This is a genomic window from Gilvibacter sp. (genome assembly GCF_965601605.1).
Taxonomy (GTDB): Bacteria; Bacteroidota; Bacteroidia; order Flavobacteriales; family Flavobacteriaceae; genus Gilvibacter.
The window spans coordinates 1-115,343 of the sequence record NZ_CBFCWJ010000008.1; the positions used below are offsets into that span (position 1 = coordinate 1).

Below are 115,343 nucleotides of genomic sequence, written 5' to 3' on the forward strand. Positions count from 1 at the left end.
TGGTCAAGCCCAGAAGCAAGGCGCCAGTCAAGCCAGTACTGTAATCATCAGGTTCTGAAACAGGTTTTCTAATATTGCCAGAATACCCCAAATCTAAAAGAGTATTTTTCATTTAAGATATAGTCGAGTTCCGCATCAACACCAAAATAGTTACCAAGGTTCACCGAAAAGGTGCCATAAAATGCGTTCTGCTGGGTTTGTGCCAGGCCTATAGTCGTAAAAAATCCCAAAAGCAAGAAGAGTTTCCTTGTCATAGTATCTTTTCTCTTACTACCTGCGTTGTATCACTAGCATTGTGGTGACCATTATCGGTATCAAAATGGCTACAGCCAATATTGCGTATTTCAATACGGCGAACTCATAATAAAGCTCATAAGGTATGAACGCATATTTGCGTTCAATGGCTTCTATTTTTACATCGATAATTGGCTTGTATCGATCAAAAACCCAAAAGACTCCAAACAATACAAGGCTCGTAATATAGAGCAGTACAATACGGAGTTTTCTAGATTTTACACGATGCAGTACCAAAAGGGTAGCAAGTTTTTCTTTTAAAGATAGAAATTTCTTGGTCCCGACTTGAAAGAAATCGGTCTAAACAAAAAACCACGGCTAATGCAGCCGTGGTCACTTGAAGGCTTGATTATTTAGTTTATCCAGGTTATAAAAATGAGATACAAAGGCATCCCCAAAGTAATATTGAACGGAAAGGTCACTCCTAAGGCCATGGGCAAATACAAACTCGGATTTGCCTTTGGTGCTGCCAGTTGCATAGCCGCTGGTACCGCAATATAAGAAGCACTACCTGCAAGAATACTGAACAGGAACTGATTTCCAATATTGTCTGTAAATAGCGAACTTATATAGGCCGCAGTCAATCCATTGACAATTGGAACAACAATTGAAAAGAGCACAGCAAACTTTCCTTTTTTCAAGAAGCTTTTAAGCTTTTTCCCAGAGGTGATCCCCATGTCCAGTAAGAATACCGCTAGAAACCCTTTAAAAATGTCTGTGGTGAAGGGTTTGATTCCCTGAGCCTGCTCGTCACTGGCCAAAAGCCCTATGATCAAGCTTCCCATAATAAGCAGTACCGATCCGTTGGTTACCGCATGCTTGACATGCTCACCTACCTTGGGTTTTCCACGTGCGGCGCTAAAGAGAGCAATCAGTAAAACACCCACTACTATAGACGGCGCTTCCATCAGGGCCATCACTGCCACCATATGCCCACCAAATGCAATGTGTTCCATCTCTAAAAAAGAAATGGCCGTTACAAAGGTCACAGCACTTACCGAGCCGTAGGAGGCAGCAATTGCTCCTGAATTTGAAACATCAAAACGCTGTCTTAATATGAAAAATGCGATTAGCGGAATAACGGTGGCAAGAACAACACCAAACAAGAGGGAGTATCCTATTTCAGCACTCCAATCACTGTGTGAGAGCTCTTGTCCACCCTTAAACCCTATTGAGAATAACAAATAGAGTGATATGAATTTTGCGGAGTTCGACGGTATGGCCAAATCGCTTTTAAGTTGTACTGCAATGATCCCTAGAAAGAAAAATAAAAGCGCGGGATTGGTTAGATTGTCGATCAGCAGATGCAAGTCCATAATCTCTGTGTGGCTAACTCTTAAGATTAATCCTCAATTAATTCTAGTTCGATTGTACCGTTGATACGGAATCGTTTTTGTGTTGACTCTTTAAGATTGATGAATTCACGAGCGTTGCGCTTTTCTGCCTCCAATTCTTGGATGCGTCCGTCAGGAAAACGCGTGTCTGCGCATAGGTCTCCTTCACAAGCCGTAAGGCGTTGCAGTTTGTGGAAGTTGATCTTTTCATTAAGCAAAGCGTTGATAAGATCTTGAGCCTCTTGAGCAGAGAATGTTCCGTCAATGAGTCTAAATTTTTGTAATACCGGCGTTAGAGTTTCCATAGTTTCTGATTTATTTTCTTGAATTTTTATTGATGGCGCGCAGTTCTGCGCGAAAGCTTTGACGTTCTGTCTGTGCAATGATCATTACACAACTCAAAATGAAGCCTACAGTGAGTAATTCGGTCATAAAAAGTCCTCCTGTTGCCGCAGAAGCATTGAGCAAAAAACCAAAGCCGATCAATCCGCAAACAATTGGCATTTGCTTTTTTAGCATTGCCCACAGTCTTTTTGACTTGTCTTTTAACATGCTTACTCTAACACTTTGATTAGAAGGCATTAAGAGGTTATTCATGACTTTTTCATTTTATTTTGCTGCAAATATCCTGTGAAATAATTATATATTTTTATTTATCTTTATAATGCTTTACATAAATCATTGTTATGAATTACACTTTGCATCAACTGCAGATTTTCTTGAAGATTGCTGAATTAAAGAGCATTACCAAGGCATCCGAGGCACTCTATTTAACCCAGCCAGCGGTGAGTATTCAGCTTAAAAAATTTCAGGATCAGTTCTCAATTCCCCTAACAGAAATTGTAGGGCGCCAACTTTATGTGACTGATTTTGGCCATGAAATTGCAGAAGCAGCGCAGACTATTTTGGAACAAGTGGAGCAGATCAATTACAAGAGCCAGGCCTTTCAAGGACAGATCTCGGGTAAGTTGAAGATCTCAATTGTTTCTACTGCTAAGTATTTGATGCCGTATTTTCTCTCTGAATTCATGCAGCAAAACCCGGCGGTTGATCTGATTATGAATGTGACTAATAAGGCCACGGTAGTAGACAGTTTAGAAAACAATGAAGTGGATTTTGCGATGGTTTCTGTAATTCCAGACCAGATCAAACTGGAACGCGTGGAACTCATGCAAAACAAATTATTCCTAGTTGGCGGAAAACGCTACGAAAACGACGGTAGACCGAGCGGAAAAAAGGTTCTTACCGAACTGCCTTTGATTTACCGAGAAAAGGGCTCAGCTACACGCGCCGCCATGGAGGAATTCATCAGCAAAAACAAACTCCCTACATATAAGAAATTTAGCTTGCAGTCCAATGAAGCGCTCAAACAGGCGGTGATCTCGGGTATTGGTTACTCCATTATGCCGCTCATCGGGATCAAGAATGATTTGAGCAATGGCGATCTGCAGATCATTCCCTACAAAGGACTACCGGTAAAGACCAATTGGAATCTGGTTTGGCGATCCGCCAAAAAACTATCGCCTGTTGCTCAGGCTTATCTCGACTACGTCAACAGCAATAAGGACCGTATAATCAACGATACCTTTGACTGGTTTGAGAGCTATTGATTGGCTGCTCTAGAATTTGTAAATTAGAATAAAATTAAACCCATGCGTTTTGTAGTATTGGTGCTCAGTGCAGCGCTACTTTTTAGCTGCCGCTCAGAATCTCAGAATCAAGAGAACACCTTGGCCTTAGACAACGGTAATTCCAGTACTTACCGCATTGAAACGGTAGTTCCTGAACTCTCCAATCCTTGGGGCATGACCTGGATGCCGGACGGTTCCATGCTCATTACGGAGAAGGGCGGAGAACTCATTCACTTTAAAAACGGACAAAAGATCTTTATTGAGAATCTTCCGGACATCTATGTTCGAGGTCAAGGCGGATTTTTAGATGTGGCTCTCCACCCAGACTACGCCAATAACGGCTGGATCTATTTTACTCATGCCTCCAGAGAAGGCGGTGGTGATGGCGGAAACACCAAACTGATCCGCGCCAAGCTCGACGGAAATAAGCTAACAAACATAGAATCTCTTTACAAAGCGATGCCCAATTCTACAAAGGGGCAGCACTTTGGATCTCGTATTGCCTTTGACGCTGAGGGCTTTGTATACTTCAGTGTTGGAGATCGAGGAAATCGCGATGTGAATCCGCAGGACATTAAAAGAGACAACGGCAAGATCTATCGTTTATACGATGACGGCCGTATTCCAGACGATAATCCTTTTGTTGGCGTTGCTGGAGCCAAGGAAGCTATTTTTTCTTATGGACACAGAAACCCTCAAGGCATGGACGTTCACCCAGTAACCGGAGACATTTGGACCCATGAGCATGGCCCGAAAGGAGGAGATGAAGTCAACATCATTAAAAAAGGAGCAAATTATGGTTGGCCTGTGATCTCTTACGGGGTGAACTACAGCGGAACCTCCTTTACAGATAAGACCGAGCAAGAAGGTATGGAAGCTCCCCTTCATTATTGGGTTCCTTCCATCGCGCCTTGTGGAATGGCCTTTGTCACTGGAGATAAGTTTCCGCAGTGGAAAAACGATCTCTTGGTAGGCAGCTTGAAATTCAACTATGTAGAACTGCTTAAATTGGATGGAGATCGTGTTATTGGCCGGGAAAAGATCGCAGACGGAATTGGTCGTGTTCGTAATGTTAGAATCGGGCCAAATGGTTATATTTACATCGCTCTGGAAGGCCAGGGAATTGTACGATTACTACCCAATTAAACATCAATTAACTCAATCAACATGAAAAAATTATTGCTCATCGCCACAGTGTTTGCCACTTTAATCGCTTGTAAATCCGAACAAAAAGAAGAAAGTGACCAAGGTTCTGGTGTAAAATTGGGCGGTCAGAAAACCTCTGCGAGCAAAGCAGACCTCAAAGCGAGTATGGAACGCGGAGAAGCGGTATATACCAGTCTTTGTGTAGCTTGCCATATGGGTAACGGTCAAGGTGTTAAGGGAGCATTTCCGCCGTTGGATGGATCCAACTGGCTTACCGAAAAACGCGCAGAAAGTATCCACAGTGTTAAATACGGACAACAAGGAGAAATTGTAGTGAACGGAGAAACCTATAATGGCGTTATGGCTCCATTAGGACTCAGTGATCAAGAAGTAGCCGATGTACTCAACTACGTCATGAACTCTTGGAGCAACAAACAAGACAAAATGGTTACCGTTGACGAAGTCAAAGCAGTGACAAAATAAGCCTAGAAACAGCCCTGTTTCAAGAGAATAAAATCGCCAAAAGTCCTACTTTTGCATAAACATTAACACGCATGTTGATTATTGGCATTGCCGGAGGAACTGGAAGCGGAAAAACCACTGTAGTCAATCAAATTGTTGAGGAACTACCAGCGGCGGAATTGGCCGTTATTACTCAGGATTCCTATTATAAAGACACCAGCGATCTCACTTATGAGCAACGGGTAAAGATCAACTTTGATCACCCCAATTCTATTGATTTCCCTTTATTGATTGAGCACGTAAAGGCTTTAAAATCCGGGCAACCCATTGCCCAACCGGTCTACTCGTTCAAAGAGCACAACCGCACTGGAGAAACTGTTGCGATTGCACCCATGCCCGTGATCATTGTAGAAGGGATTTTGGTACTTTCTCAACCAGAATTGCGGGACCTCTTTGATATTAAGATCTTTGTAGATACAGATTCTGACGAACGTTTGATTCGCCGTTTGAAGCGCGATATCTGTGAACGCGGAAGAGATCTCAATGAGGTTTTGGAGCGATATCAGACTACGCTCAAACCGATGCATCAGCAGTTCATAGAACCCAGCAAGGCGCATGCGGACATGATTATACCTACGCATCGTTATAATACGGTTGCCGTAGATATCGTTAGAACCATAATTAGTGAGCGATTGTCTTCATGAAAAAAAGGTTCGAGCATATCACCTCAAGCAAATGGTTTAAATGGTTGACCAACAAATATGTGTTGATCGCTTTGATCTTTGCGGTTTGGATGCTCGCTTTCGATTCTAATAACTTCTTCATTCATCAAGAGCTCAATGAAGAGATTGAAACTTTGGAAGGAACTACGGAGAAGTATCAGCAAGACATTCAAGACGATAAAAAACAGCTGGAAAAACTCCAAGACACCAACGAGCTTGAAAAATATGGCCGAGAAGCCTACTATTTGAAAAAAGAGAACGAAGATATTTTTATAATCACTCACGAAGACAGCACCGATCAAAAACCATGAGCGATAAGTTATTTGAGCAGTTCCAAGGCATATCCGCCAAACAATGGAAGCAGAGTATTCAGGCTGGCTTAAGAGGCGCTGATTACAACGACACCTTGCTAACGCAGACTCCAGAAGGCATCACCATTAAGCCTTTTTACAATTCAGAGACTACCCCAGAGGCAGTTTCTGGTTTGAGATATCCGGAGCAATGGTCAGTGACCCAAGCCGTTTTTGTTCACGATACACGAATAGCTCGCGGCTTAATCTTAAAAAGTATTCAAGGTGGCGCGGAAGCCGTTTTATTAGAGGCTGCAGAAGCTTTTGATCCTGAAGCTTTGTTTGAAGGTTTGTCCTTAGAAGGAATCACGATCTATTGTGATTTCAACTCACAAGATGCCGATTTCTTTGAAAAATTCGCTGCAGCTGCTGCCGCGAGCGGTGCTAGTTTTCATTTAGGGATCGACATCATAGGAAACTTGGTCAAAACTGGTAATTGGGGAACTGAAAAGGAAGCAGATCATCAATTAATGGAAGCTGCTTTGAAGATAACGTCAAGTTCCGCTTTATGCATAACGGCCAGCCATTATGGAAATGCTGGTGTTAATGCGGTGCAAGAATTGGCCTATGCCCTAGCCCACACCAACGAATACTTGAATTACTTAGAACAGTCTGGACTTTTAAAGGATGACTTGGCCATCAACTACCGCTGGTCTATTGGTGCAAACTATTTTATGGAGATTGCCAAGTTTAGAGCTTTTAGACAGCTGCTCGACACTTTAAGTGATTTGTACAACATTGCCTTGAACGACACTCATTTGGCACGTCCATCAAGCAGAAACAAGACAATTTACGATCCCAATGTGAACATGCTCAGAACTACTACCGAATGCATGAGCGCTGTCTTAGGAGGCGTAGATGCTGTTTGCAACTTACCCTACGATGCGGTGTACCATAAAAGCAATGAGTTTGGAGAACGCATTTCTAGAAATCAACTCCTGATATTAAAGCACGAAAGTTACTTTGATCAGGTGACCAATGCTGCAGATGGTGCTTATTATATAGAAGATCTAAGTCAGCAGTTGGCAGAAAAGGCATTGGAACTTTTCAAACAAATTGAAGCTTCTGGAGGTTTTGTCAAAGCCTTATTTGCCGGGACCATACAAAGAAAGATCAGAGAGCAGGCGCAAAATGCGCAAGACGCATTTGATTCTGGAGCCAAGGCTCTTTTAGGAACCAACCTGTATCCGAATGGGGAAGAAAAAGTGAGTCAAACCTTGGAACTCTACCCCTTTTTAAAACAAGAAGCACGTAAAACAGTTATCGAACCTTTGATCATCAAAAGAATTGCAGAAAGTCATGAAAAAAATCGTTTGGACAATGAGTAAGAATTTCGGGCTAATTGCCTTATTGAGTTTGTTTTTGATAGGTTGTCAGGAGCCTATGGAATATCGCTACGCAGATCAGCCGCAACCGGTAACCTGTAGTGGAGCAAACCTCAAGCTGATGCATGAAGCGCTTTACGCCTTTGAATTTGCTATTTCTGAGCATTACAATTTTAGAAATTACAGTCCAACCACTCCAGTTTACAAGGAAAACGGTTACGCTCAGTTTATGTATTCAGGAATTAATAACACCGCTCCTTTTGTGGATATCATGGATGAGCACTCACAGACTGTAGCAAAAGTTTTAAGTGAGCAAGACGAACTTTGGGTGATCAAAGATGATCAATACCAAGTGAACTATAAAGGCGAGTTTGTTGCCTGTTTGGTAACTAAAATTGAGGATCAAGAAATTAGAGAGATCCTTCAGTCTTTAATTGCTGCGGATGCTATTGAGGCGCGTTTATTATCTCCGCCTTTGAGAAAACGTGCAGTGAATACGGTAGACGACCCGGAACTGGCTATGATCGTTGCCTTGGAGGCCTACTATAAAAATTTACTAAACCGCAATTTGCACTTAAGCTATAGCAATGAGTAGAAAAGACGTTCAGCATCTGAGTCTTAAAAGCGTTAAAGCTGCTCCTCAAAAGGTGAAGACCTTTGGGACTGCTGAGGATATTACTGTAAAATCTCATTACACCAAACAAGACACTGCTGGTTTAAAGCATCTGGATTTTGCGGCTGGGATCGCGCCAAATTTACGCGGCCCCTACCCGACCATGTATGTGCAGCGTCCTTGGACCATTAGACAGTATGCTGGTTTTTCTACTGCGGAAGAAAGCAACGCCTTTTACCGCAGAAACCTGGCCGCAGGTCAGAAAGGACTATCCGTAGCCTTTGATTTGCCAACCCACCGCGGATACGACAGTGATCACGAGCGCGTTGTTGGTGATGTTGGAAAAGCAGGTGTGGCCATTGATAGCGTTGAGGATATGAAGATCCTCTTTGACGGAATTCCCTTGGACAAAATGAGCGTCTCCATGACCATGAATGGTGCTGTACTGCCCATTATGGCCTTCTATATTGTTGCAGCACAAGAGCAGGGCGTTTCCTTGGAACAACTCTCTGGAACCATTCAGAATGACATCTTGAAGGAATTTATGGTGCGGAATACCTATATCTACCCGCCAACACCTTCCATGAAGATCATCTCTGACATTTTTGAGTTCACTTCTGGAAACATGCCTAAATTCAATTCCATCAGTATTTCTGGGTATCATATGCAGGAAGCTGGAGCCACTTGTGATATTGAGTTGGCTTATACCCTTGCTGACGGTTTGGAATATATCCGCACAGGAATCGCGGCAGGCATGGACATTGACAGTTTTGCCCCTCGATTGTCCTTTTTCTGGGCCGTTGGGATGAATCATTTTATGGAAATTGCTAAAATGCGCGCCGGGCGCATGCTTTGGGCAAAGATCGTTTCTGAGTTCAATCCGAAGAACCCAAAATCATTGGCACTGAGAACACACAGCCAAACCAGTGGCTGGAGTCTTACGGAACAAGATCCGTTCAACAACGTAGCGCGTACCTGTGTAGAGGCAGCGGCAGCCGCTTTTGGCGGCACACAATCTTTGCATACCAATGCCCTCGATGAGGCCATTGCCTTGCCAACGGACTTTTCTGCACGTATTGCACGAAACACACAAATCTTTTTACAGCAAGAGACCAGCATTACCAAAACCGTGGACCCCTGGGCTGGAAGTTACTATGTAGAAAGTCTTACCAATGATATTGCCGAAAAGGCCTGGGCCTTGATTCAAGAAGTTGAAGAGCTTGGCGGCATGACTAAAGCCATTGAAGCAGGTATCCCAAAACTTCGCATTGAAGAAGCGGCAGCTCGCAAACAAGCGCGAATCGACAGCGGACAAGATGTGATCGTTGGCGTGAATAAATACCGCTTGGAACAAGAGGATCCATTACACATTTTAGATGTAGATAACCAAAAAGTACGCGCAGCTCAAATGGAGCGATTGAGCAACATTAAAGCCGAGCGGAACAATGAAGCAGTCGAAGCCTGTTTAAAACGATTGACTGCAGCAGCAGAATCGGGTGAAGAAAATTTACTAGCTTTAGCTGTAGAAGCAGCCAAAGAACGAGCAACCTTAGGAGAGATCAGCGATGCTCTGGAAGTATCCTTTGGACGCTACAAAGCACAAATCAGATCATTTAGCGGCGTGTACAGTAAAGAAATCAAGAAAGACCCAACTTTTGAAAAAGCGCGAGAAATGGCCGATCAGTTTGCAGAACTGGAAGGTCGCAGACCACGTATTATGATTGCAAAAATGGGCCAAGACGGACACGATCGTGGAGCTAAGGTAGTAGCTACCGGCTATGCCGACGTTGGCTTTGACGTGGATATCGGACCGCTGTTTCAAACACCGGCAGAAGCTGCCAAACAAGCCGTAGAAAATGATGTTCACATTCTAGGTGTATCCTCTTTAGCCGCTGGGCATAAGACATTGGTACCTCAAGTCGTTGAAGAGCTGAAAAAATACGGACGTGAGGACATTATGGTCATTGTAGGAGGAGTCATTCCGGTACAGGATTATGAATTCTTGTTTGAGGCTGGTGCTGTTGCAGTTTATGGCCCGGGAACACGAATTGCCGACGCTGCTATTGAGATGCTTGAGATCTTGATCGACTCAGTAAATTAAATCATGGAATACGTATTAAAATCAGAACGTCTCGGGTTTCGCCCTTGGACGCAAGGCGACTTGCCGCTTTTTAGGCTTTTGAATCAAGATGCCCGTGTAATGGCGCATTTTCCAAATACCTTACCGGAAGAACATGTTCAAATCTTCTTTCAGCGCTTGGCAGACAGTTACCGAGAAAACGGTTACTGCTACTTTGCAGTTGATCTGTTAGAAACATCCGAAGCCATTGGAATGATTGGACTGATGGATCAGAATTACGATTCAGACTTCACCCCTTCCGTAGACATTGGTTGGCGGATCAGTCCTGATCATTGGCGCAAAGGATATGCGTCAGAAGGCGCAGCGGTAATACTAGAAAATGCTAATAAGATTTGGGGACTCCAGGAGGTTTATGCCTTTGCCACTGAGAAAAATTTAGGTTCTATAAAGGTTATGGAACAAATCGGCATGGAATTCAAAGGGAGCTTTGATCACCCAAAATTAGAAGACTTCCCTGATCTGAAACGCTGTGTGGCCTATTTGTGGAAATCTGACAGCGGGAATTAATTTTATTATGCATGCATAGTAATTGCGGAGAAAACCGTAACTTTGAACAAAACAGCAAATCATGAATTATTCAGCTAAAATGATGCGCGACGACGCGCTAGCAGGAAAAGTAATTGTAGTTACCGGTGGTGGATCGGGATTGGGAAAATCCATGACCCGATACTTTTTGGAACTTGGTGCTAAAGTGGTCATCACTTCCAGAAACCAAGAGAAACTGGATGCTGCAAAGGCTGAACTGGAAGCTGAGACCGGTGGGCAAGTATTGCCCGTTGCTTGTGATGTTCGCGATTATGAAGCTGTTGAGAATGTACTAGCCAAGACCGTGGAAGCCTTTGGTAGCCCTGATATCTTAATGAACAATGCCGCAGGAAACTTCATTTCCCCTACGGAGCGTTTGTCTGCCAATGCCTTTGACACCATCATAGATATTGTCTTGAAGGGAACCAAGAACTGTACCTTGGCCTTCGGAAAATATTGGATCGCGCAAAAAGAAACTAACAAAACAGTATTGAACATTGTGACCACCTATGCATGGACAGGTTCATCTTACGTAGTACCAAGTGCTACAGCTAAAGCAGGTGTACTTGCCATGACCCGTTCTCTAGCTGTAGAATGGGCCAAATACGGCATTCGCTTTAATGCGATTGCTCCAGGGCCTTTCCCAACGAAAGGAGCTTGGGACCGACTGTTACCGGGTGACCTCAAGGAGAAATTCGATCTTGCCAAAAAAGTTCCACTAAACCGCGTTGGTGACCACCAAGAGTTGGCTAATTTGGCGGCTTATCTAGCCTCAGATTTCTCACATTATTTAAATGGAGAAGTAATTACCATTGACGGTGGAGAATGGTTAAAAGGTGCAGGACAATTCAATCTGCTTGAAGAAATTCCACAGGAAATGTGGGACATGCTAGAAATGATGATCCGCGCCAAAAAGAAAAAGTAGTCTAAGACTCAAAATTTGCTTTATTCTTGCTAAACCCAAGGCTGAAGGGCTGTTGAAAAGTTCTTTACGCCTTAGCGATGCTGTTCACTTCCTGTTAACAAGTAGGCTTTCCTAAACGGGCTAATAATTGTATTTTTAAATTCTCAAAACGAAGACTACTTATGGGTAAAATTATAGCTGTAGCCAATCAAAAGGGCGGTGTTGGGAAGACAACCACCTCTGTGAACTTGGCGGCATGTCTGGGAGTGTTGGAGCAAAAGGTTTTGCTTATCGACGCAGATCCACAGGCTAACAGCACCTCGGGCCTCGGAATTGACGTGGCTCAGGTCCAAAACGGAACCTACCAGCTCTTAGAGCATACAGTAGGCGCCGACGATGTTATCGTCCAAACAGATTCCCCCAATCTAGATTTAATCCCAGCGCATATCGATCTTGTTGCCATTGAAATCGAACTGGTTGACAAAGAAGCACGTGAGTATATGCTCAAACGCGCCATTGAAGATTTAAAGAATCGTTATGATTATATCATTATTGATTGCGCGCCCTCCTTAGGCCTTTTGACTTTAAATGCCTTGACCGCTGCCGATTCTGTGATCATTCCAATTCAATGTGAATACTTCGCATTAGAAGGACTGGGTAAGCTGTTGAACACCATCAAAAGTGTGCAAAAGATCCACAATGCAGAACTTGATATAGAAGGCCTTCTGCTCACCATGTATGACCAACGTCTACGCTTGAGCAATCAGGTTGTTGAAGAAGTGCGCAAGCACTTTGATCAAATGGTATTTGAGACAATTATCCAACGCAATGTGCGTTTAAGTGAAGCGCCGAGCTACGGGGAAAGCATCATTAGTTATGACGCAGGTAGTAAAGGTGCCAATAATTACTTAAGTTTGGCTCAAGAACTCATTGAAAAAAATAGCAATTAATGGCCAAGGCGACTAAAAAGCAGGCATTGGGACGCGGACTTTCGGCTTTGTTGAAAGATCCTGAAAACGATATTAAAGCCGTTGGTGACAAGAATGCCGATAAGGTTGTTGGTAATATTGTAGAGTTGGAACTCGATTTTATCGAGGTCAACCCGTTCCAGCCAAGAACGAGCTTCAATGAAGAGCAACTGCGCGAATTGGCAAGCTCTATTCGTGAGTTGGGTGTAATTCAACCCATCACGGTTCGCAAACTGGCCTTTAACAAATACCAATTGGTCTCTGGAGAGCGCAGGTTTCGCGCCTCAAAACTGATTGGCCTTACCACCATTCCCGCTTATATTCGCATTGCCAATGACCAAGAGTCTTTGGAAATGGCCTTGGTGGAGAATATCCAACGTCAAGACTTAGATCCTATTGAGATCGCCTTGTCTTATCAACGCCTTATTGAGGAGATCGATCTGACTCAAGAGGCACTCTCAGATCGTGTCGGTAAAAAACGCTCAACGATTGCGAATTATCTGCGATTGCTAAAGCTGGACCCCATCATTCAAACTGGAATGCGTGACGGTTTTATCAGCATGGGTCACGGACGCGCTTTGATCAATATAGACGATTCAGAAAGTCAATTGGATATTTATGAAAAGATCATTGACAAGAATCTTTCCGTACGCGCTACCGAAGCCTTAGTAAGATCTTTCAAAGATCCGTCAGCACCCGTCAAAGCCACCAAAGCGCTGCCTGCAGCTGCCAAGAAACAAAACGATATCCTAGGTTCATTTTTAAATGCCAAGACCAGCATCAATATGAACGCTAAAGGAAAAGGGAAGCTCGTAATTCCTTTTGACTCTGAAGCCGATCTAGAACGTATTGTCAAACGCATTCAAGGTGAGAATTAAGCATTTATTCCTTCTGTTTTTTGGGATAGTCACCACCCTAACCCATGCTCAAGACGACGAACTGGATGTTCGTGTTCAAGATACTGTGGTTGCCACTACAGGAACGATTTTGGATTACGATCCCCTGGCACCGTCTAAGGCAGCATTCTACTCTGCGGTACTCCCGGGATTGGGTCAGGCTTACAATAAAAAGTATTGGAAGATTCCTATAGTTTATGCTGGAATCGGTACTGGTATCTACTTTTGGATTCAACAGGATCAAGAGTACGATCGGTTTAGAAATGCCTTTAAACGCCGTTTGGCTGGATTTACCGATGATGAGTTCTTTGGAGATGGAGAAACGCCTTTGGTTTCTAATGATCGTTTGATCGATGCGCAAAGACAGGCTCAGAAGAACAAGGATATTAGCCTCATTGTCGCTGTAGCCTTTTATCTGATCAATATTGTTGATGCGAATGTAGATGCACACTTGCGTCAATACAACATCAACGATGATCTTTCACTCACACCTCAATTGCAGATCGATCCCGTCTCCACCCAAGCGAGTTATGGGTTATCACTGCGTTTCAATTTTGGACAACGATGAAAATAGCCTTACTCGGTTATGGGAAGATGGGACAAACCATTGAACGTCTCGCTGCAGCCCAAGGACATGAAATTGTAATAGCCACCAATGATAGCGCCTCTATTTCTGATTTCAACAATGCCGAGGTCGCCATTGATTTCTCAGTGCCAACAGCTGCTTACAACAACATAAAAAAAGCTCTTGAATCTGGGATCCCCGTGATTTCTGGTACTACGGGCTGGTTGGAAGAACTCCCGAGAATTGAAACCTATTGTCAAGAAAAAAAAGGAGCCTTTTTATACGCATCTAATTTTAGTGTGGGAGTGAATATCTTTTTCGCCATTAATCAAAAACTGGCGGAATTGATGGGACAGCAAGCACACTACGAACCCAGCATAACCGAAATCCACCATACGCAAAAACTGGATAAACCCAGTGGTACCGCGATCACCTTGGCAGACGCGGTATTAAAGTTTTCACAAAAACAGGCTTGGGCGTTACAAAACAATGATCCTGGCGACCTATGGATCGATTCCATTCGCGAAGGTGATGTCAAGGGCACGCATCATGTCAAATACCAATCAGCAGTAGATACGCTGACCATTAGTCATGAGGCCCACAGTAGAGACGGCTTTGCTCTAGGAGCCATTGTTGCCGCCAAGTGGATCATTGGAAAACAGGGCGTGTTTAGCATGCAGGATGTATTAAACCTGAGTTAAAGCCCTATATTTGAATCAAAATTATCGCTAATTAGCAGTCAAAATCGCTACGCATGACCTTAGAAGGACTTTTGATATTCATCCTAATTGTTCAAATCATACATTTTGCGGGTACTTGGAAGTTGTACCAAAAAGCGGGAAGACAAGCATGGGAAGCTGCTATACCGGTCTACAATGCAGTGATCTTAATGAAGATCATCAACCGACCTTGGTGGTATACCATTTTACTTTTTGTGCCTATTGTCAATCTGATCATGTTCCCCGTACTTTGGGTGGAAACACTACGTAGCTTTGGCAGAAATTCGAATGCAGACACCTATCTGGGCGTGCTTACTCTCGGGTTTTACATCTACTACATCAACTATTCTGTGGATGTTACTCACTTGCCAGATCGCAGCTTACAACCTACTACTTCAGCCGGAGAATGGATCAGCTCCATATTGTTTGCGATAGTTGCGGCCACCTTGGTGCATACTTACTTTATGCAGCCTTTTACCATTCCAACCTCATCCTTAGAAAAAACATTATTGGTTGGAGATTATCTCTTTGTAAGTAAGTTTCATTACGGAGCCCGCACACCGATGACTCCAATTGCATTCCCAATGGTTCATGACACCGTGCCTTTGGTAAATAGCAAATCATACAGTCCGCAGCTAAAAAGCCCTTATATGCGCATGCCGGGCTTTCAAAAGATCAAGCGCAACGACATTGTAGTATTTAACTGGCCCGTGGACACCGTGAACATTGTTAGTGCTCCTAATGATGGTAAATTCCACTACAAGCCAATTGACAAGAAGACTAACTACGTTAAGCGCTGTGTTGGACTCCCAGGAGATTCTATTGAAGTTCGAGACGGATATGTTTGGGTAAATGGGCGGCAAAACGTCCTACCGGATCGCGCTAAATTGCAGTTTGGCTATGTAGTTTATACCAAAGAAGCCTTAAGTGAAGGCGATATTGACTACATCAGAAAGCGCTTTGATATTACAGATATCATTCCAGAGTACCGACAGCCTAACACCTACTATATGCAGATAACGGATCCTGCCTTAGAGCAGTTCCGCAACTTTGCAAAAGTATTACAGGTAGAGTCTTTACGTAAATACGAAGAAGCTGGGAAATGGTCTCGAGGGATCTTTCCATATGATCCGCGCCACCCAAATAACAACGTTCATTTTGGACCGATTTACATTCCTCAAAAAGGAGCTACGGTAGCCATTACTCCAGAAAGTATTGGCTTTTACAAACGGATCATTGAAGTCTATGAAGGCTATGAGATGGGCGTGAGCAACACCATTCGCGTTACGCCAACAGAGGTACTTCTAAACGAGCGCCCGATTACGGAATACACCTTTGCCCAAGATTATTATTGGATGATGGGAGACAACCGAAACAACAGTGAGGATTCACGTACTTGGGGTTATGTACCATTCAACCACGTCGTTGGAAAGCCAGTCTTTGTTTGGATGAGTATTGACGGACAAGCTAAAGGTTTGGCCAATAAATTCCGATGGAAAAGGTTCTTTACTACCGTGGGTGGCTCTGGTGAACCGGTTTCCTATTTCATTCCGTTTCTTGGACTGTTAGTTGCATGGTTCATTTTCAATTTCTTTAGAAAACGCCGTAAACAACAGGCATAATTAATCATGCCGAGCGTCACGTCTTTAATACATCCAGCTTACTTTGGCAATATTGCACTTTGGAGTGTGATCGTTAAGGCTGAAAAACTGATGATAGAGCGTTGCGATAATTATCAGAAGCAGACCTATCGCAATCGATTATACATTGCGCACAGCAACGGCAAGCTAGGGCTGAACATTCCTGTAAAGCACAGCAAAGACGGTCAGCGTCAAAAGACAGCTACTGTAACTATAGAAAACAACTTTCATTGGCAGCGCGATCATTGGCGCAGCCTGGAAGCTGGATACCGCAGCTCTCCCTTCTTTGAGTTCTATGAAGACGAACTAGAACCATTCTTTCAAGAGAAAAAAGAAACGCTTTTTGACAACAACATAAAAAGCATGGAGCTCATTGCGGAACTGTTGGGTATCCCTCTGGAGTATACGTATACAGAGCAATACGATGTAGAAATTACAGAGTCAATCAAAGATTATCGACATTTGATACGCTCTAAAAAGGTTCCTGAAATTGCCACGCCACATTACCACCAGGTCCATGAAGTAGAACACGGATATTTGAACAATTTAAGCGTTTTGGATTTACTCTTTAACTTAGGACCGGAGAGCATATCGTATTTGGAAAAGCTGGAACTTTAATTACTCCCAACCAATCGTTCCTAAAACAGGGCGGTGATCTCCAAATGGCCTTCCCAAGGTCTCAAAAGAGTCTATGCTCAGACTTTGGTCGGCAAAGATATAATCGATCCGTATGGGGTAAAAATCAAAGGTAAAAGTACTGCCAAGGCCCGAGCCTTTTTGCGCATATGCGTCTTGATATTCCAAGGCAAAACGACGGTAGACATAACTAAAGGCAGTATTGTTCAAATCTCCTCCCATAATAACGGGATAACCCGATTGACCACTATGTTCTAAAACAGCTGCCGCCTGCTCCTGTTGTAGTTTAAAGGCTTGGCTTATACGACGGCGAATCAAATTTCCTTGCTGATCTTGCAAGTCTGAAACATTGGGAGCGATCTTAAAGGATTGCAAGTGCACGTTATAGACGCGCAAGGTGTCTTGTTGAGCTACGATATCTGCATAAAGGGTATTGTTTCCAGTTTTATTAAAATCAAAAGCTCCCTTTGCAATTATGGGATGCTTGGAAAAAATGGCATGCCCGAGATTTCTGTTCTTTTTAAAGTGAATGTATTTATGCGGAAAAGCATTAAAGGCGCTTTCATGTTCTTTATAGTACTCTTGAATCAGCAGTACATCTGGGGCGTGATCTTTGATTAAGGCCTGCATTTTGGCGTTTACCTTTGGGTCTGGATTCTCACGATAGGCCTCAAAGAGTTCCACATTGAAGGACATTACTTTGAGTTGTTTAGCGGATGGTTGTGTGGATTCTGAACCCCATTTCCAAAATGCATTGAAGTGCACATAAGCGATCAGCAACAAGACCGCAGAAACCCAAATACGCTTCTTCAATCGGAACAACCAATAAATCACAAAGGCCAAATTAATAGCCAATAAAGGCGATACCAAGAGCGAGAGCGCACTCAGCAGCGGAAAGCTGTCTGGGGCTATATATGGGGTAATGAAGGACAGTGTCAACAAGATTGCTGCCACAACATTAAGCGCGTAAAGGATTTTATCGATCAGTTTCAATGATCGCGGATTTATTGTTTGTTTATTCCCGGTACTTGAACAAGAAATCTTTTTCTGCCTTGCTCAAGCTCTCATAACCACTCTTGCCGATCTTATCCAAAATGGCATCGATCTTCTTTTGCTGCTCATCTTTACTACTCGCAGAGGACGTAGCACTACTGCGCACCGTACCCTTGGGGTTGCGATGCACTTTTTTAAACGGACGTTTTTTGCGCGGCGTAAAATAACTCACCAACGCATCCATAAAACGTTCAAAACCAGCACCGATATTATTGCCTTTGGCCAATTGTTTGGCATAGGTATAACCAAAGATGGCACCACCCATATGGGCCATTAAGCCTCCAGCATTATCTGAAGCAGGCATAGCAATAAGGTCCTTCAAAACAAAGAAGGCAGCAATTTGCCAAAGCTTTATGTTAAACATAAAAACGCGCATTTCTGCGTTTGGCGTATATGTGGCTATAAAAACCATCACCGCAAAAACTGCGGCAGAAGCCCCTTGAAGATTTCCAACGGTGAAATCATCAAAGGCAGGGAATAAATTAAATGCTAAGACTGTCAAAACGCCTCCGGCTACTCCACCTAATAAATAAAGGGTCAAGAGGGTGCGTTCTTTAAACAGATTCAGGACTATGTTTCCAAACCAATAGAGGATCAGCATATTGAAGAAGATGTGCCAAAACCCACTGTGTAGAAAGGCATAAGAAAAGAAGGTCCAAGGTTTGTAAAGGAAATCCCAAGTTTGCAAGGGCAGTGCAAACCACGATTTCATATCGGTCTCATTGATTCTAAGAATAAAGGATCCCAAATAGAAAACAAAGAACACGATCACATTGATCACAATGAGTTTGATCAATATGCTGGACATTCTGTATTTCTGAAGCAGATCGCTTTGTGCCATAATTATTGGGGATTAAACATGGATTTTCGCCAACTCCAAGCCATGATAAAGCCAAACAAGGCCCCTCCTACGTGCGCCCAATGCGCAATTCCAGGCAAGTTGTCGGTTAGATTCAACACGGTGTATCCTATCAGAATAAGCGGAACAAAATATTTAGCCTTGATGGGGACGGGTAAAAAGATCATCATCAACTGCGCGTTAGGGTAGTAAACGGCAAAGGCAGTCATAATACCGTAAACCGCTCCAGAAGCTCCTACGGCGGGCACAAAATATCCTTCAAAGTTGATGTTGGGATAATCCACAAAGACCTGCCCATTAGCGATCGCCTGATCAATTAAATCTCTGGTAATACCCACTTGGGTTAGAAAATTGATATCCAATTGCAGATCAATATAATTAGCAAGCGTATGGATCAAAGCCGCACCCAATCCGGCAGAAAAGTAAAAGAACAAAAAACGTTTTGTTCCCCACTGGCGCTCTAAAGGCGTTCCAAACATCCACAAACCGAGCATATTAAAAGCAATATGGGAAACACTTCCGTGCATAAACATATGCGTGACTGGTTGCCAGAATTTAAACGAAGGGTTCTCATAGAAATACAAAGAGAATAGCTGATACATGGTATCAGGCATACTCATAGTACCCACAAAAACGATCACGTTAATGATCAAAAGAACCTTTACTGTTTCAGAGATAGAATACACTTAGAATTTGTTATCGATTTCTGTGTTTGTTACTATTTTAAAAGTCGGTTTACCAAAAGGACTCACTCCAGACTCCTTACAGGCAAACAACTGGTTGATCAGATGTTGTTGTTCATCTTGGCTCATTTTAGATCCGGAACGAACGCTCAGACTCTTAGCCATACTCTTGGCCAAGGCATCATTGGTGCTAAAGCTCAACTCCGGAACATCAGCACTGAGATCTGCCAAAAGATTCTCAATGACCTCCCCTACTTGCTCCGCTTCAACAGAAGTAGGTATAGCCGTTAAGGAGAGTTGCTCCTCAAAGTTCATTTCAAATCCCAAATGGGTCATCCCGTCACTTACCTCTTGCAGCAAAGCGCGTTGCTTGGTATCTAACTCTAAAGTTAGTGGAAATAACAAAGCTTGACTATTAGCAGCTTCGGATCCCATCCGTCTTAAGAAATCCTCATATAAAACCCGCTGATGCGCGCGTCTCTGATGCACCAACAGCAAGCCACCTGTTGTTGGACTGGCTAAATATTTTCCAAACAATTGCAAACTCGGCAATTGCGACTGCTGCTCTTCAGACTCAAAGAAACTTCCGCTTACTTCACGACTTTCTAAAGTGATCTCTTCAAGATCAGTCTTATTATCTGCAGCATCTACCTGCGTATACAAGGCTTCCCAACTGGGTTGGTGTTGTTGTAGTCGCTGATAGTTGCTTCGGCTTGCAGAAGACTTTTCTTTAAAAGGATTGAAGGTCGGGTCTACAGCAATATTGGGCATCTTGGGTGTCGCCTGATTCATATCATAAGGCGTATCCAAGGCTTCATCTCTGTTAAAATCAAGAACTGGCGCCACATTGAACTGTCCCAAACTGTGCTTTACAGAAGCCTGTAGCATGGCGTAAATGGTGTGATCGTCATCAAACTTGATCTCCGTTTTTGTCGGATGGATGTTGATATCGATACTGTCCGTAGGAACCTTGAGAAACAAGAAGTATCCCGGTACCGTCTTATCGCGCAATAGACCCTCAAAGGCAGCAGTAACTGCATGATGCAAATAGGACGATTTTATAAAACGATCGTTAACAAAGAAAAACTGATCTCCTCTAGATTTTTTTGAAAACTCAGGTTTGATCACAAATCCGCTTACGGAAACCACATCTGTTTCTTCAGATACGGGAACCAAACGCTCCTTGGTCTTAGCTCCAAAAATTCCAGTGATACGCTGTTTTAAGTTCGATTTGGGCAAAGAAAACAAGAGCGAATCGTTAGAATGCAAGCTGAAAGCGAGCTCCGGATGCGCCAAAGCCACACGATGAAATTCATCAATGATGTGACGCAATTCTACTGGATTGCTCTTTAAGAAATTCCGACGCGCTGGAATATTGAAAAACAAATTCTTTACAGAAAGCACTGTCCCCACTGGAGTTACGCATTCAGCGACTTCAGTGATCTCGCTGCCCGCAATCTTCACCTCTGTACCTACTTCATCTTTAGCAGTGCGGGTTTTCAGGCTCACTTGAGCCACCGCAGCAATGGACGCCAAAGCTTCCCCTCGGAATCCTTTGGTGTGCAACTTAAAAAGATCTTCAGCTTGATGGATTTTAGAGGTGGCGTGACGCTCAAAGCAGGCCTGGGCGTCTTCAGCAGACATCCCCGATCCATTGTCAATAAGTTGAATGAGTGTTTTCCCCGAATCCTTGATCACCAATTGCAAGTCTGTCGCACCTGCATCCACAGCATTTTCCAACAGTTCTTTAACTACAGAAGCTGGGCGTTGAACCACTTCTCCTGCGGCGATCTGGTTGGCCACATGTTCGGGTAAGCGCGTTATTGTACCTGCCATTTATCGGGAACTCGTAAAGATGGATAGATCAAAATCAATCATAAACAGGAATAACAGTATCAAAACCGCGATGATAATAATCACGCGTCTATTCACATCTTGACTCGGGTTGCCTTTGTAATCTGCCCAAGCGTGCTTGAACTTATTCTTAAGACCACGAGCCGGCGTAGATGCCGTACGATACTCCTCAAAACGATTGCCCATCTCAAAAGGACGCTTGCCCCCGTTATTGTAATATCGGGGTTCGTAATCGTACCGTTTGTTTTTGCGTGTTTTGAATATTCCCATTGTACTCTACCAAATTTACTAAAATAGCCGCGTTTGTTAAAGTGGCTTTTCTCCTTTAACAAAACAAAAACAATGCCAGAGCAAATTGGGTGTATTTAGAACTTGCTGTCCTTGCGTAATTGCGCCATTTCAATGGCTGCGATAGCCGCCTCAGTTCCTTTGTTGCCGTGCTTTCCGCCGGATCTATCAATGGCTTGCTGCATGGTGTTGTCAGTCAACACACAAAAGATGACAGGAATACCACCCGCTGCATTGAGTTGAGCAATTCCATTGGTCACGCCTTGGCAAACAAAATCAAAGTGTTTGGTCTCACCTTGAATCACACTGCCGATCACGATCACCGCATCTAGCATATCGTAAGATTCACGCATGCGTTGGGCTCCGTAGATCAGCTCATAGCTTCCAGGTACGTTCCAACGAACAATATTGTCATTGATTGCTCCGCAGTCTTTCAGGGCATCAAAAGCACCTTGAAACAAGCCTTCTGTGATCTCATGGTTCCATTTGGAAACCACAAGCCCAAACTTGAAATCCTTAGCGTTAGGTACTTCGGATTTATTGTAGGCCGATAGGTTATTGCCTGCGGTTGCCATAATTATTGCATCGCTTCTGCCTGTCCTAGGAAGATCTGAGCTTCTTGAACAAATGGCGAGTCTGGATAGTTCTCTTTGATCTGTGCTAGCAACTGCGCTGCTTCACTGTAGTTTCCAGTTTCAATAGCGCTTTTTCCAGCTTTCAAAAGATATTTCGGCGTCGTGTAGTCGTTTGTATTGAGGTTGGCTGCCTGCTTGTAATAATTTAAAGCATCACCAAATTCTCCAAGAGCAGCAAAGGCATCACCAATTCCTCCTTTTGCCTGAGGCGCAAGGATCTCATCGGTAGCGTTAAAAGCATCTAAACTCTCAATGGCTTTCTTGTACTCGCCTGTTTGCAAATAAGCAACTCCTGCGTAATAACGTGCAATATTCCCGGCATCAGTACCTCCGTACTTGGAGATGATCTCTTCTAAACCGTATTGTCCGTTACCTCCTTTAAGAGCAAGATTGAACAAAGAATCGTTCTCAGTAGCAGTCATGGCTTGCTCCCAATAGTTCTGGGCTTGGAACATCTCGTTCATCGCCTTGGCTTCCTTAGGCTCTTGCACATAAGTTTGGTAAGCTAAGTATCCTAAAATACCCAATGCTATAAGACCAATGACTCCAAAGATGTACTTCTGGTTCTCTGCAACCCACTTCTCGGCTTTGTTAGCTCCTTCGTCCAGGGTGTTAAACACCTCTGCCGTTGCGCTATCTTCTTCGATCTTGGTTTGCTGTTCTACCTTTGTTTTAGGTCTTCCTCCGCGTTTTTTATACGTTGCCATACTGCTGATTTATTGCGGGGCAAAAATATAATTTTTATTAGAATTTGAAAGACAATTTATTCGTTAATTTTCAATAATTTGCAGGCTGTTTCGCACTGCGGAATTTAATGACCGCAACACGGCATACCCGTCTCGACAAGCGCGCCAGCACATGATTTTAACCGACTTATCCTTAGTTAATTACAAAAATTTTGAGAGCCAAAGTTTTAGTTTTGACCACAAGATCAATTGCTTTGTGGGCAATAACGGGGTGGGTAAAACCACGGTTTTAGATGCTGTTTATCACCTGGCGTACGGCAAGAGCTATTTCAATCCTATCAGCAGTCAAAACATTCGTCATGGAGAAGATTTCTTTGTGATCGACGGAAATTTCACCCATCAAGAGCAACCGCAACGCATCTTGATCAGCAATAAAAAAGGGCAGAAAAAGATCATTAAACGCAACGGCAAAGCCTATGAACGCTTCTCGGATCATATTGGCCTCATTCCAGTGGTGATCATCTCTCCAGCAGATCGTGACTTGATCACAGAAGGCAGTGATGTGCGTAGAAAATTTATGGATGGCGTACTGTCTTTGAATGATCCTGCCTACTTGCAAAACCTTTTGGATTACAACAAGGTCTTGTCACAACGCAACTCTTTGCTCAAGTACTTTGCACTCAACAACACGTATAACGGAGACACCTTGGCTGTATACAACGAACAGTTGGATCAGTTGGGAACTCCAATTCACGAGAAACGAAAAGAGTTCATTGCCCAATTCACTCCGATCTTTAACAGACGTTATACAGAGATCAGCGGAGGTCACGAAGCGGTAAGCTTGCACTATAAAAGCCAATTGGAAGACACACCTCTTTTAGAGCTCTTTACCCAAAACATCAATAAAGACAAGACCTTACAGTATACCAGTCATGGAATTCACAAAGACGACCTCAACTTTGAAATTGACGCTCATCCTATCAAAAAGTTTGGATCTCAAGGCCAGCAGAAATCATTTTTGATTGCCTTGAAGTTGGCGCAGTTTGACTTTGTAAAAGACAAGGCCAATCAAAATCCGATTCTCTTATTGGATGATATTTTTGATAAATTGGACGAATCTCGGGTCGCTCAACTTTTACAGCTCGTCAAAGAAGATAACTTTGGACAGATCTTTATCAGTGACACCCATGCCGATCGGACAGAAGCCGTAATTAGTAGCATCCACCAATCCTATAAAATGATCTCCTTATGAAACAGCTCCTCGGACTCCTACTGAGTTTTTCACTTTGGTCTTGCAATTCTGGTTTTAACGGAGATTTTTCAGAGCTTCAAGGATATTGGCAAATTGAATCTGTAAGCACCAACGGTCAAGTGGTCAAAGCTTATCAAACCAATTTGGTGGTGGATTATTTTGAATTGCCCAACGAAAAGAGCGGTGTTCGTAAAAAGCTCGCGCCGAAATTAGATGGTACTTTTGCTAAGACCAACAATAGTGAAGTTTTTAGACTGATTGAAGAGGCTGGAGATTATTTCATAGAATTCACGACACCCTATGACAGCTGGCGTGAAAAAGTAATCAGTTTGAGTGAAACCGAACTCATTTTAGAGGACCAAGAAGGTACGCAGTACCAATACAAGCCTTATGAGGCTGTAAATATTTTAGGTGATGAATAAGCGCAGTAGAGAACATATCAGCTTGGGTGATGCACTCAAAGAGTTCTTTGGACAAGGGAAGCTCAAACGGGGCATGGATCAACTGAACGTGCGCGATACTTGGAACAAAATGATGGGGCAAGCCATAGCCGGGTATACAGAGGATATCCGTTTGGAATCCGGTACACTCTATGTTAGGCTTACCTCTTCTGTCCTTCGTGAAGAGCTCAGTTATGGCAAACAAAAAATCATTTCCATGCTCAATGAAGAATTGGGCACAGAAATGATTAAGAAATTAGTTTTGCGCTAAGCGCGGTGCGGTTTAGAACTGCTCTCTTCCAGCAAAGTGGAAATTCCCTTCAATAGCAGCGTTCTCATCACTGTCACTTCCGTGAACAGCGTTCTCACCGATTGAAGCAGCATACAACTTACGGATAGTTCCTTCTGCAGCCTCTTCTGGGTTTGTAGCACCGATTAGGGTTCTAAAGTCAGCAACAGCGTTCTCTTTTTCCAAGATCGCAGCAACGATAGGACCACGTGTCATATATTCTACCAATTCTCCAAAGAACGGACGCTCTTTGTGGATGGCGTAGAAAGCCTTGGCATCATCGGTAGTCATTTGCGTAAGCTTCATAGCTACGATTCTAAAACCAGCGGCTGTAATTTTTTCTAAGATCGCTCCGATATGTCCTTTTTCAACGGAGTCGGGCTTCAACATTGTAAATGTTCTGTCTGTTCTCATGTCAGGTGTAAAAAATTTGTGCAAAAGTAGCCCTTTTCAAGCAGACTGCAAGCGCTTAACGATTCTTTAACCGCAAAATAAACTGGATTCTTAAGTATTTATTCAGCCTAATATGCTTGAACAAATTGTTCAATTAGCACGTCGTCTTTCCCTCTGATCTCAAAAACCACGGTCTTAGAGGCCTGGTGGACTTTGATCAGGCCAAAATTCAGATCCTTGGTTCCCTCGCCCCATCGGTACTCATTCGGCTCTAAAGGCGAACCGGGGAAGGTATGAGTAAGTCCACTAGCTGTAAAGTCTAGTAAAGGATATCCCAGACCAGCCTGCTCATCTTTTGACATCTCTGCATGGTGTCGGTCTCCAGAGAGTAAAATGATGTTTTTTGATTGCGCTGCTTTTAAAACCTCATACATCTTGTTGCGCTCCGCCGGAAAGTTACCCCACTTCTCCCAACCGTGATCCGCATTGTTCAAGAATTGGATACTGCTAACAATGAAAGTAAAATCGTGTGTGGTGTCCTTCAATTGATTTTCCAACCAAACCCATTGTAGAGGCCCTAAGAACCAACCGTCATGATCTTCTGTCCAAGGCGTGTAGCGCTTGTTGGGATCTTCACTTTTTAACAGCGGATCACGATAGTAGCGCGTATCCAACAGAATGAACTTGACCGATCCTTGTTCCGTTTGGTGAACATAAGAATGAAACACTCCAGGCTGATCGCGCAAACTATCTCCCTTTGGCAACTCCATAAAATCCCAAAAAAGTTCACTAGCCACGATCTTCATCGGGTATTGGGCTCCAGCATCGTTCTCACCATAATCGTGATCATCCCAAGTTCCAATGACTTTGGTTTGCGTTCTTAGTTTGGTGTAATCTGGTTGGTTAAATTGCTTGTCGTAATCAGCACGCATCTTAGAGCTGTCACGCGTATCGCTATAAATATTATCCCCGCCCCAGATAAAGAGTTCTGGCTTATGCCCTAAAATAGGATTCCACAAAGGTTGTTCTCGCTCCTGATCATTACAACTGGCAAAAACAAAGGTCAGTGTATCATTTACAGCAGTAGTTTCTTGTTCAACTTCGGATTTGGATTGCGAGTTTTTACAGGCTGAAATACAAAGAACTAGCGCTAAGGAGAGATATAATTTATACATGCTGATGGTTGGATTTATTTGGCATAAAGTTAACCATTATTGGTTGTAATGGCAGGTGGTCTCTCGTTATTAAATTGTATCTTCGCTGGCGATGAATACTGCCGAAATTTCAGAATTAAAAAGCCTGCTGAGCAGTCCGATCCGTATCGTTGTGATTGGACATAAAAATCCCGACGGAGACGCCATTGGATCTACCTTAGGACTGAGTGCCTATCTCGAAAAACTCGGACACAATGTTCGCGTTATGGTTCCTAATGATTATCCCAAATTCCTAAAATGGATGCCGGGAAATGACAAGATCCTCAGGTTTGAAAGTCACTCAGACAATTGTGGTACACTGCTAAAAAAGGCAAATTTGGTATTCACCCTAGACTTCAATGCCTTACACCGCCTAGGTCCTGAGATGGAGGCTGTCCTGCAAAAGTTGGTTTGCCCATTTGCCATGATTGATCACCATCAGCAACCCGATACCTATGCAAAATTCACCTACAGTGATGCGAGCATGGGATCAACTTCTGAAATGGTCTACCACTTTATGGAAAAGATGGGCCACTTGAACTATTTGGACGCAGACATCGCCACCAATCTTTATGTGGGAATCATGACCGATTCAGGATCGTTTAGGTTCCCGGCAACTACGAGCACTACGCATAAAGTTGTTGCAGACCTCATTGATCACGGTGCAGAGAATTCTCAGATCCATCGCAACGTCTATGACAACAACAGTGAAAACCGCATGCAGCTACTCGGCACGGCGCTGAGTAACCTCAAAGTGATGCAGGAGCACCGCGCGGCATACATCAGCCTAAATCAAGCGGAATTGGACGCCTGTAATTATAAGAAAGGAGATACTGAGGGATTTGTAAATTACGCCCTTTCCATAGAGAATATTGTTCTGGCAGCTATCTTCATTGAAAGCGAAAAAGACGGGATCATAAAAATCTCCTTGCGTTCCAAGGGAGATTTCTCGGTGAATGAGATGGCCCGAACTCACTTTGACGGTGGCGGCCATATCAACGCTGCAGGTGGAAGATCTACTCGTAATATGGAAGAAACCATAAAGTATTTTATTAGTATCTTGCCCACCTATCAAAATGCCCTGCTTAATGCCTAAGCTCCTACTTACACTTTTCTGCTTATTGCTCGTAGTTTCTTGTGCTCAACCAGAAGCTCGTCAGCCAGTGAGTCAGAGTTCTGGAAGTTTTGTGAACGCATCTGTGAGTCGCAATCAGAAATTAGTGGCACAGCAGGAGGAAGCTATCAAAGCGGTGATAGCCAAAGATACCTCGACAACTTACACGGCATCAGAAAACGGTTTTTGGTACAGCAGAACAAAGACCGACTCCACGGCCACTTACTTGCCTCAGTTTGGAGACCGCTTGATTTTTGATTATCAAGTAGAAGATATTTACGGGAACGTGATCTACCCGAAAGCACAGATCAGTCCACGCAGCTATGTGATGGATCAGCAAGAGTTGATCACTGGATTGCGCCAAGCATTAAAGTTGATGCATGCCGGTGAATCTATGACCTTACTCTTACCCTCATATACGGCTTATGGCTATTATGGGGACGATAATAAAATAGGCATCAATTACCCATTGAAGGTCCAAGTTGACCTCAAGTCAATTGAACCCCAATCCAAAAATGAATCCAATAATTAAGAAGATAGAAATGAAGAGAATCACTTTATTACTTGTATTTGCAGGCCTGTTTGCAGCGTCTTGTCAAAATCCAAAATACCCAGACTTGGCAGACGGTGTATACGCTGAGTTTGTAACAACCCAAGGTACTTTTGTAGCCAAGTTGTTTCACGACCAAGCTCCAGTTACGGTTGCCAACTTTGTAACCCTAGCGAGCGGAAAAAGCGAAATGGTTGATTCAACCTACAGCGGGAAGCCTTACTACAACGGACTGATCTTTCACCGTGTGATCAAAGATTTTATGATCCAAGGTGGATGTCCGTTAGGCAATGGAATGGGAAGTCCTGGTTACGCATTCCCAGACGAGTTTGTACAAGGACTTGTTCACAGCAAAAAAGGAATGTTATCTATGGCCAACAGCGGTCCTAACACAAACGGAAGTCAGTTCTTTATCACTCTTAAAGAAACGCCGCACTTAGATTACAAGCATGCCGTTTTTGGAGAGATCGTGATTGGACAAGATGTAGTTGATGCCATTGGATCTGTAGAGACTTCCAAGCCTGGAGACAAGCCAATGGAAGACGTAGTGATGCAAGAAGTAAACATTATTACTAAGGGAGATATTACTGTTCCAACATTAAAGACTGCACTTACCAACAAAGCAGACGAGGCAGCAGCTCGCGCCGCAGAGATCAAGGCCGTAGCTGAAGAATTCAAAGCTAAGAATGATGGTATCCTTGCCGATGCTGAAGAAATGGACTCTGGATTGCGTCGCGCCTACGTTACGCGTGGTGAAGGTGCTGAGCCTACTGAAGGACAAATTATCCTTTTAGAATATGAAGGATACTACACAGACGGAATGTTGTTCGATACTTCCAACCCTGATTTGGCTGAGAAATTTGACGTGATGAACTTAGCGCGCAAGGAAGCTGGCCGTTACGGACCGCTTGAAATTCCTTTCTCTGCAGATGCCCGTATGATCCCTGGTTTCAAAGAAGCCATGTTGAGCATGCGCGTTGGTGACGAGATTATGGTTTACTTGCCTTCTCACTTAGGATATGGAGAGCAAGGATCTAGAGCTATTCCACCAAACACAGACTTAGTATTTAGAATGAAGATGACTGGAATCAAACAGTAAGCTTCAAAGCAATACAAAAAAAAGCCCCGAGTGATCGGGGCTTTTTTTATGCGTTTTCGGGAATCCGTTTTAAGGTTTCAATCACATAGCTCCAGTATTTTTGTACTGAAGATATACTGGCGCGTTCATCTGGGGAATGCGCCCCTTTGATCGTCGGTCCAAAAGAGATCATATCCATCCCCGGGTAGTTCTGCCCCAGAATTCCACACTCCAATCCAGCATGGCAAGCAGCAACATGCGGTTGCTCATTAAACAATTCGTTATAAAGACCTTCCATAACCTTTAAAATAGGACTGTCCATATTTGGTGCCCAGCCTGGATAGTCTCCAGAAAGCCCCACTTCTAAACCGGCATTTTCAAAAGTAGCACGTAAAGCGTTTGACAAATCAGCTTTTGAGGATTCTACAGAAGAACGGGTCAAACAACCAATATGGATACTGCCATCAGCCACCAAGACACGTGCAATATTGTTAGAGGTCTCAACCAAGTCAGCTATGGCAGGACTCATGCGGTAAACACCGTTATGAGCTGCATATAAAGCATTGAGCAGCACTTTTTGAGTATGCGCGTCTAGGGTATTTGCAGGCTGCTCCGCAGTTTTTAATTCAATAGACAATGCAGGCTCCAAAGATTTGAACTCGGTTAAGATGGCTTGTTTTTCAGCTTCAAAAGAGGCCATAACTTGCTGTTTTGAATCCGAAGCAATTGCTAAATGCGATGTACTCTCTCTGGGAATAGCATTGCGCAAGGATCCACCGTCGATCTTCGCAATTCGAATCGAATCTCCCATGGCGTAAAGCAAACGATTCATAAGTTTGTTGGCATTGCCCAATCCTTTGTGAATATCCATCCCGCTGTGACCTCCTTGAAGCCCCTTTACATGAAGCCTGTATCCATCAAATCCATTGTCCAAAGCCGTTGGCGTATAGGTCCCGCTTGCGGTAATATCAACACCTCCGGCACAACCTACACCGATCTCATCATCCTCTTCAGTATCTAAATTCAAAAGGATCTTACCTTGTAACAATCCACCTTCAAGCCCCATGGCTCCCGTCATTCCTGTTTCTTCATCAATGGTGAACAGCCCTTCAATTGCGGGATGCGCAATTGAATCCGAAGCCAATACGGCCATGATCGTGGCTACGCCCAAACCGTTGTCTGCGCCCAAAGTGGTCCCACGGGCACGCACCCAATCTCCATCTACATACATTTCAATGCCCTGAGTGGCAAAATCAAAGTCTGTATCGTTGTTCTTTTGATGCACCATATCTAAATGCGATTGCATCACCACAGGAGTTCGGTTTTCCATACCTGCGGTAGCGGGTTTTCTGATGATGACATTACCCACAGCATCTTCATAGGTCTCTAAGCCTAAAGCTTCTCCGAAGGATTTCATGAAAGCTATCACCTGCTCTTCTTTTTTGGAAGCGCGTGGAACAGCGTTGAGATCTGCAAAATGCTTCCAGATCACTTGGGGTTCTAATTGACGTACGGTATCGTTCATGAATTAAATTTTTAACAAATTTAGCGGATTAGCAGGCGTTCAAAAAATTAAAAAACAAAGAATTGTTCGTAAGTTTGAACAATGCGATTAAAGATAAAACTCGGCTTGGCCCTGCTGCTTATCGTCCAAATATTTGGCCTGCGCCTGTTGCGCTATATTCCAGATACTGTGGAACGTTATTACAGCCTAGGGATCTACCCTTTCTTCTCCAAGTTGAGTCGTTATATCTTTGGTTGGATTCCTTTTTCTGTTGGAGATTTCATTTACCTCGGACTCATTGTTTACGCCCTTCGCTGGCTTTATCTAAACGTGAAACGCCTCAGAACCGGACCCGCAGGATTCTTTTTAGATGTAACCGCTGCCGTCTCTTTGGCTTATTTGATGTTCAATCTGATTTGGGGGATCAACTACTACCGCAATCCACTGTATAAAACATTGGAGTTGGAGAAATCCTATACCAACGAGCAGCTCTTTGATCTGACCGAAAGAATGATCGCAAAATCCAATGAACTTCACAGAGAGCTGGGCTATGCAGATTCCATTAAGATCGATCTGCCGTATTCCCAGAAAGAAATCTTTAAGCGTTCTTTGGAAGGCTATGCAGCCTTGGTAGAAAAGCACCCGATGTTCAATTATAGTCCGAGATCCATTAAAAAATCGGGCTTGAGTTTAGGGCTTACCTATATGGGATATAGTGGGTATTACAACCCTTTGACCGGAGAGGCACAGGTCAATCGACTCATCAAATCCTATAAATTCGCTGTGGTAGCCTGCCATGAGGAAGCACATCAAATGGGATATGCTGCCGAGAATGAAGCCAATTTTATCGCTGCGCTAGCCACCATTCACAATCCGGACACTTACATTAGATATACCGGTTATATTTTTATGCTCCGTTACTGCATCAATGAGATCGCTCGCAGGGATGAAGCCGTTTACAGGGAAATGCTGACCACCATCAATCCCGGGATTTTAAAGGGCTATAAAGAGATGCGCGATTTTTGGGCGAGCTACAATAACCCTTTTGAGGATCTATCCAAAGCCTTTTGGGACAACTTCTTAAAAGCCAATAATCAGGAAAAAGGAATAATGAGCTACAGTTATATGGTTGCCTTGGTGGTTAATTATTTTGAACAACATCCACTTCAGCCTTGATTTAACAGGCTGTTAAAGATTTGTTAGAGCCAAGGATGTCGCCAAATACCCTTAGTATCTTTAAAGGGTAAACCAACCTTTTTTAGTCAAAACGTGAAATTCCTCAAAGCTAGGTTCATAGAGGACCATCGCTCTTTGCGTTCATTTTCGGATGATTCACTGGCCTGCGTTTTGAACTCAAAAAATCAAATTCAATTTTATGAAATTCAGATTACTGCTGCTATGCTGCCTCTTTCTGGGCGGGCAATTAGCAGCTCAGGACTATTTTCCTGACAATGACGGTGTCAAGGAACAAAACACCAACTACACGGCTTTTACGGGTGCTACTATTTATGTTACGCCCACTAAAATTTTACAGAATGCAACTTTGGTGATTAGAAACGGGAAAGTAGTTTCTGTTGGAACCAATGTAACTGTACCGCAAAACAGCATCATTGTAGATGCCAGCGGAACCACAATTTATCCTTCTTTCATCGATCCTTACACAGAGTTCGGAGTGAAAAAAGCCGAACGCGCCCAAGGCGGAGGCCGCTCTCCGCAGTACAATCCAAGCCGAGCTGGGTTCTATTGGAACGACCACATCATGCCAGAATACAACGCGATAGCGGATTTTAAGTTCGATAATAAAGCGGCTGCTACCATGCGTAAAGCCGGTTTTGGAGTTGTGGGTGCACACCGCAATGACGGTATTGCTCAAGGTACCGGTGTCTTAGTAGCGCTAAACAGCAAGGGTGATGATGCCGATCGTGTGTTGAACACAGCGGCGGGTCAATACTTTTCTTTTGACCGCTCTGTGGCTTCACGACAGTCCTACCCTACTTCCTTAATGGGAGCTATGGCATTATTACGCCAGATGTATTACGATATGAGTTGGTACGAGGCAGGTAACAGCAACACCACTGACCGATCACTAGAAGCCTTAATAGAGAAAAAAGGCATGTACGCGGTTTTTAATGCTGGAGACAAAGGCAATGATTTAAGAGCTGACAAGGTTGGAGATCAATTTGGAATTCAATATGTAATTGTAGGTGGAGGCGATGAATATGAGGCTATAGCCGATATCAAAGCCACTAATGCCACTTATATCTTACCGATCAACTTCCCGGATGCTTATGATGTATCCAACCCTTATCAGGCAGATTATGTAACGCTTGCTGATATGCGTAATTGGAACCAAGCTCCTGCCAATCCAAAGATCATGGCAGACAACGGAGTTCCTTTTGCCTTTACGACTTACGATCTTAAATCGGCTGCGGATTTTAAAGGCAAGCTGATGAAAGCGATCAAATACGGTCTGAACAAGACTACTGCCCTTGAGGCCTTGACCACTGTTCCAGCACGAATCATTGGAATGAGTGAAACACTCGGGAATTTGAACCCTGGTGCACAGGCTAACTTTTTGATCACCTCTGGAGACATCTTTGAAAGCAGTACCACCCTCTATGAAAATTGGGTTCAAGGAACAAAGAATGTAATCAATGATCGTAGCGTAAAGGATATAAGAGGAACCTACACCCTTATGGTTGGAGGTAAATCTTATGACATGACCCTTAGCGGCGACGCGGGGAAACCAAAGATCGAGATCAAACAAGGCGATACCAAATTCCCTGCTAAGTTGACCTATAATGACAATTGGGTGATCCTTTCCATGACCGATGAAGGGAATAACGATATTTACAGAATGACCGCTGCAGTCGTGAGTTCTTCTAACAATCTTAGCGGAAGATTGGTACTACCCAATGGACGCGAGACTAGTTTTAATGCCAACAAGACTGCTGGGCCTGAAGAAGCGGAAAAGAAAGCTTCTGGTGATTCTGACGAGGCACCTACTATGGTAGACATCACCTATCCGAATATTGGATATGGCTATGCTTCAGTACCGCAATCTCAAAACATTTTGTTTAAAAATGCCACGGTGTGGACGGGTGAAGCTGATGGAATTCTCATGAATACAGACGTTTTGGTTCGTGACGGCAAGATTGTAGCCATCGGTGAAAATCTCAGCGCAAGAGGTGCTAAAGTGATCGACGCGACAGGAAAACACCTCACGGCGGGTATCATTGACGAACACTCGCATATTGCAGCATTAGCCATCAATGAAGCGGGACACAACAGTTCCGCAGAAGTAACGATTGAAGACGTAGTGGATCCAGAAGATATTGACATCTACCGCAACTTAGCGGGTGGTGTTACTTCCATTCAGATCCTACACGGTTCTGCAAACCCGATTGGTGGACGCTCTGCGATCATCAAACTTAAATGGGGAGAGAGCGCAGACAATATGATCTATAACAACACCCCTCAGTTTATCAAATTTGCTTTGGGTGAGAATGTAAAACAATCCAACTGGCAAAGCTACAGCCGCTTCCCGCAAACCCGTATGGGTGTGGAACAGTTGTATATGAATTACTTCAGCAGAGCTCAGGAATACGATGCTAAAAAGAAAAGCGGAGCTAACATTCGCTATGATGAAGAACTGGAAGTATTGGCGCAGATCCTCAATGGAGAGCGTTATATCTCATGTCACTCCTATGTGCAGAGCGAGATCAATATGCTCATGAAGGTGGCGGAGAAATTCAACTTTAGAGTGAACACCTTTACTCACATCTTAGAGGGTTATAAGGTAGCCGATAAAATGGCTGATCACGGTGTTGGTGGTTCTACATTTAGCGATTGGTGGGCCTATAAATACGAGGTGAATGATGCCATCCCTTACAATGCAGCCATCATGGCACGTGAGGGTGTTGTAGTTGCTATTAATAGTGACGACGGTGAAATGTCGCGTCGTTTGAATCAAGAAGCAGCTAAGACTGTCAAATACGGCGGTATGAGTGAAGAAGAAGCTTGGAAGATGGTCACACTGAATCCTGCTAAACTGCTTCACATTGACGATCGTGTAGGTAGTATTAAGGTTGGTAAAGATGCGGATCTTGTCCTATGGACGGACAACCCACTATCTGTTTATGCCAGAGCAGAGCAAACCTATATCGAAGGGGCCTTGTTCTTTGACTTAGAAAAAGACGGAGCCATGCGGACAGCAATTCAGCAGGAGCGCAATACGCTTATCAAAATGATGCTCGATGACAAAGGTGGTAAAAACGGTTTTAAACGCAGACCGGGAAGCCGTCCGAAGCAACGATTTACATGTGAAACCATTTAATATCAGGAAAAGATGAAAAATTTATTCAAATTTATTTTAGCCCTTGCCCTGATTTTTTCAGGGAACATTTACGCCCAACAAACTCCAGGTGATGCTCAAAGCGGAGCTATTTCAATTACTGGAGCTACTGCACATATCGGTGACGGAACGGTCATCGAGAATGCCACGATAATTTTTGACAACGGAGTCATTACTGCCCTTGGAGACAGTTCAACGCCAACGCAGGGAACCGTCATTAATGCTAACGGCAAGCACCTTTACCCTGGGATTATTGCACCGGCAAAATCTTTGGGATTGGTAGAAGTTAACGCAGTTCGTGCTAGTGATGACCAAGACGAATTGGGAGAGTTCATTCCGCACATCCGCAGTTTAATAGCATATAATTCAGAATCTAAAGTAGTAGAGTCCATGCGCCCAAACGGCGTATTGATTGGACAGACTACGCCTCAAGGTGGCCGAATTTCTGGAACCTCATCCATAGTACAATTTGACGCTTGGAACTGGGAAGATGCTGCCATTAAAGAAGACGACGGAATTCACCTAAACTGGCCACGCAGCTTTAGACGCGGACGTTGGTGGGTAGGAGAACCTCGCGGTTTTCAACCCAATAAAGATTATGCCGAGCAGGTTGGAGAAATTGCCAACTTTATGAACAATGCGAAAGTGTACGGCAACGGAAGTAACTCTGAGCGCAATTTGGCCTTTGAAGCTACAGTGCCTTTATTTAGTGGTGGAAAAACTCTTTATATCTATGCCGATGGTGAGAAAGAGATCATCGATGCCGTGAATTGGGCGCGTGACAATGGTATTAAAAAGTATGTCATTGTAGGCGGCTATCAAGCTTGGAAGATTACCGACTTTTTAAAACGCAATAACGTACCGGTCTTGGTGAGTCAAACACACGCTTTACCTAACTTCCAAGACGACGATTACGACTTACCATACAAGTTGCCTAAGCTCTTGGATGATGCGGGAGTTTTAGTAGGAATACAAAATGCGGACATGTCAAACTTCCAAACTCGCAATATGGCGTTTTACGCTGGACAGGTTGTGGGTCAAGGCATGGACAAAGAACGCGCATTGCAGCTCATTACAGGCAACAATGCAAAGATCCTGGGCATTGATGATATGTATGGAACCTTAGCCGTTGGAAAAAGCGCTACGCTTTTTGTATCCGAAGGTGATGCCTTAGACATGCGTACCAATATTTTGACCCATGTCTTTATCGATGGGCGCAACGTTTCCTTGGAAACACACCAAACAGAACTCTATAAGCGTTACAGCAACAAATACGGCCAAAACTAATCGTATAAAAACCCTATCTTGGAGAACCGTCAACAATGACGGTTCTCTTTTTTTTGAAACCCATATGAAAAGAATCTTTCTTCTACTTACCGTTTTATTGATTAGCTCATACAACACTAAAGCTCAGGTTGATGAGGATCAGCTTGGAGCTTGGTATATGTACTTTTGGACAGCAGATCTGGAGAATTCCCGCTGGGGATTCCAAGGCGATATCCAATATCGTAATTGGGATGTCATTGGCGATCTGGAGCAGCTTTTATTGCGAGGCGCGGTTACCTATCGCCCTAAAGACACCAACATTAAACTCGCTTTAGGGTATGCCAATATTACTACGGGCGCCTTTGGTGATGATGACAGCACGGTCAATGAAAGTCGTATTTATCAGGAAGCTTTATTGCCACAAAAAGTTGGCGGTCGTTTGTACTTTACGCATCGTTTTAGATACGAACAGCGCTTTAATGAAGGACAGGATTTTAGAACAAGATTCCGTTATGGGCTCTTTTTAAACATTCCTTTAAGCGGAAAAGAGATCGTGGCTAAAACTTGGTATTTAGGATTCTACAATGAACTCTTCATCAATGGCGAACGCAATATTGGAGATGGTAGGCGTGTAAGCACCTTTGACCGGAACCGTTTCTTTGGATCTTTGGGTTATGCGATAAAATCCAACTTAAAGGTTCAGGTGGGCGCCATGCGACAGATCACCAACAGTGTGGACAAAACCCAATTGCAATTGGGCGTGTTTCACAGTTTTTAATTAGCAAGACGCAGAAGGACAGGCGTATCGAATAGGAATCTCTGTAAAGGATCCTCTAAATTCCAAAACCTCATCAGAACTGCCAATAGGAGTAGTGACCAAGCCACCAATAACAGTGAAAGTTCCGCTTACATAGTCTGGAGTTGAATCGTCAAAATTGAGCTCAAAGTCCGTAACCACAAGCTCTCCCATTCCGTTGTAAGAGTTATACGAACTGTATTGTACCAATTCTCCGTCATCACCCGCTGCTTGGTAAGATAAAAGTACCCTCACATCCATGCAAGGATCAGGTCGGGACGCCTCATAATCTCCTAAGGTATAGCCCGTGAAATCTACATTGGTAATACGAATACGAATGGAAACAGAAGAACCGTCCGGATTAAAATTTTCTGCAAGCATAGTCACCAAACAACCTTCATTGCCAGCCCCTTCTACGCGATCACTTAAAATCAACAAGGCGCCATCTGCCTCTACGGCCATGGTCCCGGGTGCGGCCTCTGGGATGAGACTCAGATCATCATCCATGGGATCTTCACTAACATCACAGGTAGTGGCAGTTAAAAGAGTGAAAAGCGGAAGTAACAGTAGTTTTTTCATAAGTTCCTTAAAGATATGGAGATGTTGTATTATTAAAATAAAAAACCGGAACTGAATTTATACGACCGCGCAAGTTTAATGGCGATAAACCGGGTGTACTTTCAGTATCTCTGAGATGCAACAAAACTTCAAACTCCCCGCTAACTACTCCATCAGGATCATCAAATGACATCGGTAATTCCAATTCAGTTATTTCAAAATAACCATTTCCGCCTAAAATAGGATCTCCACTATACAATTCACTAAACTCTCCTGAACTGTCTGTAAAGAGTATACGAATTCTCAAACCCGAATCGCGAGGCAGTCCGTCTCCATCTGCATTACAAAAAACCCATGGATTTTCCTCTACATCAAGGTTAGAGATCTCTGGGTCTATGACTAGTACTTGAAACCAGACACTAGAGCCGTCAGGGTTATCTCTAAAACCTTCAGCACCAAACAGAGGACCACACGATGGACCAAATCCAGATCTTGATTCATCAGGAGTAAAGATCAACGAAGCACCGTCAAGTTCAATAGCAATCTCACCGGCAGCAGCCTCTGGAAATGCTGGCTCTTCTTCCACGAGTGCATCATCAGATTCACACATAAAAGCAGTGAACACAAATAGTAATGGAAGGAAGAATAGTATTTTCATAAGTTGATTTTAACAAAAAGTACTTGAACAGGTTATCGTCAATGGAATACGATTCAAATGCATCAGCACCTCAATGAACTCCCCTGTGGGCTCTCCTTCCAAAAAACTTCCACCTGTGAAGGTGATCTCTGCGCTAAAATAATTGTCAGCTCCTATTTCTGGCGTAAATTCAAATTCGGTGATGTTCAAGGTGCCAAAACCTCCCCAATCACTCAGACTGCTGTAAACGATATGAGAACCATCCGCCTCAAATACAAAAACACCCAGTCTGGTCCTTGAACAAGATTCTATATCAATAGAAAAGTCTTCCCAAAGAACAGTTTCTACCTCTGGATTGCCAATGCGGAATAGAAAACTGAGTCTGCGGCCGTCTGGCAATTCTACAAAAGGAACATAACGGATCTGCCAGATATCTGGAGCACAGGTGGTGATGGTGCCTTCTTGTTCAACGTCTAGAATATAGTCCTCACCTTCAAAGGTGATTGCAGCTTCTCCGGGTGCAGCTTCAGGAAAGGCCAAAGGTTCAAATACTGGGTCTATACTTTCAGAGCTGCAACTGATCAGAATCAATAAAGAAAAAATGGAGTAAAATATTTTCATAAGCTTTTATTAAAGATATGGAGCAGTTCCAAAACTACACCCAATCGGAATCAAATTAAAACTACCGCGAATATTCAGAGGCATAACGCCTGGGCCTTCATCGGGAATTGCGCGATGCATCACCACCTCAAAGGTCGCCGTAAATTGCCCTGGTGGAATGTCTGGAAACAAACTGCAATCCGGGAACTCCATAAGGGTCACATCCAAATAACCACTACCCCCTAAGGAAGGGTCTGCGTGATAAAATTCATTGGTAGTCCCATCAGAACTGTTGTACCACATTCGCAGTCGCAAACCAAAATCACGGTCTGTAGTAGTCGAATCACACCATTGCCAAAAATTCTCCTCTTGATCAAACAATTCAACTGCTGGATCCACCAAAAGCACTTCAAAAACCACGTTGGAAAAATCCGGATTTGTCAGGACTCCAAAAGTCTTCAACAGAACGGGATCGCCGCATTGACTCCCAATATTCCCCAATACGTTTACCGCGGGAAAAACAATGATCGCATCCTCTATTTGAATGGCTATTTCACTAGGAGCAGCCTCTGGAAAAATACTAGTTTCTTCAACCTCCAAGGGTTCATCAGATTCACAGAGAAAGGCCGTGAATAGAAAGAAAATGGAGAGGTAATAGAATATCCTCATAACAAGCTGCTTTCTTAATAGACTGCAACTTGTCAAAAGGTTGCGTGAAAATTAACGCGGCACTACTTCTGCCCCTTCTGGCTTGGTGAAAAGAGAACCGTCTAATTGGGTTTCTGTAATGTTGACCTTTTCAAAGCTCACATCGCTTCTGGGCGCTGTAGGCTGTCCATCCTCTACGGTGTACCAGGTCAAAGTTTTAGGTAAAACTAAGCCGTTGACCTCTTGCCATTCGGAGTATTTGATGAAGGAGAAATTGTCTTTCTTTTCATTGTCACGATAGGTCACCGTATAGGCCAACCAGGCCATTTGTCCGGTCTCCGGATCGCGATAAATGATATATTCATCTTTGGGAGAATCTCCCACACCATCGTTATATGAAATAAGTGTGCCTGGATATTTTTTGCCTTCAAACTCAAGAGGTTCCGCCAATTGTTGATAGTTAACACCTGGATCGGCTACAATAAAAGGCATGGCATAGAAATAAAAATACAGGTTGTGATAAAAACGGGCATTGCCTTTATAGGCCGTAGAGTCTTGATCCAACCAAACGTCTGTACCGTCATAACCGATCACCCAATCCTTGTGTTCAATTCGAGCACGTCTGCTCTTAAGATCCGTAGAATGCTTTTCTAAACCGCTCGGTTTTGGTATCTCAAAACACAGATTGTTCATCTTATCCCACTGTGCAATTCCGCCGTGTGCCTCAAAAACAGGCCCGATACTTTTGGGAAACATTCGCGGAGCTGCCTCTGCGACTTCCTGCTCAGCAGGGGTTTCTGTTTGATCTTTGTCGTTTGATTGTGTGGTGTTGTTGCAAGCCACTAATGCTAAAGCAGCTAATCCGAGTAGTAATGGTTTCATAGGGTTGGTTTATCTTTACAAGATATTAAATTTGTGCTTTAGTCTGCAGATGATCAAATTCATTACAAGTTCACAGAACGCTTTTATAAAATCGTTAATTCCGCTTCGGGACAAATCGCGTACGCGACGTCAAAGCGGAAGCTTTTTTATTGAGGGCCAAAGGGAGATCAGCATTGCGCTAAAACACAACTATGAATTAAAACAATTGCTACTCTGTCCCGAGCTTCTTGACGACTCCACATTGGAAGGTTGGAACGCTACAACCAATACAGAGATCATTCATATCAATCGTGAAGTATACGCCAAATTGGCCCTGAGAGATTCTACAGAAGGAGTCCTGGCAGTGGCCTCGGCGAAATCTCACGATTTGGAGGCGCTTAGCCTCACAAGCCAAGCTCCGCTTGTGCTTGTGGCCGAGGCCCCAGAAAAACCTGGAAACATCGGCGCTTTGCTGAGAACTGCAGACGCAGGCAATTTAGACGCTGTGATTATTGCCAATCCCAGAACCGATCTTTACAATCCCAACATCATCAGATCGAGCGTCGGTTGTCTGTTCTCCAATAAAGTAGCCACAGGTACTACTGAAGAGGTTCTTGCTTACTTAAAGAAAAACAATATTCGTTCTTACGCCGCCTGTTTAGAAGGAGCGCAAGCTTACCACGAGCAAAACTACCAAGATCCAACTGCTTTGGTAGTAGGTACAGAGGCTGATGGTCTGAGTGATCTTTGGCTCGAGCAAGCCGATGCTCGAATTAAGATCCCTATGCAAGGCAGCATTGATTCCATGAATGTTTCCGTGGCTGCGGGAATCCTAATTTTTGAAGCCAAACGTCAACGCAATTTTAAAAGCTGATGAATCCGCAGACTCTATTTTTACTGATCATTGGATTGTTAGTGGTCAATTATCTTTTTGACTTGCTTTTGGGCTATCTCAACGCCAAAAGATTTGGGAATAAACCTCCCTCTGCTTTAGCTGATCTGTACGACCCTGAGCAGTATCAAAAGTCTCAAGAATACAAAAGAGTCACCTACCGTTTTGGTTTATTGAGTGGCGCAGTATCCTTTGCAGCAACATTGATCTTCTTTTTAGTGGACGGTTTTGCTTGGGTGGATGCCCTTGCACGTTCTTGGAGTGATCAAGAGATCGTTGTAGCCTTGCTTTTCTTTGGAATCATCTTAGCAGCAAGCAGTATACTATCACTGCCCTTCTCCTATTACCGAACCTTTGTTATTGAGGAGCGCTTTGGTTTCAATAAAACAACGCTCAAGACCTTTGTACTAGACAAGATCAAAGGAGCATTTATTGGTGCTTTGATTGGCGGCGGACTTTTAGCGCTTTTGATTTGGATCTACCAACAAACCGGAGCTAATTTTTGGTGGTATGCCTGGGCGGTGATTACCGGTTTTTCTGTGCTGATGAATTTCTTTTACACCCGTCTCATCGTGCCGCTATTTAACAAGCAAACCCCTTTGAAAGAAGGGCCTTTAAAGGACCGTTTGGAAGCTTATGCGCAAACGGTTGGTTTTACGCTTTCCAATATAATGGTCATAGACGGCTCCAAGCGCAGTACTCGTGCAAACGCCTATTTTTCGGGTTTTGGTCGCCAAAAACAGGTCACCCTTTACGACACCTTGATTGACGATTTAGAGGAAGATGAAGTCGTTGCTGTATTGGCTCATGAAATTGGGCATTATAAATGCAATCACATTCCCATCAATTTGGTTTTAGGGATAGCCACAACAGGTTTGACTCTTTTCATTTTCTCTTTACTGATTGACAACCCCTTACTGTCTGAAGCTTTAGGCGTAGGGCAACCCTCCTTTCATTTAGGCTTGATTGCCTTTGGTATTTTGTATTCGCCCCTTTCCGAGATCACTGGCTTATTTATGAATTACTTATCACGCGTATTTGAGTTTCAGGCGGATGCTTATGCCGTTAAGACCTTTGAGGCCTTGCCGCTGGTCAATGGCTTGAAAAAGTTGGCTAAAAAGAACCTGAGTAACCTCAGCCCGCACCCGGCTTATGTCTTTGTTCATTACTCCCATCCTCCACTGGATCAGCGCATTAATGCCATGCTGCATCCACAATAAAACCTGCCTAGAGACTGACAAGCTTACAGTCAATGCCGATGGGCATGGAAATTGTTGTGTATTGTAGTACGAAATTGTACTTTTAAGTAATGACTGAGCAGTTTATAGAAGAAGAAAACAAGCAGATCGCCAAGCAGTACAAAGAGCTGCTGCGTATCAGTTATCAGACCTTGAGCAAGGAAGATAAAAAACTGATTCGCGACGCCTTTGACATTGCCGTAGATGCGCATAAAGATCAGCGCAGAAAATCTGGCGAAGCTTATATTTTCCACCCGATCGCTGTGGCTAAAATTGTTGCCTCAGAGATTGGACTGGACGCGACTTCTATTGCTGCTGCTCTGCTCCACGATGTGGTTGAGGACACCGACTACACCTTGGGAGATCTGGAGCAGATGTTTGGAGAGACTGTAGCCCGCATTGTGGACGGACTTACCAAGATCTCCAACCTAAAGAGTGAGAAAGACGTTTCCCTACAAGCGGAAAACTTCCGCAAGATGCTGCTCACCTTGAATGAGGACGTTCGGGTGATCATCATTAAGATCGCAGACCGTTTGCACAATATGCAGACCATGGAAAGTATGCCTGCACACAAACAGGTCAAGATCGCTTCAGAGACGCTGTATATCTATGCGCCACTTGCGCACAGGATTGGCCTCTATAACATCAAAACAGAACTGGAAGACCTCGGACTCAAATATACCGAGCCAGAAGTCTACCAGGACATTTACGATAAAATCGAGGACAGCAAGGAAGAGCAAAACGCTTATATCCGTGAGTTCTCCAAAGTGATTGAAACCTCTTTGGATGAGGAAAAACTCAATTACAACATCAAAGGTCGACCAAAGTCGATTTTCTCCATCCGCAGAAAAATGCTCAAACAAAACGTCACCTTTGACGAGGTTTATGACAAATTTGCGGTACGTATCATTTACCGATCGGATGCTGAGAATGAAAAATTCATCGCTTGGAAGATCTATTCCATAGTGACAGATCACTTTAGACCGAATCCAACGCGTTTGCGTGATTGGATCTCATCGCCTAAATCTACAGGTTATGAGGCTTTACACATTACGGTAATGGGACCCAAAGGCCGTTGGGTAGAGGTGCAAATACGTTCCGAACGCATGAACGAGATCGCCGAGAAAGGTTATGCCGCACATTATAAATACAAGAACAAAGAACAAGAAGACCAAGGTTTAGATGCTTGGTTGAACAAACTTCAGGACACATTAGAGAATTCAGAGATCAATGCAGTAGATTTTGTTGCCGATTTCAAACTGAACCTCTACGCCAAAGAGATCTTTGTATTCACTCCTCAGGGAGACTTGAAGTCTTTACCCAAGGGCGCAACACCCTTGGATTTTGCCTTCTCTATTCACACCGAAGTGGGTATGCGCACCCGTGGTACTAAGGTGAACGGGAAACTGGTTCCGCTGAGCCACGAGCTCAAAAGCGGGGACCAAGTAGAGATCTTGACCTCTGACAAAGCCAAGCCCTCTGCGAGTTGGTTGGATTACGTCACTACAGGGCGCGCGCGGTCTAAGATCAAATCGTCTCTAAAAGAAGAAGTAAAAGAAATTGCCGCAGAAGGAAAAGTGGTACTGGCCAGAAAGCTCAAATCGCTTAAGATCCCTTTGGACGAAAAGACGGTCAATCAATTGGTGGTGTTTTTCAAACTGCAGACCAGTTTGGATCTTTTCTATCGAGTAGGCTCTGGAATCATCGACAATAAAATGCTCAAGGACTTTGCGGCATCTCGCAACAATGCCTTGATCAGCTTTTTTAAGAATCGCATTCGCAAGCCACAGGAAAAGGAGAACATCAACAAAGATGAGATCTCTGTCAATTACGATCAATTAGTCTTTGGGAAGGACGAGCAAAAGCTTGACTTTACCATGGCCAACTGTTGCAACCCGATTCCAGGAGATCCCGTATTTGGTTTTACTACGGTTAGCGATGGGATAAAAGTTCACAAAAAAAACTGCCCAAACGCCATTCAGATGCAGAGCAACTACAGCTACCGTATCTTACCGGCTAAATGGATCGATTCCAGCCAACAAGACTTCAGTGTGGATCTGGAGATTACCGGAATTGACAATATCGGTTTGGTCAACGAGGTGACCAAAGTGATCTCTAACAATATGCACATCAATATGCGATCCATTAACTTTAGCAGTAATGACGGCATATTTACGGGCTTGATCACCGTAGTGGTTAAGAACAAGACCATCCTTAATAATTTGGTTAATAACATCAAGAAAATTAACGGAATTGATAAAGTCTCAAGACTGTAAAAAAACGTAACTTTGCCCTTTATTATGAGTGGGAAAACGGCCAATAGCAACCAAGCGATAGTAAAGAATGTTTTTACCGGTTACCTGGAAGAAAAGGGACACCGCAAAACTCCAGAACGCTTCGCTATTCTTCAAGAGATCTACGACAGTGACGAGCACTTCGACATTGAATCGCTCTACATCAAAATGAAGAATAAAAAATACCGCGTTAGCCGCGCCACCTTGTACAACACTATTGAATTGCTGTTGGAGTGCGGCTTGGTGCGTAAACATCAGTTCGGGCAAAATCAGGCACATTACGAAAAGTCCTATTTTGACAGACAACACGACCACGTGATCCTTGAGGATGGCGAGGTTATTGAATTCTGCGATCCCCGCATCCAATCGATCAAAAAAACCATCGAAGAGATCTTCGACATCGAGATCACCAAACATTCGCTCTACTTTTACGGCAATCGAAAAACAACCGACTAAATAAGCTTATATGGCAGTAGATTTGCTTCTAGGACTCCAATGGGGAGATGAAGGAAAAGGAAAAATCGTTGATGTACTTACCCAGAATTACGACATAATTGCACGCTTCCAAGGAGGTCCAAACGCCGGGCACACCTTAGAATTTGACGGCATCAAACACGTATTGCACACCATCCCGAGTGGAATCTTTCACGAAAACGCAGTAAATGTAGTGGGCAACGGAGTGGTTATCGATCCTGTGATCTTCAAGCGCGAGTTGGATAACCTGCAACAATTCAACATCGACATTAAGTCCAGACTGCTTATATCACGTAAAGCGCATCTTATCTTACCGACACACCGTTTGTTGGATGCAGCGAGTGAAGCTTCAAAAGGAAAAGCCAAGATCGGATCGACCTTAAAAGGAATTGGTCCAACCTACATGGATAAGACCGGGAGAAACGGTATCCGCGTAGGTGATATTGAAATGAAAGACTGGAAGAAACGCTATCGTGCCTTGGCCGATAAGCACGAAGCCATGATCGATTATTACAAAGCAGAGATCGAATACGATCTTAAAGAACTGGAAGCCGAATTCTTTGAAGCAGTCAAAGTCCTCAAGGAATTGACCTTCATTGACAGTGAAGAATATTTATTCCAAGCGCAGCAAGCAGGAAAAAAGATCTTAGCAGAAGGCGCTCAAGGTTCTCTTTTGGATATTGACTTCGGAACTTATCCCTACGTAACCTCTTCAAACACTACCGCTGCCGGAGCTTGTACGGGTCTTGGTGTGGCACCGCGTCAGATCGGTGAGGTGTTTGGAATCTTTAAAGCCTATACCACTCGCGTTGGAAGTGGTCCCTTCCCTACCGAGCTCTTTGACGACTATGGAGAGACCATGGGACGCGTTGGGCGCGAATTTGGAGCGACTACAGGACGTCCAAGACGTTGTGGATGGTTAGACCTTGTCGCCTTGAAATACGCTGTTCAAGTAAATGGAGTAACGCAACTCATGATGATGAAAGGCGATGTACTAAGTGGATTTGACAAACTCATGGTAGCTACCGCGTACAAGTACAAGGGAGAAACCATTACCCACCTGCCGTACAATATTGAACCAGAGAATGTGGAGCCTATCTACACAGAAATGAAAGGTTGGTCGCAGGATCTAACTGGGATGACCAAAGCCGATGAGCTGCCAGAAGCTCTTAACGATTACATTGCTTACTTGGAAGGAGAACTCAACGTACCTATCAAGATTGTTTCTGTAGGACCGGATAGAACCCAGACCATTCACCGATAGGAAATTATATCTTTTTTCACAGTTCCCATAGCGGCATTTATGTACTTTTGAGCATGCTTCGTGCGAACATCATAAAAGCGCTACTGCCATTACTGTTGGTTTGCTTTGTTCTTTCCGGACAGGCTCAGACGGATCCCAAACCCTCCAAAGTAGATATTAAATCTGGCTATTTGGAGAAGCGGGAAGATTTCCCAGATGCTGTCATTTACACCAAAGACAACAGTGGACAAGTATTCATTGTTCACGAGGGCGTTGAAATGTGGTGTGATCAGGCCTTTGTTTACATCAAAGAAAATTTTGTCAAGGCTTATGGGAAGGTTCGGATCTCTCAAGGAGATACCGTGGTGATGAATTCCCGATATGCAGAATACAACGGAAACACCCAATTTGCCTTTGCTACTGGAGACGTAGTTCTTAAAGAACCCAAAACTACTTTAACCACAGATACCCTTTATTTTGACCGTATCAAGCAGCAGGCTTTTTACAGAAGCGGCGGAACAGTCATTGACACGGCCAGTACGCTAACCAGTAATGTTGGACGTTATTTTGCTAACAATAAAAAGTATCAATTCCTTTCAGACGTAAAGATCGTCAACCCAGAATACACCGTGAATTCCAACCAATTGGATTTCTATTCAGAAACGGGTGGCGCCTATCTTTATGGCCCGTCTACTATTGTCTCTGAGACCAGCACCGTTTATTGTGAACGCGGTTATTACGACACTCGTGAAGACACGGGTTATTTTGTCAAGAATTCCAAAATTGACTATGAAACGCGTACGCTTTACGGAGACAGTATTTATTTCAATCGGAATACGAGTTTTGCCAGCGCAACCAACAATATCAAGATCTTAGACACGGTCAATAATTCCGTCATCAAAGGGCACTATGCCGAGGTCTTCCGACAAAAGGATTCGCTTTTTATCACCAAGAGAGCGGTAGCCATTACCGTGCGTGATGGTGATTCCATCTATGTATCATGCAGATACACTTCGGGTTACCGGACCGGAGGACAATCGTATTTTAAAAGGATTCCACCGCGCTAGGCTTTACAAAAGCGATATGAGCGGAAAGTGTGATTCCATCTATACCTCTGAGCGCATTGGGCTTACCAAAATGATTACCAATCCAGTACTTTGGAGCGGTGAAAACCAGATGACTGGCGATACCATTCATATCCTATCCAACACAGTAACCGAACAGTTGGACACCCTTAAGGTTTTTGAGAATGCCTTTCTGATTCAAAAAGACAGTGCCGGTTATAATCAAGTCTCCGGAGTTCGACTCACTGGACTCTTTACAGAGAACGAATTAGACACGGTGAACGTAGATCAAAACGCAGAAGTGGTCTACTATGCGCGCAACACAGACACCAACAAACTCGAAGGGATTGACAATACTATTGGAAGTAGCATTCAGATCACCTTGGAGAATCAAGACATTATTGGAATTCGATTTATCAATCGTGGAACCGGTAAGTTTTTCCCTGTTGGCATGTATCCGGAGGAAAAGAAACTCCTGCCCGGTTTTAATTGGCGAGGTGACGAACGCTTAAAATCTGTGGAAGATCTCTTTTTGGGTAAGCCACCGCCGAAGCTCCCGAGGATTCGTGGAATCCCGCTTCCTGAGGATGAAGGCGAGTTTTTTGAAGATGTACCCGAAGAAGAGTTGGAGATCCCTGAATATTCCAACCTAAAACCCAAGGACCTGCTGAACGATCCGGAAGGCCCTAAGGCTCAAGTACGCGATACTTTACAAGACAAGGCTATCCAGGAGAAGGAGAAATTCTTCCCGGGAAAGACCAGTAAAAAGGACGAGGACCCAAACGATAACGACGACGGAGAAAATTAAATGCTCGACGATTTTTATAAACATCAGGCGCAAACCACTCCACATCCCCTGGCTATGGAAGTAGCTCATGCGGAGGGCTCCTATATTTATGATACAGAAGGTAAGGCACACTTAGATTTTGTAGCTGGCGTTTCTGCTTGCAGTTTAGGCCACAGGCATCCTCGCGTTGTTAATGCCATTAAAGAACAACTTGACCAATATTTGCACGTAATGGTTTACGGCGAATATGTTCAAGTACCTGTGGTTACTTTAGCCAAAAAGTTAGCAGCGGCATTGCCCGATCCCTTGGACACCACCTATTTTACAAATTCTGGTACAGAAGCCATTGAAGGCGCTATCAAGCTTGCAAGACGGGTTACCGGACGCAGCGAGCTCATTGGTGCCAATCACGCTTATCACGGAAGCACCATGGGTTCCTTAAGCCTGATGGGCTTTGAACAGCGCAAGTCCGCCTTCAGGCCGTTAATTCCAGATTGCCGATTTATTGACTTCAACAGTTTTGATCATTTAGCCCGTATTTCTGACAAAACAGCAGCAGTTGTCGTTGAGACCATTCAAGGCGGAGCAGGCTTTATTCTTCCTAAGCATGGATACTTAAAAGCCCTTTCTGCCCGCTGTAAAGAAGTTGGAGCCTTTTTAATTCTGGACGAGATTCAACCGGGTTTTGGGCGCACCGGAAAGTTATTCGGATTTATGCATTACGACCTTGTCCCCGATGTGGTCGTCATGGGAAAAGGTATGGGCGGAGGTCTACCCGTTGGAGCATTTACAGCAAGTGCTGCCCATATGAAGCAATTGCAAGACAAGCCGAAACTGGGACACATCACCACCTTTGGCGGTAGTCCGGTAATTGCGGCTGCCTCTTTAGCGACTCTCAATGAGATCCAGGAATCTGAGCTTATGCCAGAGACTTTGGAAAAAGAAGCGCTTTTTAGAAGCCTATTAAAGCATCCGCAGATCAAAGAAATCCGCGGAAAAGGCTTGATGCTGGCTTTGATTCTTGAAAATGCCGACATCACCAATCGCGTCGTATTGGAAGCCAAGGAAGCTGGATTAATCCTTTTCTGGCTACTTTTTGAGCCACGAGCAGTAAGAATAACCCCACCACTGACCATCAGTAAAGACGAAATTCGGAAAGGTTGTCAGGTCATCTTGGATATCCTCAATAAAATCGACTCCGAATAGAAATTTATAACACGCTGATTATCAGTGGTTATTGAACTTAAATTTCTGTTAATTACTTTGTTGACAACATAATCGGCACGAGAATTGAACTCCCATTTACATGGTTAACTTTAATATGGAAGAAACTTAAAACCCCGCTTATGCAATTTGGCGATAAGGACTCTACTAACTTCTCACTTACCCGTTTCGAATCCATGCTGAAAACCAACAATGTGCTCTTCTTTGACGCAGAAGAGTTCGAGGAGATCATTCAGCATTATTTGGACAACGGTAAGATGGCTCTGGCTAAGAAAGCGACCAAACTCGGTTTGGAACAGCATCCTACAGCCACGAACCTGAAGTTGTATAAAGTAGAGATCTACATATTCGAAAACAAGCTGGATCTAGCAGACACCTTGCTCGATGAGCTTTACAGTCTGGAATCTTCCAATGAGGAGATCTTGATCCAGAAGGCCAATGTATTGTCCAGACGCGACAAACATAAACAAGCCATTGCCCTTTTGGGGAAAGCTTTGAAGATCACAAATGACGCTGCCGATGTCCTTTCACTCATCGGGATGGAATACTTGTTCTTAGAGAATTTTGAACAAGCCAAAACTAATTTCATGCGTTGTTTGGAGATAGATAACCAAGATTATTCAGCCCTCTACAATGTGATCTACTGTTTTGATTATTTGGAGCAGCACAGAGAGGCCATTGATTATCTCAATGACTTTTTAAATTCTAATCCGTATTCGGAAGTTGGATGGCATCAAGTCGGCAAACAATATTACACGCTCAAAGAATACAAAAAAGCACTGGCTGCTTATGACTTTGCTATCATTAGTGATGACGGCTTCATTGGTGCCTATTTAGAAAAAGGCAAGGTTCTAGAGAAACTTGGACGCTACAACGAGGCGATTGCTAGTTACACCATTACTTTGGAGTTGGATGATCCTACCAGTTTTGCGCTCTTGCGCATTGGAAAGTGTCATGAGAAGCTTCGTAATGACGAGCTGGCCTTGCAATTCTATCACAAATGTATCGAGGAAGATGGCCTTTTAGACAAAGGATGGATCGCTATTACGGATTATTACAACCGCAAAAAGAACTACCAAAAGGCACTGTACTACATAGACAAAGCCTTGAACATAGACAGTGAGAATGTCTTGTACTGGAAGCGCTACGCGGTGATCAACAAGAATCTGAACCTTTTTGAGGAAGCAGAACACGGATTCCGCAGAACCATTGAATTGGGGAATTATGAGATCGACTCTTGGACCTCTCGCACTGACATTCTGATCCAATTGGGCGAATATGAGGCGGCTATCAATAATCTCAATCAAGCTGCTGAATTTTATCCAGATGCTGTGGAGATCGAATTCCGTTTGGCCGGTCTTTATTACCTGACCGGTGAAGAGAACAAAGGGCAATTCCATTTGAACAACGCCCTGCGTTTGGATGTTGAATACAGCATCATCATTGAGGAATTATTCCCAACTGTTTTTGCAAAGGCAATCGTACAGAAAATTATTCGCCAATACGAAAACGCTTCTCGCTAGGAATCGTTATTTTTGGGAGAATTCCACTAAGGGTCTATGGCTTCTAACGCGCTTATTTCCCACTTATCGACTTATTTGAAAGGCATCGCCATGGGCGCCGCCGATGTGGTACCTGGAGTTTCCGGCGGTACTATAGCTTTCATAACAGGCATTTATGAAACTTTGATCGGCACCATTCACAAGTTGGATCTGGGTCTGTTCAAACACTGGAAAAATCACGGATTTAAGGCCATGTGGTTTCATTATAACCTCGGATTTTTGGCAGTCCTCTTTTTAGGGATAGCGACCAGTATTTTTTCCTTGGCTAAAATAATCACCCACCTTTTAGAAACCCACCCAGTACTGGTTTGGTCGTTCTTTTTTGGTTTGATCGTTGCCAGTATCATCTATGTAGGTAAACAAATTGACGCTTGGAGACTTCCGGTTATTGTTGCCTTGATTACCGGTGCAGTGGTCTCTTATTTTATCACTATTGCAGAACCTATTGCAGCACAAGACAGTCTCTGGTTTATGGCTTTGGCCGGTTTTATTGCCATTATTGCTATGATCTTGCCTGGACTCTCTGGAGCCTTTATTCTGCTTCTTTTAGGTGCTTACGAACCTGTCATTGGAGCAATCTCTGGAGTCATTGACGGACTCACCGGAGAAGCGGATCTCATGTGGGATTCCTTTTTAAAGCTGACGATTTTCGCCATTGGAGCTATAGCAGGACTCAAAGCTTTTTCAGGCATCTTGAATTGGATGTTCAACAACTATAAAGCCATTACCCTAGCAGTGTTAACTGGTTTTATGCTGGGAGCCCTTAACAAGGTTTGGCCTTGGAAAGAGGTGATCACAACCCGCATCAACAGTGAAGGCTTGGAAGTTCCTTTGCTTGAAAAAAGTATTAGCCCAGGTAATTTTGAAGGCGATCCTCAAATAATGGGTGCTGTAATTGCCGCTGTGGCTGGTTGTGCGCTTATTCTCGGTTTTGAATGGCTAGCAAAACGTAAATCCGCGACCGCAGATGGCAAAGGAGCGTAGTTTTGCTGATGGCATCTGGCTTGTCTTAAAAGGCCTAGCTATGGGTGCAGCCAACAAAGTACCCGGTGTCTCTGGAGGGGTTGTTGCCTTTGTGGCTGGCTTTTATGAGGAATTCATTTATTCGCTTCAGAAAATAAACAGAAAAGCCTTTGCACTGCTGTTCAACGGCAGATTCCGAAGTTTTTACGAATACATCAACGGACAGTTTTTAGGGCTTCTTATCTTGGGAATGCTCATCAGTTATTTCAGTGTTTCTAAAATACTGGACTATTGGCTACAGCACTACGAACTCTATGTCTGGAGCGGATTCTTTGGAATGATCATCGGCTCCATCTACTACATTGGCCGTGATTTCAAAAAATGGAACAAACAGACCATAAGCCTGCTTATAGTGGGGGCTATGCTGGGAATCAGCATCAGTTTTTTAGAACCTGCCAAAGAAAATGACAATTTGATCTTTGTGTTTTTCTGCGGAATTGTGGGGGTTTCTGGGATGACTTTACCAGGACTTTCAGGCTCTTTTATTCTGATCTTGTTCGGTAATTATGTTTTGCTTTTGGTCGATGCGGTCAATGCACTCTACGACACGGTTGCCAATATTATCAGTTGGGATTTTTCTTTTACAGACGACCCGAAACGACTGAGATTACTGCTCGTGCTTACTGTTTTTGCCTTAGGTTCGCTCACCGGATTAGTAACTCTTTCCCACGGTTTGGGCTACGTACTCAAAAGGTTTAGAGGAGCGACTTATGCAGCAATCATTGGTTTTATTACTGGGTCTCTCGGCGTGGTATGGCCTTGGAAACACAAAATCTATGAATACGATGCTTCTGGTGCTATCGCTATAGACGCCAATGGCGATCCGATTATAAGTAATTACAAACGTTTTTTTCCTGAATTGATGAGCTCAGAAACGCTTTGGGCTGCAGTCTTTATTGCCTTGGGTGTGCTACTCATTCTCTCTTTAGGTTGGTACGATACATACAAAAGGCGCTAATGGCTCGATTCGGTTTAATAGGAAAGAATATAGACTACTCCTTCAGTCGTGGTTATTTTGGCGATAAATTCAAAGCCTTGGGTCTTGATCACACTTATGAGAATGTGGATCTGCAATCTACCGAGGAATTAGCCGTTTTTTTTAAGCAGCCCCTACCCTTTCAAGGGCTTAATGTTACCATACCCTATAAAGCAGCCGTTATCCCTTATTTAGATGAACTTGATTCGGTAGCAGAGGCGATCGGAGCTGTGAATACCATTAAGATCACCGCAGACGGCCGCAGGATCGGCTACAACACGGATCATTACGGGTTTTTAAAAGCTTTAGAGCCATTCTTACCTTTAGAAGATCGTTCTGCATTGATCCTGGGTACGGGTGGTGCCGCAGCTGCCATAGTGCATACCTTGGCCAATCTCGATTTTAGAATTCAATTCGTTTCTCGAGAAGCCTCTGATTCCGCATTGAGCTATGAGCAGGTTAGCCGATACGTGATCTTGGATCATTTGCTTATCGTGAACTGTACCCCTTTAGGCACTCATCCTCATACAGAACAAAGCCCGACTATACCTTATGATTTTATAACCAATAACCACCTACTTTTTGACTTGGTTTACAATCCAGAGGTAACTACTTTCATGAAAAATGGAGCCAAGCTTGGTGCTGCTACAACGAACGGATATCAAATGCTGGTTGGTCAAGCAGAAAAGGCTTGGGAAATCTGGAATTCCTAAAACCCAGTCTTCTAACGTCCATTTTAAACTACAGAATTGCCTTGCAAAATCAGGGGCTAGTTAGTATCTTAACAGTATCTTTTTCTACGAACCCTAACATTGAAAGACATGTCTGACCCTAAAGAGCAGCCGGAAAATTCCGCAGAAGACCCAAAAGCACAAGCCGACTCAGCAGCAAACGACGCTGTTCAAGAGCCGGTCCAAGAGGAAGCCAGTCCAGAAGCTGATGACACCTCAAACTCAGAGGAAACTGCCTCAGCATTGGCGGCAGAAGCCTCAGAACAGGTAGCGGATGATTCCGAAGAAACTGCGGACGAAGCTGCGGAAGAGGAAGTAGATTACAGCGGTTTGAGCGCTGCGGACATGGTCAGTACTTTTGATCAATTGCTCAAAAGTGGAAAGGTATCTACCATCAAAGCAAAAGTAGACGCGCTAAAACAAGCTTTCAATGCACAATTTCAAGAAGCCTTTGAAAAACAAAAGGAAGCTTTTGTAGCCGAAGGCGGAAACATTGTTGATTTTCATTTCTCCACTCCTGAGAAAAAGGCGTTCAGCACTTTACTTTTCAACTACAAGGAGAAACTCAACAACCACTACAAAAACCTAAAGAAAGATCTTCAAGCCAACCTAGACAAGCGTTTAGAGCTCATTGAAGAACTCAAAGGACTGCTTGCCGTAGATGAGAACATCAACTCTACCTACAAACATTTCAAAGACATTCAAGAACGTTGGAGAGAGGCCGGGCCCATCCAACGCGACAAATACAACACCGTTTGGAACACCTATCACCACCACGTGGAGAATTTCTATGATTTTCTGCATTTGAATCGGGAGTTCCGCGATATGGATTTCAAGCATAATCTGGATCAGAAATTAAAGATCATCACCCGCGCAGAAGAACTGGCGCAAGATGCAGATGTATCCAAAGCCTTCCGGGAGCTGCAGATGTTGCATAAAGTTTGGAAGGAAGAGCTCGGACCTGTGGCCAAGCAATACAGAGATGAAGTTTGGGAGAAGTTCAGTGCTGCCACTAAGGTCATTCACGACAAGCGCATGAATGCCCAGCAGGAGATGGAAAAATCCTTTGAGACCAATTATTTGCAAAAACAAGAGGTCATCAACAGCATTAAAGAGGCGACCAGTCAGGTAAAACCGACGCATCAAGGCTGGCAACAAGCCATAAAGAAGGTTCAAGACCTGCGCAATCTCTTCTTTGAGATCGGGAAAGTACCGCGATCCAAAAATCAGGAGATCTGGGACGCATTTAAAGCCAGTACCAGAGACTTTAACAAGCATAAAAACGACTTCTACAAGAATCAAAAGAAGCAGCAGTACACCAATTTGGAAAAGAAATTGGAACTGATCGCTACTGCAGAGAAATACAAGGATGCTGAAGATTTTGAAGAGGCGACACCGATAATGAAGCGCATTCAAACCGAATGGAAACAGATCGGTCATGTGCCTAGAAAAGACAGCGACAGGATCTGGAGCGAATTCAAAGCAGCTTGCAACCATTATTTTGATCGAATGCACGCCCAGCGCAATGCGGCGAACAAGGAAGAAGTAGAAGCCTTTGAGAAGAAAAAAGCAATGCTCGATACCTTGACTGGATTCAAAGCATCTAAAGATGTCGACAAGGATTTGGAAAGCATCAAATCACTATTGGATAATTGGAAAAATGCCGGTCGTGTTCCTTTCAACAAAAAGAACATTGAATCCAAGTTTCAAAAGGCTTTAGACCAAGCCTTTGACAGCCTTAACATGGATAAGGTAGATGCAGAGATGATCAAATACGACGCTAAGTTGGAATCGCTAAAAGCCCATAATGATCCGCGCAAACTAACCAACGAACGCATTTACGTAAGCAAAAAGATCGACGAGGTGATCCAAGAGATCAACCAATTGGAGAACAACCTCGGGTTTTTCCAAAATAGCGATGCCTCCAATCCGCTGTTCAAAGAAGTGCAGGACAATATTGAACGCCACAAAGAAACCCTGGAAGTTTGGCGCGCTAAGATGAGTAAACTCAAAGCCCTGAATTAGCATTGAGCTGCCCGCTATGTCATAGCACCAGTAAACAGCTTTTTTATCAAGACAGATTGCACGAGTTTTGGCAATGCGATCACTGTTTGGGCTTATTCCGAGCTGCAGATAATATCCCTTCAGCTAATCAAGAAAAAGAACGTTACCTCACCCACAACAACGACGTGAACGATCCCGGCTACCGCAATTTTGTGGCTCCATTTGTCAATCACATCACACGGCATTTCAATACAGATCAAACCGGTTTGGATTATGGCGCAGGCACCGGCCCAGTAGCGGCTGTTATGCTGGAAGAAAGCGGTTATGAAGTAAAGCTATACGATCCTTTTTTTCATCCAGATCCAACACCACTCGATGATACTTATGACTTCATCATTTGTTGTGAGGTTATGGAACACTTCCATCAGCCCGATGTTGAATTCGAAAAGTTAAAAGGGCTTTTAAAACCCAACGGCCAATTGATCTGTAAAACGGATCTCTATGATGAAAAGCTCAATTTTGAAAAGTGGTATTATAAAAACGACCCCACTCATGTGTTTATCTATCACCAAAAGAGTTTAGAATACATTGCCAAACACTTGGGACTTGAGTTGAGCTATATAGACAGTCGTACGCCGGTCTTTAAGCGTCTTTCTTAGCCTGTTCCCAGATTTGATCCATCTCCTCTAAAGACATCTCTGAGAGGCTTCGTTTTTGAGCTGCAGCTTCTTTTTCTAAGAACTGAAAACGCTTACTGAACTTTTTATTGGTACGCTCCAGAGCACTCTCCGGATCGATCTTTAAAAATCGGGCGTAATTGATCATGGAAAACAGTACGTCGCCGAATTCCGCTTCCATAGCGCTTTTATCGCCTTTATTGACCTCGTGCTGGAATTCAGATAGTTCTTCCTGTAACTTTTCAAAGACTTGATGAGGCTCTTCCCAATCAAATCCAACACCTGCCACTTTATCTTGTATCCTATTGGCCTTAACCATGGCAGGCAAAGATTTTGGCACACCTTCTAAAACACTCTTCTTCCCTTCTTTGAGTTTGAGTTTTTCCCAGTTTTGCTTCACCTCTTCTTCATCAGCAACAGTGACGTCTCCGTAAATATGTGGGTGCCGTGAAATGAGTTTTTCTGAGATGCCGTGGGCTACATCAGCTATGTCAAAGGCCTTTTTTTCACTGCCGATTTTAGAATAGAAAAAGATGTGCAACAAAAGATCTCCCAACTCACCGCGGATGCCTTCCAGATCGTTATCCAAGATCGCATCGCCCAACTCATAGGTCTCTTCAATGGTCAAATGCCTTAGAGATTCAAGGGTCTGCTTCCGATCCCAAGGGCACTGCTCCCGCAGTTCATCCATAATGGTTAGCAATCGGTCTAGCGCTTTGAGTTGATCTTGACGTGAATTCATGGTATAAAATGAGTAAAAACAAATTTAATTAAATGAAAATAGCCATCAAATTGATGGCTATGGTATTATTTTATGGAATGATGTAACCTATTCCTCTTCCTCAGCAGCAAAAGCGCTGTGACCGTTTTTCTGTAGCAGGTTGTACCACTGCACTACTTTTTTAATATCGCTTGGGTATACGCGATCTTCATCGTAATCTGGTAGTACTTCAAAGAAATAAGCCTCTAGCTCATCCTTAGAACTTTTGTGGTTTATGGCTTGTCCGCCGTTTTCTTTAGCGCTGATCTTATCAAAGACCTCCGCCAAAGGCACTTCTTCACTTAAGGTATAAATTGCGATCTCTGAAAGAAGGCTCACATTATGACGTCCGCTAACGCTCAAAGTCTTTCCGTCTACAAGAGATTGTGCCAAAAAACCGGTTCGGGTTTGGGTCTTCAATTCGTAAAGACCTGGCTTGCCAGAGATGGCCATGATTTTTTCTAAACTCATCGTGAATCAGCTAAATTTTGGCTGCAAATTAAAGCCCTTTGTTTGGAAATGCCAAGTTCCTTAACGTTTCTTTTTTAGGTTTGGGAATCGCATCTTATAATCAATATTCACCTTCCCTTTGCTGATGTTATTGAGCTTGCCCTTGATGAGGCGCTTTTTTAGCGGAGAAAGCTTATCAGTAAAAAGGATTCCTTCAATATGATCGTACTCATGCTGGATGATGCGTGCAGCAATACCGCTGTAGGTATCCGTATGCTCCTTGAAATTCTCATCCAAATACTTGATGGTAATGGTCTCTTGACGGAACACGTCTTCTCGAATATCTGGAATACTCAAACAGCCCTCATTAAAAGCCCACTCATCTCCTTCTTCCTCTAGGATCTGCGCATTGATAAACACTTTCTTAAAGGTACTGAGCATTTCACGCTCTTCTTCAGAAAGATCTTCGTCGTCCTCAAAAGGTGTGGCATCTACCAAAAACAATCGGATGGACCGACCTATCTGCGGAGCGGCCAAGCCAATACCGTGAGCGCCATACATGGTTTCAAACATGTTCTCTAAAAGCACATCCAAGTCGGGATGATCTTCTTTAATATCTACCGCTTTTTTGCGCAAAACGGGATCACCAAAAGCCACTATAGGTAAAATCATAAGTGATATTCTAAATATTCTTGTAAAATAATGGTGGCACTGACCTGATCAATCAAAGCCTTGTTTTGCCTTTGCTTTTTAGACAAACCACCATCAATCATTGCCTGAAAGGCCATTTTACTGGTAAAGCGTTCATCCATACGTTTGATTTCCAAAGACGGAAAGGCTTCTGCCAATTTTAAAGCAAATGCCGCGATCTCCTGCTCTACATCTGAAAAACTGCCGTCGTGTCTTTTGGGCTGGCCCAACAACACAAGGTCCACAGCTTCCTGCTCAAAATATTCCTTTAAAAAGGGCAATAATTCTGCGGTTTCAACCGTGGTTAATCCAGACGCGATGAGCCTCAGCGGATCAGTAACCGCCAAACCCGTTCGCTTGGTTCCGTAGTCTATGGCTATAATTCTAGGCATCTACGCTGCAAAAATACAGGATTCACCAATAGTAGCAAACAATCCGCGCGTATTCCGAGACAGCTTAGTATCTTTACCAAAAAAAGAAACATGGAGCAATTAAGACCGCTTATTGAACAAGCTTGGGATGACCGATCCCGCTTGCAAGACCCAGAAACTATCGCTGCAATCCGCGCTGTGATCAATCACTTAGATGCCGGAGATCTGCGCTGCGCCTCGCCTATGGAAGGTGGAGGTTGGCAAGTGAATGAATGGGTTAAAAAGGCGGTTGTGCTGTATTTCCCGATTCAGAAGATGGAAACTCTAGAGGCTGGGATTTTTGAATACCACGATAAAATGCCACTCAAAAGAGGCTATGAAGAAAAAGGTATTCGCGTAGTACCTAATGCTGTTGCCAGACATGGAGCATACATCTCCAGCGGAGTAATTATGATGCCGAGTTATGTAAATATCGGGGCTTATGTAGACGCGGGAACCATGGTAGACACTTGGGCCACAGTAGGCAGCTGTGCCCAGATCGGAAAAAATGTACACCTTAGTGGTGGCGTTGGAATTGGCGGCGTATTAGAACCCTTACAGGCCGCTCCAGTGATCATTGAGGACAATGCCTTTATCGGTTCCAGAAGTATTGTGGTAGAAGGCGTTCGCGTAGAACGAGAAGCTGTGCTCGGCGCCAATGTTGTGGTCACTGCCTCGACTAAGATCATTGACGTAACAGGATCCGCACCAAAAGAATACAAAGGGGTGATCCCGGCGCGATCTGTAGTGATCCCAGGAAGTTACACCAAAACCTTCCCAGCAGGAGACTATCAAGTATCTTGTGCACTAATTATTGGACAACGCAAAGAGAGCACGGATAAAAAGACTTCATTGAATGACGCACTGCGCACCTACGATGTAGCCGTTTAATAGCATTTGAATTGAAAAAAGCACTCGTAATACAACACAAAATGATTGGGGACGTACTCACGTCTTCAATCCTTTTGGAGTTGTTGCGTGAGCAGTATCCACAGGCACAATTGGACTACCTCATCAATGAAAACACCGCAGCGGTTATTCAGGGTAATCCCTTTGTGGATAACATCAAATGCTATCAACCTCAAAAAGACCAAGACAGCAATTACAAAAGTGAATTTACCCAAGCCTTAAAGGCAGAAGGGTACGACTTGGTTGTAGACGTTTATGCCAAATTGCGTTCGGCGAGATTAACCAAGGCCATAAAACCTAAGCAAAGTGTATCCTATTACAAATGGTACACACAATCCGCCTACAAAAAAACAGTTAAGCCACTCAAGAAAACGGATAAAGACGAAGGGCTTGCATTGGTGAATCGCGCATTATTGCTCGAAACTTTGGGAATTGACATTCCGCTAATTCCCAAGCCCAAGATTTATATAGGTGAGACTGAAAAAAACATTGCCAGACAACAGCTCACGGCAGCTGGTATCGACGATGGCCAATTATTATTTATGATCTCTGTCTTTGGCAGCAGTGCGGAAAAGACCTATCCTACGGACTATATGGCTCAAGTCTTGGATGACGTAGTTAACCAAACTGGAGCCACCTTACTGTTTAATTATTTACCCGATCAAAGAGCTCAATTGGAGGAGTTAATTGGGCGTTGCAAGCCCGAGACACAGCAGCACATGCGTCCCGATGTCTACGGAAACAGTCTTCGTGAATTCTTAGCGCTCGCCTCCTGCACTCATGCTGTCATTGGCAATGAAGGCGGAGCTGTTAATATGGGCAAGGCTTTGAATGTACCCACCTTCTCTATTTTTTCCCCTTGGATTCTTAAATCAGCCTGGAACAGTTATGAACGCAGCGGATTTAACCAATCCATTCACCTGAGTGATATCCGTCCGGAGCGCTACAAAAAACATCCGAAGAAATACAAACAGCAAGCTGCACAATTGTATCGCGAATTACAAGCTGAATTTGTGATAGAAAAATTACGCGCTTTTACTGAGCATCACGCTTTTTCCGCAGCAAGACCGTAAGCAGTACGCGTCAACTTTTGCGTTTTAGTGGTTTTTCGGATCGCAGCATTCTTGGTCAACATCTCTGGCTTTACGTATCCTCTAGGATGATCCAAATGCACACAGATCGCCGTATATCGCAACTGTTTTGCTTTAAGCCCAGCATTGAAGAGGCGTTCTCCCAACTCCCGATCTTCTCCACCGTATTGCATGCGTTGGTCAAAACCATTGGCAGCGAGAATATCAGACAACCAACCAGAAGAATTATGCCCGTTCCAAGTAGCCTCGGTTGGAGTGATCCAATTCAGGAATTTCTGTTTGGCCGCGCTGGTGGTAAGTTTGTTATTCTTAAAAGACGATTTAAGCCCCTGCGATTTTAACCAGGCAACATCAAAACAGCGTTGCTGCACGATATCCTCCTGAGTAATCGCCTTGGATATCTCCATAGGCAGTTTAAAGTAGCCGCCGGAGAGAAAGTAGCCCGCTTCTCTATGCGCAGCGTGCACAGCGACAAAATCACTTCGAGGAATACAATCACCATCAGAAAACAACAAATAATCTGCCTTAGCAGCCTTAATAGCTGTGTTTAAGATAATGGTCTTCTGAAAGCCGTTGTCCTCATGCCATACATGGGTGACTTCAAAAGGAAGCTCTGGGCGCATGGATTCAATAAGCGTTTTAGTTTCTTCAGTCGATCCGTCATCAGCAATGATCACTTCAAAGTCCTTAAACTGCTGATTGGCATATCCCCAAAGCACTTTTTTCAACCATTCTGGTTGATTGTAAGTGCTTAAAACAACAGATATTTGCGGCTTTGACATAGTTTTGTCTCCTGAGGTTCTAGAATTGCTTTGCAAATCCTAACTTTGAGCGCCTCAAAAGTACGTAATTTTCATGCGAAAACTCAGCGCCTTATTAATCGTAAAGAACGAAAGACAGCATCTTCCAGATGTTATCGATACGCTCGCCTTTACCGATGAGATCATCGCTGTAGATTCCTTTAGTGATGACGGAACCTTTGAGTTTTTGCAAGAAGATCCGCGAGTACAATGTGTGCAAAAGCAGTTTGTAGACTATCCAAGTCAGCGCAACTACTGCTTGGAATTGGCCCAACACGATTGGGTTTTCTTTGTTGACGCCGACGAGAGAGTCTCTCACCAACTTTCCCAAGAGATACAGGATCTTTTGAAACAGGATTCTTTGGCTAACGGCTATCAGATCTATCGTCAATTCTATTACAAGCGCAAAAAATTAAACTTTAGTGGTTTACAAACAGACAAAGCACTGCGCTTATTCGATAGAACAAAAGGCCAATACAAAGCTGAAAAATTGGTTCACGAAACTTTGGACCTCCCTCAACCTGTAGGCATCCTTAAAAATAAACTGGATCATTTTTTCTTTGACGATTATCAGACCTATCGCTCCAAAATGATCACTTACGGAAAAATGAAAGGTTTGGAATTGCATCAACGCGGGCAAAATTACAATTCGCTCAAGCACATTTTCAAAACCATGTACAAGTTCATCAATCACTATTTGGTACGCTTGGGGATTTTGGACGGCCCCAGAGGATTCGTTGTGGCCAAACTCAATGCACGCAGTGTTTGGGAGCGTTATAAAGAACTCAAGAGGCTATCGCTTACGCCAGAAGAGTAGTTTTTTCTTAAGGCGTCGTTTACGGTGGTATTTATGCTGAAAACGACTTACATGACCCCACATTTGCTCAAAGGTATCCTGCGCGTCATAACCTGCTAAAGCAGCATATTCATCACTCATTACACGCACCATATCTTCAACCGGTGTCAAACGAGCAAAATTCAGAATGCGTTCCGCTTTTGAAAGAGTTTTGAATTCCATCCGATTCAAATCCACCAAGAAAAACTCATAACCATCAGCGGTCTTTTTGATCAAGGTATTACCTGGAGAATGATCCTTAAAAAGCACCCCACTCTCGTGCAGCTTAAAGGTAAAACGCGTAAAGGCTTGCAAAATGACTTCGTGATCTGGGTAATTGGCATCGTGAACTAATTCGCGATAGGTCAAATCACACTCCAAATGTTCACTGAGGTAGTAACTGTCCTTGAGCCCGTTCCAATACTTATTCTCGGCAAAAGCAATTGGTTTTGGCGTTCCGACACCCAATTTAATTAGCTTTTCCGCATAGGTAAAAGAACGCTCTGCCTTAGAAGGTCTGATGTAACGGTATACCCAAGTATTGACAATATTCGGATTCTTAAAACGCTTCACGTTGACACGCATGCCCAGGGCATCAAAGAGTCTGATCTCATTGCGTTCCCCATCTCCAAAAAGTTCACCTTCTTGCTCAAATTGAAGCACACAGCTAAGAACTTCCTTTTGATGATCTAAAAAGGGTTCTGCAATGGTAAAATCGTAATGAAAGGCCTGTTCCATCTGCTGCAAAAATACATTTATAATTCTTTAGAACTGCAGCAAATCAAATACCTTTGTCAAAACTAAAAGCTCGCAGTTTTATGCCCAAACGCATCTTTTTAGAAATGCACAACTTAAAGAATCCTTTCACAGGATTCGGGCAATTCAATCTGCATTTACTCCGAGGGCTGCAGGCCTGTAATGATCCCGAATTAAAATTTGTTGTGCACGCCCAGGACTTGAAACCCTTAAAAGAGGAGTTCGGTGACTTTTTTGAGTACAAATACTATATGGGATTGCGCCGCTACGATTGGGCACAGATCCGCAAGAAATACGATGTTTGGCATTCGGTCAATCAGAATACCAAAGTAGAGCCTAAAAGAGATTTGCCCTATGTGTTAACGATTCACGATGTGAATTTTATAGATGAGATCTCTAACGATCTGGACCATCCCAGGAACTTGCGTTTTAAAGAAAAGTTGGCTCGCGCCAAGGCCATTACGTATATCTCAGAATTTGCTAAACAGAGTACGCATCAATACTTTGAAATTCCTAAAGTTCCGGAGCATGTGATACTCAACGGCAACCCCAGCGGTGAACTGTTGGATTTAAGCCATTACACGCCTCAAACAGACACCAAAGGAGACTATCTTTTCACTTTGGGTGATTTTTGGGAGCGAAAGAATTTTCATCTCTTGGTGGAAATGCTTACCCAACTGCCTAACGAGCGTTTAGTAATTGCTGGGAACGACAGCCGAGCTTATGGAAACAAAGTACGTGAGACCATCAAAAAGCACGGATTAGAAGATCGAGTGATTTTAGCAGGACGCGTAGATGACAAGGAAAAGCAATTCCTGTTGGCCAATTGTAAAGCCTTCCTTTTTGCCAGTTTGCGAGAAGGATTTGGTTTGCCTCCTATTGAGGCGATGAAATTCGGAAAGCCTGTTTTCTTGGCTCACAGAACCTCCTTGCCAGAAGTTGGAGGCACTGTTGCCTATTACTGGCATGATCTTGAACCAAAAGCTATGGCCAAAGTCTTTCAAGAAGGTATGGCCGATTTTGACGCCGACCCAAAAACGAAAAGTAAAGCCTTTGAAGCGCAGGCAGCCAAATTCCATTGGAATACCGCTGCGGCGCAATACATAGAAGTCTACAAATCTTTGATTTAATTATGAGAGCAGAAGTTGACAAGACCTTTGAAATCGTAAAAAAAGGAGGAACCATTGCCTACCCAACAGATACCGTTTGGGGCTTGGGTTGTGATTCCACCAATTATGACAGTGTGGAACGCCTTTTTGAGATCAAGCAACGGCCAGCTGAAAAAAGCATGATCTGTTTGGTGGATTCCCTGCGGATGTTGGACGAGTTCTTTGAAAAGGTTCCAGAAACTGCCTTTCAGATCTTGAAATACGCAGACAAACCCACAACTTTGATCTTAGACAACGCCATCCGCGTTTCTGAAAATGTCATTGCCAAAGACGGCAGTTTAGGCGTGCGTGTGGTCAATGATAATTTCTGCAAAGCGCTCATCAGAAAACTCAAGCGTCCTTTGGTTTCCACCTCCGCCAATATCAGTGGAGAACCTACGGCCAAAACCTTCTCAGAAATCAACCCACTTATTTTGGAAGGCGTTGACTATGTCGTAAATTTGCACCGCGATAGAAAAGCGGCCAAACCCTCGAGTATCATTAAGCTGAGTGTCGATGGAGCCGTGAAGGTGATCCGACAGTAAATGCAAGATAAAACCCACTTCAAAGAAGCGCTAAGCGCACCAATTTTCACTACCCTTTCTCAGGTTGCTGACCAACTGGATTTGGAAGCCTATGTGATCGGTGGTTATGTGCGTGATTTCTTTTTAGATCGAGGGACGCATAAAGATATTGACGTAGTAGCCATTGGCAGTGGAATTGACTTGGCTAAAGCCGTCGCTAAGGCATTGCCTGACAAACCTAAGGTCTCCATTTTCAAAACTTACGGAACGGCCATGATTCAGCACGGCGATGTCCAATTGGAGTTTGTTGGAGCCCGCAAAGAATCCTACACTGAAGATTCTCGCAATCCCGCCGTAGAGAACGGCACTTTAGAGGACGATCAAAACCGACGCGACTTTACCATTAACGCCTTGGCCTTAGGCCTGAATGCAGATCGATTTGGACAATTATTGGATCCTTTTGAAGGGATGCGGGATTTGAAGGATAAGGTTATCAGAACGCCGTTAGACCCAGAGGTGACTTATAGCGATGATCCCTTGCGCATGTTGCGCGCGATCCGTTTTGCAAATCAATTGAATTTTAAAATTCAGCAAGAATCCTTGGAGGCGATCACAGCTCAGGCAGATCGTATTGCCATCATCTCCAAAGAGCGCGTGGTAGAAGAACTCAATAAGATCCTCATGACCCGCAAACCATCCATCGGTTTTGGGCTTTTGCATAAAACAGGTTTACTCAAACACATACTGCCAGAATTACTCGCCTTAGAAGGAATTGACGAGGTAGAAGGACAACGTCATAAAGACAACTTCTGGCACACTTTGGAAGTGGTTGACAATATCGCGGAAACTACAGACAATCTATGGTTGCGCTGGGCGGCATTGCTACACGATATTGGTAAAGCGCCAACCAAGAAGTTCAATAAAAAACAAGGCTGGACCTTTCACGGGCATGAATTTGTGGGCTCTAAAATGGTTTACAAACTCTTTAAGCGTCTACGCATGCCGCTGAACGATAAGATGAAGTTTGTTCAAAAGATGGTTCGAATGAGCTCCCGCCCTATTGTTTTAGCTACAGAGGTCACCGATAGCGCAGTGCGCCGTTTGATCTTCGATGCCGGAGATCACGTGGACGATTTAATGACGCTTTGCGAGGCGGATATCACCACTAAGAATCCGAAGAAATTCAAACGCTACCACAAGAATTTTCAATTGGTTCGAGAAAAGATCGTGACCGTTGAAGAGAAAGACCATGTGCGCAATTTTCAACCCCCTGTGAGTGGTGAGGAGATCATGCAAACCTTTGGATTGCCGCCATCTAAAGAAATTGGAATTATCAAGGAAGCCATTAAAGAAGCCATTTTAGACGGAGTAATTCCCAACGAATACGAAGCCGCTAAGGCTTTTATGTTGGAAAAAGGAGCTTCACTAAACTTAAAACCGCAATAGGATGTTTGTACGCTTTGTAAGGATATCACTGATTTTGATTTATTTGGTAATTATTGCCGGAGCGGTTGTGCGTATGACCGGAAGCGGTATGGGATGCCCGGATTGGCCCAAGTGTTTTGGTTATTACATTCCTCCTGCGGATGAAGCCACCTTGCTCTGGGAGGCTGATCGGGAATTCAAAAAGGGACAGGTCATTATCAAAGATGAGTCTCTTGAAGTGGCTAAAGCAGATTTTACCACAGGAAGCGAATATTCCGCAGCCAATTGGGAAGCTTACACGGAACACGACTACGCTATTTTCAACGTATGGCACACCTGGATCGAATACATCAATCGTTTGCTGGGAGCGCTATCTGGGTTGGCCATTCTAATTATGGCTATCCTCTCCATTTGGAAATGGAAGCAAAACAAATGGCTCACCCTGCTCTCTTGGCTGAGTGTATTTATGATTGGTTTCCAAGGATGGTTAGGTGCCACTGTAGTGTATTCAGTTTTAGCTCCAGTGCGTATAACGATTCATATGGTCATGGCTCTTTTGATCGTCTTAGTCTTGCTACTGATCTTAAGACAAGCCATTGGCAAACAACGACCGCAGGGGGTCACCGGAAAATACAAAACCCTGCTTTGGGCAGCGCTCGGTTTAACGCTGATCCAAATTGTTTTGGGAACACAAGTACGCCAATTTGTAGACGATCAAGTCAAAATGGTTGGATATGAAGCCAAAGAGGCTTGGCTGGCTTATCCAGAACTCAATTTTTACATTCACCGTTCGTTTTCCATTCTGGTAGTTTTGATCAATGTGCTTTTATGGCGCGGGAATCAAAAGAATGGCTACAGTCTTTACGGCATGAATGGCATCATGGTGATATTAGGGATTGAAGTTCTCACGGGAATTGCGATGTATTATTTTGATTTCCCCTTCTTAACTCAGCCCATTCACCTAGTATTTGCAGGGGTTTTATTCGGATTACAAAGCTATCTGATTTTACAGGTCCTTATTCCAAGGAAAACTGTCAAAATATCTTAATTTTACGGCCTTATGGTTTTTAGATTCAGAATCATTTTAGATACCCAAGAAGACGTCTTTAGAGATCTGGAGATCCTCAAAGACGCCACTATGGAAGACTTTCACAACGCCATTACTCAAGCCTTTGGTTTTGGTGGGCAGGAAATGGCTTCTTTTTACATCAGTGACGACCAGTGGCAACAAGGCGAAGAGATCGCGTTGTTTGATATGTCAGAAGGTCCTGAACCCACTCGTATCATGGCCGAAACTTTGTTAGAGGACATCCTTGATGAAGATCAAACTAAGCTGATCTACGTTTACGACTTTCTCTCCATGTGGACTTTTTTGGTAGAGTTGGCCGAGATTGCAGAACCGCAACCAGGCCAGCAATATCCGAACCTGATGTATGTTCATGGCGAATTGCCAGAAGAAGCTCCAGACAAGGAGTTTGTGGGTGAATCCATGGACGGTGGACTTGATGATGATATGGATTTTGAAGACGATGATTTTGACTCCTTAGACATCGATTCTTGGAATTAATTTCCTTTTAGACTTATGATCAATTTATACAGCGCTCAGATCGCTTCACTAAGCCTACACCGTGTAGGGAATAAATCACGCGCAGAAGGCTTGTTCCTCTCTGGCGCTCCTTGTAAACTCACGGACGAACTCAACCCTTTGATTCGAGAATTCTTCTTTAAACCCTTCCGCGAGAAAGAAGAAAGTTATTTGAGCTTTACGCATGATGTCGATCTGGAATACCACGAGCTCTATAAATTGGTTAAAGAATTACTCAGCAATCCAGACAACGCCCACGAGGTCAGTACCAAGATCACTACACATCTGTACAATCAAAGTGAGCATCCGCATATTAAAAACGGAGAAGTCTACGTTGCCTATTTAGAGAACCTGCAAATTGACAACCAAAAGGTTGACGGTGTGGGAATCTTTAAGTCCGAATTGAAGCAGGACTTCCTGCAGTTTCAAGAAGGCGGACAACAATTGGAAATGCACTTACAGCAAGGGATCAACCTTAATAAGCTAGACAAGGGTTGTATTGTTTTCAATGTGGAAGAGGAAACCGGTTATAAGATCTTAAGTGTAGACAGCAACCGTTATGATGCGCGCTATTGGCTCGAAAGCTTTTTGGGCGTAGAGACTCTAGCTGACGACAATTTCTACACTAAGAAATACCTGCGTTTCTGTCAAGACTTTGCCAAGGATGTTGTTTTACCTGCAGAAGACAAAAGAGAAGAAGTACTCTTTATGAATCGCGCGGTAAATCACTTTGCCAAGAACGATCAGTTTGAAGAGACCAAATTCCTCAACGAGGTCATTGACAATCCCGATCTCATCCCGGAGTTCAAACATTACAAGGCGGAACGCGGGCCTAAGTACAGCGTGGAAGACCTCTCTGACTTTTCCATCGCGAACACGGCCGTATCCGCAGCGCGTAAAAAGATCAAGAATGTGATCCAGTTGGATACCAATATTCAGATCAAAATGGATTTCATCAATCCAGAAAGCGCAGACAAATTTGTGGAAAAGGGCTGGGATGAAGAGCGGCAGATGTATTACTATCTGGTATACTTCAATAGAGAACAGAACACTTAGAAGCAAATCCCAAAGGATTCCATTTAGCGTGTAACATTTATGGGGCTGGTTCGTCTTACAGACATCAGTTTTACTAAACAACCATAAATGCAACCCATCCTAACGCTTACCAATCTCACCAAACGTTTTGGGCCGCTGACCGCAGTAAACAACCTCTCTTTCACCATTGAAAAAGGTAATGTTTACGGGATACTCGGGCCTAACGGAAGTGGCAAATCGACGACTCTTGGAATCGTACTTAATGTTGTAAACAAAACCTCTGGTGACTTCACCTGGTTTGACGGCAGTACTTCAACGCATGATGCGCTCAAGCGCGTTGGTGCTATCATTGAACGCCCTAATTTCTATCCGTACATGAGTGCGGTGCAGAACTTGGCTTTAGTAGCCAAGATCAAAGGTGTTTCTGAAGATAAGATCGAGGAGAAATTAGAACTCGTAGGTCTTTTAGACAGAAAAGACAGTCGTTTCAAGACCTTCTCCTTAGGGATGAAGCAGCGTTTGGCGATTGCCTCTGCCCTGCTCAACGATCCGGAGATCTTGATCTTGGATGAGCCGACAAACGGTTTAGATCCGCAGGGAATCCATCAGATTAGAGAGATCATTAAAAAGATCGCTAAAGGAGGGACAACCATTCTTTTGGCCTCTCACCTCTTGGACGAGGTTGAAAAAGTGTGTTCTCACGTGGTAATTCTACGCCAAGGAGTTTCACTTTACAGCGGACCGGTGGAAGGCATGAACGCCAGTCACGGCTTCTTTACTCTGCAAGCCGAGGATATGGTTAGACTACGTGCTTACTTAGAAGGAAGCGGAAGTTTTAATAAGATCAAAGAAGAGGGCGAGGCTCTTGTAGCCTACCTGAGCGAACCTTTAGAAGCCAGCGTGCTCAATGAAATGTTGTTCAAAGAGGGCATTGTATTGTCCAAACTTGACAAGCGTAAAGAAAGCTTGGAAGAACAATTCTTAGAACTAACCGCCAAAATTGAACAGCATGCTTAGACTATTTAGAATCGAGTACCACAAACTCATCCATAATAAATCGGCTCGAGTAATCACCGCCGTGTACTTTATATTAATCTCTTTGATGTCTCTTTTGGCGTCTATCAAATTCAACTTCGGAGATTTTAGTTTTCGTTTGGCGGATCAGGGGATTTTCAATTTCCCTTTCATTTGGCACTTCAACACCTGGATCGCAGCACTGCTTAAGATGTTTTTAGCTATTGTGATCGTATCCATGATGGCCAATGAATACACGCACAGAACGCTAAAACAGAACCTAATTGACGGCCTAAGCAAACGCGAATTTGTACTGTCTAAATTCATTACGGTATTTGTCTTTGCCGCAGTATCTACGGCCTTTATATTCATTGTATCCCTGATTCTTGGACTGATCTTTTCAGACTACACGGAGTTTGGAATCATCTTTAGAGACTTGGAGTATGTCTTTGCCTATTTCTTGAAGCTACTGGCATTCTTCTCCTTCTGTTTGTTCTTAGGCGTCTTGGTGAAACGTTCTGCTTTTGCCCTTGGATTCCTATTGATCTGGTGGATCATAGAATGGGCCATCTACGGAATCATGGTCTCTAAGCTGCCGGATAATTCAGAGTTACCTGCTCAGGTAGTTCAGTTCTTCCCACTGATGAGTATGCAAAACTTGATCATTGAACCGTTTACGCGTTTCAACGCGGTGCAATCTGCAGCTACTCAATTGGGAGCAGAATTTACCAAGACCTACAACGTGACCTTATTCAAAATAGCGATCGTATCGGTTTGGACCTTCTTGTTCAATTATTGGTCTTTGGTCATCCTGAAAAAACGAGATTTATAGTATCTTGCTGAGGCGTTCGCGCTAGCGAACTGGCAGCTGCTATTTTGCCGCTGCCATGACCTCATTGCAATGAAAAAGCTATTATTCTTCTTCTTACTGCTCTTTGGCTGTGCCCTTAATTTACAGGCGCAAGGAGAAGCTGCTAATTGGTATTTCGGATCGCGTGCGGGACTGAATTTCAACACCAGCCCTCCTACTCCTTTAACTGATGGCGCCTTAGAAACGCTCGAAGGTTGCGCAACCATTAGTGATAGCGCAGGGAATTTGCTTTTTTACACCAATGGGACCTTAGTTTGGAACAGGGACCATCAGGTAATGCCTAACGGTACTGGCCTCTTGGGAGAAGATACCTCAACACAATCGGCCATCATTGTTCCCAATCCGCAGGAACCCAACCTCTATTATATTTTCACCGTTGACGGTTTGTTCCCTGGAGAAAATGATCCGTCCGCGTTACGGGGATTGAACTACTCCACCGTAAATATGGATCTCGACGGTGGCCTCGGAGATATAGTGACCACAGAAAAAAACATCAATCTCTTGCCTACCAATTCGGAGAAGATCACCGCGGTGCGCAATGCGGACTGCGAGTCCATTTGGGTGATCACTCATTTTGTTGATCGCTTTTACGCTTATGATGTGGGCAGCGCGGGCGTGAATCCCGTTCCGGTTGAATCTCTAGTAGAACCAGAAGTTCCGCTTATTGGCTACCGAGACAATGCATTGGGATATTTAAAATCCAGCCCTGATGGCAGTAAATTGGCTATTGCGCACGCCACTTTAAATGAAAACCCAGCCAGCGATGCAGGATCTCCAGGAGCCTTGTTTGTATACGATTTTGATACCGCAACAGGCGTTGCTTCAGGCGGACTCGATCTGGATGTAAACGGTAATTCACCTTATGGTTTGGAGTTTTCTCCAGATTCCAATCTGGTCTATACCTGCGCTGGGGTTTATGACAGCGACGGTTTTGATTTTGGCGAAGTTTATCAGTTTGACCTCACGGCACCAGACCCATCAGCCACACGAACGGTCTTAAGTACTAATGACAATTCCACAGGAGCCTTACAGTTGGGAATTGACGGACGTATCTATAGGGTAATTTTGAATCAAGCCTCCTTGGATGTGATCAATGAGCCCAATACACCAGGCACTGGAGCGAATTATCAACGTGCTGCGGTATCTCTAGGTGGTCGTACGGGTAACTTCGGACTGCCACCGTTCATTCAATCCTTATTCTTAAATACAGTAGACATTATTCAAAACGGCGAATCAGCCACAACCTTGAATCTTTGTGAAGGAGATAGTTTCACGCTTGTCGCTCCAGAAATTCCCGGAGCAACCTATGTTTGGACCTTGGATGATGTGGTTCTTCCTGAGTCTGATTTTGACTTGGAGGTGAGTACTTCTGGGCTGTATCGCGTAGAAATCGATCCAATGAATGGAGAGTGCCCGATCATAGGACGGGCCAATGTGATCATCAATCCCCTGCCGGAAGCCTTTGACAGTTTACTGACCCAATGCGATGCGGATGGTAATGATGACGGATTCAGTGTTTTCAATTTAACGGAAGCCATACCCGAACTCACTGGTAGTGCAGACGGACTCGATGTGAGCTTCCATCAGACTTTATTGCAAGCCCAGAACAATGTAGCGCCTTTACCAGAGACCGCTTACACCAACCTGAGCAATCCGCAAACCATCTTTGCCCGTGTTTTTGACCAAGCGGGATGTAGCAGCATTGCAGAATTGGAACTTATTGTTGCTGGAGAACAAATTGACGATATCTTTTTGAGTCAATGTGATGATGCTACAGAGGACGGGATCACGGCCTTTGATTTGAGTTTGGCGGAAGCCACTATTCTGGATGGATTGCCTCCAGACCTGAGCTTGAGTTTCTACGGAAACTTAGAGGATGTACTGGCAGAGACTAACCCGATCACAAGTCCGTACACCAATACAGATCCTTTTACTCAAACTATTTATGCCCGTTTGGAGCAAGACAACGACTGCTTTGGGATCGCACGTATTTTCTTGGAGGTTTATGGCCTTCCCAATATCGTTACTGAAGATGAGCAACTGTACTGCTTGAACAGCTTCCCTGAAACCATCACTTTGGATGTAGGTCCAATTATTGACAATGACAGCCCTATAGAAGCATACAGCTATTTGTGGTCTACTGGGGAGATAACACCAACCATTGCCGTTAATGAGGCCGGAGTATATTTTGTGGATATCATCAATCCGGAAGGTTGCTCCAAAAGACGCACCATTACTGTTGTGGGTTCACGCCCGGCAACCATTGACAGTATTGAGGTCACAGACCTTTCAGAAACAAACACCTTAGTGATCAATGCCAGCGGACCGGGTGATTATGAATACGCCTTAAACGACCCAGCGGGGCGTTATCAGGCTTCCAATACCTTCACGGATGTTCCTCCAGGAATATATACGGTCTATGTAAGAGACCGACTGGGCTGTGGTATTAGCGAACAGATCGTTTCTGTTTTAGGCTTCCCCAACTATTTTACACCCAATGGTGACGGCGTGAATGATTTTTGGCAAGTCCTTGGAGTACGTCGCGATTTTGAAGCTGGCGCTCAAATCTATATCTACGACCGCTATGGGAAAATGCTCACAAGACTTAATCCTTTAGGACAAGGTTGGGATGGTATTTACAATGGCAATCCCATGCCTTCGAGTGATTACTGGTTTCGCGTGATCTTTGAGGATGGACGCGAGCTGAGATCACACTTTAGTTTAGTCCGCTAAAGAAATATTTATATCTTTAAGAAAATCAGCGAGCTATGAAACTGAAATTCACCTTAGGGCTATTCCTGCTCTTTTGGTACTGCCTTGGCTTTGGCCAGGAAGTCAGTTTGCTCAATCAATTCAACGGTCGTTTTGACTACACGGCGATCGGTAACACCTTAAATACTGCGGAAAATGGCGGTGGTGCTCCCTGTGAGATTCTAACCAGCTCTAGTGCTGACCTTCTCTTAGAGCCAGACCAGGTTGTGATCAATGCCTTGCTCTATTGGGCGGGATCTGGCTCAGGAGATTTTGACGTGGAACTCAATGGAATTGAGATTCGCCCCGACAGAACCTTCGCCCTAGAATTAGACGATGTACGTTCCTTTTTTGCAGCGGTGACAGACATCACGGAACTGGTTCAGACCATAGGAAGTGACACCTACACCCTATCGGAATTAGACCTCAGCGAGATCATAGACACCTATTGCCCCACAGGGACCAACTTTGCGGGATGGTCCATAGTGATCGTTTATGAGGATCCAGACCTGCCGCTGAATCAACTCAACGTCTACGAAGGTTTAGAACGCGTTCCAGAAACCATCAGTATTGAATTAGAAAGCTTAAACGTATTGGATGATGAAGGCGCTAAAATTGGTTTTTTGGCTTGGGAAGGAGATGCTGCACTAAGCGTGACTGAAACCCTGACCATCAACGGAGATGTGATCAGCAATCCGCCTTTAAACCCCGCAGACAATGCCTTTAACAGCACCAACTCTTTTACCGGATCGGATGTGCTTTACAATATGGACATTGACTTTTACAGCATTGAAGACAATATAGAACCTGGAGATACCTCGGCAGTGATACAACTGACCTCAGGCCAAGATTTTGTGATGATCAACAATATTGTCACCGTGCTCAACAGTCAACTGCCAGATGCTACAGCGACCATTGACAGTGTTGTGGATCCTGCATGCGGCGTCAGACAGCTTGAAGTAGATTTTACCATCTACAATTTAAACAGTACCGATGTTTTGCCGGCAGGAACGCCAATTGCTTTTTATGCCGATGCAGTCCTTATCGGCTCCGCAGTTACCTTGACGGAACTCCCTATAGAAGGACAAGAATCACAAAGCATTGTATTGAACATTCCCGAGGCGGTGCCCAATGAGTTTAATCTACGGATTGTCGCTGATGATACCGGTAGCGGTGTTGGCATTGTCTCAGAACTCAACGAACTCAACAATGAAGCGGAACTCCCGATACGTTTATTGAAAGTTCCTGAATTCCCGACGCCACAAAATTTGGAACGCTGTGATGCTGTCGGAGATGAGCGTTTTGATCTGAATACGGCTTTGCCAGGCATTGATGACACGCTTGTTGTGACATTTCACGAATCAGAAGCAGACGCCAATACTGGTGAGAATCCAATTGCTGACCCTAGTGATTATCTGCCGATTAGCAATCCGCAAACCATTTATGTCCGTGTGGCGAATTCAGATTGTTTTTCAGTGGATTTCTTTGAGATTGAAGTCATTATGTGCCCATTACCCGATGCGACAGTTGAACTGCCAGACCCTATTATTGCTTGCCGCGGAAGGGTTTTAACTTTTGAACTTAGCGTGGCCAATACGGATGGAACTGCGCCATTAGCTGCCGGCACTCCGATTGCCCTTTATGCTGATGGAAGCTTTATTCTAGGCTTAGATACACCTGCGGAAATACCTGTTGGTGGCTTTATTGACCTTGACGTTTCCTTGATCCTTGATCCTGAGCTCCCGGACAGCTTTAGCTTACTCGCCGTAGTTGATGATCTCGGCGATGGAAATTCCATTATTGAGGAGTTGGATGAGACCAACAATACCTTTAAGGCCAATGTAAATTTTCAAAGCATTCCGCAACTGCCGGAATTACCTGATCAGCTCGCCTGTGATGAAGGTTTTGACAGCGCTGAATTTGACTTGACTCAGGAGGTGGAACCATTGCTACAAGAGTTTGGCGGCACCATTCGTTATTACACCAGCGCATCTGATGCCTTAATTGGGATCAGCCCAATAGTCAACACCCAACGATTCAACAATACGCAGAATCCTCAGGAGATCTTTGTGAGAGTTGACAATGAGATCTGTTTTGATATTGCAAGTTTTACTGTTCGCGTAGAAAATTGTCCGCCGCTAATTCCTCAAGGATTTTCTCCTAATGCAGACGGAATTAACGACACTTTTGAAATACAAGGATTGCTGGATATTTTTCCCGATCACCGCTTGGAAATCTATTCGCGATTGGGGAATCTAATTTTTGTAGGAACCAATCAAACAGGACATTGGAATGGCGTTCCAAATCGGGGTCTTGCACGAGGTGAAAAAGTAGTTCCTCCCGGGGTTTATTACTACGTGCTTTTTCTTGCCGATGAGAACTTTGACACCTTTAGCGGATGGTTGTATTTGAATCGGGATTAACTGCGTTTCAGTGACGATTTGAGCTCTTATTTTTTAACATTTAAGGCCCGATTTAAGGCCTTTTTTTTACCTACATCGTTGAAAACAAAAATTACGTCTAAGTTTTGTTCAATTCTTTTACAGACTTAAAATAATCTCTTACATTTATATTTTAGACATCAATTTATACAATTAACAGCCACCTTCTATGAGAAATTTTACTCCTAGATTCTTTCAATCAATATTTGCACTGGCCTTCCTATTTTTAGGGCTTCAACAAAGTCAGGCGCAGCTCGATGCACAGTTGTCTTTGGACGATGCTTTCGCCAAAGGTAATTTCATTGAAATCGGGATCAATCAAAACGGTACGTTTGGGGTTCCAAACGATCAAAATCCTGGACCACCATACCACGATAGCCGTGAGACCGGTAACGACCTTTTTGGTTTTATCGCCAACCCAACTATGGACGGCTGGGTTGATTATGACGGGGATTTCTTTACTCCTGGTTCTCCGGAAGAAGGATGGGGAATCGAATACGATGGGGCTGTATGGAATAACAACTTAGCAAGTCCAAACCAAGTTCCTGGAGCTATCAGTGGAGCAGGGATCCTAACCGATCCGTGTTTTGGTGATTTTGCCCAGATCTCTTGGAACGGATTTATCGATGGAATTGAGATCATCCGTAACTTCTCTGTTTCTCGCGACGGTCTTTTCATCAGAATGGAGCAGCGTTTGACCAACTTAGATGCTGTACCAAAGACCAACTTATACTGGATGAACAATGTGGATCCAGATAACAACCAAACCATCAACGGAACCTTTACCACAGATCAAGAATTGATTGCACAGCCTTCGGGGGGTCTTGATATCCTCGGTTTTGTTTGTGCTTCTCAAGGACCTCTTGGTGGAACCGATGCTAACGGATCTAGTGTGTGTTACTACGTTCAGGATGAGCGCGCTCGTGTAACTTACGGTGGTTTTAGCAACCGCGACCCATCAGACATTTGGAACGGAGTTGGTTTTGAACAAACAGAAGGTGCAACAAACACTGCAGATGAGGCCATCTCTATCGCTTATTTCTTTGGAGATCTTGCTCCAGGAGAATCTGTAAACTTTACTTATTTCTACGTATTTAGAGACTTTACTGGTGGCGGTGTTGACCCAACCTTTATTTCTCTTGCTCCACAAAGCCCATCAGCTTGTGGTGCTAGTGATGGTAGCATTTTAGTAACTGGATTACTAGGAGATACGGATTACAATATTTCTTATGTAGACGATGGAGTCCCTGTAGGACCGATCACGCTTCCTGCTGATATGACCGGATCTTTAACCATTGGTGGTTTGGATGCTGGAGTATATACAGACTTCGTGTTTACCAATGACGCTGGCTGTTTCTTTGAGAACGACGGCCCAATCGTCGTAGAAGATCCAGGAGCACCGACATTTACAGCTATTGTGAATCAACCTGTAGCTTGTGATATGGACGGTAGCTTAGAGCTTTCTGGCTTAACTCCAGCAACCTCTTATGATTTAACCTATACACAAGACGGAACTGTTATCGGACCAGCTACTGTACTTTCTGATGCAACTGGAAGTATCTTCATCACTGGTTTAGGTGAAGTGACCATTACTGACATTACTTTAGAACAAGGAACTTGCAGCTTTACAGACCCAGGTCCTTATACCTTCGAATATCCAGTATTTACTCCTGTAGTGACTACAGCAGACCCTATCAACTGTGATTCTGACGGATCCCTGACTGTTGATGGACTAGCAGCCGACACTACTTATGAGGTGACATACTTATTAGACGGCGTGCTTGTTGGACCAATCACTGTAACTACAGATGCAACTGGACAGTTCATCATTGCGGACTTGGATGAAGGAGTTTACACGGACATTACCATCGTACTTAATGATTGTACCTATACCGCAGCAGGACCGTTCGAACTAAACAGACCATCTCTAGGTGGTGCAATCATTGAAGGTGTAGATCCAACAACTTGTGGACCTACAGGACAGGTGATCATCAGCAATGTATTCCCGAACACGACCTTTGAACTGACGTATACGTTTAACGGGGTACCAGTAGGACCAATCACAGTAACCTCTGATGCTACCGGAACTATTGTGATCACAGGATTGCTTGCAGGTATATATGCTGACGGTGTACTTACCTTTAACGACTGTTCATTCACTCAGCCAGCACCGGTAGAATTGATGGAGCCAGATTCTCCAAGTTTCACCGTAACTGCTCAAGACTCTGATGTTTGTGGACCGAATGGTGCATTACTGATCGAAGGATTGATGGCTGACACAACTTATAATGTAACCTATACGGTAGATGGCGTTGTTGTTGGACCGTTGTCCTTTACTACAGACGGATCTGGAAACATCCTAATTACAGGATTGGATCAAGGAATTTACACAGACGTAACTGTAGAGATCGTAGAATGTTCTACAACTCTTGCCGGTCCGTTTGAGATCAACTATCCTGATGACCCAACATTTACGGTTACTGTAAATGACCCTACGACTTGTTCTGCAGACGGAAGCATTGTAATCTCCGGACTATCTGCAGGTACAACTTACGATGTATCATACAACTTTAACGGAACACCAGTTGGACCAGATGCCTTAACAGCAGACGGTGCAGGAACCATTGTAATCTCTGGATTGGACGAAGGTGTTTACACTGACATTCTAGTTGATCTTGGAGCTTGTCAAGCCTCTGATGCAGGACCATACGAGATCATGTATCCAGACAGTCCTACTATTAGTGACCCAGCGGCTTACGAATTATGTGGAACTCCAGGTGGAGTTGCTGAGTTCGATCTTACAAGCCGTGATAATGAGATCACTGGTGGTGCTTCTGGATTGACAGTGACCTATCACGAAACCCTTGCAGATGCAGAATCTGGTGACAATCCATTGACTTCTCCATACAGCAATACCTCAAACCCACAGACCGTTTACGTTCGTGTGGTAGACGATGTAACTGGATGTGTGAGCAATACAACACTAGAACTTGTTGCTTTGGTTATCGATCCACTATCTGCTCCGGCTGCAGTTGAAAGCTGTCCTGCCGATGGAGCTTCTGGATTGACCAATCAATTCGACCTTACTGCATTCAACACCGAGTTAGGTGTAGATCTATCAGGACTTACAGTGACTTATCACACCAATTCAGCAGATGCTGAAGACGGAAGCAATCCTATTGCAAATCCTGAAAACTATACTAACGTTACCACTCCAGAGACTATTTACATCCGCGTTGCAAACGCAGCTGGATGTTTCCAAACAACCTCTGTAGAGATCAGTGTTGTAGCTTGTGAAATTGAAATTCCTCAAGGTATTTCTCCAAACAGTGACGGGTTTAACGATACCTTCGACATTGGTGGATTGGAGCTTCACCCGAACTTCGAGTTGAAGATCTTTGACCGTCGTGGATTGTTGGTATACTCTGGAAACGGAAGTACTCAAGATTGGGACGGACGCGCAATCGAGAAAAACGGTGAATTGCTTCCTGTAGGAACTTACTTCTACACCCTTCAATTGAATGACATGCCTGGAGATCCGTTCTCAGATGTTGAGCAATTATACTCCGGATGGGTGTACTTGAATTACTAGACAATTAGAATCCAATATATTCAAAAGCCTTCAAATATAGATTTGAAGGCTTTTTTTATCGATGAACGGCAGATTTTTACGGGGAGAATTTCCTTAACTTTCCCCTAAAAACTAACTGCAATGTCGCTAACTAAACAAGCCTGCCTAGGGCTGCTTCTGCTGGCCTTTAACTTCTCAACTGTTCAGGCACAGGTCACCAAACCAGACCCTGCAAACTTTGAACGTTTTATCGCTCAGGTATATACCGGTTCTGGTGCTGATTACATCAAACCAGATACCCGTCGCTATGCCTATATGAAAGAGCTCTTTGAAAAGCGTATTTCCTATATCAAAAGTGATGCTGAAAAATTAGACCTCGATAGCAACCTCAAATTACTCTCTGAGGTTCCTATGTATAACCTGTACAATCCAGGCCTCAGCCGCGATAGTGGTTTTGACCCAGATCGATTCAATCCGTTTAAATACCAATTTGATTTTTATGCGGCTAAGAAATTGATCTACCGCATAGACGGCACGGAATATCTCATTGTAATCGCTCCTCAAGAACGCAAAAACCAATAGTCCTATGAAAACAAAATTACTTCTATTCGTTCTCGGGCTATTGACTTGTACCGCTTTTGGGCAGGAGATCAATATGCAAAATGGCAGTTTTAACGTGTGTACCGGTAACTTCTACGATTCTGGAGGACCCGCTGCACCTTATGCTAATAATGAAACCTTGGTGCTCACACTCTGTGATGATGGTAGTGGCGGAATTCTTCAAGTGGATTTTACCAGCTTCACCACAGAAACGCCCAATGATGTATTGACCATTTATGACGGAGCCGACACCTCTGCTCCTGTCATTGGTGATTTCTCAGGAACCAACAGTCCTGGAATTGTTCGTCCTTCTCCGACGAATCCTTCAGGATGTTTGACCTTTGAATTCGTATCTAATGAGTTTTTCACCTCTATTGGTTGGGAAGCGCAAATAAGCTGTTGTCAAGAGATCTCAACCACATTTGATGGCTCTACCCCAGCTGCTGTTGGTGGTATTATTGAAGCTGATGTAGATGAAGTCATTACAGTAAACGCTTCTGCGGTCTTTGCTGACTCAGATGCAGGTGCGACCTATGAGTGGGATTTTGGTGATGGAACCGTTATGAGCGGATTAAGTGCAATGCATGCTTACACCTCGCCTGGATTGTACCCGATCAGCTTTACGGCTACCGATGCAGCAGGTTGTGTAGATCAAACCCGCATAGAGCTGACCGCCGATGTTGAATTTGATGTTTCTGTAGGGAATCCGTTTGTAGATGCTGGACCTGACGTTACTTTGGATTGTTCCTCAGGAGAGATTTGTGCAGACCTAAGCGCTGATTTTCTTTCCATTGGAGAAACCACTACCTATAATGTAGTGCCTATTCCTTTTGACCCACCTTTCTCTTTTAACGGCTTGGCCAATAGTCTGAATCCGGATATTGATGACGCTTGGTCCGATGTGGAAGAGTTGCCTTTTGATTTTTGTTTCTTCGGAGGAACAGAAACCCAGTTCCAAGTAGGATCCAACGGGGTGATCCGTTTTGAAGTAGACGGTTCAGACACGTCTAACGGCTGGTCTTTTGATGAAGATCTACCCAACAACGACAATCCGACTCTAGGGGAGGCAAATATTTTTACTCCAGGACACGATATCAACCCAGCCACCAGTGATTTTGAAGAGATTGGATATGAAGTTTTAGGAACTGCACCAAACCGTGTTTTGGTAGTGTCTTATTTTGAAGTACCTATGTTCTCTGCCAGTTGTGGGGATCTACTCGCTACACAGATGGCAGTGCTTTATGAAACTACAAACATCATTGATGTTTACATTCTTAACAAACCGACTTGTGAGACTTGGAACGACGGAAACGCAGTTCTGGGAATCCAAAATAATGAAGGTACAGAGGCATTTGTTCCTCCTGGAAGAAATACTTCAGATTCGCCGTGGACCACAGAATTTGAAGCTTGGCGCTTTATTCCAGACGGTCCCAGCGTAACCAGTATTACTTGGTTGGATGAATCTGGAGACGTTGTTGGTGATACTGCTGATATTACCGTATGCCCTGTAGGCACTCAGACCTATACCGCACGTGTAGATTACCTAAACTGTAATGGAGAAACAGTAACTGTAGAAGATACTGTCACCGTGACTTCTAACGCTACCTTTAGCTTCAATCTTGGTGAAGACATCGGGACTTGTGACACCGATCCTATTACTTTGGATGCCGACACAGGCACTGCCGGAGTCACCTACCAATGGTTCTTAGACGATGCTCCAATTGTTGGAGCTACGGATCCAACTTACGATGCCACCACAACAGGAAGTTATCGCTGTGAGGCAACAGACGGAGATTGTACAGTAGCCGATACAGTAGTTGTGACCTTCTTTGATACTCCTGTGGCAAACACACCAACAGACCTTACTGTTTGTGACGACGACAATGATGGCTTTGCCGAATTTGATCTGACCCTAGCAGATGCTGAGATCATCGCAGGTCAACCAGACACCTTTGTCACCTATTATGTGTCAGAAGCTGATGCTTTGGCAGGTGTTGCAGGTACTGAGCTGATCATGCCATACACCAATACAGAGAATCCTCAGGTAGTATGGGCGCGAATTGAAAATTCAGGAGGCTGTTTTGATATTGTAAGCTTTACCATAACTGTATTGAACTCTCCGGAGATCAACGATCCTATTGCCAATTTTGAGTTGTGTGACGATGAAGTTGCCGACGGAATCACGGTGTTTGATCTGACGTTTTGGATTTCTGAGATTACTGCGGAGTCCGCTGTGGATATTAGCTTCTTTGAAACAGAGGCTGACGCCGACGCTGATACAGGAGCTATTGCAGATCCTACGGCTTATTCTAATGTTGTGAATCCTCAGCTCATTTGGGTGCGCATTGTGAATCCAACCACTGGTTGTTTTACCGTAGGTAGTTTTACGATAACTGTAAATGAAGGACCTGCAACCACAGCTCCAGAGGCTTATGAACTCTGTGACATGCTACCTTTTGACGGTATAGAGCCGTTTGACCTGACTTCCCGAGATGCGGAAATCACAGGTGGTGCTGCAGGTGTAACAGTTAACTACTATTTGACAGCCGCAGATGCCGCTTCTGGCGACACTTCCTTGGCGTTGAGCAGTCCGTACTTGAACGTTGCGAATCCGCAGGATGTCTTTGCTCGCGTAGAAGACGACACCACAGGATGTTTCAGCATAGAATCACTGACCCTTATAGTTTTGGATGGTCCAGTGATCGCAGATCCATCGCCTTTAGCATTGTGTGATTCTAACAATCCCGGGGATGAAATTGAAGAATTTGACTTAACGCTAAAAGATAACGAAATCACCCTTGGAGATGCCAGTTTGGTAGTGACTTACCACGAGACGGAGGTAGATTCTCAAACAGGAGACAATCCACTGAGTAGTCCATATTCCAACACTTCTAATCCACAAACCATCTATGTGCGTGTGGTAGATCCAGCCACAGGCTGCTTCAGTCTAACAACCTTAGAACTAGAGATCATCCCATTGGTTCCTTTCAATATCCCAGAACCAGTAGTGGCTTGTGGGGATTCAGGAGGGTTTGCAACCTTTGATCTAGAAGCGTTGATTGAAGTTATCACTGGCGGTGAATTAGGAATTATTGTCTCTTTCCATGCGACAGATGCTGATGCACAGAACAATGTGGATCCACTACCGCTTAGTTATACCAATACGACTAATCCAGAGATCATTTATGTTCGTGTGACAGATCCGTTGTGTTTTGCGACCTTCCCCTTGGAACTGATCGCAGAAGCATCACCAAGTCTCAATACCTTAGAGCCAATTGAACTCTGTGCTGATGCAGGGTCTGGAACAGCTGCCTATGATCTCAATCAATTGGAAGCCTTACTCGGCATCGAGACCTCCGGTCTGGAAGTCACTTATCACACTTCCAATGAAGATGCTCAAAATGGAGAAAATCCAATTGCGAGTCCAGAGACCTATCAAGCTGCAGACGGCGATACCGTATATATTCGTGCAGAGACCGCTGCCACTTGTGAAGCCATAGCTTTAGTGGAATTTATAGTTGAAGTTTGTGAGATTGTGATTCCTCAAGGGATCTCTCCAAATGCCGATGGTTTTAATGACACTTTAGACATCAGTGGTCTGGCGCTGCATTCCAACTATGATTTAAAGATTTATGACCGCCGTGGAATATTGGTTTACAGCGGAAACGCCAGCACCAACAATTGGGATGGAAGAGCTGTGGAGGCCAACGGAGAGCTGCTTCCAGTAGGAACTTACTTCTACGTTTTACAGCTTAACGACGCTCCTGGTGACGGTCGTTTTGAAGATACACAACAGCTCTATAACGGCTGGATATACCTGAATTACTAAATGCGCTAAACTCGAGTTAGTTTAAGAAAAACGGCTTGCTTTTTTGCAAGCCGTTTTTGTTTTATATGCCCTGAAAAAGCTGTAATTTTAAGGTTCGATTCGCGGAGAGAGTATACCCTATGAAATTCACTGTTGTATCTGATTTTAAGCCGACTGGAGATCAACCTGAAGCCATCAAAGCCTTGGCTGAGGGGATTGAGACTGGAGAAAAGTACCAAACGCTATTAGGAGTTACCGGTAGTGGAAAAACCTTTACTGTAGCTAATGTCATTGAAGAAACACAGCGACCAACACTGGTGCTGGCACACAACAAAACTTTAGCGGCGCAGTTGTACACGGAGTTCAAACAGTTCTTTCCCAACAATGCGGTAGAATATTTTGTCTCCTATTACGACTACTACCAACCCGAAGCCTATATCCCGACCAGTGGAACCTATATTGAAAAGGACCTTTCCATCAACGAAGAAATTGAGAAGCTGCGTTTGAGCGCCACCTCTTCCCTGCTTTCCGGTAGGCGCGATGTGATCGTGGTAGCATCCGTGAGCTGTCTTTACGGTATTGGGAACCCGATCGAGTTTCAAAAGAATGTGATCAAGCTGCAACAAGGGGAAATGATCTCTCGAACTGCGCTTTTGCACAAATTGGTTCAAAGCTTGTATTCAAGAACAGAGGCTGAGTTCAACCACGGGAATTTTAGGATCAAAGGAGATACTTTGGATGTCTATCCCAGCTATGCCGATATCGCTTTTAGAATTCATTTCTTCGGAGATGAGATCGAAGAAATCGAGGCCTTTGACCCAAGTAATAACAACCTTATTGAGCGTTACGACCGCTTGACGATCTATCCGGCCAATATGTTTGTGACCTCTCCTGATGTACTTCAGAATGCGATCCACAACATTCAAGACGATCTGGTAAAACAGGTGGATTACTTTAGAGAAATTGGCAAGCCTTTGGAAGCCAAACGCTTGGAAGAACGCACCAATTTTGATTTGGAGATGATACGCGAATTGGGCTATTGCTCCGGTATTGAGAATTATTCCCGCTATTTGGACGGCCGCGAACCTGGAACACGTCCGTTCTGCTTGTTAGACTACTTCCCAGACGATTATTTGATGGTGGTGGACGAGAGTCATGTGTCTATTCCTCAGGTAAGTGCTATGTATGGTGGTGACCGATCTCGAAAAGAAAACCTAGTAGAATACGGCTTTAGGCTGCCTGCAGCCATGGACAATCGTCCGTTGAAGTTTGAAGAATTTGAGGCGTTGCAGAATCAGGTGATCTATGTTAGTGCAACTCCTGCGGATTATGAATTGGGCAAATCAGAAGGAATCTATACCGAACAGATCATTCGCCCTACAGGACTGTTGGATCCGGTGATCGAGATCCGTCCGAGCTTACACCAAATTGACGATCTGATTGAAGAGATCCAGCTGCGTGTAGAAAAAGACGAGCGTGTTTTGGTGACTACACTAACCAAGCGCATGGCAGAAGAACTCACCAAATACCTCACGCGAATTCAAATACGCTGTCGTTATATTCACAGTGATGTGGATACCTTGGAACGTGTAGAGATCATGCAGGATCTGCGAATGGGTCTTTTTGACGTGCTCATCGGAGTAAACCTCTTGCGTGAAGGTTTGGATTTACCGGAGGTTTCCTTAGTAGCTATTTTAGATGCGGATAAAGAAGGATTTTTGAGATCGAATCGCTCCTTAACGCAAACCGTAGGTCGTGCAGCGCGTAATATCAACGGAAAGGCCATCATGTATGCAGACACCATTACGCGGAGTATGCAAGAAACCATCGACGGCACCAATTACCGTAGAGCGAAGCAGATCGCCTATAACGAGAAACACGGCATCACACCTACGGCGATCAAAAAGTCCCTGGACAATGCTTTGACAAAAGAAAAGACAGAGCGTTTTACCTTTGATACTGCGGAAGAATTGTTGCAAGAACGCCCAGAAGAGTACTTGACCAAACCGCAGATAGAAAAACGTATTCGCGATACCCGCAAAGCCATGGAAAAGGCTGCAAAAGAGCTGGATTTCATGCTCGCCGCTAAATTGCGCGATCAGATCAAGCAGTATCAAAAAGAAATGGAAACCCTGGAATAATGGAGCACGCAGCAGACAGCATCCGCATTAATAAAGCCCTAAGTGAACAAGGATTTTGTTCGCGCCGTCAGGCCGATGCTTTGATCGAGCAAGGTCGGGTGACCATCAATGGCCGTAAAGCTGTTTTAGGGGATCGTGTTTTGCCCGATGATGAGATTCGCGTGGATGGCCAATCGGCCAACAAAAAAGAAGACGATGTCTTTATCGCCTTTAATAAACCCGTAGGCATTACGTGTACAACTGATAAAAGCATTCCGGGAAACATCATCAGTTTTATCAACCACAAGGAGCGTATTTTTCATGTGGGCCGTTTGGACAAGCCTAGTGAAGGCCTGATCTTTTTAACGAACAATGGTGATATTGTCAACAAAATACTGCGTGCCGGAAATCAACACGAAAAGGAATACATCGTTACCGTAGACCGCCCCATAACTGAAGAGTTCGTGAGACGCATGGCTGGAGGGATCCCAATTTTGGGAACCGTTACTAAAAAGTGTAAGGTGGAACGTCTGAGTCGATTTATCTTTAAGATCATCTTGGTTCAAGGCCTCAACAGACAAATCCGCAGAATGTGTGAATACTTAGGCTATGAAGTAACCCGATTGCAACGCGTCCGTATTATGAATATCACCTTAGACGGAATTCCAGAGGGTAAGTGGAGAGACCTCACTGCAAAAGAACTCAAAGAGATCGAGGCCATGGTGAGCACCTCTTCTAAAGTTGCGGCAGCTCAAACTCCACGCAGACGCAGAAAACGATAGCATCGTGTAAAAAAAGAAGCCGCACCCCAATTGCCAAGGTACGGCTTACTACAACTAACTAACCAAATTTCCTAATAGAGTCTTAGGATAACTATGAAATTGCAATTGTGCGCTTTTGAGACAGCTGCGCCTCTTTGTTCTTAGGAACAACGATGGTCAAAATACCATCGGTATAGGCTGCGGAAATCTCGTCTTGTTTTACATCTTCCGGAAGACTGAAGGCACGGCTAAAGCTAGAATGACTAAACTCCTTACGGGTATAGCGCTCCTTTTCGTCTTTGGTTTCTGATGTATTTGCAACGGTAGAAGAAATTGTTAGCACATCATCTTCTAGGTCGATATTAAAATCTTCTTTTTTAAAGCCTGGGGCCGCCAAGGACACTTGAAAATCATCTTCAGTTTCTTTTATGTTGGCTGCCGGTAATGCGGCTCTTTGTCCTCCCCATACATCCAAGCGATCATTCAAAAACAGATCGTCTAATAGTGAAGGGAATCCAAATCGTGTATTTCTTTTAACTAAACTCATAACATGAAAAATTTATTTACGGTTAGTGTATAGCAATTTCGATTCCATTGCTATTTTCACGTCATTTTGACGTGATTTCAGTAAATTTTAATGCCGAATTGACAGTTTAGTTGTAGTAGGCTTGAAAAATACGCACCAACTCGTCAGCAGGAATGAGCTTGTTCTCGTATTTATCCATGCGGAGCATCACCTGATCTATGATCTCCATGCGAATCCCCATCTTGAGTCCAAAATTACGCAGCGCAGCAACCTCAGCATCTTTGGTTTTGAGGTCAATGTTCATCATCAAAACTAGCTTGTGAAAGTGCGTGATGCGTCCGAGTTCCGTAACAATAGGCTTGGATTCCACAGGATTGTGAAAAAGGTCATGGACTGTTTCCTTATCAATTTCAAAGCGCTTGGCCAAGGTCATGATAAATTGATATTCCTCTTCAGAAATGTGGTGATCTGCCTGCGCTAATGCAATCAAATCACTGAGTAGTCCTAATTTTTCCTCTTTCTTATCCATCTGTTGTAGTGGGGTAAAAATAGGGAAAAGCAAGGACAAAAAAAATCCCGCAGCCAGACTGCGGGATTCTTCTCTTTTACAGTGCCTCCTCTACACTACCGTCTTTAATCGCACGGGCACTGTGTATTCCATTCCTTTCTTAGCGCTTGTCTCAAGTTTTTGATAGTTCAATCTTGACTTGATGTAAGACACTACAGTATCGTTGTCTGAATCTACAGACAGTACAACCACCTCATTATCCTTGTTGATCATGAAAGAAACCTTGGCGATTTCCTCCCCTCCAAAATCAAAGTCTGGGTTGGCTAAAAACTTCCCGATCTCTTGAGTGATCGTTACTGGGTTCTCGTTTGTTGGCTCGGTGGCCGCATTGGCAGTAGTTCCTGCAAAAAACGCTAGGGCAACTACTAATAAACTTAATTTTCGCATTACTGTTCGATTTAAATTGATGTACACCTAATAGACTGTTCAAAAAATGAATAGTTACTTCTAAAGGCTTGATTTAACGACAGTTTAACGATTATTTGAAGTAGTTAACACTCAAATTCAGGCATAAAAAAACTCCCGAAAACCAGTGTTTACGGGAGTTTAGTATGTTACAAAGTTTATGCGAGTACCGCCTGAACTTTATCTGATGCTTCTTTAAATTCTACTGCAGAATGCACATCCAAACCACTGTTATCGATTATTTCTTTAGCTAATTCTGCATTAGTTCCTTGCAAACGAACAATGATCGGCACTGGAATGTCACCGATGTTCTTGTAGGCATCTACAATACCCTGTGCCACACGGTCACAACGTACAATACCTCCAAAAATGTTCACAAGAATCGCTTTTACGTTAGGATCGCGCAAGATGATCTTAAAGGCAGTCTCCACACGCTCGGCGTCTGCAGTTCCTCCAACATCAAGGAAGTTGGCTGGCTCTCCTCCAGCCATCTTGATCAAATCCATAGTTGCCATGGCCAATCCAGCTCCGTTTACCATACATCCAACGTTTCCGTCAAGATCTACATAGTTCAAACCAACCGCTTTGGCCTCAACCTCAATTGGGTTCTCTTCACGAACATCACGCATGGCTGCGTAATCCTTATGACGGAAAAGAGCATTGTCATCAATAGTCACCTTAGAGTCCACCGCGATCACACGATCATCACTAGTCTTCAAAACTGGGTTGATCTCAAAAAGTGAAGAATCTGAGTTCTCATAAGCTTTGTACAAAGCAAATACGAACTTGGTCATCTCCTTAAAAGCCTTCCCGCTCAAGCCTAAGTTAAAGGCAATGCGACGTGCTTGGAAAGGTAGTAACCCAGTGTCTGGCTCCACAGTCTCTGTAAAGATCAGTTCTGGAGTTTCCTCAGCAACGGCTTCAATATCCATACCTCCTTGTGGAGAGTACATAATCATATTCTTACCTGCAGCACGATCCAAAAGAACACTCATATAGTATTCTTTTGGTTCTGAATCGCCAGGATAGTAAACATCTTCAGCAATCAATACTTGGTGAACAGTTTTCCCTTCTGCAGAAGTCTGCGGAGTGATGAGTTGCATGCCCAAGATCTGATCGGAAATCTCGCGAACTTCGTCCAAGTTCTTGGCCAATTTTACTCCGCCACCTTTTCCGCGACCCCCAGCGTGCACCTGTGCTTTGATCACGTGCCAACCGGTTCCGGTCTCTTCAGTTAATTTCTTTGCGGCATCAACAGCCTGCTCTGGAGTTTCAGCTACGTACCCTCTTTGGATCTGTACTCCGAAACTGTTTAATATTTCCTTGCCTTGATATTCGTGTAGATTCATATGCTCGGTCGTGTTTTTTTCTGTTTTGCAAAGGTAGCAAATGCGAATGGTCTGAACCAACAAATTTCGACTAGAAAATAGTACGCTTATCGAAAGCTTAACACTTTTTTATCGACTCTGTCTTGCAGAAGATTTAACCGGCTTGCTTAATTTAGTGGGCTAAAATTTTAAAACAATGACAAATCAAGACCTTTTAACAGCTGTAGATCGCTTTGACAGCCCTTTGTATGTGTATGACGCCCAAATGATCGCGTCTCAATACAAACGCCTCACTGCAGCTTTTAAACAGGTAAAGAAGCTCAAGATCCATTATGCGGTCAAAGCTTCCAGTAATTTGTCCATTTTAAAACTCATCAATGGCCTCGGCGCTGGATTAGACACCGTATCCATTCAAGAAGTCCTTTTGGGTTTGGAGGCCGGTGCCGATCCTAAAGACATTATATACACTCCAAATGGAGTTTCCTTTGAGGAGATTGAACAAGTTGCCGCCAAAGGGGTGCAGATCAATATTGACAACCTCGCCATTTTAGAGCAGTTTGGAACCGCGCATCCTGATGTCCCAGTTTGTATACGCATCAATCCACACGTAATGGCTGGTGGTAACACCAACATTTCTGTGGGCCATATTGATAGCAAGTTTGGGATCAGCATTCATCAATTGCCGCACATTCTGAGAATCGTGGAAAATACGGGAATGCACATCAATGGAATTCACATGCATACCGGAAGTGATATTTTGGATGTAGAGGTATTCCTTTATGCCTCTGAGATTCTTTTTGAAACGGCAAAGCACTTTAAGACTTTGGACTTTATCGACTTCGGAAGTGGATTCAAAGTACCTTATAAAGCTGGAGACATTGAAACCAATGTGGAAGAATTTGGTGAAAAACTCAGCCAGCGTTTTAATGAATTTGAGGCGGAATACGGCCGTCCGCTTACCTTATCCTTTGAACCAGGAAAGTTCTTGGTGAGCCAAGCCGGACAGTTCTTAGTGCGCGTAAACGCTATTAAACAAACTACCTCAACAGTCTTTGCACAAGTTGATAGTGGATTCAATCATTTGATCCGCCCGATGCTTTACGGAGCGCAGCATCAAATCAGAAACATCTCCAATGCAGAGGGCAAAGAGCGCTTTTACTCCGTGGTTGGGTATATCTGTGAAACAGACACCTTTGCCAACAACAGACGCATCTCTGAGATTTCTGAAGGCGATGTACTGAGCTTTAGTAATGCCGGAGCCTATTGTTTTACCATGGCTAGCAATTACAACAGCCGTTACCGCCCTGCTGAAGCTTTATTCATCGATGGGGATTGGAAACTGATCCGCAAGCGAGAGACCTTTGAGGATCTGCTCAGAAATCAAATAGTATAGATCATTCGTCCCGAGTAAGGACAATGGAATTCTGTGGGGTAATGGCGGTGATCTTTTCACCCAATTGCCCCACTGCCATTTTTATAGAATCGTCTGAAAGGAATTCGATAAAACCATACATGGTCCCTACAGTGCCTACCTCGGGCACATTCACATCTATTTCAACTGGATAAGGTTTAACGCTATAATCTACAGCGTAAGTCATATTGGCGGTAACTCCGTCCATGTCGAATGCTTTTCCACCCATTGGGTTCCCTTCAATTATGAAAGTGATGAAACCTTCATCATCAAAGACAATGCTTCCTACTTCTCCTTTGCTGTCGCCGGTCCACTTACCAATTAATTTTTCATTCTGAGCAGTTAGACTCAATGAAAACGTCAAGAAGAGTAGCAATGCCAAATTTTTCATCGTTCAGATTTTTTGTGAGCCATGAATTTAAGCAATTGCTTTTTACTAGAAGATGTTCAGAGAATCAAATCTTCCAGAAATAACTTCAGTAGGAACCGTATTGAACCAATCTTTTAGTAATGTGGAATAGATCTGTCTAAAATCAACTTGCATGGCCAGATCTCCATCATTGAGGCGACTGAGGTCAGGCAGCGCATTGAAAAAGCCTTGCTTCTTGAGGCCGCCACTGAGTAAGAACACCTGATTCCCAGAGCCGTGATCCGTCCCTTGAGAACCATTCTCAGCTACTCTTCGGCCAAATTCTGAAAAGATCATCACTGCAGTATCCTTCCAAAGGTTTTCCTTTTTAAGGGTATCGACCAACACACCTACGGCCTCATCTACCTGCGACAAAAGTCGTTGCTGCACCTGCTTTTGATTCACATGAGTATCAAACCCGCTCATAGAAGCATAGTAAACACTGCTGTCCAAACCAGCGCTCATCATTTGAGCAATGGTCTTGAGTTGTCCTCCCAACTGAGTTTTTGGAAACTGACTGTGCCGCGGCATACGATTTAATTGAGATTCTAAATAATCGGCAGCGTTTACCGTCTCTCGCAAGGTCTTGTACAAGTAAGCATGGTTGTCGTGGTGATGTTCGGCTTCGTGTTGTTGCAGTAAAAACTGATTCAATCTGCTCTTGGACATCTTGTTGAATTGCTTCACATTGCGAATCGCTAAGGCCTTTTGCTCTTCCCCTTTGAGCGCCAAACTCAAACTACCGTCAATCTCAATAGCCAAGGGATTTTGACACGTTCCAGCACAATGAAGATCCAAATAGCGTCCCAACCATCCCGATTGCAAATACTTATCACTGTCTGAAGCGGTATGCCAAATATCCATACTTCTAAAATGCGACCGGTTTGGATTGGGGTATCCTACACCATTAATGGTAAGTAGATCTCCAGATTCAAAGAGTTTGGCCATATTTTTTAACGCGGAGTGAAACCCTACCGAATCTGTCACCGTGTTGAGTTGATCGCGTTTCAAACCAAGAACTGGCCTGCTGCGGTAATAGATATCATTTCTAAAAGGCACCACTGTATTGAGTCCGTCATTACCGCCCGAAAGCTGAATAACGATCAAGCGCTTACCCAACTGACTTAGAGGCTTGAACTGCGCCTGTAAAAATCCTGGGATCATTAATGCAGTACTGGCTAGAGCGCTGCGTTTTAAAAAGGTTCTTCTTTCCATGGCGTAATTGATTAACAGAGTTGATATTCAGGTAAGGCCAAAAGCAAGGCCAATCGCATGAGTTCGGGCTGAGATTCAGATTGTGCTGCTCGATCAATCTGATCTAAAATTTCTTGACTCGGAGGCTGGGCGAACAATAGTTCACTGCAAGCTCTGACGGAGAGTTCCTGCCATAGTCGGGCAGAGCCGTTAAAGAGTTTACTGCCTTTAGGAAGATCCAGACCTTTCACCTTAGCATCAAAATTGGCTTTTTCAATCCCTTTCAAAGTGCGATTCAACAATACTGCAAAACCTAAATTCTGGCGGTAAAGCAAGGAGGAACTATCAATCCATTGGCGTTCGCTAGGCCAACCAGCCACAGAAGGAGGCGCAAACAGAACTTGTCCTAAGGAACGTTGGGCCATAAGCAGGCCTAAGCCGGAATCTTTTTTCAGATCAAAAGCCTGACAGACACCTACTAATAATTCTATGGGGGATTTTATACGTGCAGCGCGATGCTTAGTATCATAAAACCAATTGGATTGGAAGATCTCTTGCAACAATTGACCAATATGTAAATCACTGCGTCTAAACGATTCCGTCAAGGCCTTCCGCTTAGCCTGATCCAATTGAGGTCCGACTATAAAATTGACGATCTTATCTACTACGAATTTTGCAGTTTGCGGCTGTTGCAAAACCAGATCGATCACTTCTTCGCCTGTAAATTTTTTACGTTTCCCAAAGACAGTTTTTGAACCGTAATCATACTGAAATCGCACAAATCGAAATGCACCCTGACGATCGGTTTTCCAACCGGTGAATGCTCGGGCGGCTTCTTTAATATCTGTTTCTGTATAGTGTCCCTCTCCTAAGGTGAACAATTCAAAGAGCTCTCTTGCAAAATTTTCATTAGGCGCTGTTTTTTTGTTCTGCTGATTGTTTAGAAACAAAAGCATAGCCGGATCTTTCGCTACGGCGTGCAGCAGATCTCCAAACTTGCCCAAGGCATGCTTGCGCAAAGTATTGTTGTGGATGGCAGCTAAAACAGGCAATTTGGCTTTAACTCCAAAATGATCGTGCCAGAAGAAGCACATCTTTTCTTGCAGTGGAGCGGTGGACTCTGCCATCCCGATGAGCCACTCCAAATTCATAGCTACAGTCTGCTCTCGGATTTTGGATTTATCCACTTTGGACATATCCGATCCCTTGCCTTTGGGAAGGTTGATTGAGAAATCATCGGTTTTAAAAAGTGATGGAAGGGCATCTTCTGGAGTCTTCCAACCCAGTTTGTCAATCATCTCAGGTTGTACTCCAAAGCCCGCGCGCAATAAAAGGTGTCTCAATTTGGGATCCATAGCTGTGTTTTGTAAACACTTCTTGGACTCCATATACGACCAATGGTTTAGTTGACCGAGAATTTTACACTACTGTTCGCGTTCTCGCGGTTTTATGATCATGCGGAAGTATTGATCTTTATAGATATAATATCCGATCCAATTGTAAAAAGTACGGACACGGTTCTTAAAGTTCACTAAGCCCATAATGTGAATGAAGATCCAGATCAGCCAGGCAAAGAACCCTTTAAAGGTTGTTTTTTGACCGGGAGTGTCCATAACCGCCTTATTACGTCCAATAATGGCCATAGCCCCCAAATCCTTATAGGCAAAACGCTTCCAGCTTTCTTTAGGTCTCTTGAGGTTGGCCGCTAGATTTTTAGCTTGTTGCAAAGCGGGCTGCGCCAATTGTGGGTGTCCTTTAGGATATTTAGCGTCATCAGCAATGAAGGCGCAATCGCCTAAGGCAAAAATGTTTTCAAAGCCCTCTACTTGATTGAAGCCGTTGGTCTTCATACGTCTTCCCGGACCGAGCACCTGGGCAGGTATCCCTTTAAAGGTTTTAGCGGAAACACCGGCGGCCCAGATCAGATTAATGGATTCGATGGTAGATCCATCTGAGAGGTAAACCACGTTATCTTTAAAATCGTCCACACGTGTATTCAATCGAATCTGCACGCCGAGCTCTTCCAATTTCTTGTGGGTATAGCGTTGCGATTCCAAAGACATCGGCGCTAGGACCGTATCGTTCCCATCTAACAAATAGATCTCTCCTAAGTCCTCCTTTGCCAATTCAGGATAATCCTTTTGCAGAATGTGCTCTCGCATCTCGGCGAATATACCCGAAAGCTCTACTCCTGTTGGACCTGCACCAGCAATAACAAAGGTCAAGTGACGCTTGCGATGCACTGGGTCTTTCATACGCGTAGCTCGATCCAAACGCGTAAAGATCACATTGCGCAGCGATAGAGCATCACTGATGGTTTTCATGGGCAAACTGTATTTGGCAATATTTTCATTACCAAAATAATTGGTTTGCGCACCTGTGGCAAGAACCAAGTGATCGTAATGCAGCTCTCCATTGTTTAGCAGTATTTTATTCTCCTCTGGATGGATGGATTGCAACTCTCCCAAACGGAAGCGTGCATTCTTGTGCTTTCGCAGAATTTTCCGAAACGGATAACTGATCGCAGAGGGCTCCATAAATCCAGCAGAAACCTGATAGATCAGCGGAGGAAAAAAGTTGTAATTATTGGCATCGACAAGAATGGTTTTGTAGCGTTTGTCGTTGCTTAAACGCTTGATGAGCTCCAGGCCGGCAAAGCCTCCACCCACTATGACGACGGTTTGGGTATCGTCCATAAAGTAGTCCTTTGTTTGGACAAATAAAGATACGAAGAATCGGGCGTTTTCTTATGAAAATTCGCCCGATTTAGATAGAATTTAACGCTTGAAAGCGCGTGTGTTTTTAAGCCCTTAAATGCTTGTTAAAAAACGCCAAGGTTCGTTCCCAAGAAAGTTGTGCTGCAGGCTCATCATAACGCGGCGTCGTGTTGTTGTGAAAGCCGTGATTAACTCCGGGATACATATGCGCAGTGTACTCAATATTGTTCCCCTTAAGTACGGCCTCATAGGCAGGCCATCCCGCATTTACGCGGGTATCCAGTTCAGCGTATTGCAATAACAAAGGAGCCTTTACTTTTGCAGCGTCCTCATCGCTGGGTTGTCTGCCGTAATATGGCACGGCTGCTGCCAAGTCTGGCACACGAACGGCCATCATATTGGAAATATATCCACCAAAACAAAAACCAACCACACCGATCTTCCCACTGCACTTAGGATGCTGTTTCAAATATTCGAAAGCGGCAATAAAGTCCTCTAGCATTTCCCCCCGATCTCTTTTGCGCTGCATAGTCCGACCGTCGTCATCATTCCCGGGATAACCCCCAAGTGGCCATAAGGCATCCGGAGCGATACTTATAAAATTGGCTTTAGCCGTACGACGCCCGACATCTTCAATATATGGGTTCAATCCGCGGTTCTCATGCACCACCACAATACCGGGCAGTTTCTCATCGGCATCTTTAGGAATTGACAACAAACCTCTAATGGTTCCCCCACCCTTGGGTGAATCATACTCTACATAGTCCGAATTCAAGTCAGGATCATCTGCGGCAACCACTTGGGTATTGCGGTAGTTGGGTTCCATAAAGCTCAAGAGCGAGCCAACAGTCACCGATCCCGCCGCATACAGCCCCAAGCGCTGTACAAAGCCGCGTCGGTCTATTTTATCATGGGCATAATCATCATAGAGATCAAATACTTCCTGAGGGATGTCTTCTTTTTTGAGGGGTTTGTTGGTATCCATGTGTTATTCTATTTATGTTCTTATAGTCTAAGCGATATTCTTAGGAAATTCGACTTCTAATAAACTTAAATTGTCCGTTGTGATTGGATTCGTGTTCCACCACGTGGAACCACTTGCAGTAATTGTTGGTAGGTCCCCAAGGCCAATCCTGATCAACGCTCATTAACCAATCGTCATCGCGTTTGGCCAATTCTGCTAATGAATATTCACGTACGCGATCTAATTTCTCCATATAAAACTCCAACGGATTGCCTTTAATACTAGCTCTAGCTGCATCACCGAGTCCCATGGCGACACCGAACTCTTCAGCATCTGCGGGGTCCCAATCGCCCCAGGCGCGGTTCTCAAAAGTGTGGATTTGGTAAAACCGTTCTGTGGCAGCCAAATGATAGAGCATCGCGCCAATAGAGTTGGCTTTGTCGTCTACCAAATAGTCCAAATCCTTAGTGCTCATTCCTTGAACAGGCATTAAGATTACATAGCGCATCCAATTCATCATGGAAACTAGCGTACCTACTTGTGGACTGAAGCCATCTTTGGGGCCGACAATATTCCTGTCATTTAAACTGCTTCCTGTCGGTTCCAAAGGCGGAGTATTCCATGATAAGAAGGCTCCAGAAGCTAGGGTAGCCATGGAGGCCTGCTTGATAAACTTTCGGCGGTCTACTGCGTTATTCTTTTGTTCCATGATTACGTGTATAGTTAGTTTATTGATTGAATCTTTTGATCATATGGTAGGAAAAGGTAAGGATCTCTAAATAGTTTTCTTTGCTGATCTTCTCATCGATGCCGTGAAATCGGGTCATGCTGATCGGGTCAAGTCTGATGGGGTAAAACCGATAGACATCATCAGAAATATCGTAAAAATATCGAGCGTCTGTACCTCCTCCGACTAAACCAGGCACTACGATACTGTTCGGATAGATATCCCGTATGGTCTGCTCTAGGATTTTAAAGTTCTCCGATTCTACACTGGAAACCGGAGATGGATTGGTCAAAAAGCCCACGGATTCCACTCTCACCTTGTCAGAGACGGTAGCAATAATATGTTCTTTAACAGATTCAATGGTCTCTCCAGGAAGGATTCTAAAATTGACAGTCGCTTCCGCCACAGTGGGAATCACATTGTTTTTAACACCACCCTCAATAATAGTTGGCGCTGTGGTGGTATGTGAATTCAAGGCTTTTAAAATTGGCTTCTTAAAAAGCCAAGGATTGGCAAAGGCCACCCGTTGTAAAAACGGCAATTCTGGCCCCATATATTCCAATTGATAATCAACTGGGTTTACGAGTTTGTACGGACGCTGATTGTCCTCAAGGTCAACAATAGCTTGCGCTAGGATTCCAATAGTATTTTCTTCTGACGGAGCTGAACTGTGACCGCCACTGGTCTCCACGATCAGTCTAAAGGAAGCGAAACCCTTTTCAGACAAATTGATCATGGCAACAGGGCGTTCAATCCCTGGCACCAGACCTTCTGCTAGGAAACCACCTTCATCAATGGTTATGGCTGCTTGCACTCCTTTGCTTTTTAGACGAGCTGCGATTTGTTTTGCTCCATTGGTACCTCCGACTTCTTCATCGTGACCAAAAGCTAAATAGACTGTCCGTTTGGGGCTAAAGTTTTCTTCTAACATCTTTTCAATGGATTCCATTACAGCCATCAAGGTTCCTTTATCATCCATAGTCCCACGTCCAATGATGTCGGTCTGGGTAATGGCTCCTTCAAAAGGGCCAGCCTCCCAATCTGATAGCGTAGGCTCATCCACAGGGACTACATCCATATGAGACATTAAGATCATCGGCTTTAAAGAAGAATCACTGCCCTGCCAAGTATATAACAGACTGTAATCATTGATCTTTTCAAGTTCGAGCTGATTGTGAATGCGTGGGAATGTTCGCTCTAAAAAACGGTGAAACCCAAAGAAAGCCGTGGAATCTGGAGGAGTATCCTCACTGAATGAAATAGTTTCATAGGTAATCGATTCGGCCAGATTCTGATAGATGTCGTCAGAAACTTTAACAGCTTCAATACTTCCCGCCGGCACTTGTTTAGAACCTAAACTAAAGGTCTTTATAAGCACTATGGCGATCAATACCAATAAGACAAGACCGAGGAAACGGAAAAATTTCTTCATGTAATTGAATGGTTGTTAGTGAAATGAAGATGTCCTAAGGTACTAAAATAAAGGCAGATTCAACCAACCAAATCCCAAACCAACGGCAATACCACTGGTTTTAGGCTGGCTTTTGACAGGATAAAAAAATGCTCTAAAATAGGTTACTACCTGCTAGAAACTCAATTTACGAACCGTGACCTCATTAAAGGACCAAGAACTTGCGGTATAAGTGAACTCGGGTTCTAAGTTTATGAGGAGCGTGCCAATTTTATTCTTGATCTCAGGGATCAAAATATCTACAGACTGATTTATGGGTGATATATTGATAAAGGTATTCGGTGCTTCATTAGAAGAGATCTTCCATTGACCGGGAAAGCCGGTTGACACACCAAAACTGATCGCGAAACCATCACCATAATTCAAGTTGACCATTTCAAGTTGGAGTGTTCCAGATTTGCCATTTGATCCGGTGAGGAACTCTATGTTAGGATTCTCAGGAAAAATATGAGAACAGTTGATTGCTCTGATAAGCCCCTTATCGGGAACTATCGTCTTGGCCGCCGTAAGTTTTAAATACGGCTTAATCAGAGTAGGGACCTTACCGGCAATTTCTCCGACTATGGATTTTAGTGTTTTAGAGGTTGTAATAAATTGATTCTTACCACTTGCTCTCTTATTTAAGGTGAGCGGCGTTAATTGAATTCCTTTAGTTGATACTTTTTTGGGGCGAGAGGGAGCTTTCATATCGAGTTGGTTTTTGCGTTAGAACCACCAAGATAACTCGTCATTCATCCACATTACAAGCACTTTAGGAGATTTCAGGGATTTTCCTATGCAGAATTACGAGCCGCATTGATGTTACCAAATAGCGATCGGGTAACCATCTTTTCAAAAACTGCCAATTCCTTTTCATCGGCTCCAGAAGCTCTGAGATTTTGTATTTCCCGCAGCGCAAACTGCTGAATAGTCAAGAGCGGTAAAACGATCTTTTCTCGCATACCTATGGAAGCTCTCATCACGGGAGCATCTTCCATGAGTTGCTTCATTCCTGTTAACTCAAGAAGCAGATCGCGTGTGCGCTCAAATTCCTCGTAAATCATTTTCCAAAAAGCACCAAATTCTGGATCTTCTTGCATATAGGCCGTTAACGGGAAGAAGGATTTAGACATACTCATCATCGCATTCTCTACCAAGGTTCTAAAGAAAACTGAGTTTTTGTAAAGAGATTCCGCTGCCTTCCATTGCCCCTCTTGTTTCATGGCCTCAAGAGCCGTTCCAAGCCCATAGAATCCAGGAACGTTTTGTTTGAGTTGACTCCAACTCCCTACAAACGGAATGGCGCGCAGGTCGCTAAAGACCAGCTCGGATTTTCCTCCTCGTTTAGAAGGACGGCTACCAATGTTGGTCTTAGCGTAGTACTTGAGCGTACTCATTCGTTCCAAATAGGGCAGAAAGCTCGGGTGGTTTTTAAACGCTTGATAGGCCTCGTAACTGCGCTGCCCCAATTGCTCCATGGTTTCTCTATCTGCCTCAGAGATCAAATTCTTGTCTGCAGCAAAGACCTCTCCGCTGATTCCAGAACTCAATAGCTGTTCTAGATTGTATTGGCAACTCTCTGGGGTACCAAAGTTTGAACTGATGGTCTGCCCTTGAATGGTCAATTCCACCACATTGTGTTCAATATTTGGGCCCAAAGAAGCATAGAATTGATGCGTTTTTCCACCTCCACGAGCTGGAGGTCCTCCGCGACCGTCAAAGAAAGAAACACTGATCCCGTGCTGTCTGGATACGCTCGTAATATTTTCCTTAGCACGATAAATAGACCAATTAGCCATCAGGTAACCTCCGTCTTTAGTACCGTCGCTAAAGCCCAGCATTACGGTTTGTTTCATGCCGCGACGCTTTAAATGCGCCAAATAATCAGGATGTTGGTAGAGCGTAGCCATGACCTCATCCGCCATAGCAAGATCATCAATGGTTTCAAAAAGGGGAACTACATCTACCGTTGGGGTTGCCCAATCACACATGAACAACATCGCAAAGGCTTCCATAACATTGAGCACTGAACCGTTGTTAGAAATAATATAACGACTGCATCCTACCTCGCCATTGGCTTTTTGGATGGTCTTCATGGCATAAATGGCACCGAGTGTTTTCTGAGCCATTTCGTCTTGGAGTTGCTCTGGATCCACCTGTGCTTGGATCTGTACGAGAGCCTCAATTTTTTGCGCATCGCTCAAAGCGGCATAATCCTCTGGCAACACTCCGCTAGTCTGGGTGGCAATAGCTTCTACAACCCGCGAATGCACTCTGGAATCCTGGCGAATATCCAAGCTTGCAAAATGACAGCCAAACAAACGCACCTTCCCGATAAAGGCATCAAGCTGATCTAAATAAAGACTTTGATGTTCTTCTATGAGAATAGCACGGATCGCATTGAGTTCACTGAGCAAATATTCAGGAGTCAGCGTGACTTGATCATGGGGTAAAAAGATATGATCGTAAAGGGCCTGCTGCAGTTCTGCCGTACGAGCATCTATCCCTTTAAAGGTCAACCTGCGTCTGAGCGCACGCATATCTCGGTAATAATTCTTGAAAAGTGTGCTGCGCAAGCGCTGCGCAACATCAAGAGTTGTTTGCGTGGTGACAAATGGATTTCCGTCTCTATCACCGCCAGGCCAAAATCCAACAGAAACAATGGGGTTGTCCAAAGTCTCCCCTTCAAAGATGTGGGTATTGATGTATTTGTAAATATTGGCTACTGAGGGGTAAAAGACATTCTCTAAGTACCAAATAAGACGTACGGCCTCCTCATAAGGTGTGGGTTTTTCTTTTTTAAAGAATGGGGTCTTGCCCAATTGTCCCAACAATTTTTGAATATCGTCTAAGGCATTATGCTCAATAGCCTTGGCCAAATCCGTAATGATACCTAAAACTTGCCCAGGATAGAACTGCGTAGGGTGTGCAGTTAGTACAGTGCGTACCTGAAAGCCTTTCATATATTCCTTTAAAGCTTCCGTGGCATAGGTTTGCTGGGCTTCTTCTTTAACACCTCTCAAGGTTCCGCGGCCGTCAAGGTTGTAAATCACAGGAAAGGCAGCATCCTCAATAGCGTCAAAAAGCACCACTTGCCGTTCAATATATTGAATGAATCTAAAAAGTAAATCCAGGCGTTGCTTGTCGTTAAGGTCTTCTGCATAGCGCGCAAAAAACGTCGCCACGATCTCGGTAGGGTTCTTTTTATGCGCATAACCCTGCTCACAGATCTTAGCGAAAAGTGGCAACAACACCCCAGTGTTGGTGATCAAATCAAAAGGTAGGGTGGTAAATATACTGTTGTAAACGTTGTAGCGCGATCTAACATAGGTGTCAAACCGCTCCATTTTGGTCTGTTGCATAAGCCGATATTTAACACTTAAAATTACGGAATTCTCAGCACAGCAACCCTATCTGCGCAGCAGCAACAAAGAAAGAATCTACGCGAACGTTTTCGTGAGACCTACTCGGTCTCTTTTACCTTACAGGTATTTAATCCAAACGGCAAGTAAAGTGGACAAAAGGCTACAAAGCTGGTAAGTAAAAATACCGCGGCTAGAACCATAACGGCTATACCTAAAGTTCCACTAACTACATCAAAATAATACAAGGCTACTGCAGCAGCTGCAAGAACAAAACGCAATAGACGATCAAGGCTTCCCATGTTTTTTTTCATGACGAGAGATTTTAGTTGTTGAAAAATTCAATCAGTACGGCCAAGAGGTAAAAGATGCCTAGGCAAATAGCGCATACCATTAACAGTTTGACCCACTTCTTATTCATCTGTGAAAAGTATTGATTTTGACCGTTTTGAAAAGTGACCTAAGTCACATTCGGGAAGAATCTACCAAAATAAACACGGTCCTATTCCAAAAACATAAAGCGACGCTTGGAGCGCGAATCGGAGATCATGATGAACTTACCATTGACATAGGCGCCATATCTGGGTAGGTAATAGTCGTCTTTGTTATCCTGGATCTTTTGCACTTTCTGAGTCCCACCTAAGGTATAAACGACACGGTATAGGGCCGAGCCCTCTAAGAAACCTTGCCTTAAGTTGGGGTCGCCATTCTTGGTAGTATCGTAATTCCTTCCTCCATTGACTAGGATATTCAGCTGATCATTTTCAATAAAAGCATTGTAAGCTCTTGGGGAAGATGCTACGCCTTTTTCAACATGATCTGCCCATACTACTTTACCGCTATTATCAATGTAAAACACTAAGAGGTCTGAATAGATTGTGCGAGTAGTAGAACCGGCCATACCGTTGACACCTCCACCGGACATGGTGACAATTATTTCTTTCAGCTCGGCCAAGACAAAATAACCTTTATCTGCTGCGGGTACTATATAATTAATATTAAACTCGCCTAAACCCTTGCTCTTCTTTTTCTTTCGATTACCACGTTCTGCTCCAAAAAAGGCCTCATAAACGCTTTGATCAAAGGTATAGACCAATTGCTCAGAGCGTGTAAAACTGTTTCTATCAAATACTGAGGTCTCAATTTGATTAACACCTCCGGTCTCTGCCTCTATGAACGTATTCATATAAATGGAAGTGTCCGTAGTAATGGGTTGGACTCCGTTGGGAAGCGGCTCATCAATCTCAATTTCCCTAGAGACGATTCCGTTTTCATCAATGACATCTAAAGTGACGACGTAGTAAGCGTTATCTGATTTTTTGGCTTGTAAGGATTCCGCGGTAAACTGACCGAAAACCTCTAATTGCCCTTGCTTGTTCAGCAGTACGTCCAAAATGACATAATTCCTGAGGTCTTGTCTTTGTAAATCCTGCGAGTAAAGCTTCTCCAAAGAATTGGCATCAAAGGTTATAAAGCTGTATTGGATCAAATCCTTACGCTTAAAGGTGGTTACTATACTGAAAGTGGCTTTCGCATCATCAATAATAAATTCTGAGTTCTTCTTGGTAGAAAACAGTCCCAATCGCTTATCTATTGGAGTCGCGACTAGTTCTTTCTTATCGAGTTTTTTGGTGTTGACATCATAGACATAGGCGTATAGCGTACTAAAACCACGACCGGCAAAGGAGTGGGTCAAAGCGATAACACGGTCGCCTAAAATATACTCTCCCAAATAGACTTCCTTCTGGCTCTTTTTGACCTTTTGATCATCTACCAGATTCATGGATGCATTGAAAAGATTAAATGAGATATAACTCTTTTGCGCACGAATTAAAACCGCTTTTTGACTGGAATGAAATTTTAAGGCCGTGATGCTATCTGCCTTCACTTTATCGTAATAAGGCCTAGTAGTGGTAGCCTTAAGGTTTTGAAACTCCTGCCCTCTTGCTTGCGTGGACAACATAATGATCACTAGTAGAAGAAGACTCTTTAAGTTTAGAATTCGCTTAAAATCCATTCGAGACAGAATTTATGATTGATGGGTTAGTTGATCATAATATCTTTTTAAAAGCAGATCTCCAAATCCGTATTGAGGTTCCTGTTGCATGAAGGCTCGAAAGACAGACGGAAAATCATTCAAAGCTGGATCTGCGATCAGTCTTTCAAGTACTTCTAAATAATGCTCTTCATAAAATTGCTGCAAGAAAGACGGCAAGTCCTTCAAACCAGGTATGGCTATAGATAACATCGTGGCAAGGGTATTGACCTTTTTCTTATCAGCTTTCCGCGCAGCCTTCCACAACTCTTGAATGGACGCCATTAGCAGGGCCGAGATGGGAATCGCATTCTGCTGAAGCGATTCAAGTTCCGAATTCTTCAATCCTGAAAAACCGTATTGATGCGGCTCTAGGGGCAACACCAAATAATACTCGCAACCTGAGCTGGTATCCATAAGTGAAGCGCAAAACCAAAAGTTGAACTGACAGAACAAATCCGCTTCAAACCAAAAATACACCTTGGATTGCTCTGGAATGTTCATCATCAATTCAAACTGAGGCAGTACTGCTTCTAAATAAAACGCACCTCCCGGATCATCATAAGATACATCTAAATACGCCATTCGGTTGGCAAAGAACGTCTCTGGATTCCTTCCCTGCAAAGGCCCGTCAATAAGGCATTCTCTACAGACTAAAAGATCTCCCGAAATCTCTTCTGGAAATCGTTCCAACAAAGCATCACCATTAAGTATGTGTACCGAACTCATTAGAACAACTGACTGATTTGTGACTTGGCCTTCTCGTACTCCGTGATCATTTCTGCAACGATCTGTCCAGCAGGTTTTATCTCGTGTATGAGGCCAGAAATCTGTCCGATCTCTAATTCTCCCTCTACCATATCGCCTTCAAACATGCCGCGCTTGGCGCGAGCGCGTCCTAACAGTTCCTTGAGTTCCTCTACGGTAGGTCCTGTTTTGTATAAGTCTTTTACGTCTTGATAGAATTTGTTCTTGAGCAGGCGTACCGGGGCCAGTTCTTTTAGCGTAAGCTCCGTATCACCTTCCTTGGCTGCCACGACAGCTTCTTTAAACAATTGATGCGCTGAAGATTCTTCGGAGGCTACAAAACGACTTCCGAGTTGCACGCCATCGGCTCCAAGAACCATTGCAGCCAACATGGCTTTACCAGTAGCGATCCCTCCAGCTGCGATGAGCGGGACCTTTAAATGCTCTTTGACCATAGGGATCAAAGTCAAGGTTGTAGTTTCCTCACGACCGTTATGCCCTCCAGCCTCAAAGCCTTCGGCAACCACAGCATCCACACCAGCGTCTTGAGCCTTAAGTGCAAATTTCACACTGCTGACCACATGAACCACGGTAATTCCTGCTTCCTTTAAACGGGCGGTATAGGTCTTAGGATTTCCGGCGGACGTAAAGACAATGGGAACCTTTTCTTCAATGATGATTCCAACGATCTCTTCAATATCGGGATATAACATGGGTACGTTCACTCCAAAAGGTAGGTCTGTGGCTTTCTTGCACTTCTGAATGTGTTCGCGCAGTACCTCAGGATACATACTCCCCGCTCCAAGAAGGCCTAAACCCCCAGCATTACTCACCGCACTGGCCAAACGCCAGCCACTGTTCCAGATCATTCCGCCTTGAATGAGTGGGTATTTAATTCCGAATAATGAAGTGATAGGATTGTTCATTTTCGCGTGATTTTTCTACTTAGAAAAATACAAATAATTGGGGGTTTTCCCTGTTGATTGAATTGGCTTTATGTAGCTATATTTCAAGGTTTTATAATTCACATTATCGTATTCCATAAACCGCAACCCTCTAAAAAGTCCAAACGATGAGTAAAAATGAAAAACGCAGTTCCATAATCGGCTCGATAAGCAATTGGATAAAACTGATGGCATTGATCGTACTCGTTGCAGAGGTGATCATCCTTTTGGCTATGTCACAGACCCCAGTGGATAGTAAATTATATGTGATCTATCCGATCATGATGTTTTTATTATTACTGATTGTGATTGGCGCTGTAATTTTTGATCGCACACAAGATAGACGCAGCAGTGTAGCCGCAATTAGTTCCAATAATCAAGAACTACAAATAGATCCAGATTCTGTGGCTACCGAGCAACTCACAGACGACAAGAATAAATACACGAACAGCCTGCTGGGCTATGAGTTCGACCTGCCTACCGGACAGCAGTGGCATGAACCTCGTCAACTAAATTATCATCAGTACTTTTCTGAGATCACGCTCCAAAATGATATTGATCAAGACGCCTTTAATAAGTCTATGATGACTTTCCACATATTGGGTCCAAGTTTTGTGAACGCAGATATCTTAAGTGTAATGCATGGGGAAACTGTAGTAATTGAAATGAATGAAAATAGCTCTACCCAAGAAGTGGAAAATCGTCTTCAAATTATCAAGAAATTAAGTGAATTGGAAGATGAGCCAATAAGCGACGAGGACTTACAAAACTTGCGCGTACAAGTCAATAAAACTAGCGATATCAGTCAAATTCAATTCAATTCTAAACTAGAAGTGTGGACCTTTCCGAGGGTAATCGATAATCAAGGGATCATTTTTGAATACAAGTTAGCCTCGTTCTTTCAACAATTCTTAACCCAAGGCACGGAGTTCATCGATTCCTTGATCGCTGAAGATGATTATATCCTCTGGACTACGGGAGATACACTGAAACACGTAAAAATCAAGGACAGTAACTTCGACAGCTTTAGAATTTCACGCTGGTATCGTTTGCATCGCAGCAAAAAGTTCATTTACCTAGTCTCGTTGCAATGGTCACCAGAGTTTGATCCAACCATGACCACTTGGGATAAGATCAAAGAGTCTTTTGAATCTTTTAAAATTAAGAAATAACGCCGCTTCCAAGCAGCTCCTCTTGATGATACCAGGCCACAAACTGACCTTCGGTAATTGCAGATTGCGCCTCTGCAAAAATAACATAGAGTCCGTGCTCAGTTTGATGCAAAGTGGCCTTTTGAAGCGGTTGACGATAGCGAATGCGTGCCATCACCTCTAGGCTTTGATCGGCCTGCAAACGCAAATCCTCGCGAACCCAATGCACTTCGGGTTGTTGTACAAACAAACCTTTGCGGAACAGTCCTGGATGGTCTTTCCCTTGCCCGGTATAAATGATGTTGTTGGTCACATCAGTATCAATGACAAAAAGCGGTTCTTTGGTTCCACCAACAGCCAATCCTTTGCGTTGCCCTTTGGTAAAATAATGCGCTCCTTGATGATTGCCCACTACCTTGCCGTCGGTAAGTTCATAGGCATGCTTTGCAACCAAAGCCTGCAAGGTATCTTCGGTTTTAGGCGCCGTTTCGTAGACTGGATGATCAGCTGGCACTTCCACAATTTGACCCTCTTTTGGCGCCAATTGTTGTTGTAAAAAGTCCGGCAAGCGCACTTTACCAATAAAGCATAAGCCTTGAGAATCGCGCTTCTCTGCGGTGATCAAATCTTGCTCGGCTGCAATTTTGCGCACCTCTGCTTTTTGAAGTTCTCCAACAGGGAAGAGCGTTTTAGCCAATTGCTCTTGAGATAGCTGACACAAGAAATAGGATTGATCCTTATTCGGATCTGCTCCAGAAAGCAAGGAGTAAACCTCTTGTCCGTCAATTACTTGCGTTCCTTTCCTGCAGTAATGACCCGTAGCGACATAGTCGGCACCGAGATCCATCGCGATCTTTAAAAAGACATCAAACTTGATCTCTCTATTGCAAAGCACATCCGGATTAGGCGTGCGGCCCATCTCATATTCGCGGAACATATAGTCTACAATACGCTCTTTGTATTGCTCACTCAGATCTACCGTTTGAAAAGGAATTCCCAGCTTATCGGCAACCAGCATTGCGTCGTTGGAATCTTCCAACCACGGACATTCATTAGAAATGGTCACACTATCGTCGTGCCAATTCTTCATAAAGATACCAATGACCTCATACCCCTGCTCTTTGAGCAAGTAGGCTGCTACACTGGAATCAACTCCACCACTAAGTCCTACGACAACGCGTTTCATCTCTAAAAATTCTGGAGTGCAAAAATACGAAAAATCGGCAGATAACTACTGCCCGTTGGGTTTAGGGAATCGTTCCTCTTTAACCAGCTTTCCTCCTTCAAAATACTGCCAAAGCCCGTGTTTAGCATCATTCTTATAGTTTCCGCTGATGATCAGGTTTCCTTTAGCGTCAAAGTACTTTACAGGACCATTGAGCATATCGTTGGCATAAGTAAAGAATTTAATCTCTACTCCGGCTGGCGAGTAATAACGGCTCTCACCTTCTCTCTTGCCTTGTTTGTATATCAAGGTTTCGGTTTTGTTGCCATTGGCGTAAAAGGTCGTCATTGGGCCTTCTAATTGATCGTTGACGTAGTTCTCTTCTGTCATGACCGTTTTACCATCTTTATGGAAATAGGTCCAAGTTCCGGTCTTCATCTTACCGCGCATTTGGCCTTGACTGATGGGTTTTCCGCCTTTGTCGTAATAAGTGAGCTGAGCCAGATCAGATCCCGCTTCAAACTCCTTGACCAGTGCGGGTTGGGATCCGCAGTCCTCACAATAGAACTTAAAGATTCCCACCTCTTTTCCATGTTCAAAGGTGCCTTGATAGCGCAGCTGTTTGCTGTTGGGAAAATACTTTTTCCAAGTGCCGTGGCGCTTGCCTGCTTCATCAAACTGATTGACGGCATCCTGACCCCAAAGGGAACCTGAAACTAATACTGCTAAGACAAAATAGATCGCTTTCATTCGCATGGAATCACTTTTTATAGCAAACGCAATATTGAACGATTTGTTATGCTATTTCTTCTTTCCGCGCTGTTGCTGTTGTGCCTCAGCCTGCTCCATCATTTCTGACATCTTGCGTTGGAAACGGTTTTGTTTCTTAGGCTTCTTTTTGTTTTCCTGAATCTTCGCGTGGATCTTATCCTCATCAATAATGTAATTCTTGATCACCAACATGATTCCAATAGTAATCAGGTTAGAGATGAAGTAATACAATGAAAGACCACTCGCATAATTGTTGAAGAATACCAACATGAATAGCGGCGAGATATACATGATAAATTTCATGTTAGGCATCCCAGGCTGCTGCTGTTGCATGGTCTGTCCCGTGGTCATGGTCATATAGAAAAAGATCGCAATTGACGCAAGGATCGGGAACAAACTGATGTGATCTCCATAAAGTGGAATGGAGAACGGCAGTTCGTAGATCGTATCATAGCTAGAAAGATCCTCTGCCCATAAGAAGCTCTTTTGACGCAGTGCAAAAGCCGACGGGAAAAACTGGAACAAGGCATAGAATACTGGCAATTGCAGCAAGGCCGGAATACAACCTGCCATTGGACTAGCACCTGCTTTACGGTATAAGGCCATAGTCTCTTGCTGACGCTTCATGGCGTTGTCCTTGTGCTTTTCATTGATCTCGGTGATCTCTGGACGCAACACCTTCATCTTTGCCTGAGACAAATAAGATTTATAAGTAACCGGACTCAATGCCAATCGAACCAAAATGGTCATCACAATGATCGAGATACCGTAAGGCAGGAATGATGATAGGAATCCAAAGAGCGGAATGAACAAATAGCGATTGATCCATCCAAAGATTCCCCAACCCAGTGGTACCACCTCATCTAGGTTGCGGTCATAGGCGTTTAATATCTTGTAATCGGTTGGTCCGTAGTACCAATCCATATCATAAGAGAGCTCTCCACCAGAGTAGGCTAAAGGCAATTCAGCCTTGAATTTCTTGGTGTAAAGCGTGTCAATATCTTCATCTTCTACCAAGTTCTCACTGACAAAACTCGCCGTTTTCCAAGGTTTGTCGGTCAATAAGATCGAAGTGAAAAAGTGCTGTTTAAAGGCTACATAGGTGACATCTATGGACTCGTCTGTAGTGCGTTGTTGTTGCCCAAGGTAATCGTCTTTACCGCCTTCATACTCCCAAATGAGCTCGGTATAACGGTTTTCATAGGCCACACTCTTTGCGCGACGGTAACCTGCCAATTCCCAGTGCAGCACCGCATCATTAGAAGTATCCATCACGTTGGAAAGTCCTTGAGTACGCACGGAGAAATCCATCATATAATCACCCGGTTTAAGCGTATAGCGATACTCCAAATACTGTGTAGGTGAAATTTTAAGCTTCATGGAAAGCACCTTGTTGTCGCCTTCCTGACTTACCGTTGGCTCAAAGAACAATTCCTTGGAATGCAAAGTTCTATTCTGATGGTTAAATACCAGATCCAAAGAAGCATTCCCATCTTTGATCAAATAAACCGGAACATCCTTGTAAGTAACAAACTCTTTGAGTCGCGCTTCTGTAATATAACCTCCTTGATTGCTGACCTTAAGCTCTAAAACATCGTTCTCAAAAACGGTAACCTTATCTGTTGCCGATGGCAATCCGGCAGAATAAGCAAAGGCACCCAAGGCGTTTTGAGCTACTGCAGTTGCTGCAGAATCCGCCGGGTTAGCCACAATGGCTTCTTGGGTATTTGAGAGGTCAAGGGTAGGCTGACCGGTTTCTTCTTCCTCTTGATCTATTTGCTCTTGTTTAGCACGCTCCTGCAATTCTTCTTCAGTTGGCGCATTTTGATAGAGCATATAAATAATGATGATCCCTATCAGGATAAAACCGATCAACGAGTTTAAGTCAAACTTCTTTTCTTCCATATGGTGTCTCCCAATTTGGGATGTTTAATTAGTTTTTGGTCGTCTGTGGTATAGCAATTACTTAGCCGTAAGCGGCATTTATGCCATACTGACATCTTTTTTAGCTGAAGCATATCTGTAAGCAGCAGCTACAAAGGCAACAAACAAAGGATGCGGATTTGCCACTGTACTCTTGTATTCTGGGTGGTACTGTACTCCTACGTACCACGGATGCGTTGGCAATTCCACGATCTCTACCAAGCCAGTATCCGGATTCAGTCCAGTTGCCTTTAGCCCAGCATCTTCAAGGGCTTGACGGTAATTATCGTTGTATTCATATCGGTGTCTGTGACGCTCTTCTATCAAAGAATCGCCGTAAACTCCATGCGCAATACTGTCCGGAATCAATTCACATTTCCATGACCCTAAACGCATGGTACCGCCCATATCTGTTATGCTTTTTTGAGCTTCCATCAGGTCAATGACCGGATGCGCTGTGTCAGGATTCATTTCTGTAGAATTGGCACCTTCTAATTTCAGTACGTTTCTGGCGTATTCAATTACGGCCATCTGCATCCCCAAACAAATTCCTAAGAACGGAATGCCATTCTCACGAGCCAGGCGAACGGCTTCTATCTTCCCTTCAATTCCGCGCTCTCCAAATCCTGGAGCCACAAGGATACCGTCTAAGTTTTCAATCTTTGCGGCAACGTTTTCTGTGGTAATATGTTCTGAATGAATGGAATGTACTTTCACCTTCAGTTCATTGGCAGCTCCGGCATGAATAAAAGATTCCAAAATAGATTTATAAGAATCTTGCAATTCCACATACTTTCCAATAAGACCAATATGTACGGTGTCTTTTGGGTTTTTGTGTCTGCTCAAGAATTCGTTCCAACGTTCCAAGTTTGGAGCGCCGGGAGCATCTAAGTTTAATTTTTTCAGAGCGACGCGATCCAAGCCTTCTTCTAACATCAGGTTGGGAACGTCATAAATAGTAGAAGCATCAATGGATTGAATGACCGCTTCAGTCTCCACATTACAGAACAAAGCAAGTTTACGCTTGAGATCTTCTGAAAGCTCGTGTTCTGTGCGACATACTAAGATATCCGCTTGGATACCACTTTCCATCAAGGTCTTTACAGAATGCTGTGTAGGCTTAGTCTTCAACTCCCCTGCCGCAGACAGATAGGGAATCAAGGTTAAGTGAACCACCAAGGTGTTTTCTTTCCCTAAGTCCCACTTTAATTGACGCACGGATTCAATATAGGGTAAAGATTCAATATCACCCACGGTTCCACCGATCTCTGTGATCACAATATCGTAATTGCCAGATTTACCCAACATCTGAACACGCTCCTTGATCTCATTAGTGATGTGCGGAATAACCTGCACGGTTTTCCCAAGGAATTCCCCTTTGCGTTCCTTCTGGATTACGCTTTGATAAATACGACCTGTAGTCACATTATTATCCTGTGAGGTCGGTACGTTCAAAAAGCGCTCGTAATGGCCAAGATCAAGATCAGTTTCGGCACCATCATCAGTCACATAACACTCCCCGTGTTCATACGGATTTAGTGTACCAGGATCTACATTGATGTAGGGATCCAACTTTTGAATGGTGACTCGAAATCCTCTGGCTTGTAGTAATTTAGCCAAAGATGCTGCAATGATTCCTTTGCCTAATGAGGATGAAACTCCGCCCGTAACGAAGATATATTTGGTGGTGTCCATGTTTGTGGTGGGTATAACAACTCTACGGGATGTAAAGGTAAGATTTTATTCCCAATCCCAAGGAGTTTTTTACGCTTTCTCCCACTGCGGATTTTAAGCTGCTAAAGCACTTAAATGGATTGCAGTTTCTCTAAGGTTTGCTCCTTGTAACTTCTGCTGATGGGAATGGATTTGCGGCCGATGGTGATTTGTTCATGCGTATAGGAATCGATATGCCTGATATTCACTAAAAACGACCGATGACATCTCAAAAAATCACGCTCAGGCAATTGCTGCTGCAACTGAGCCATAGTTTCACGAGTGACTAAGGCCTGTTCCGTGGTGTGAATCTTCAAATAATCTTGAATACTCTCCACATATTTAATTTCATCCAGCGCTACTTTGATCATTTTTCGATCCGCACGCACAAAAATAAATTCTCGTTTAGATTCCGAAGAAACCTCTGAGCTTGATGTAGGTTCTTGAGCCTGTTTACCGATAAAGCGATAGGCTGCCATTAAAAATCGATCTAATGAAATCGGCTTTAACAAATAGTCTACGGCCATTAGCTCAAAGCCCTCAACGGCATACTCGCGATGCGCCGTAGTAAAGATCACTTTAACACCTTCAGGGATACTCTTGGCCAATTCCACTCCAGAGATACCTGGCATTTGAATGTCCAAAAAAAGTAGATCTATTTGATGTTTATTGACCAGCTGCAGCGCTTCAACACCATTCTTACAACAACCTACCAACTCACAATCTGGTAAATGTTCCATATAGTGTTCCAAAAGCTCTCGAGCCTCGGGTTCGTCATCTACTATTACAACCTTATACTTCTTCATTGCTTGTGTTTTGAGGATCTTCAATATGAAGTTCAGCGGTGTACACTCCTTCATTATAGCTCGTTTCCAATTGGTGTCGCTTCGGATACAGCAGCTGCAAACGCTTGCGCAAATTATTGAGGCCAATACCGCCCTCAGAATTGGCCGTTGGTATTTCAGCAGTATTGATCACTTGAAATCGAAGTTCATCCCCTTCCATGCTACAAGACATTTTGATCTGGAGTTTATCATCCTTCATCACTCCGTGTTTAAAAGCATTTTCTACCAAGGGTAAAAGCAACATTGGTGGTAAGGAAATTGGAGTTTTTGGAGCGTGATAATCAACGTCCACCACTAAGGTATCACGGAATCGAACCTTTTCCAAGTCAACATAATCTTTTAAATGAGCAATCTCACTTTCCAAGCTTGTCAAGGGTTTACTGGCCTGATAGAGCAGATAATCCAACAAATTGGAAAGTTTTAGGATCACCTCTGGAGTGTTCTCCATCCGACGCACAGAAAGGCTATAAATGGTATTTAAAGAGTTGAACAAAAAATGTGGATGAATCTGTTTTTTTAAATAGTTCAATTCTTGATCCTTGACATACAACTCTCTTTGCAACATATCTTTTTCCAAGGCTTGAGCTTTGTTCAAGCTCCTATAGCCGAGCTGCATGATACGCACGGCACTGACCGCGCCAACCACCAAATACACCAAGGCCAAAACAAACCAAAAGTTACGACTCAAGGGAGGGACATTGTCCATATCTACGTCAGACAAGATGATAAAACAACCAAAAATACTGAGCATGATGGCATAGCTGGATATGATCAAAGTATAGATGAGATACAGCGCAAAAAGCCCATACTTTTTAACCACTAAGTACTTTGGCATCAAATAACTAGTAACCAAATAGGTAGTAATCATGGTCACAGGCATCAGACAAATACTGAACCAAAAGGCGTAATCCTTGTTGTTACTACTATAGCTAAAGAAGTACATAAAATAGAACCAAACCCCTAACCAGAAAAGGGTTTGTAACAGTATCCGCTTAGCGAAACGATTGGCGATCTTGCCCATGAGGGCAAGTTCTGTAAAAAGTTTTTAATTCCATATTTTTAGCGATGATTTACCGAATTGAGCTTCTAATTAACAGCTTTGAGGCCTTAAACCAAACAGGGCGTTTCTCCGGTTAAAAGAGGAGCAAATCAAGGCGGTAATCGCAATTAGCAAAATGATGAGCTCGCTACAATTAGTTTTGGAGGAGTTCAATTAAAAAACAACAATTATGTTCAAAATCATTTCAGAAGGCGGTTATTTCTTTATGGTACCGTTGGCCATTTTGTTAATTGCAGTGATCATTTTAGGTATTCGCGGTAATATCAGTCAAAGCAACAGTCAAAAATCCAAAAATCTACTGCAGTCTTTAGGGCTCTTTGCTTTGGTTTGGGGAATTTTAGGTCAAGTTTTAGGACTGATCGAGGCCTTAGACACCATTGAATTCATTGATGGCGTTACTATGAATATCGTAGCCGGCGGTCTTAAGCGTACCTTCCTGCCTACCTTTTTAGGAGCTATTGTATTCCTTTTTGCACGTTTTGGAATAATTATTATACAGTGGCGTGAGCAGGAAGCAATTGCCGAAAACTAGCGTATAAACTTCCGCACCAAAGACTCTAGGCCGTTAATTTTAAGTTCGTGGACTTCCTCTAGATAACGCCCCAATTTTCCTGCAGGAAATCCTTTTTGACGAAACCAAACCAAATAGGCCTCCGGCAGATCGATCAAATACCGATCCTTGTATTTTCCAAAGGGCATCTTGTAGTTGGCTAATGCTACCAGGTGCTCTTTTTGCGGATCTACTCTTTCCAAGCTACAGATTGTTTTAGCAGTTCTTGAACACGAGTCACCCACGCAGCTTCTTGGTCACGGATCACGGAATGATCCGTTTCCAGATCATATCGGGATTGCATTTCACGACGTTCCCGTTCTACTTGATCATAGAGCGCGTCTAGCTCGTCTTTAATGTTTGAGGAAAAACT

111 protein-coding genes (1 of these 111 running past the window's edge) are annotated in these 115,343 nt (G+C 43.8%); 61 read left to right on the forward strand and 50 right to left on the reverse strand.

Translation table 11 applies throughout. The features are described from left to right. Nucleotides 1-270: 270 nt before the first annotated feature. The 4 genes from ACSLP7_RS01130 to ACSLP7_RS01145 form a co-directional block, all read right to left on the reverse strand. A complete protein-coding gene (locus tag ACSLP7_RS01130) occupies nucleotides 271-531 on the reverse strand; it encodes a hypothetical protein (protein WP_435577603.1) in 261 nt (86 codons plus the stop codon). Nucleotides 532-647: 116 nt separating this feature from the next. Then, nucleotides 648-1,610, reverse strand: coding sequence for a sodium-dependent bicarbonate transport family permease (locus ACSLP7_RS01135; protein WP_435577604.1), 963 nt, complete (start codon nucleotides 1,608-1,610; stop codon nucleotides 648-650). A 26-nt stretch (nucleotides 1,611-1,636) separates the two neighbouring features. After that, a complete protein-coding gene (locus ACSLP7_RS01140) occupies nucleotides 1,637-1,933 on the reverse strand; it encodes a hypothetical protein (RefSeq protein WP_272833183.1) in 297 nt (98 codons plus the stop codon). 10 nt (nucleotides 1,934-1,943) lie between these two features. Further along, nucleotides 1,944-2,225 carry a hypothetical protein gene (locus tag ACSLP7_RS01145; RefSeq protein WP_435577605.1) on the reverse strand — a complete coding sequence of 94 codons (282 nt, stop codon included), beginning with the start codon at nucleotides 2,223-2,225 and terminating at the stop codon, nucleotides 1,944-1,946. Nucleotides 2,226-2,314: 89 nt separating this feature from the next. Here ACSLP7_RS01145 and ACSLP7_RS01150 point away from each other — a divergent pair, with 89 nt between their 5' ends. From ACSLP7_RS01150 to ACSLP7_RS01225, 16 genes are all read left to right on the forward strand, one after another. Further along, entirely contained in the window at nucleotides 2,315-3,238 is a 924-nt protein-coding gene (locus ACSLP7_RS01150) for a LysR substrate-binding domain-containing protein (protein ID WP_435577606.1), read from the forward strand. A 42-nt stretch (nucleotides 3,239-3,280) separates the two neighbouring features. Then, a complete protein-coding gene (locus ACSLP7_RS01155; protein WP_435577607.1) occupies nucleotides 3,281-4,405 on the forward strand; it encodes a PQQ-dependent sugar dehydrogenase in 1,125 nt (374 codons plus the stop codon). A 21-nt stretch (nucleotides 4,406-4,426) separates the two neighbouring features. Beyond that, entirely contained in the window at nucleotides 4,427-4,888 is a 462-nt protein-coding gene (locus ACSLP7_RS01160) for a c-type cytochrome (RefSeq protein WP_435577608.1), read from the forward strand. Nucleotides 4,889-4,959: 71 nt separating this feature from the next. Beyond that, complete coding sequence (udk, locus tag ACSLP7_RS01165; protein WP_435577609.1) at nucleotides 4,960-5,571, forward strand: uridine kinase; 612 nt, start codon at nucleotides 4,960-4,962, stop codon at nucleotides 5,569-5,571. Further along, complete coding sequence (locus tag ACSLP7_RS01170) at nucleotides 5,568-5,900, forward strand: FtsB family cell division protein (protein WP_435577610.1); 333 nt, start codon at nucleotides 5,568-5,570, stop codon at nucleotides 5,898-5,900. Before udk ends, ACSLP7_RS01170 begins: the two co-directional genes overlap by 4 nt. Further along, entirely contained in the window at nucleotides 5,897-7,267 is a 1,371-nt protein-coding gene (locus tag ACSLP7_RS01175; RefSeq protein WP_435577611.1) for a methylmalonyl-CoA mutase subunit beta, read from the forward strand. The genes ACSLP7_RS01170 and ACSLP7_RS01175 overlap by 4 nt, the downstream gene beginning before the upstream one ends. Beyond that, nucleotides 7,260-7,859, forward strand: a complete 600-nt coding sequence (locus ACSLP7_RS01180; protein ID WP_435577612.1) for a hypothetical protein — start codon at nucleotides 7,260-7,262, stop codon at nucleotides 7,857-7,859. The genes ACSLP7_RS01175 and ACSLP7_RS01180 overlap by 8 nt, the downstream gene beginning before the upstream one ends. Further along, on the forward strand, nucleotides 7,852-9,978 hold the full coding sequence (scpA, locus tag ACSLP7_RS01185) for a methylmalonyl-CoA mutase (RefSeq protein ID WP_435577613.1): 2,127 nt from the start codon (nucleotides 7,852-7,854) through the stop codon (nucleotides 9,976-9,978). Before ACSLP7_RS01180 ends, scpA begins: the two co-directional genes overlap by 8 nt. Nucleotides 9,979-9,981: 3 nt before the next feature. Further along, a complete protein-coding gene (locus ACSLP7_RS01190) occupies nucleotides 9,982-10,524 on the forward strand; it encodes a GNAT family N-acetyltransferase (protein WP_435577614.1) in 543 nt (180 codons plus the stop codon). Between the two features lie 61 nt (nucleotides 10,525-10,585). Further along, on the forward strand, nucleotides 10,586-11,467 hold the full coding sequence (locus tag ACSLP7_RS01195) for an SDR family oxidoreductase (protein ID WP_435577615.1): 882 nt from the start codon (nucleotides 10,586-10,588) through the stop codon (nucleotides 11,465-11,467). A 161-nt stretch (nucleotides 11,468-11,628) separates the two neighbouring features. After that, nucleotides 11,629-12,396 carry a ParA family protein gene (locus tag ACSLP7_RS01200; protein WP_291185976.1) on the forward strand — a complete coding sequence of 256 codons (768 nt, stop codon included), beginning with the start codon at nucleotides 11,629-11,631 and terminating at the stop codon, nucleotides 12,394-12,396. Further along, nucleotides 12,396-13,292 carry a ParB/RepB/Spo0J family partition protein gene (locus ACSLP7_RS01205; protein ID WP_435577616.1) on the forward strand — a complete coding sequence of 299 codons (897 nt, stop codon included), beginning with the start codon at nucleotides 12,396-12,398 and terminating at the stop codon, nucleotides 13,290-13,292. Before ACSLP7_RS01200 ends, ACSLP7_RS01205 begins: the two co-directional genes overlap by 1 nt. Then, a complete protein-coding gene (locus ACSLP7_RS01210) occupies nucleotides 13,282-13,878 on the forward strand; it encodes a DUF5683 domain-containing protein (RefSeq protein WP_435577617.1) in 597 nt (198 codons plus the stop codon). Before ACSLP7_RS01205 ends, ACSLP7_RS01210 begins: the two co-directional genes overlap by 11 nt. Next, complete coding sequence (gene dapB / locus ACSLP7_RS01215; protein ID WP_435577618.1) at nucleotides 13,875-14,576, forward strand: 4-hydroxy-tetrahydrodipicolinate reductase; 702 nt, start codon at nucleotides 13,875-13,877, stop codon at nucleotides 14,574-14,576. The genes ACSLP7_RS01210 and dapB overlap by 4 nt, the downstream gene beginning before the upstream one ends. Before the next feature lie 53 nt (nucleotides 14,577-14,629). Continuing rightward, nucleotides 14,630-16,216 (forward strand): signal peptidase I, encoded by a 1,587-nt coding sequence (gene lepB / locus ACSLP7_RS01220; protein WP_435577619.1) that lies wholly within the window; start codon nucleotides 14,630-14,632, stop codon nucleotides 16,214-16,216. A 6-nt stretch (nucleotides 16,217-16,222) separates the two neighbouring features. Continuing rightward, the gene (locus tag ACSLP7_RS01225; RefSeq protein WP_435577620.1) at nucleotides 16,223-16,852 is read left to right on the forward strand and encodes a WbqC family protein; all 630 of its coding nucleotides are present in this window, start codon (nucleotides 16,223-16,225) and stop codon (nucleotides 16,850-16,852) included. Here ACSLP7_RS01225 and ACSLP7_RS01230 read toward each other — a convergent pair whose 3' ends face one another. The 7 genes from ACSLP7_RS01230 to ACSLP7_RS01260 all read right to left on the reverse strand — a co-directional run bounded on the left by ACSLP7_RS01230 (nucleotide 16,853) and on the right by ACSLP7_RS01260 (nucleotide 22,949). Next, the gene (locus tag ACSLP7_RS01230) at nucleotides 16,853-17,863 is read right to left on the reverse strand and encodes an endonuclease/exonuclease/phosphatase family protein (protein ID WP_435577621.1); all 1,011 of its coding nucleotides are present in this window, start codon (nucleotides 17,861-17,863) and stop codon (nucleotides 16,853-16,855) included. Between the two features lie 22 nt (nucleotides 17,864-17,885). Continuing rightward, on the reverse strand, nucleotides 17,886-18,764 hold the full coding sequence (locus ACSLP7_RS01235) for a rhomboid family intramembrane serine protease (RefSeq protein WP_435577622.1): 879 nt from the start codon (nucleotides 18,762-18,764) through the stop codon (nucleotides 17,886-17,888). A 2-nt stretch (nucleotides 18,765-18,766) separates the two neighbouring features. Next, entirely contained in the window at nucleotides 18,767-19,468 is a 702-nt protein-coding gene (locus tag ACSLP7_RS01240; RefSeq protein WP_435577623.1) for a rhomboid family intramembrane serine protease, read from the reverse strand. Further along, entirely contained in the window at nucleotides 19,469-21,301 is a 1,833-nt protein-coding gene (mutL, locus tag ACSLP7_RS01245; protein WP_435577624.1) for a DNA mismatch repair endonuclease MutL, read from the reverse strand. It abuts the gene before it with no gap. Next, on the reverse strand, nucleotides 21,302-21,589 hold the full coding sequence (locus ACSLP7_RS01250) for a riboflavin synthase subunit beta (RefSeq protein ID WP_291186005.1): 288 nt from the start codon (nucleotides 21,587-21,589) through the stop codon (nucleotides 21,302-21,304). Between the two features lie 95 nt (nucleotides 21,590-21,684). Then, nucleotides 21,685-22,182 (reverse strand): 6,7-dimethyl-8-ribityllumazine synthase, encoded by a 498-nt coding sequence (gene ribH, locus ACSLP7_RS01255; RefSeq protein ID WP_435577625.1) that lies wholly within the window; start codon nucleotides 22,180-22,182, stop codon nucleotides 21,685-21,687. A gap of 2 nt (nucleotides 22,183-22,184) precedes the next feature. Next, nucleotides 22,185-22,949 (reverse strand): tetratricopeptide repeat protein, encoded by a 765-nt coding sequence (locus tag ACSLP7_RS01260; protein WP_435577626.1) that lies wholly within the window; start codon nucleotides 22,947-22,949, stop codon nucleotides 22,185-22,187. A 151-nt stretch (nucleotides 22,950-23,100) separates the two neighbouring features. Between ACSLP7_RS01260 and recF the strand changes: the two genes are divergently transcribed. From recF to ACSLP7_RS01275, 3 genes are read left to right on the forward strand one after another with little or no spacing between them, the layout of a single operon-like run. Then, nucleotides 23,101-24,180 carry a DNA replication/repair protein RecF gene (gene recF / locus ACSLP7_RS01265; RefSeq protein WP_435577627.1) on the forward strand — a complete coding sequence of 360 codons (1,080 nt, stop codon included), beginning with the start codon at nucleotides 23,101-23,103 and terminating at the stop codon, nucleotides 24,178-24,180. Then, nucleotides 24,177-24,602 carry a lipocalin family protein gene (locus tag ACSLP7_RS01270; RefSeq protein ID WP_435577628.1) on the forward strand — a complete coding sequence of 142 codons (426 nt, stop codon included), beginning with the start codon at nucleotides 24,177-24,179 and terminating at the stop codon, nucleotides 24,600-24,602. The genes recF and ACSLP7_RS01270 overlap by 4 nt, the downstream gene beginning before the upstream one ends. Further along, on the forward strand, nucleotides 24,595-24,891 hold the full coding sequence (locus ACSLP7_RS01275; RefSeq protein ID WP_435577629.1) for a DUF721 domain-containing protein: 297 nt from the start codon (nucleotides 24,595-24,597) through the stop codon (nucleotides 24,889-24,891). Before ACSLP7_RS01270 ends, ACSLP7_RS01275 begins: the two co-directional genes overlap by 8 nt. 12 nt (nucleotides 24,892-24,903) lie before the next feature. Here the strand turns inward: ACSLP7_RS01275 and ACSLP7_RS01280 are convergent, their stop codons facing one another. Both ACSLP7_RS01280 and ACSLP7_RS01285 read right to left on the reverse strand, forming a co-directional pair. Further along, nucleotides 24,904-25,323 carry a nucleoside-diphosphate kinase gene (locus tag ACSLP7_RS01280; RefSeq protein WP_272833138.1) on the reverse strand — a complete coding sequence of 140 codons (420 nt, stop codon included), beginning with the start codon at nucleotides 25,321-25,323 and terminating at the stop codon, nucleotides 24,904-24,906. 107 nt (nucleotides 25,324-25,430) lie between these two features. Beyond that, complete coding sequence (locus ACSLP7_RS01285; RefSeq protein WP_435577630.1) at nucleotides 25,431-26,477, reverse strand: alkaline phosphatase D family protein; 1,047 nt, start codon at nucleotides 26,475-26,477, stop codon at nucleotides 25,431-25,433. Between the two features lie 91 nt (nucleotides 26,478-26,568). Between ACSLP7_RS01285 and ACSLP7_RS01290 the strand changes: the two genes are divergently transcribed. From ACSLP7_RS01290 to ACSLP7_RS01300, 3 genes are read left to right on the forward strand one after another with little or no spacing between them, the layout of a single operon-like run. Next, nucleotides 26,569-27,591, forward strand: a complete 1,023-nt coding sequence (locus ACSLP7_RS01290) for a DHH family phosphoesterase (RefSeq protein WP_435577631.1) — start codon at nucleotides 26,569-26,571, stop codon at nucleotides 27,589-27,591. Beyond that, a complete protein-coding gene (gene gldI, locus ACSLP7_RS01295) occupies nucleotides 27,584-28,141 on the forward strand; it encodes a gliding motility-associated peptidyl-prolyl isomerase GldI (RefSeq protein WP_435577632.1) in 558 nt (185 codons plus the stop codon). Before ACSLP7_RS01290 ends, gldI begins: the two co-directional genes overlap by 8 nt. A gap of 10 nt (nucleotides 28,142-28,151) precedes the next feature. Further along, entirely contained in the window at nucleotides 28,152-29,258 is a 1,107-nt protein-coding gene (locus ACSLP7_RS01300; protein ID WP_435577633.1) for a peptidylprolyl isomerase, read from the forward strand. A gap of 46 nt (nucleotides 29,259-29,304) precedes the next feature. On the opposite strand, the gene ACSLP7_RS01305 is transcribed toward ACSLP7_RS01300, so the two are convergent. Next, on the reverse strand, nucleotides 29,305-30,762 hold the full coding sequence (locus ACSLP7_RS01305) for an aminoacyl-histidine dipeptidase (RefSeq protein ID WP_435577634.1): 1,458 nt from the start codon (nucleotides 30,760-30,762) through the stop codon (nucleotides 29,305-29,307). Nucleotides 30,763-30,843: 81 nt separating this feature from the next. On the opposite strand from ACSLP7_RS01305, the gene ACSLP7_RS01310 reads away from it, so the two are divergent. From ACSLP7_RS01310 to ACSLP7_RS01325, 4 genes are all read left to right on the forward strand, one after another. Beyond that, on the forward strand, nucleotides 30,844-31,917 hold the full coding sequence (locus tag ACSLP7_RS01310) for a DUF3810 domain-containing protein (RefSeq protein ID WP_435577635.1): 1,074 nt from the start codon (nucleotides 30,844-30,846) through the stop codon (nucleotides 31,915-31,917). Nucleotides 31,918-32,116: 199 nt separating this feature from the next. Continuing rightward, nucleotides 32,117-35,077 carry an amidohydrolase family protein gene (locus tag ACSLP7_RS01315; protein WP_435577636.1) on the forward strand — a complete coding sequence of 987 codons (2,961 nt, stop codon included), beginning with the start codon at nucleotides 32,117-32,119 and terminating at the stop codon, nucleotides 35,075-35,077. A gap of 12 nt (nucleotides 35,078-35,089) precedes the next feature. After that, on the forward strand, nucleotides 35,090-36,382 hold the full coding sequence (locus tag ACSLP7_RS01320; protein WP_435577637.1) for an amidohydrolase family protein: 1,293 nt from the start codon (nucleotides 35,090-35,092) through the stop codon (nucleotides 36,380-36,382). 64 nt (nucleotides 36,383-36,446) lie between these two features. Continuing rightward, a complete protein-coding gene (locus ACSLP7_RS01325) occupies nucleotides 36,447-37,139 on the forward strand; it encodes a DUF2490 domain-containing protein (protein ID WP_435577638.1) in 693 nt (230 codons plus the stop codon). On the opposite strand, the gene ACSLP7_RS01330 is transcribed toward ACSLP7_RS01325, so the two are convergent. From ACSLP7_RS01330 to ACSLP7_RS01350, 5 genes are read right to left on the reverse strand one after another with little or no spacing between them, the layout of a single operon-like run. Then, complete coding sequence (locus ACSLP7_RS01330) at nucleotides 37,140-37,736, reverse strand: hypothetical protein (protein WP_435577639.1); 597 nt, start codon at nucleotides 37,734-37,736, stop codon at nucleotides 37,140-37,142. Nucleotides 37,737-37,743: 7 nt separating this feature from the next. Continuing rightward, nucleotides 37,744-38,325 carry a hypothetical protein gene (locus ACSLP7_RS01335; RefSeq protein ID WP_435577640.1) on the reverse strand — a complete coding sequence of 194 codons (582 nt, stop codon included), beginning with the start codon at nucleotides 38,323-38,325 and terminating at the stop codon, nucleotides 37,744-37,746. A gap of 57 nt (nucleotides 38,326-38,382) precedes the next feature. After that, the gene (locus ACSLP7_RS01340) at nucleotides 38,383-38,973 is read right to left on the reverse strand and encodes a hypothetical protein (protein ID WP_435577641.1); all 591 of its coding nucleotides are present in this window, start codon (nucleotides 38,971-38,973) and stop codon (nucleotides 38,383-38,385) included. A gap of 9 nt (nucleotides 38,974-38,982) precedes the next feature. After that, complete coding sequence (locus ACSLP7_RS01345; protein ID WP_435577642.1) at nucleotides 38,983-39,621, reverse strand: hypothetical protein; 639 nt, start codon at nucleotides 39,619-39,621, stop codon at nucleotides 38,983-38,985. Nucleotides 39,622-39,672: 51 nt separating this feature from the next. Then, the gene (locus ACSLP7_RS01350) at nucleotides 39,673-40,482 is read right to left on the reverse strand and encodes a DUF6503 family protein (protein WP_435577643.1); all 810 of its coding nucleotides are present in this window, start codon (nucleotides 40,480-40,482) and stop codon (nucleotides 39,673-39,675) included. A 52-nt stretch (nucleotides 40,483-40,534) separates the two neighbouring features. Between ACSLP7_RS01350 and ACSLP7_RS01355 the strand changes: the two genes are divergently transcribed. From ACSLP7_RS01355 to ACSLP7_RS01420, 14 genes are all read left to right on the forward strand, one after another. Continuing rightward, complete coding sequence (locus tag ACSLP7_RS01355) at nucleotides 40,535-41,335, forward strand: TrmH family RNA methyltransferase (RefSeq protein WP_435577705.1); 801 nt, start codon at nucleotides 40,535-40,537, stop codon at nucleotides 41,333-41,335. Beyond that, nucleotides 41,335-42,573: a M48 family metallopeptidase gene (locus ACSLP7_RS01360; RefSeq protein WP_435577644.1), complete on the forward strand. Its 1,239-nt coding sequence runs from the start codon at nucleotides 41,335-41,337 to the stop codon at nucleotides 42,571-42,573. The genes ACSLP7_RS01355 and ACSLP7_RS01360 overlap by 1 nt, the downstream gene beginning before the upstream one ends. Nucleotides 42,574-42,662: 89 nt before the next feature. Next, nucleotides 42,663-44,867: a RelA/SpoT family protein gene (locus ACSLP7_RS01365; protein WP_435577645.1), complete on the forward strand. Its 2,205-nt coding sequence runs from the start codon at nucleotides 42,663-42,665 to the stop codon at nucleotides 44,865-44,867. Nucleotides 44,868-44,891: 24 nt separating this feature from the next. Further along, entirely contained in the window at nucleotides 44,892-45,341 is a 450-nt protein-coding gene (locus ACSLP7_RS01370; protein ID WP_272833111.1) for a Fur family transcriptional regulator, read from the forward strand. Nucleotides 45,342-45,351: 10 nt separating this feature from the next. Continuing rightward, nucleotides 45,352-46,623 carry an adenylosuccinate synthase gene (locus tag ACSLP7_RS01375; protein ID WP_435577646.1) on the forward strand — a complete coding sequence of 424 codons (1,272 nt, stop codon included), beginning with the start codon at nucleotides 45,352-45,354 and terminating at the stop codon, nucleotides 46,621-46,623. A 53-nt stretch (nucleotides 46,624-46,676) separates the two neighbouring features. Continuing rightward, nucleotides 46,677-47,669, forward strand: a complete 993-nt coding sequence (locus tag ACSLP7_RS01380) for an OstA-like protein (protein WP_435577647.1) — start codon at nucleotides 46,677-46,679, stop codon at nucleotides 47,667-47,669. Nucleotides 47,670-47,685: 16 nt separating this feature from the next. Continuing rightward, entirely contained in the window at nucleotides 47,686-48,474 is a 789-nt protein-coding gene (locus tag ACSLP7_RS01385; protein WP_435577648.1) for a hypothetical protein, read from the forward strand. After that, on the forward strand, nucleotides 48,475-49,659 hold the full coding sequence (locus tag ACSLP7_RS01390) for an aspartate aminotransferase family protein (RefSeq protein WP_435577649.1): 1,185 nt from the start codon (nucleotides 48,475-48,477) through the stop codon (nucleotides 49,657-49,659). It abuts the gene before it with no gap. Between the two features lie 140 nt (nucleotides 49,660-49,799). Beyond that, a complete protein-coding gene (locus ACSLP7_RS01395; protein WP_435577650.1) occupies nucleotides 49,800-51,200 on the forward strand; it encodes a tetratricopeptide repeat protein in 1,401 nt (466 codons plus the stop codon). A gap of 36 nt (nucleotides 51,201-51,236) precedes the next feature. After that, nucleotides 51,237-52,223, forward strand: coding sequence for a DUF368 domain-containing protein (locus tag ACSLP7_RS01400; protein ID WP_435577651.1), 987 nt, complete (start codon nucleotides 51,237-51,239; stop codon nucleotides 52,221-52,223). Beyond that, nucleotides 52,207-53,220: a DUF368 domain-containing protein gene (locus tag ACSLP7_RS01405; RefSeq protein ID WP_435577652.1), complete on the forward strand. Its 1,014-nt coding sequence runs from the start codon at nucleotides 52,207-52,209 to the stop codon at nucleotides 53,218-53,220. Before ACSLP7_RS01400 ends, ACSLP7_RS01405 begins: the two co-directional genes overlap by 17 nt. Further along, nucleotides 53,220-53,951 carry a shikimate dehydrogenase family protein gene (locus ACSLP7_RS01410; protein ID WP_435577653.1) on the forward strand — a complete coding sequence of 244 codons (732 nt, stop codon included), beginning with the start codon at nucleotides 53,220-53,222 and terminating at the stop codon, nucleotides 53,949-53,951. The genes ACSLP7_RS01405 and ACSLP7_RS01410 overlap by 1 nt, the downstream gene beginning before the upstream one ends. A gap of 108 nt (nucleotides 53,952-54,059) precedes the next feature. Next, complete coding sequence (locus tag ACSLP7_RS01415; protein WP_435577654.1) at nucleotides 54,060-55,994, forward strand: DUF349 domain-containing protein; 1,935 nt, start codon at nucleotides 54,060-54,062, stop codon at nucleotides 55,992-55,994. 86 nt (nucleotides 55,995-56,080) lie between these two features. After that, nucleotides 56,081-56,632 (forward strand): class I SAM-dependent methyltransferase, encoded by a 552-nt coding sequence (locus ACSLP7_RS01420; protein ID WP_435577655.1) that lies wholly within the window; start codon nucleotides 56,081-56,083, stop codon nucleotides 56,630-56,632. Here ACSLP7_RS01420 and mazG read toward each other — a convergent pair. The 4 genes from mazG to ruvX form a co-directional block, all read right to left on the reverse strand. Further along, the gene (gene mazG, locus ACSLP7_RS01425) at nucleotides 56,616-57,392 is read right to left on the reverse strand and encodes a nucleoside triphosphate pyrophosphohydrolase (RefSeq protein WP_435577656.1); all 777 of its coding nucleotides are present in this window, start codon (nucleotides 57,390-57,392) and stop codon (nucleotides 56,616-56,618) included. The genes ACSLP7_RS01420 and mazG overlap by 17 nt on opposite strands. A gap of 87 nt (nucleotides 57,393-57,479) precedes the next feature. Beyond that, the gene (locus tag ACSLP7_RS01430; protein ID WP_291186692.1) at nucleotides 57,480-57,881 is read right to left on the reverse strand and encodes a DUF5606 family protein; all 402 of its coding nucleotides are present in this window, start codon (nucleotides 57,879-57,881) and stop codon (nucleotides 57,480-57,482) included. Between the two features lie 60 nt (nucleotides 57,882-57,941). Beyond that, entirely contained in the window at nucleotides 57,942-58,532 is a 591-nt protein-coding gene (gene def, locus ACSLP7_RS01435) for a peptide deformylase (protein WP_435577657.1), read from the reverse strand. Continuing rightward, entirely contained in the window at nucleotides 58,529-58,942 is a 414-nt protein-coding gene (ruvX, locus tag ACSLP7_RS01440; RefSeq protein WP_435577658.1) for a Holliday junction resolvase RuvX, read from the reverse strand. Before ruvX ends, def begins: the two co-directional genes overlap by 4 nt. A 90-nt stretch (nucleotides 58,943-59,032) precedes the next feature. On the opposite strand from ruvX, the gene ACSLP7_RS01445 reads away from it, so the two are divergent. Both ACSLP7_RS01445 and ACSLP7_RS01450 read left to right on the forward strand, forming a co-directional pair. Then, entirely contained in the window at nucleotides 59,033-59,851 is an 819-nt protein-coding gene (locus tag ACSLP7_RS01445; protein WP_435577659.1) for a 2,3,4,5-tetrahydropyridine-2,6-dicarboxylate N-succinyltransferase, read from the forward strand. A 41-nt stretch (nucleotides 59,852-59,892) separates the two neighbouring features. Further along, entirely contained in the window at nucleotides 59,893-60,942 is a 1,050-nt protein-coding gene (locus ACSLP7_RS01450) for a glycosyltransferase family 9 protein (protein ID WP_435577660.1), read from the forward strand. On the opposite strand, the gene ACSLP7_RS01455 is transcribed toward ACSLP7_RS01450, so the two are convergent. Further along, a complete protein-coding gene (locus ACSLP7_RS01455; protein WP_435577661.1) occupies nucleotides 60,915-61,742 on the reverse strand; it encodes a glycosyltransferase family 2 protein in 828 nt (275 codons plus the stop codon). The two genes, ACSLP7_RS01450 and ACSLP7_RS01455, sit on opposite strands and share 28 nt — an antisense overlap. A gap of 73 nt (nucleotides 61,743-61,815) precedes the next feature. Between ACSLP7_RS01455 and ACSLP7_RS01460 the strand changes: the two genes are divergently transcribed. Next, nucleotides 61,816-62,577 (forward strand): glycosyltransferase family 2 protein, encoded by a 762-nt coding sequence (locus tag ACSLP7_RS01460; RefSeq protein ID WP_435577662.1) that lies wholly within the window; start codon nucleotides 61,816-61,818, stop codon nucleotides 62,575-62,577. Here the strand turns inward: ACSLP7_RS01460 and ACSLP7_RS01465 are convergent. Next, nucleotides 62,554-63,333, reverse strand: a complete 780-nt coding sequence (locus tag ACSLP7_RS01465; protein WP_435577663.1) for a lipopolysaccharide kinase InaA family protein — start codon at nucleotides 63,331-63,333, stop codon at nucleotides 62,554-62,556. The two genes, ACSLP7_RS01460 and ACSLP7_RS01465, sit on opposite strands and share 24 nt — an antisense overlap. Before the next feature lie 53 nt (nucleotides 63,334-63,386). Here ACSLP7_RS01465 and ACSLP7_RS01470 point away from each other — a divergent pair, with 53 nt between their 5' ends. The 15 genes from ACSLP7_RS01470 (at nucleotide 63,387) to rluF (ending at nucleotide 87,026) form a co-directional block, all read left to right on the forward strand. Further along, nucleotides 63,387-64,481 (forward strand): glycosyltransferase family 4 protein, encoded by a 1,095-nt coding sequence (locus tag ACSLP7_RS01470; protein WP_435577664.1) that lies wholly within the window; start codon nucleotides 63,387-63,389, stop codon nucleotides 64,479-64,481. Between the two features lie 2 nt (nucleotides 64,482-64,483). Continuing rightward, nucleotides 64,484-65,044, forward strand: a complete 561-nt coding sequence (locus ACSLP7_RS01475) for an L-threonylcarbamoyladenylate synthase (RefSeq protein ID WP_435577665.1) — start codon at nucleotides 64,484-64,486, stop codon at nucleotides 65,042-65,044. Next, nucleotides 65,045-66,469, forward strand: coding sequence for a CCA tRNA nucleotidyltransferase (locus tag ACSLP7_RS01480; protein WP_435577666.1), 1,425 nt, complete (start codon nucleotides 65,045-65,047; stop codon nucleotides 66,467-66,469). A gap of 1 nt (nucleotide 66,470) precedes the next feature. Further along, the gene (locus ACSLP7_RS01485) at nucleotides 66,471-67,496 is read left to right on the forward strand and encodes a COX15/CtaA family protein (protein WP_435577667.1); all 1,026 of its coding nucleotides are present in this window, start codon (nucleotides 66,471-66,473) and stop codon (nucleotides 67,494-67,496) included. 12 nt (nucleotides 67,497-67,508) lie between these two features. Then, complete coding sequence (locus tag ACSLP7_RS01490; protein WP_435577668.1) at nucleotides 67,509-68,015, forward strand: IS1096 element passenger TnpR family protein; 507 nt, start codon at nucleotides 67,509-67,511, stop codon at nucleotides 68,013-68,015. A 15-nt stretch (nucleotides 68,016-68,030) separates the two neighbouring features. Beyond that, nucleotides 68,031-69,089: a nucleoid-associated protein gene (locus ACSLP7_RS01495; RefSeq protein WP_291187258.1), complete on the forward strand. Its 1,059-nt coding sequence runs from the start codon at nucleotides 68,031-68,033 to the stop codon at nucleotides 69,087-69,089. 87 nt (nucleotides 69,090-69,176) lie between these two features. Continuing rightward, nucleotides 69,177-70,085, forward strand: coding sequence for an ABC transporter ATP-binding protein (locus tag ACSLP7_RS01500; protein ID WP_435577669.1), 909 nt, complete (start codon nucleotides 69,177-69,179; stop codon nucleotides 70,083-70,085). Continuing rightward, nucleotides 70,078-70,914 carry an ABC transporter permease gene (locus ACSLP7_RS01505; RefSeq protein WP_435577670.1) on the forward strand — a complete coding sequence of 279 codons (837 nt, stop codon included), beginning with the start codon at nucleotides 70,078-70,080 and terminating at the stop codon, nucleotides 70,912-70,914. The genes ACSLP7_RS01500 and ACSLP7_RS01505 overlap by 8 nt, the downstream gene beginning before the upstream one ends. Before the next feature lie 69 nt (nucleotides 70,915-70,983). Then, on the forward strand, nucleotides 70,984-73,686 hold the full coding sequence (locus tag ACSLP7_RS01510; RefSeq protein WP_435577671.1) for a T9SS type B sorting domain-containing protein: 2,703 nt from the start codon (nucleotides 70,984-70,986) through the stop codon (nucleotides 73,684-73,686). A gap of 35 nt (nucleotides 73,687-73,721) precedes the next feature. Beyond that, nucleotides 73,722-76,127, forward strand: a complete 2,406-nt coding sequence (locus ACSLP7_RS01515; RefSeq protein ID WP_435577672.1) for a gliding motility-associated C-terminal domain-containing protein — start codon at nucleotides 73,722-73,724, stop codon at nucleotides 76,125-76,127. Between the two features lie 187 nt (nucleotides 76,128-76,314). Beyond that, the gene (locus ACSLP7_RS01520) at nucleotides 76,315-79,737 is read left to right on the forward strand and encodes a gliding motility-associated C-terminal domain-containing protein (protein WP_435577673.1); all 3,423 of its coding nucleotides are present in this window, start codon (nucleotides 76,315-76,317) and stop codon (nucleotides 79,735-79,737) included. A gap of 120 nt (nucleotides 79,738-79,857) precedes the next feature. Further along, entirely contained in the window at nucleotides 79,858-80,298 is a 441-nt protein-coding gene (locus ACSLP7_RS01525) for a hypothetical protein (protein WP_435577674.1), read from the forward strand. A 4-nt stretch (nucleotides 80,299-80,302) separates the two neighbouring features. After that, nucleotides 80,303-84,145 (forward strand): gliding motility-associated C-terminal domain-containing protein, encoded by a 3,843-nt coding sequence (locus ACSLP7_RS01530; RefSeq protein WP_435577675.1) that lies wholly within the window; start codon nucleotides 80,303-80,305, stop codon nucleotides 84,143-84,145. Nucleotides 84,146-84,264: 119 nt separating this feature from the next. Further along, nucleotides 84,265-86,265: an excinuclease ABC subunit UvrB gene (gene uvrB / locus ACSLP7_RS01535; protein ID WP_435577676.1), complete on the forward strand. Its 2,001-nt coding sequence runs from the start codon at nucleotides 84,265-84,267 to the stop codon at nucleotides 86,263-86,265. Beyond that, nucleotides 86,265-87,026 (forward strand): 23S rRNA pseudouridine(2604) synthase RluF, encoded by a 762-nt coding sequence (gene rluF / locus ACSLP7_RS01540; RefSeq protein WP_435577677.1) that lies wholly within the window; start codon nucleotides 86,265-86,267, stop codon nucleotides 87,024-87,026. Before uvrB ends, rluF begins: the two co-directional genes overlap by 1 nt. Before the next feature lie 91 nt (nucleotides 87,027-87,117). Here rluF and ACSLP7_RS01545 read toward each other — a convergent pair whose 3' ends face one another. The 4 genes from ACSLP7_RS01545 to sucC all read right to left on the reverse strand — a co-directional run bounded on the left by ACSLP7_RS01545 (nucleotide 87,118) and on the right by sucC (nucleotide 89,853). Then, nucleotides 87,118-87,552, reverse strand: coding sequence for an Hsp20/alpha crystallin family protein (locus ACSLP7_RS01545; RefSeq protein WP_435577678.1), 435 nt, complete (start codon nucleotides 87,550-87,552; stop codon nucleotides 87,118-87,120). 106 nt (nucleotides 87,553-87,658) lie between these two features. Beyond that, on the reverse strand, nucleotides 87,659-88,060 hold the full coding sequence (locus tag ACSLP7_RS01550; RefSeq protein ID WP_272833066.1) for a TerB family tellurite resistance protein: 402 nt from the start codon (nucleotides 88,058-88,060) through the stop codon (nucleotides 87,659-87,661). A 90-nt stretch (nucleotides 88,061-88,150) separates the two neighbouring features. Beyond that, a complete protein-coding gene (locus tag ACSLP7_RS01555) occupies nucleotides 88,151-88,486 on the reverse strand; it encodes a hypothetical protein (protein ID WP_435577679.1) in 336 nt (111 codons plus the stop codon). Between the two features lie 176 nt (nucleotides 88,487-88,662). Continuing rightward, the gene (gene sucC / locus ACSLP7_RS01560) at nucleotides 88,663-89,853 is read right to left on the reverse strand and encodes an ADP-forming succinate--CoA ligase subunit beta (protein WP_435577680.1); all 1,191 of its coding nucleotides are present in this window, start codon (nucleotides 89,851-89,853) and stop codon (nucleotides 88,663-88,665) included. Nucleotides 89,854-90,028: 175 nt separating this feature from the next. Between sucC and lysA the strand changes: the two genes are divergently transcribed. Then, a complete protein-coding gene (lysA, locus tag ACSLP7_RS01565; RefSeq protein ID WP_291188165.1) occupies nucleotides 90,029-91,225 on the forward strand; it encodes a diaminopimelate decarboxylase in 1,197 nt (398 codons plus the stop codon). Between the two features lies 1 nt (nucleotide 91,226). Here lysA and ACSLP7_RS01570 read toward each other — a convergent pair whose 3' ends face one another. From ACSLP7_RS01570 to ACSLP7_RS01630, 13 genes are all read right to left on the reverse strand, one after another. Further along, nucleotides 91,227-91,634, reverse strand: coding sequence for a hypothetical protein (locus ACSLP7_RS01570; RefSeq protein WP_435577681.1), 408 nt, complete (start codon nucleotides 91,632-91,634; stop codon nucleotides 91,227-91,229). A 45-nt stretch (nucleotides 91,635-91,679) separates the two neighbouring features. Continuing rightward, on the reverse strand, nucleotides 91,680-92,867 hold the full coding sequence (locus ACSLP7_RS01575) for a DUF1501 domain-containing protein (RefSeq protein WP_435577682.1): 1,188 nt from the start codon (nucleotides 92,865-92,867) through the stop codon (nucleotides 91,680-91,682). An 11-nt stretch (nucleotides 92,868-92,878) separates the two neighbouring features. Next, nucleotides 92,879-94,201, reverse strand: coding sequence for a DUF1800 domain-containing protein (locus ACSLP7_RS01580; protein ID WP_435577683.1), 1,323 nt, complete (start codon nucleotides 94,199-94,201; stop codon nucleotides 92,879-92,881). Between the two features lie 69 nt (nucleotides 94,202-94,270). Then, complete coding sequence (locus ACSLP7_RS01585; RefSeq protein ID WP_435577684.1) at nucleotides 94,271-95,542, reverse strand: NAD(P)/FAD-dependent oxidoreductase; 1,272 nt, start codon at nucleotides 95,540-95,542, stop codon at nucleotides 94,271-94,273. A 106-nt stretch (nucleotides 95,543-95,648) separates the two neighbouring features. Next, the gene (locus tag ACSLP7_RS01590; RefSeq protein WP_435577685.1) at nucleotides 95,649-96,548 is read right to left on the reverse strand and encodes a dienelactone hydrolase family protein; all 900 of its coding nucleotides are present in this window, start codon (nucleotides 96,546-96,548) and stop codon (nucleotides 95,649-95,651) included. Between the two features lie 40 nt (nucleotides 96,549-96,588). After that, nucleotides 96,589-97,236, reverse strand: a complete 648-nt coding sequence (locus ACSLP7_RS01595; protein ID WP_435577686.1) for a DUF664 domain-containing protein — start codon at nucleotides 97,234-97,236, stop codon at nucleotides 96,589-96,591. Nucleotides 97,237-97,255: 19 nt separating this feature from the next. Beyond that, nucleotides 97,256-98,686, reverse strand: a complete 1,431-nt coding sequence (locus tag ACSLP7_RS01600; protein WP_435577687.1) for a M20 family peptidase — start codon at nucleotides 98,684-98,686, stop codon at nucleotides 97,256-97,258. Between the two features lie 153 nt (nucleotides 98,687-98,839). Beyond that, entirely contained in the window at nucleotides 98,840-99,412 is a 573-nt protein-coding gene (locus ACSLP7_RS01605; protein WP_435577688.1) for a hypothetical protein, read from the reverse strand. 86 nt (nucleotides 99,413-99,498) lie between these two features. Continuing rightward, a complete protein-coding gene (locus ACSLP7_RS01610) occupies nucleotides 99,499-102,066 on the reverse strand; it encodes a phosphoenolpyruvate carboxylase (RefSeq protein ID WP_435577689.1) in 2,568 nt (855 codons plus the stop codon). A 101-nt stretch (nucleotides 102,067-102,167) separates the two neighbouring features. Further along, entirely contained in the window at nucleotides 102,168-102,380 is a 213-nt protein-coding gene (locus tag ACSLP7_RS01615; RefSeq protein ID WP_291182321.1) for a YgaP family membrane protein, read from the reverse strand. Nucleotides 102,381-102,568: 188 nt separating this feature from the next. Beyond that, a complete protein-coding gene (locus ACSLP7_RS01620; RefSeq protein ID WP_435577690.1) occupies nucleotides 102,569-104,083 on the reverse strand; it encodes a hypothetical protein in 1,515 nt (504 codons plus the stop codon). A 12-nt stretch (nucleotides 104,084-104,095) separates the two neighbouring features. Beyond that, complete coding sequence (locus tag ACSLP7_RS01625; protein ID WP_435577691.1) at nucleotides 104,096-104,830, reverse strand: hypothetical protein; 735 nt, start codon at nucleotides 104,828-104,830, stop codon at nucleotides 104,096-104,098. Beyond that, the gene (locus ACSLP7_RS01630) at nucleotides 104,830-105,774 is read right to left on the reverse strand and encodes an NAD(P)H-dependent flavin oxidoreductase (RefSeq protein WP_435577692.1); all 945 of its coding nucleotides are present in this window, start codon (nucleotides 105,772-105,774) and stop codon (nucleotides 104,830-104,832) included. Before ACSLP7_RS01630 ends, ACSLP7_RS01625 begins: the two co-directional genes overlap by 1 nt. A gap of 146 nt (nucleotides 105,775-105,920) precedes the next feature. Between ACSLP7_RS01630 and ACSLP7_RS01635 the strand changes: the two genes are divergently transcribed. After that, nucleotides 105,921-106,964 (forward strand): hypothetical protein, encoded by a 1,044-nt coding sequence (locus tag ACSLP7_RS01635; RefSeq protein WP_435577693.1) that lies wholly within the window; start codon nucleotides 105,921-105,923, stop codon nucleotides 106,962-106,964. Here the strand turns inward: ACSLP7_RS01635 and mnmA are convergent. From mnmA to ACSLP7_RS01665, 6 genes are all read right to left on the reverse strand, one after another. After that, nucleotides 106,954-108,129: a tRNA 2-thiouridine(34) synthase MnmA gene (gene mnmA, locus ACSLP7_RS01640; RefSeq protein WP_435577694.1), complete on the reverse strand. Its 1,176-nt coding sequence runs from the start codon at nucleotides 108,127-108,129 to the stop codon at nucleotides 106,954-106,956. The two genes, ACSLP7_RS01635 and mnmA, sit on opposite strands and share 11 nt — an antisense overlap. Before the next feature lie 45 nt (nucleotides 108,130-108,174). Further along, complete coding sequence (locus ACSLP7_RS01645; RefSeq protein ID WP_435577695.1) at nucleotides 108,175-108,864, reverse strand: toxin-antitoxin system YwqK family antitoxin; 690 nt, start codon at nucleotides 108,862-108,864, stop codon at nucleotides 108,175-108,177. 45 nt (nucleotides 108,865-108,909) lie between these two features. Then, the gene (yidC, locus tag ACSLP7_RS01650) at nucleotides 108,910-110,784 is read right to left on the reverse strand and encodes a membrane protein insertase YidC (RefSeq protein WP_435577696.1); all 1,875 of its coding nucleotides are present in this window, start codon (nucleotides 110,782-110,784) and stop codon (nucleotides 108,910-108,912) included. Nucleotides 110,785-110,862: 78 nt separating this feature from the next. Further along, on the reverse strand, nucleotides 110,863-112,497 hold the full coding sequence (locus tag ACSLP7_RS01655; protein WP_435577697.1) for a CTP synthase: 1,635 nt from the start codon (nucleotides 112,495-112,497) through the stop codon (nucleotides 110,863-110,865). 110 nt (nucleotides 112,498-112,607) lie between these two features. Further along, nucleotides 112,608-113,321 (reverse strand): LytR/AlgR family response regulator transcription factor, encoded by a 714-nt coding sequence (locus ACSLP7_RS01660; protein WP_435577698.1) that lies wholly within the window; start codon nucleotides 113,319-113,321, stop codon nucleotides 112,608-112,610. Then, complete coding sequence (locus ACSLP7_RS01665; RefSeq protein ID WP_435577699.1) at nucleotides 113,308-114,381, reverse strand: sensor histidine kinase; 1,074 nt, start codon at nucleotides 114,379-114,381, stop codon at nucleotides 113,308-113,310. The genes ACSLP7_RS01660 and ACSLP7_RS01665 overlap by 14 nt, the downstream gene beginning before the upstream one ends. A gap of 208 nt (nucleotides 114,382-114,589) precedes the next feature. Here ACSLP7_RS01665 and ACSLP7_RS01670 point away from each other — a divergent pair, with 208 nt between their 5' ends. Then, a complete protein-coding gene (locus ACSLP7_RS01670; RefSeq protein ID WP_435577700.1) occupies nucleotides 114,590-114,952 on the forward strand; it encodes a MotA/TolQ/ExbB proton channel family protein in 363 nt (120 codons plus the stop codon). Here the strand turns inward: ACSLP7_RS01670 and ACSLP7_RS01675 are convergent. Together ACSLP7_RS01675 and ACSLP7_RS01680 are read right to left on the reverse strand one after the other, a co-directional pair. Further along, nucleotides 114,949-115,173: a DUF3820 family protein gene (locus tag ACSLP7_RS01675; RefSeq protein WP_435577701.1), complete on the reverse strand. Its 225-nt coding sequence runs from the start codon at nucleotides 115,171-115,173 to the stop codon at nucleotides 114,949-114,951. The genes ACSLP7_RS01670 and ACSLP7_RS01675 overlap by 4 nt on opposite strands. Beyond that, on the reverse strand, nucleotides 115,161-115,343 hold the 3' end of the coding sequence (locus tag ACSLP7_RS01680; protein WP_435577702.1) for a DUF922 domain-containing protein. It continues 351 nt past the right edge of the window; 183 of the gene's 534 nt are visible here — the last part of the coding sequence; the start codon falls outside the window, past its right edge; its stop codon occupies nucleotides 115,161-115,163. The genes ACSLP7_RS01675 and ACSLP7_RS01680 overlap by 13 nt, the downstream gene beginning before the upstream one ends.

What these genes read in the sequence shown, in the direction of transcription:
- ACSLP7_RS01135 (WP_435577604.1), bottom strand. Translation starts at nt 1,610, where the DNA reads ATGGACTTGCATCTGCTGATCGACAATCTAACCAATCCCGCGCTTTTA.
- ACSLP7_RS01140 (WP_272833183.1), bottom strand. Translation starts at nt 1,933, where the DNA reads ATGGAAACTCTAACGCCGGTATTACAAAAATTTAGACTCATTGACGGA.
- ACSLP7_RS01145 (WP_435577605.1), bottom strand. Translation starts at nt 2,225, where the DNA reads ATGAATAACCTCTTAATGCCTTCTAATCAAAGTGTTAGAGTAAGCATG.
- ACSLP7_RS01150 (WP_435577606.1), top strand. Translation starts at nt 2,315, where the DNA reads ATGAATTACACTTTGCATCAACTGCAGATTTTCTTGAAGATTGCTGAA.
- ACSLP7_RS01155 (WP_435577607.1), top strand. Translation starts at nt 3,281, where the DNA reads ATGCGTTTTGTAGTATTGGTGCTCAGTGCAGCGCTACTTTTTAGCTGC.
- ACSLP7_RS01160 (WP_435577608.1), top strand. Translation starts at nt 4,427, where the DNA reads ATGAAAAAATTATTGCTCATCGCCACAGTGTTTGCCACTTTAATCGCT.
- udk (WP_435577609.1), top strand. Translation starts at nt 4,960, where the DNA reads ATGTTGATTATTGGCATTGCCGGAGGAACTGGAAGCGGAAAAACCACT.
- ACSLP7_RS01170 (WP_435577610.1), top strand. Translation starts at nt 5,568, where the DNA reads ATGAAAAAAAGGTTCGAGCATATCACCTCAAGCAAATGGTTTAAATGG.
- ACSLP7_RS01175 (WP_435577611.1), top strand. Translation starts at nt 5,897, where the DNA reads ATGAGCGATAAGTTATTTGAGCAGTTCCAAGGCATATCCGCCAAACAA.
- ACSLP7_RS01180 (WP_435577612.1), top strand. Translation starts at nt 7,260, where the DNA reads ATGAGTAAGAATTTCGGGCTAATTGCCTTATTGAGTTTGTTTTTGATA.
- scpA (WP_435577613.1), top strand. Translation starts at nt 7,852, where the DNA reads ATGAGTAGAAAAGACGTTCAGCATCTGAGTCTTAAAAGCGTTAAAGCT.
- ACSLP7_RS01190 (WP_435577614.1), top strand. Translation starts at nt 9,982, where the DNA reads ATGGAATACGTATTAAAATCAGAACGTCTCGGGTTTCGCCCTTGGACG.
- ACSLP7_RS01195 (WP_435577615.1), top strand. Translation starts at nt 10,586, where the DNA reads ATGAATTATTCAGCTAAAATGATGCGCGACGACGCGCTAGCAGGAAAA.
- ACSLP7_RS01200 (WP_291185976.1), top strand. Translation starts at nt 11,629, where the DNA reads ATGGGTAAAATTATAGCTGTAGCCAATCAAAAGGGCGGTGTTGGGAAG.
- ACSLP7_RS01205 (WP_435577616.1), top strand. Translation starts at nt 12,396, where the DNA reads ATGGCCAAGGCGACTAAAAAGCAGGCATTGGGACGCGGACTTTCGGCT.
- dapB (WP_435577618.1), top strand. Translation starts at nt 13,875, where the DNA reads ATGAAAATAGCCTTACTCGGTTATGGGAAGATGGGACAAACCATTGAA.
- lepB (WP_435577619.1), top strand. Translation starts at nt 14,630, where the DNA reads ATGACCTTAGAAGGACTTTTGATATTCATCCTAATTGTTCAAATCATA.
- ACSLP7_RS01225 (WP_435577620.1), top strand. Translation starts at nt 16,223, where the DNA reads ATGCCGAGCGTCACGTCTTTAATACATCCAGCTTACTTTGGCAATATT.
- ACSLP7_RS01235 (WP_435577622.1), bottom strand. Translation starts at nt 18,764, where the DNA reads ATGGCACAAAGCGATCTGCTTCAGAAATACAGAATGTCCAGCATATTG.
- mutL (WP_435577624.1), bottom strand. Translation starts at nt 21,301, where the DNA reads ATGGCAGGTACAATAACGCGCTTACCCGAACATGTGGCCAACCAGATC.
- ACSLP7_RS01250 (WP_291186005.1), bottom strand. Translation starts at nt 21,589, where the DNA reads ATGGGAATATTCAAAACACGCAAAAACAAACGGTACGATTACGAACCC.
- ribH (WP_435577625.1), bottom strand. Translation starts at nt 22,182, where the DNA reads ATGGCAACCGCAGGCAATAACCTATCGGCCTACAATAAATCCGAAGTA.
- ACSLP7_RS01260 (WP_435577626.1), bottom strand. Translation starts at nt 22,949, where the DNA reads ATGGCAACGTATAAAAAACGCGGAGGAAGACCTAAAACAAAGGTAGAA.
- recF (WP_435577627.1), top strand. Translation starts at nt 23,101, where the DNA reads ATGATTTTAACCGACTTATCCTTAGTTAATTACAAAAATTTTGAGAGC.
- ACSLP7_RS01270 (WP_435577628.1), top strand. Translation starts at nt 24,177, where the DNA reads ATGAAACAGCTCCTCGGACTCCTACTGAGTTTTTCACTTTGGTCTTGC.
- ACSLP7_RS01275 (WP_435577629.1), top strand. Translation starts at nt 24,595, where the DNA reads ATGAATAAGCGCAGTAGAGAACATATCAGCTTGGGTGATGCACTCAAA.
- ACSLP7_RS01280 (WP_272833138.1), bottom strand. Translation starts at nt 25,323, where the DNA reads ATGAGAACAGACAGAACATTTACAATGTTGAAGCCCGACTCCGTTGAA.
- ACSLP7_RS01285 (WP_435577630.1), bottom strand. Translation starts at nt 26,477, where the DNA reads ATGTATAAATTATATCTCTCCTTAGCGCTAGTTCTTTGTATTTCAGCC.
- ACSLP7_RS01290 (WP_435577631.1), top strand. Translation starts at nt 26,569, where the DNA reads ATGAATACTGCCGAAATTTCAGAATTAAAAAGCCTGCTGAGCAGTCCG.
- gldI (WP_435577632.1), top strand. Translation starts at nt 27,584, where the DNA reads ATGCCTAAGCTCCTACTTACACTTTTCTGCTTATTGCTCGTAGTTTCT.
- ACSLP7_RS01300 (WP_435577633.1), top strand. Translation starts at nt 28,152, where the DNA reads ATGAAGAGAATCACTTTATTACTTGTATTTGCAGGCCTGTTTGCAGCG.
- ACSLP7_RS01305 (WP_435577634.1), bottom strand. Translation starts at nt 30,762, where the DNA reads ATGAACGATACCGTACGTCAATTAGAACCCCAAGTGATCTGGAAGCAT.
- ACSLP7_RS01310 (WP_435577635.1), top strand. Translation starts at nt 30,844, where the DNA reads ATGCGATTAAAGATAAAACTCGGCTTGGCCCTGCTGCTTATCGTCCAA.
- ACSLP7_RS01315 (WP_435577636.1), top strand. Translation starts at nt 32,117, where the DNA reads ATGAAATTCAGATTACTGCTGCTATGCTGCCTCTTTCTGGGCGGGCAA.
- ACSLP7_RS01320 (WP_435577637.1), top strand. Translation starts at nt 35,090, where the DNA reads ATGAAAAATTTATTCAAATTTATTTTAGCCCTTGCCCTGATTTTTTCA.
- ACSLP7_RS01325 (WP_435577638.1), top strand. Translation starts at nt 36,447, where the DNA reads ATGAAAAGAATCTTTCTTCTACTTACCGTTTTATTGATTAGCTCATAC.
- ACSLP7_RS01330 (WP_435577639.1), bottom strand. Translation starts at nt 37,736, where the DNA reads ATGAAAAAACTACTGTTACTTCCGCTTTTCACTCTTTTAACTGCCACT.
- ACSLP7_RS01335 (WP_435577640.1), bottom strand. Translation starts at nt 38,325, where the DNA reads ATGTGTGAATCTGATGATGCACTCGTGGAAGAAGAGCCAGCATTTCCA.
- ACSLP7_RS01340 (WP_435577641.1), bottom strand. Translation starts at nt 38,973, where the DNA reads ATGAAAATATTTTACTCCATTTTTTCTTTATTGATTCTGATCAGTTGC.
- ACSLP7_RS01345 (WP_435577642.1), bottom strand. Translation starts at nt 39,621, where the DNA reads ATGAGGATATTCTATTACCTCTCCATTTTCTTTCTATTCACGGCCTTT.
- ACSLP7_RS01350 (WP_435577643.1), bottom strand. Translation starts at nt 40,482, where the DNA reads ATGAAACCATTACTACTCGGATTAGCTGCTTTAGCATTAGTGGCTTGC.
- ACSLP7_RS01360 (WP_435577644.1), top strand. Translation starts at nt 41,335, where the DNA reads ATGAATCCGCAGACTCTATTTTTACTGATCATTGGATTGTTAGTGGTC.
- ACSLP7_RS01365 (WP_435577645.1), top strand. Translation starts at nt 42,663, where the DNA reads ATGACTGAGCAGTTTATAGAAGAAGAAAACAAGCAGATCGCCAAGCAG.
- ACSLP7_RS01370 (WP_272833111.1), top strand. Translation starts at nt 44,892, where the DNA reads ATGAGTGGGAAAACGGCCAATAGCAACCAAGCGATAGTAAAGAATGTT.
- ACSLP7_RS01375 (WP_435577646.1), top strand. Translation starts at nt 45,352, where the DNA reads ATGGCAGTAGATTTGCTTCTAGGACTCCAATGGGGAGATGAAGGAAAA.
- ACSLP7_RS01380 (WP_435577647.1), top strand. Translation starts at nt 46,677, where the DNA reads ATGCTTCGTGCGAACATCATAAAAGCGCTACTGCCATTACTGTTGGTT.
- ACSLP7_RS01385 (WP_435577648.1), top strand. Translation starts at nt 47,686, where the DNA reads ATGAGCGGAAAGTGTGATTCCATCTATACCTCTGAGCGCATTGGGCTT.
- ACSLP7_RS01390 (WP_435577649.1), top strand. Translation starts at nt 48,475, where the DNA reads ATGCTCGACGATTTTTATAAACATCAGGCGCAAACCACTCCACATCCC.
- ACSLP7_RS01395 (WP_435577650.1), top strand. Translation starts at nt 49,800, where the DNA reads ATGCAATTTGGCGATAAGGACTCTACTAACTTCTCACTTACCCGTTTC.
- ACSLP7_RS01400 (WP_435577651.1), top strand. Translation starts at nt 51,237, where the DNA reads ATGGCTTCTAACGCGCTTATTTCCCACTTATCGACTTATTTGAAAGGC.
- ACSLP7_RS01405 (WP_435577652.1), top strand. Translation starts at nt 52,207, where the DNA reads ATGGCAAAGGAGCGTAGTTTTGCTGATGGCATCTGGCTTGTCTTAAAA.
- ACSLP7_RS01410 (WP_435577653.1), top strand. Translation starts at nt 53,220, where the DNA reads ATGGCTCGATTCGGTTTAATAGGAAAGAATATAGACTACTCCTTCAGT.
- ACSLP7_RS01415 (WP_435577654.1), top strand. Translation starts at nt 54,060, where the DNA reads ATGTCTGACCCTAAAGAGCAGCCGGAAAATTCCGCAGAAGACCCAAAA.
- mazG (WP_435577656.1), bottom strand. Translation starts at nt 57,392, where the DNA reads ATGAATTCACGTCAAGATCAACTCAAAGCGCTAGACCGATTGCTAACC.
- ACSLP7_RS01430 (WP_291186692.1), bottom strand. Translation starts at nt 57,881, where the DNA reads ATGAGTTTAGAAAAAATCATGGCCATCTCTGGCAAGCCAGGTCTTTAC.
- def (WP_435577657.1), bottom strand. Translation starts at nt 58,532, where the DNA reads ATGATTTTACCTATAGTGGCTTTTGGTGATCCCGTTTTGCGCAAAAAA.
- ruvX (WP_435577658.1), bottom strand. Translation starts at nt 58,942, where the DNA reads ATGCCTAGAATTATAGCCATAGACTACGGAACCAAGCGAACGGGTTTG.
- ACSLP7_RS01445 (WP_435577659.1), top strand. Translation starts at nt 59,033, where the DNA reads ATGGAGCAATTAAGACCGCTTATTGAACAAGCTTGGGATGACCGATCC.
- ACSLP7_RS01450 (WP_435577660.1), top strand. Translation starts at nt 59,893, where the DNA reads ATGATTGGGGACGTACTCACGTCTTCAATCCTTTTGGAGTTGTTGCGT.
- ACSLP7_RS01455 (WP_435577661.1), bottom strand. Translation starts at nt 61,742, where the DNA reads ATGTCAAAGCCGCAAATATCTGTTGTTTTAAGCACTTACAATCAACCA.
- ACSLP7_RS01460 (WP_435577662.1), top strand. Translation starts at nt 61,816, where the DNA reads ATGCGAAAACTCAGCGCCTTATTAATCGTAAAGAACGAAAGACAGCAT.
- ACSLP7_RS01465 (WP_435577663.1), bottom strand. Translation starts at nt 63,333, where the DNA reads ATGGAACAGGCCTTTCATTACGATTTTACCATTGCAGAACCCTTTTTA.
- ACSLP7_RS01475 (WP_435577665.1), top strand. Translation starts at nt 64,484, where the DNA reads ATGAGAGCAGAAGTTGACAAGACCTTTGAAATCGTAAAAAAAGGAGGA.
- ACSLP7_RS01480 (WP_435577666.1), top strand. Translation starts at nt 65,045, where the DNA reads ATGCAAGATAAAACCCACTTCAAAGAAGCGCTAAGCGCACCAATTTTC.
- ACSLP7_RS01485 (WP_435577667.1), top strand. Translation starts at nt 66,471, where the DNA reads ATGTTTGTACGCTTTGTAAGGATATCACTGATTTTGATTTATTTGGTA.
- ACSLP7_RS01490 (WP_435577668.1), top strand. Translation starts at nt 67,509, where the DNA reads ATGGTTTTTAGATTCAGAATCATTTTAGATACCCAAGAAGACGTCTTT.
- ACSLP7_RS01495 (WP_291187258.1), top strand. Translation starts at nt 68,031, where the DNA reads ATGATCAATTTATACAGCGCTCAGATCGCTTCACTAAGCCTACACCGT.
- ACSLP7_RS01500 (WP_435577669.1), top strand. Translation starts at nt 69,177, where the DNA reads ATGCAACCCATCCTAACGCTTACCAATCTCACCAAACGTTTTGGGCCG.
- ACSLP7_RS01505 (WP_435577670.1), top strand. Translation starts at nt 70,078, where the DNA reads ATGCTTAGACTATTTAGAATCGAGTACCACAAACTCATCCATAATAAA.
- ACSLP7_RS01510 (WP_435577671.1), top strand. Translation starts at nt 70,984, where the DNA reads ATGAAAAAGCTATTATTCTTCTTCTTACTGCTCTTTGGCTGTGCCCTT.
- ACSLP7_RS01515 (WP_435577672.1), top strand. Translation starts at nt 73,722, where the DNA reads ATGAAACTGAAATTCACCTTAGGGCTATTCCTGCTCTTTTGGTACTGC.
- ACSLP7_RS01520 (WP_435577673.1), top strand. Translation starts at nt 76,315, where the DNA reads ATGAGAAATTTTACTCCTAGATTCTTTCAATCAATATTTGCACTGGCC.
- ACSLP7_RS01525 (WP_435577674.1), top strand. Translation starts at nt 79,858, where the DNA reads ATGTCGCTAACTAAACAAGCCTGCCTAGGGCTGCTTCTGCTGGCCTTT.
- ACSLP7_RS01530 (WP_435577675.1), top strand. Translation starts at nt 80,303, where the DNA reads ATGAAAACAAAATTACTTCTATTCGTTCTCGGGCTATTGACTTGTACC.
- uvrB (WP_435577676.1), top strand. Translation starts at nt 84,265, where the DNA reads ATGAAATTCACTGTTGTATCTGATTTTAAGCCGACTGGAGATCAACCT.
- rluF (WP_435577677.1), top strand. Translation starts at nt 86,265, where the DNA reads ATGGAGCACGCAGCAGACAGCATCCGCATTAATAAAGCCCTAAGTGAA.
- ACSLP7_RS01545 (WP_435577678.1), bottom strand. Translation starts at nt 87,552, where the DNA reads ATGAGTTTAGTTAAAAGAAATACACGATTTGGATTCCCTTCACTATTA.
- ACSLP7_RS01550 (WP_272833066.1), bottom strand. Translation starts at nt 88,060, where the DNA reads ATGGATAAGAAAGAGGAAAAATTAGGACTACTCAGTGATTTGATTGCA.
- ACSLP7_RS01555 (WP_435577679.1), bottom strand. Translation starts at nt 88,486, where the DNA reads ATGCGAAAATTAAGTTTATTAGTAGTTGCCCTAGCGTTTTTTGCAGGA.
- sucC (WP_435577680.1), bottom strand. Translation starts at nt 89,853, where the DNA reads ATGAATCTACACGAATATCAAGGCAAGGAAATATTAAACAGTTTCGGA.
- lysA (WP_291188165.1), top strand. Translation starts at nt 90,029, where the DNA reads ATGACAAATCAAGACCTTTTAACAGCTGTAGATCGCTTTGACAGCCCT.
- ACSLP7_RS01570 (WP_435577681.1), bottom strand. Translation starts at nt 91,634, where the DNA reads ATGAAAAATTTGGCATTGCTACTCTTCTTGACGTTTTCATTGAGTCTA.
- ACSLP7_RS01575 (WP_435577682.1), bottom strand. Translation starts at nt 92,867, where the DNA reads ATGGAAAGAAGAACCTTTTTAAAACGCAGCGCTCTAGCCAGTACTGCA.
- ACSLP7_RS01580 (WP_435577683.1), bottom strand. Translation starts at nt 94,201, where the DNA reads ATGGATCCCAAATTGAGACACCTTTTATTGCGCGCGGGCTTTGGAGTA.
- ACSLP7_RS01585 (WP_435577684.1), bottom strand. Translation starts at nt 95,542, where the DNA reads ATGGACGATACCCAAACCGTCGTCATAGTGGGTGGAGGCTTTGCCGGC.
- ACSLP7_RS01590 (WP_435577685.1), bottom strand. Translation starts at nt 96,548, where the DNA reads ATGGATACCAACAAACCCCTCAAAAAAGAAGACATCCCTCAGGAAGTA.
- ACSLP7_RS01595 (WP_435577686.1), bottom strand. Translation starts at nt 97,236, where the DNA reads ATGGAACAAAAGAATAACGCAGTAGACCGCCGAAAGTTTATCAAGCAG.
- ACSLP7_RS01600 (WP_435577687.1), bottom strand. Translation starts at nt 98,686, where the DNA reads ATGAAGAAATTTTTCCGTTTCCTCGGTCTTGTCTTATTGGTATTGATC.
- ACSLP7_RS01605 (WP_435577688.1), bottom strand. Translation starts at nt 99,412, where the DNA reads ATGAAAGCTCCCTCTCGCCCCAAAAAAGTATCAACTAAAGGAATTCAA.
- ACSLP7_RS01610 (WP_435577689.1), bottom strand. Translation starts at nt 102,066, where the DNA reads ATGCAACAGACCAAAATGGAGCGGTTTGACACCTATGTTAGATCGCGC.
- ACSLP7_RS01615 (WP_291182321.1), bottom strand. Translation starts at nt 102,380, where the DNA reads ATGAAAAAAAACATGGGAAGCCTTGATCGTCTATTGCGTTTTGTTCTT.
- ACSLP7_RS01620 (WP_435577690.1), bottom strand. Translation starts at nt 104,083, where the DNA reads ATGGATTTTAAGCGAATTCTAAACTTAAAGAGTCTTCTTCTACTAGTG.
- ACSLP7_RS01625 (WP_435577691.1), bottom strand. Translation starts at nt 104,830, where the DNA reads ATGAGTTCGGTACACATACTTAATGGTGATGCTTTGTTGGAACGATTT.
- ACSLP7_RS01630 (WP_435577692.1), bottom strand. Translation starts at nt 105,774, where the DNA reads ATGAACAATCCTATCACTTCATTATTCGGAATTAAATACCCACTCATT.
- ACSLP7_RS01635 (WP_435577693.1), top strand. Translation starts at nt 105,921, where the DNA reads ATGAGTAAAAATGAAAAACGCAGTTCCATAATCGGCTCGATAAGCAAT.
- mnmA (WP_435577694.1), bottom strand. Translation starts at nt 108,129, where the DNA reads ATGAAACGCGTTGTCGTAGGACTTAGTGGTGGAGTTGATTCCAGTGTA.
- ACSLP7_RS01645 (WP_435577695.1), bottom strand. Translation starts at nt 108,864, where the DNA reads ATGCGAATGAAAGCGATCTATTTTGTCTTAGCAGTATTAGTTTCAGGT.
- yidC (WP_435577696.1), bottom strand. Translation starts at nt 110,784, where the DNA reads ATGGAAGAAAAGAAGTTTGACTTAAACTCGTTGATCGGTTTTATCCTG.
- ACSLP7_RS01655 (WP_435577697.1), bottom strand. Translation starts at nt 112,497, where the DNA reads ATGGACACCACCAAATATATCTTCGTTACGGGCGGAGTTTCATCCTCA.
- ACSLP7_RS01660 (WP_435577698.1), bottom strand. Translation starts at nt 113,321, where the DNA reads ATGAAGAAGTATAAGGTTGTAATAGTAGATGACGAACCCGAGGCTCGA.
- ACSLP7_RS01665 (WP_435577699.1), bottom strand. Translation starts at nt 114,381, where the DNA reads ATGGGCAAGATCGCCAATCGTTTCGCTAAGCGGATACTGTTACAAACC.
- ACSLP7_RS01670 (WP_435577700.1), top strand. Translation starts at nt 114,590, where the DNA reads ATGTTCAAAATCATTTCAGAAGGCGGTTATTTCTTTATGGTACCGTTG.